This is a genomic window from Planotetraspora phitsanulokensis, from assembly GCF_016863295.1.
Classification (GTDB): Bacteria; Actinomycetota; Actinomycetes; order Streptosporangiales; family Streptosporangiaceae; genus Planotetraspora; species Planotetraspora phitsanulokensis.
The window spans coordinates 115010-229631 of sequence record NZ_BOOP01000018.1; the positions used below are offsets into that span (position 1 = coordinate 115010).

The following is a 114622-nucleotide window of genomic DNA, read 5'->3' on the forward strand; positions in this document are numbered from 1 at the left end:
CCCGCGTCTTCACTCAGGGCGTGGCCGGGAACTCCATCTGGCGCTATCTGCTCAACAGCACGATCGTGGCCCTCAGCGCGGTCGTCATCGGCGCGGTCTTCGCACTGCTCGCGGCGACCGCGGTGGCGCGGTTCCGGTTCCGGTTCCGCACCTCGTTCCTCATCCTGCTGCTGATCGTGCAGATGGTGCCCGCGGAGGCGCTGCTGATCCCGCTGTTCACCATGGTCAAGCGGCTCGGCCTGTACGACCAGTTGCTCGGGCTGATCGTCATCAACGTGGGCCTGACGCTGCCGTTCTCCGTGTGGATGTTGCGCACGTTCGTCGCGGCGGTCCCGAAGGAGCTGGAGGAGGCGTCCTGGATCGACGGCGCCGGCCGGTTCACCACCTTCTGGCGGGTCCTGTTCCCGCTGGTCGCACCTGGCCTGGTGGCGACGAGCATCTTCTCGTTCATCACCACGTGGAACGAGTTCGTCTTCGCCCTCACCCTCATCGGCGACCAGGGCAAGTACACGATGCCCGTCGCCCTGCAGTTCTTCGTCGGCCAGCGGTCGACGGACTGGGGCGGCATCATGGCCGCCTCGACCCTGATGACCATTCCGGTCCTCATCTTCTTCCTGCTCGTCCAGCGGCGCATGGTCTCCGGACTCGTCGCGGGCGCAGTCAAGGGATAACCCCGCTACGGGCACCCGTACGGCCCCGCCCCACGAAGGCGTGGCCCGTACGGGCATGCCCGCGACATCCGCACCTCCTACAGGTAAGGAGCCGAGACAGCATGTCTGCCTCATCCCGCGATCTCCCTCCGTCGGAGGGGATCGCCGGCTTCTCCGCGAACATCAGCGATCGGGGGCTGCATCGTCTCGCGGCCGGCACGCTGCTCGTCGCCTTCCACGGCACCACCGCCCCCGACTGGGTCCTCCGGGAACTGGAGAACGGCCTCGGGGGCGTCACCCTGTTCGGCTTCAACGTCGCGGACTCCGCCCAGCTCACCGCCCTGACGGGACAGCTCACGGATGCCGGGCGCCCGATCATCTCCCTCGACGAGGAGGGCGGCGACGTCACCCGGCTGGCCTACCACACCGGGAGCCCCTATCCGGGCAACGCGGCGCTCGGGGCCGTCGACGACGTCGAACTGACCGAGCGGGTCTACCACTCCATCGCGTCCGAACTGGTCCGGTGCGGAGTGAACCTCGACATGGGACCGGTCGCCGACGTCAACACGGCCGACGACAACCCGGTGATCGGAACCAGGTCCTTCGGCCCGTCTCCGGACCTCGTGGCACGGCACACCGTGGCCGCGGTCCGCGGCCTCCAGTCGCTCGGGGTGGCCGCCTGCGTCAAGCACTTCCCCGGCCACGGAGCGACCCGGCAAGACTCCCATCTGGAGATCCCGGTCGTCGACGCGTCCCCCGAGCTGCTGCGGGCGCGCGAGCTCGTCCCGTTCCGCGCGGCGATCGAGGCCGGCACCAAGTCGATCATGACGGCGCACGTCTCCGTCCCTGGACTGACCGGCGCCGTCCCCGCCACGCTGAGCTCGCAGGCGCTGACCGGCCTGCTCCGCGAGGAGATGGCGTACGACGGCGTGGTGATCACCGACGCGCTCGACATGCATGCGATCACCAAGAGCGTGGGGCTCGGCGGCGGCGCCGTCATGTCGCTGCGGGCGGGCTCGGACCTGCTCTGCCTGGGGCCGTTGCCGACGCCCGAGGAGATCCAGGCGATGCTCGCCGAGATCGTGGCCGCCGTCTCCGACGGCCGCCTGCCCGCCGCCCGGCTGGAAGAGGCGAACGAGCGCGTCGAGCGGCTGCGGCGCTGGTTCTCCGCACCGCGGCAGGGTATCGGCGAGGGCAACGTCATCGGCCTCGACGCCGCACGCCGCGCGGTCTCGCTGACGGGATCGGCGGCGCCGCTGGTCGACCCCCTCGTGATCGAGGTGGACACTCCGCCGACCATCGCGGTGGGCGACGTGCCGTGGGGGTTCGCGCCCTGGCTGCCGGAGGCGGAGGTCGTCCGGGTGAAGCCCGAGGAGGCCGACGGCGTGGCGCTGCTGGGCCGTGCGGCGGCCCGGTCGCTGGTCATCGTGGTCAAGGACGCCCACCGCCATGCGCGTACCCGGTCGTTCGTGTCCGACCTGGTCGCCGCACGCCCCGACGCGGTCGTCGTCGAGATGGGCCTGCCGGTCTGGCGCCCCGAGGCCGCCGCCTACATCGCGACGTACGGCGCCGCCCGGCCCAACGCCCAGGCGGCGGCGGAGTTGCTGACCGCCTGAGCCGCCACCCGCGGCGCCAGCGGGGGCTGCGCCGCGGGTGGTCCACCCGCCGCCTCGTCAGGAGGCGAAGATGTCCTCGCGCGCCTGATCCAGGGCGGCGAGGACGGCGCCCCGCAACACCGGCTTTCCGCCGACCTCGCTGGTGACGACCTCGGGACGGATCGGGCAGATCCTGGCCACGGCCTCCTCCACCCGGGAGGTCAGGCCGGTTCCCCCCGCCTGCCCCACTTCCCCGGCGAGCACCACGAGCCCGGGGTCGAGCACCACGCACACCGACGCGACGCCGAGCGCGAGCCGGGAGGCGATCTCGTCGAGCAGCCGGTCTCCTCGGGCGCCGGCCGCCACGGCCTGGGTCACGCAGTCGGCGGCGCTCGTTCCCGAGAAGCCGAACTCCCTGGCGAGCTCGGTCACGGCCTCCGCGCTGATCAGCGACTGGAGGCCGCCCGAGAGGGACGGCAGCCGGCCCGGAGTGGCCTTGACGTCCTCGGCCAGCGGCACGCCGGGCACGGGAAGGTACCCGATCTCCCCCGCGCTGCCCGAACGGCCGCGGTGCAGCCGCCCGCCGAGCACGACCGCGAGGCCGATGCCCCGGCCCACCCACAGGAGGACGAAGTCGTCGACCGTCTGGGCGGCCCCCCTGGCCCGCTCGGCGATCGCGGCGAGGTTCACGTCGTTCTCGATCGTGAGGTCCCGGCGCAGGTCCCTGGCCAGCGCCTCGTGGATGCCCTCGTGCCAGTGCGGCAGGTCGAAGGAGAAGCGCACGTCGCCGGTGCGCGGATCCACGACTCCCGGAGCGCCGATCACCACGCCCCGCAGCCGCGACAACGCCACCTTGGCCGAACGGCACGCCTTGACCACGGCGTTGTGCACGACGGACACCGGGTCGTCCTGCCCGTCGGGCACAGCGGTGACCTCGGCGATGACGTCGCCGTTGATGTCCGCGATCGCGGCGGTGACCGAGTCGGGGCCGACCTCGAGACCCGCGACGTAGGCGCACGACGGGATGACGCCGTAGAGGGCCGCGTTCGGCCCGCGGTTGCCCGCCTGCTCCCCGACGACCTCCACCAGACCGCGCTCCTCGAGGCGGGCAAGCGTCTGGGAGGCGGTGACCTTCGAGAGCCCGGTCAGCTCGCCGATCTGGCCGCGCGTCAGCGGCCCCGAGGCGAGCAACAACTCCAGTGCGGCCCGGTCGTTTATCTCCCGGAGCAGCCTGGGCACGCCAGGACGTCGCTCCATGCTCCTGCTTTCTATCGTCGCCCCCGTGGAACCGGCGCCATCGGCGCCCGCAAATCGTCAACAAAGTTTCCTGCAAGCTTAGCGAGCGGACAAGGCCGCGCAGCTTTCGGTGGACGCCGTTCACGTCGCCCCCGCTGTACGGCGCCGCGCGAAGGCCGGCTCACGGTGGCGCGTCCCCGCGGTCCGCCTCGATCGCGCGGACCTCGTCGAGGTCGGCCAGCCGGCGCATCCCGTGCACGCTGCGCGACGTGCGGGGGTTGGCGGCCAGGAGCTCCTCGTTGCGCGCGACGAAGGACCAGTAGCCGGTGGTGAAGGGGCAGGCGTCGGCCCCCGTCCGCCGGTCGGGCCGGTACCGGCAGTCATGGCAGAAGTCGCTCATCCGGTTGATGTACGCCCCGGCGGAGGCGTAGGGCTTGGTCGCGAGCAGGCCGCCGTCGGCGTGCTGGGACATGCCGACGACGTTGGGCGTCATCACCCAGTCGTAGCCGTCGACGAAACACCGGTGGAACCAGTCCGTGAGCCGCTCCGGCTCGAACGCGCGCTGCAGGGCGTAGTTGCCGAGCACCATCAGCCGGACGATGTGGTGGGCGAACCCGTGGTCGCGGACCTGGCGGAGCGCCCACGACAGGCAGCGCGCCTCCACCGCGTCCGCGTCGAGTTCCGCGAACCACGCGGGCAGCGCGGTGTGGGCGGACAGGCGGTTCTCCCGGCGGTAGCCGGGCCCCAGATGCCAGTAGAGATGCCAGACGTAGTCCCGCCACCCGATGAGCTGCCGGATGTAGCCCTCCGCGCTCCGCAGCGGCACATGGCCCTCCTGATAGGCCGTCTCGGCCTCCCGGACGCAGTCCATGGGGTCGAGCAGCCCCAGGTTGAGCGCGGGCGACAGCAGGCTGTGCGCCATGACCGGATCGCCTGACGACATGGCGTCCTGGTACGGCCCGAAGCACGGCAGCCGGTCGGCGACGAAGCGGGCCAGCGCCTCGGCGGCCTCGGCCCGGGTCGCGGGGAAGGCGCGCGGGCCGTCCCTGCCGACGAACGAGACCACGCCGTCGCGTTCCCAGCGGTCGAGATCCCGCCGGACCTCCTCGTCGATCTCGTCCTCCACCGGACGCCACGGCCCCGGCACGCCGAGGCCTCCGCGCGGCGGCGGTTCCCGGTTGTCCGCGTCGAAGTTCCATCGGCCGCCGGCGGGTTCGGCTCCGTCCATCAGCACGCCCAGGCGCCGCCGGGCGTCGCGGTAGAAGTCCTCCATGAGCAGCCGGCGGTCACCGCGTCCCTCGGCCCAGGCCGCGAAATCCTCCCGCGAAGTGGTGAAGCCACGGGCCGGCAACACGGTCACCCGCGCCCTGCCGGAGACGAAGGCAGCCGCCGCGTGGCTGGTCGGGTGGCACACGGTGAGCGGCTCCCCGGCCGCGTCGAGTGCCTCGCCGTACGTGCGGGTCCTGGCGAAGATGACCCGGTCTCCGAGCTCCGCCGCCCGGTGGCGCAGAGCGGACAGGACCAGGTGGGCCTTCTGCCGGTGGAAGCGCCTGCGCTCCAGCACCGAGCGGGCCTCCACCAGCAGCACCGGCTGGTCGTCGTCGTCGAGGAAGTGGTCCCCGAGTTGGTCGGCGAACAGCCAGCGCCTGTGTCCGTTCCCCATATCTCATGCTAGGCGGGGGCCGTCGGCGATCTCCGGGGCGTCAGTTGCGAGGTTGCCGTCTAACCAATGCCAACCAGGCGGGATAATCGAATACATGCGACTTTCTGCCCGTGTCGACTACGCCCTCCGTGCCGCCGCCGAGCTCGCCGCCGCAGGCGAGGGCCCCACAACGGTGGGCGAGCTGGCAAAGGGGCAGGAAATGCCCCCCAAATACTTGGAGAACATCCTCCTGCAGATGCGCCGGGCCGGGCTCGTCCGCGGTCAGCGCGGCCCCGAGGGCGGTTATGTGCTGGCCCGCCCCGCGAGCCAGATTTCGCTCGCCGACGTGATCCGGGCCGTCGACGGGCCGCTCGCCAACGTCCGGGGCGAACGGCCGGAGCATGTGGGCTACCTGGGCGCCGCCCAGGCGTTGCAGCAGGTGTGGATCGCGCTTCGGGCCAGTGAGCGGGCCATCCTCGAGGAGGTCACGCTCGAGCAGATCGCCAAGGGTGAGCTGCCCGCGCGCGTGACCGAGCTCTCCTCCGACCCGTCGGCCTGGAATTCGCACACTCCGGTCTGATCCGCCGGTCCCCCTTCTCGCAGGTGGCGCGGTGACGCGCCGGAGAGACGGTCCGCATGCCCGAAGGTGACGCGGTCTACCGGACCGCGAAGCGGCTCAGGGAGGCACTCGACGGGCGGGTGCTGACCCGGTCGGACTTCCGGGTCCCCCGGCACGCCACCGCCGACCTGCGCGGCCGCGCCGTGATCACGACCGTCTCGTACGGCAAGCACCTGCTCACCCGGGTCCAGGGCGGCGTCACGGTCCACACCCATCTGCGGATGGACGGCAGCTGGCGGGTGGTGGCGACGGGGCGGCCCGCCCCTCGGGGCGACGTCGTCCGGCTGATCCTGGCCAACGAGGAGTGGACCGCCCTGGGCCTCAAGCTGGGAATGGTCGATCTCGTTCCCACGGATCGGGAGGATCGGGTCGTCGGCCATCTGGGGCCCGACCTGCTCGGCCCGGACTGGGACGCGGCGCGGGCGGCGTCGAATCTGCGGGGGGATCCGCGGCGCACGATCGGGGAGGCGCTCCTGGATCAGCGCAATCTGGCGGGGATCGGCACGATCTGGCGGGCCGAGACGCTCTTCGCCGCGCGTCTGTCGCCATGGCGGTCGGTGGAGTCGATTCCACCCGGTGATCTGGACTCGCTGATGACGCTCGCGCACCGGCTCATGGACGCGAGCAAGGACGCACCGCTACCGGTCACGACGGGCGATCTCCGGCCTGGGCGCTCACTCTTCGTGTACGGCAGGGCCCGCCGCCCCTGCCGCGTCTGCGGGTACCCGATCAGCAGCGGAGAGATGGGGGAACAGCCATACGAACGGTTGATCTTCTGGTGCCGCGTCTGCCAGCCCGGCTAGGCGGCGACCATGTCCTTTACCTCGGGGAAACCGTCGAAACCGGAGTCGGAGATGGCACCCGGCACGGTCTCGGGGACGGGCAGCCTCTCGTGCTCCGGCACATCGGCCATCACAGGAGCGGCCTGGAGTTCGGCGAGCGCGAACTGGTCGGACACCTCACGCAACACCTGAGAAAGCGGCACACCGAGGGCGCCGCAGATCGAGGCGAGCAGCTCCGACGAGGCTTCCTTCTGGCCGCGCTCGACCTCGGACAGGTACCCGAGCGAGACGCGCGCGAGCGTGGAGACCTCGCGAAGGGTGCGATTCTGCCGCACCCTCAGCCGCCGCAGCACGTCACCGAGCAGCTGACGCAGCAGGACCATCTGTCGCTCCCTCCCCAGCGGGGGCGCCTTGACGACGCCTCGCGCGGTGGGCTCATGTCGCCCGTTCTTCGAACGCCCTTCGTACATGCTCCTCGCCGTCATCATCGATTCGTTCGGCCCCTTCGCCGGACGCGTGCCTGACTTGCTCCTCGCCGATGGCTCACGGACCTCACTCACACATCCACCGTACCTGTAGAGGGCAACACCGCGGCAGACCGTGGTGAGCATGTTCGCTGGTGACGTAACGCGGTAATCACCCAGAATGTTCCCCCGTATTTGCCTCCAGCACACCTGCGAGCAGGCCCAAAGCCTCCGCACATGTCCCTGTTCGTATGGCTTCGCGATCTCCGTCAAGGCGCAGATCCCGGTGCCAGACGCGGTCTCCGGGACCCCGCAGGGCGATGTGGACCGTGCCCACCGGCCTGCCGTCCTGAGGGTCGGGTCCGGCCACCCCGGTCACCGCGAGCCCGAAGTCGGATCCTGTGAGTTCGCGCACTCCGGCCGCCATCGCCGCCGCGACGTCGGGGTGGACCGCGCCCTCTCTCTCCAGCAGTTCCGGGGGAACCCCGAGCAACTCGGCCTTGAGCTCGGTCGCGTAGGCGATGACGCCGCCCCGGAACGCCGCCGACGCCCCCGCCGGGCCGGTCAGGGTCGCTCCGATGAGACCACCCGTCAGCGACTCGGCCACGGAGATCGTGGCGTTGCGCCGGATCAGCGACGCGAGGATCCGCGTGGCGTCGGCCGTCATTCGGACCGCGCCGCCTTGGCCACCCGCCTGAGCCGGATCGCCCGGAACACGTAGTCGGCTCCGGTTCCGACGGTCACGAGCAGAGCGAGCCCCAGAGTGATCCACCGGAGCGGGCCGGGGACACCGGGGAGGATGTACAGGCCGATGGCGACGATCTGCAGCACGGTCTTGACCTTGCCGCCGTAGCTCGCCGGGATGACGCCGTGCCGGATCACCATGAAGCGCAGGAGGGTGACGCCGGCCTCCCTGGCGATCACGACGATGGTCACCCACCAGGGGATCTCCCCCAGGATCGACAGGCTGACGAGCGCGGAGCCGATCAGCGCCTTGTCCGCGATCGGGTCGGCGATCTTGCCGAAATCGGTGATCAGGGCGTACTTCCTGGCGAGCCAGCCGTCGAGCTGGTCGGTGACCGAGGCGACGACGAAGACGCCGAGGGCGGCGTACCGCCACCCCTGCCCCTCGACGAACAGGAAGACCGTGAAGACCGGGACGATCGCCAGCCGCGCGATGGTCAGCACGTTGGCGATGTTCCACGTGCTGACGCGCCGGATCAGCGGCTCGGCCGGCGCGGGCGCCACGGAGGGGGGCTGAGCCGCCGTCGCGGCTTCCGGCGGGCTCGGGGCCGCGCCGGAGGGGGGTTCGATTCGATCCGTCATGCGCCTGCCTTGATCCGGGCGATCAGGTCAACCCCCTCCGAATCGACGACGACCGCCTGGACGATCTGACCGGGGATCAGGCCGATGCCCTGAACCGTGACCGAGCCGTCCACCTCGGGCCCCTGATGGGCCGCACGGCCTTCGTAGCCGCCGTCTCCCAGGTCCTCCTCGATCAGGACCTCGAGCTCGGTTCCTATGCGCTCCTCGGCCCGCTGAGCGGTCAGCTCCTCGGCGAGCTCGCTCAGCGCCGCGACCCGCTCGTCGACGACGTCCTGGTCGAGTTTGTCCTCGAAGGAGAACGCCTCGGTGCCCTCCTCGTCGGAGTAGCCGAAGACGCCGATCACGTCGAGCCGCGCCTCCTCGAGGAACGCCGTCAGCTCGTCGAACTGGTCCTGGGTCTCCCCCGGGAAGCCGACGATGAAGTTGGACCGCACGCCCGCCTCGGGCGCGAGTTCGCGGACGCGCTCCAGCAGGTCGAGGAAGCGCCGCGGGTCGCCGAAGCGCCGCATGCGCCGCAACACGGGACCGCTCGCGTGCTGGAAGGACAGGTCGAAGTAGGGCGCGACGCCCTCGGTCGAGGCGATGACCTCCAAGAGGCCGGGGCGCAGCTCGGCGGGCTGGAGGTAGCTGACCCTGACCCGCTCGATCCCCTTGGTCCCGGCGAGCTGGGGCAGCAGCTTCTCCAGTGCCCGCAGGTCGCCCAGGTCCTTGCCGTACGACGTCGAGTTCTCGCTGACGAGCACGAGCTCGCGGACGCCCTCGCCGGCCAGCCACTCGGCCTCGGCGAGCAGTTCCTCCGGCCGCCGCGAGACGTACGAGCCGCGGAAGGCCGGGATCGCGCAGAACGTGCACCTGCGGTCGCACCCCGACGCGAGCTTCAGCGCGGCCACAGGTCCCCCGGTCAGCCGCTTCCTGAGCGTCCTGGGCCCGCTGGCGGGCGCGAGGCCCTCGGGGAGGGTGTCCGAGGGCGCGCCGTGCCCGGGGATGTGCGCGTGCACGGCGGAGCGGTCCACGGGACTGATCGGCAGCAGCGTTCGCCGGTCCCGTGGGGAGTGCGGCGTCAGCGCCCTGCCCTCGAGCACGTCGTCGAGGCGCGCCCCGATGTCGGTGTAGTCGTCGAAGGAGATCACGGCGGCCTCGGGCAGGGCGCCGGCCAGCTGCTCGCCGTACCTTTCCGCCATGCAGCCGGCCGCCACCACCTTCGCGCCCGAGTCGGCCGCGGCGAGCAGGGTGTCGATGGAGTCCTTCTTCGCCGAGTCGATGAAGCCGCACGTGTTGACGACGATGACGTCAGGGTCGTCGTCGTGCATCTGCCAGCCGGCAGCCTCGAGCCGGGCCGCCAGCTCCTCAGAGTCGACCTCGTTGCGTGCGCAACCCAATGTGACCAGCGATACGGTTCGGCGAGAAGACATGATGAACCTACGGTATCGGGAGTAGGCCCCTAACGGGCACTCGGGATGCCGAGCCCGAATGACCGCCGCACGGTCTGGCCGTCCCTCCCGAGGGTACCCAGGTCCTTGCCGTTGACCTCCAGCCGGACCGCCCCTGCGTCACCGATGACGACCTTCACCTTGTCCTTGGCCGTCCACGTGACCGTCTTCCCCTGCTCGAGAGTGCCCTGGAAGATCCGGTGGTTCTTGGCGTCCCTGACGTTTATCCAGGCCGGCTTCACGGCGGACGCCTTGACCACGACGACGTCCCGGGCGACCTGCGGCGCCTTGGCGTGGTGGACCTTGGCGTCGGACGCCCCCACGGGAGCCTCGGCCGCCGTCGTCTTCGCGTCCGAACCCCCGAGCAGCCGCACGATCGCGAAGATGACGACGATCGCCAGGGCGACCGCCGCGGCCATCGTCCAGTTCGGCATCCGGCGCCCGTGCTTGCCGGGGAAGAGGTTGTTGACGTTGAACACGGTCGCCGCGCGGACAGGCGGGCGGGTGTCCGCGTGGACGTCGTCGTATTCCCGGATGATCGGATCCGGCTCCACCCCCAGATAGCCGGCGATCGCCCTGATGTGCCCGCGCGCGTAGAAGTCGCCTCCACACGCGGAGAAGTCGTCCCGCTCGATGCCGTGGATGATCGTTTCTCGGATATTTGTGCGATCACTGAGCTGGCTAACGGTCAGTTCGGCGTTCTGTCTCGCCTCCGACAGAGCAGCGCCAACACTCATTAGGTCACGCCCCCTCGCCCGAGCTTCTAGTTGTCCTACATTGCGTAGTTAATCACATTCAACCAGTAATCGCTACGCAGAGTACAGGCGAGAACACCCAAAGCATTCATCGGCACGCCGGGCGGTTGTTCTCACTGTCCTCGCAGGTCGGCCAGGAGACCGGGCAGATCGTCGGGTTTGACCATGACCTCGCGAGCCTTGGAGCCCTCGCTCGGCCCCACGACGTTGCGGCTCTCCAGCAGGTCCATCAGGCGGCCCGCCTTGGCGAAGCCGACGCGGAGCTTGCGCTGGAGCATCGAGGTCGAGCCGAACTGGGTGGAGACGATCAGTTCGGCGGCCTGGATCAGCAGCTCGAGATCGTCGCCGATCTCCTCGTCGACCTCGCGCTTCGCCGCGGCCGGCGCGGCCACGTCGTCGCGGTACTCGACCTGCATCTGCGTCTTGCAGTGCGCGACGACCTCCGCGATCTCCTTCTCGGAGACGAAGGCGTTCTGCAGCCGGATCGGCTTGCTCGCGCCCATCGGCAGGAAGAGCGCGTCGCCCTGCCCGACCAGCTTCTCCGCGCCGGGCTGGTCGAGGATGACCCGCGAATCGGCGAGGGACGAGGTGGCGAACGCGAGACGCGACGGCACGTTGGCCTTGATCAGGCCGGTCACCACGTCGACCGAGGGGCGCTGGGTGGCGATGACCAGATGGATCCCCGCGGCTCGGGCCAGCTGGGTGATGCGGACGATCGAGTCCTCGACGTCACGCGGGGCGACCATCATCAGGTCGGCGAGCTCGTCGACGATCACGAGGAGGTAGGGGTAGGGCTGGTAGACCCGCTCGCTCCCGGGCGGCGGCACCAGCTTGCCCGCCCGGACGGCCTTGTTGAAGTCGTCGACGTGCCGGAAGCCGCTGGCCGCGAGGTCGTCGTACCTGCGGTCCATCTCCCCCACGACCCACTCGAGGGCCTCGGCGGCCTTCTTCGGGTTCGTGATGATCGGCGTGATGAGGTGGGGGATGCCCTCGTAGGTGTTGAGCTCGACCCGCTTGGGGTCCACCAGCACCATGCGGACCTCGTCGGGCGTCGACCGCATGAGGATCGAGGAGATCAGGCCGTTGATGCAGGTCGACTTGCCCGCGCCGGTGGCGCCGGCGATGAGGATGTGCGGCATCTTCGCCAGGTTGGCGACGATCGTGCGGCCCTCGACGTCCTTGCCGAGGCCGACGATCATGGGATGGTGGTCGGCCTGCGCCACCTGCGAGCGCAGCACGTCACCCAGGGACACGAGGTCCTTGTCGGTGTTCGGGATCTCCACCCCGATCGCCGACTTGCCGGGGATCGGGGACAGGATCCGGACGTCCGCCGACTTGACGGCGTAGGCGATGTTCTTGGTGAGGGCGGTGACCTTCTCCACCTTGACCGCCGGGCCGAGCTCGATCTCGTAGCGGGTGACCGTCGGCCCCCGGGTGAACCCGATCACCTGGGCGTCGATGCCGAACTGCTCGAGCACGCTCGTCAGCGCGTTCACCACGACCGTGTTGGCCTTGGTCTGCGGCTTGGGCGCGCTGCCCGGGCGCAGCAGCTTCGGGTCAGGCAGCGTGTACGGCCCGGCCTGCGGGGAGAGCACGAGCTGCTCGACCTTGCGCGGGGCGGGTGTGGGGAGGGGCGGCTGGGCGGGCGACTTCGCCGGCTCGGCCTCGACGCCCTCCATCGCCTCCGCGTCGTCGACCAGGCCGGGCACGATCTCCGGGGAGTGGTCCTTGTCCGACAACACCGGGGTGTCGTACGGCTTGACGTTGTCGCCGACCTCGCGCTTGTCGTCCGCCTGCTTCTTACTCCGCTTCCTCGGCGGCGTCGCGGGCTTCGGCTCGCCGTCCTCGTCCGGCCGCTGGAAGAGCAGGTGCCTGATCTCGTTGAACCGTTCGGGGATCCGGTGGACGGGCGTGGCCGTGATCACCAGCACGCCGAACCCGGACAGCATGAGCAGGAGCGGGATCGTGATGAACGCGGGCAGGATGCTCGACGGCGGGGCCGACACGATGAACCCGAGCATGCCGCCCGCGGCCGACACCTTGTCCATGCCGTCGGTGGGGCCGCCGGAGGGATAGGGCGTGCCGTGCGCGACGTGCACGACGCCGAGGACGCCGACGAGCAGCGCCGTCCAGCCGATCCCCATCCGGCCGGTCTCGGCGTTCTGGTCGGGGTGGCGCAGCAGCCGCCACGCGAGCAGTGCGAGCAGGACGGGCACGCACCAGGCGAACGACCCGACGACGCCGCGCAGCGCCGCGTCGACGACCAGGGAGATCCCGCTCTTGGTGTCGCGCCAGACCATCGTCGCCAGCACGATCGCGCCCGCGAGCACCGACAGGCCGACGCCGTCGCGCCGGTGCGCCGGATCGAGGTCGCGCGCGCCCTGGCCGAGCGCCCGGGCCGCCGCGCCCATGCCGTGCGCGAGCAGCAGCCACAGGCCGATGACCAGCTTGCCGATCATCAGGAAGACCCAGCTGATGGGATCCTGCCCTGTCGCCACCGCGCGCTTGCTCGCGGGCCGGGAGGATGTCCTGCCCCGGGCCGGTGAACGCTTCGCGGAAGTCGTGCGAGACCCGGAGCGCGGTGTCGGGCGCTTCCCGGAACCCTTTCCGGACGTACGGGTGGCCATGATGCCGAAGGTACCCGGGAGGCCAGGAGATTTCGGGAAGACTCGCCGAAGGCGGAACGCTCTACACTGGCGTTGCATAGGGGCGTGGCAGCGTTTCACTACACGGGACATGGGAGAACTCATGGATGTCGTGGTGCTGGGCGAGCCCCTGGTGGAGTTCTCGACCGCGGCCTCCCTCGACCGGGCCGACCTGTTCCACCTCTCCTTCTCCGGTGACGCGCTGAACGCGTCCGTGGCCGCCGCGGCCACGGGTGCGAGCGCCGCGCTGGTGACCCGCGTGGGGGCCGACGAGTTCGGCGAGCGCCTGGTCCGGTTCGCCGCCGGCCACGGCGTGGACACCCGGTGGATGGTCACGGGTGAGGGCTCCACGGGCGCGTACGCCCTGGGCGCGGACCCGACCGGCAGCCGGGCGTTCGCCTACATGCGCGCGGGCAGCGCGGCCTCCCGCATGGGTCCCGGCGACGTCGACCGCTCCCCCGTGTCGCAGGCCGGGGTCGTCCTGCTGTCCGGCGTCACCGCCGCCCTGTCGCCCTCATGCGACCAGGCCGTACGGCATGCGGCGGCGACCGCCCGGGGCAAGGTCGTCTACGACCCCAACTTCCGGTCGAGGCTCACCGGCCCCGAGGCCGCGCGGGACGTCCTGGAGGCGGTGGCGCCGCACGCGGCCCTGGTGGTGCCGTCGTGCCCGGGCGACAGCGGGCCGCTGTTCGGCACCGACGATCCGCAGGAGGTGCTCCGCGCCTGCCTCGGTCTCGGCGCGCGGGCGGCCGCGGTGACGATGGGGGCCGAGGGGGTGCTCCTCGGGACCGAGGACGGCTCCGTGCTGCACGTCCCGGCCATCCCCGCCGAATCCGTCGTCGACCAGACGGGCGCGGGCGACGCGTTCGCCGGAACAGTGGCGGGCTGGCTGGCCAGGGGCGCCGACCTGGTGCAGGCGGTCCGGGCGGGCACGGCCGCCGCGGCGATCTCCCTGCACGGTCAGGGCGGCACGGGCCGGGTCGCCACGACGGAGGAGATCCACGCCCTCATCGGCGAAGCGGCCTGAGCGCCGTGTAGACCGCGGCGGAGATGACGAACCCGACCTCGAACGCGATGTCGCCCACCTCGGGCACCCGCGAGGGCACCAGGCCGACGTACTGCTCCTGGTTGGAGAACAGCCACACCGACAACACGACGCCCGCGACCATCGCGATGGGCCCGGCCCAGCTGACGTGCGAGGTGTTAGGTGCCCATTTCTCGGCAACACGTGTCACCTCGCCCCGCCACGGCGTCGGGTCGAACGCGGGCACGGCTGCCCGCGACACCCCGCCGCACGGTCGCGATGATGGACGGTGCGTTCAGGATTTGGTGAGCGCGCGCTTGATGAAAGCGGCGGCGCGTACGGGCTGTGCGATGAAGGCGGTGTGGGAGCCGTCGATCTCCTCGATGGTCGACCCCATCCGCTGGGCCATGAAGCGCTGAGCGTCGGGCGAGATGGCGTTGTCGTGTTGAGCGACCTGGTACCAGGAGGGGATGGACTTCCAGCCAGCGGCGGTGGCGTTCTCGGTCAGCGCGGCGACCGCGAGCGGACGCTGAGCGGCACACATGATCTGTGCCAGGTCGACGGGGACGTCGGCGCAGAACGTCTCACGGAACTTGGCCGGGTCGATGTAGAGGTCGGGGCCGCCGGCGGCGCCGGGCGCGTCGTACGGGGTGGGTTGCGCGGTGGTGGCGAGCATCGATGCCGGGAACGGTGCTTGCACGCTTGCGCAGCTCTCGCCCTCGTCGAGGCTGAAGGCCGCGAGGTAGACCAGCGCGGTGACGTTGTCGAGGCCGACCGACGCCTGAGTGATCACCGCGCCTCCGTAGGAGTGCCCGACGAGTACGACGGGGCCGTCGATCGACGTGGCCACGGCGCGGACGGTAGCCGCGTCGTTGGCCAGGCCGCGGAGCGTGTTCGGGGGCGCGACCACGCGGTAGTCGTCGGTGGTGAGTTCGCGGACTATTCCGGCGAAGCCAGAGGCGTCGGCGAACGCTCCGTGGACGAGGACGACCGTGGGTTGGGTTGGTTCGGACATCGCGTTGTCTCCTTCATGATCTGTGTGTGTCGGGGCGCGTCCCGAAGGCCGTGTCTTGCTGGTGCGGGGGTGCTGCTTCGATGTAGGGCTTGTCGCGCGCCGGTGCGACCTGGCTAATGGCGATCCCTGTTCGCGCGTGGCCGCTGCAGTGGCCCCGCTGCCAATGCGGCGACGCTGGGAACCGACAACAGTGAATGGTTCGCCCAGGGTCCTGCTACTTGTTCAAGAACTTTCCCTGTTCAACCAGGTTCAGGAACTTCTCGGCCGCGAATGCGGCGTGGGCACGCAATTCGGTGAGGTGTGTCGTCGGCGAATATCAGTCCCTCAATGAGGTCGCCTTGGAGGAATGCCACCATCACTCGTGCTCCGTGCCGATGGTCCTGCAGCTGGGCGCGTAGGCTTGCCGGCCACTCGGCGGCGCATTCGTTGAAGATTGCTTCGCGGGAACGCATCACCTTTTCGCGATACAGCCGGTAGAGATCTGGAACGCGGTGCGCGTCTTGGGCCATGACGCGGAACAGTGCTCTGCGTTCGGGGCTGTAAATGTGTTTCAGGTAGGCCGTGCCGAGTTCCGTTCCGGACCGCCCCCGCGTTGGTCCGGATCCCGGGTTCCCGGCGAGATCTCCCGCCGGGGTTCCGGGAGAAGGCTCAGTGGACGGTTGCTGTGGCGGCCTGCTCGATGAGGTGAGTCACGGGCGCCGGATTGGTGAACATGATCAGGTGGGGACCACTTTCCTCGACGGTGTGCGCGTGGGCGCGGGAGGCCATGAAGCGCTCTAGGTCCGGCGAGATGGCGCGGTCGTCCTTGGCGACCATGTACCAGGACGGGATCGACTTCCACGCCGGGGTGCCGGTCGTCTCGGTGACGGAGTCGAGGCTGAGCGGCCGCTGCTCGGCGGCGAACGCCTGGGCCTCGTACTTCGGCAGCTGGTTGTCGAGGAAGACGTTGCTGTATTGGGCGGGATCGATGGTCAGCTCGGTGCCTGCGCTGCCGTCAGGCTTCGGGTAGGTCGTCTGCAGCGCGGGAACCGGGGCGATGGGATGGGGCACCGGTCGGGCGTTGAGGCTGGCCAGCGAGTCGCCCTTGTCGGGCGCGAAGGCGGCGATGTAGACCAGCGCCTTGACGTTGGGGTTGCCGACGGCCGCGTTTGTGATGACGGCTCCCCCGTAGGAGTGGGCTACCAGGATGACCGGGCCCTTGATCTGCTGCAGGACGCTCGAAATGTACTGCGCGTCCGAGGTGAGGCTGCGCAGCGGGTTCGGCGGTGCCTTCACCGTGTAGCCGTCCTTCTCAAGGCTCTCGGCGACTGGGGTCCAGCCTGCGGCGTCAGCCCACGCCCCGTGCACCAGCACGACAGTTGGCTTCGGGGCCAGTGGGGTCGAGTGGGCGTCCGCGCCCGGGCTCAGAACTAAAGAGGACAACGCGGCGACCCCAGCCAAAGCGGCGACGAGACCAGTGATCCGCGAGCTGCGTTTCATTGAGAGTTACTCCATTTCGGTGTGACTTGCGTGCTGATACGACGGTTCCGCTCGCCGCAAGAATTCGTGACCGATTCCTAAAGGATGACGGTTCGAATTGGCATGGCATACTCCAGATCGTTCGCATGGAATACCACGATGGGCTCAGAGCATCTCCGGACCGACGCAAGCAAGCAAGCTGGCCATATTTCGGTTCCGTGCTAACGCGGGACGCTTTTCCGTCCCGTCCCGTCTCATCGCGCGGCGCGAGTGTGGCACAGCCTCAATCGTGCGAAAGTACTTGCTTTCGTGACCGGGACAACATCGACCCGAGTGGCTGCATTCAGGATCGCCGGAGGCTCCCTGCCGTCGCATCGGGAGGATGCCGTATATCTGAGCCGTCGCGGCGTCCTGATCGTGGCCGCCGGCCGCGCCGTCTCGGGCGAAATCCTTAGGCGAGGACGAATTCCCGCGCTTCGCGTGAGTTCTCACGTGTGCCGCGGTTGGCGGGGCGCAGACTCATTGGAGTGCGGGCCGGCCGGGCGGCCATGTCAAGGCCTTCCACGTCGTCCCGGCCGATCCACCCCGCCTTGCGGGTACGCGGGTGGAAGGACAGCCCTTCGCCGATCTCCAGGCGAGTATCCCGCCTGCGGACAGCCGCATACCCACGCGGCTCACCCCTGTGCCGTACGCGCGACGTAGCCCCTTGCGCGTCTTTAAGGCATGGTTCGATCAGTCATTCACGAGGCCGCGGCGGTAAGCGATCGCCGCAGCCTCTGTCCGGCTCGAGACGCCGAGCTTCGCCAAGATATTGGACACGTGCGTGCTGGTGGTCTTCTGCGTGATGTAGAGCTTCTCGGCGATCCGGCGGTTGCTGTATCCAGCGGCGATGAGCCCCAGCACCTCCGACTCCCGCTGGGTGAGCCCGAGGGACTGCGACTCGCTCGGCTGTGGTGCACTGGCCGATTTGTCGGCCAGCGCGATGTTCGCCTGCTGCGCCAGTGCCTCGACATCGCGGCTCAGCAGTCCAGCCCCGAGTCGGCCGGCGATCCGGTGGGCCACGATGAGTGCATCGCGTGCCGTGCCCCGCTGATGGGCGGCGAGGAGAGAGCGGGCGTGTCCCAGATGAGCGACGCCCAGCTCATATGGGCGCTGCAAGGCGTCGAAGGCGGCAACCGCCTCCGCCCACAGGTCGATGCCGTCGCCAGTCTCTGCCCATTGCAGCTGCGCGTCGAGCAGGCAACGGAACGCCCGGGAGGTGGGGAACACCACGTCAAGTCGAGCGGTGGCCCGGCGGATGGCGGCGAGGATCTCCGGTCGCGCCTCGGCGGCCGTGGCCGATCCACGGTTGTCAGCCTCGATCGCCGCAATGGCGCACAGCATCGGCAGGCTGTAACGCACCGGACCGGTGGTCAGACCCGTGGTGTCGGCGCGGAGGAACTCGGCTCTGGCTTCGCCGAGCTGCCCTTGCCGACCGGCCAGCTCCATCGTGGTCTGAACCAGGCCGAAGAGTAACTGAGGCTGGAAATCCTCGGTCCCGAGTAGCCGCCGGGCCACGGCGAGCTGGCTTGCCGCCGCATCGACCTCCCCACGGGCGAGCAGGATGTGAGCCCGGCGATGCGTGATGAGTCCTCGGGACTTGTATGACTGGGCGACGGCCGCCGCCTCATCGAGGGCGGCATCGGACTCGGCCCAGCGCCCGAGCGAGAAGAGGGACACCGACAGGTTGCCGTGCACCCACGCCTCGGCCTCGGCCAGGTTGAGGGAACGGCACACCTCGATGCCGTGGTGCGCCGCGGCGACCAGCTCCTCAGAGCGGCCCATCCCCTCCAGGATCGACACCAGGTTCGTGTTGACGCGACCGATCATGCCAATCGCGCCGAGGCTCTCGGCTCGTCGCCGAACCTCGTAGAGCTCGGCGAGGCTCTCGCCGTCGACGTCACGCTCGGCCTTGAGCCGGCAGCGTGTGATGCGAGCGTTGAGCTCCAGGTCTTCGGCACCGACCCGGACGGCGCAGTCCACGGCGCGCTCGACGTCGGCCATGCTCTCCGGGCCCGCCCCATGGAGCACACGCCAGTTGGCTACCTGGACGAGGACCTCCGCTTGGACCGCGGACGGCGGCGAGTCCCGCACCAGATCCAGGGCCGTGTTCAACTCCTGCCATCCGTCGCTTCGGTTCAGTTCCTGCATCACCAATGACTGCTGCGTCAGGAACCAGGTCGCACGCAGCGGTTCACGGTCCGGGGAAAGGAGTTGCAGCGCCTCACGGGCCAGATTCAGCGCCCGGTCGGGATCCCCGCTCTGCCGGGCGGCGGTCGTCGCGGCGGCGAGCAGGTCCACATAGCACACTCGCGCCTCGTCCTCCCGGTTGTCGCGGGCGGGGTACACCTCCGTAGGTCCCAGCGGCGGCAGCCGGAGGCGTGCTTGATCCGGCACCTTGTTCCACAGGTCCATCGCGCGTTCCAGCGACCGCAGCTGCTCGGCGTACGCATAGCGGCTCCGCGCTTCGACGGAGGCGGACAGACTCATCTGCAGGGCCTTCACGTCGTCGTGCGCGTGGTACCAGTGATGGGACAGACGGGTGGCGAGCTCCCCCGTCCGGGCGAGAGAAGCATCCGCCTCCAGCGCCTCGGCGTACCTCCGGTTGATCAGGGAACGCTCGCCCGGCAGGATGGTGTCGCTCACCGCCTCACGAACCAGCGAGTGGCGGAAGCGGTAGCCGGATATGTCCGGGTCCGGCACGAGGATCTGTGCGAGGACGCTGCCGCGCAGGGCCTCGACCAACTCGTCTTCGGGTAAGCCGGCCACTGCCTGCAACAGCCGATACCCGACGGCGGAACCACCTTCGGCGGCGAACCGGGCTACCCGCTGGCTGCTCTCCGTCAGCGACTCCAGCCGCACCAGCAGCAGATCGCGGAGGTCGTCCAGTCCTACCTGCCCGCGCTCGAGGTACGAACGGGCGAGCTCTTCGACGAAGAAGGCATTGCCGTCGGATCGCTCGAATATCTCACTGAGCAGGTGGGGGTCCGGTTGGACGTGAAGGACCCCGGTGAGCTGCTTGAATACCTCGACGCGGTCGAACCGGCGTACTTCGATGCGCCGCACCGATCGCAGACGGTCTACTTCGGCGAGCAGAGAGCGCAGCGGATGGCGACGGTGGATGTCGTCGGAGCGGTAGCTCGCAATGATCAACAAGCAACCGTTGCGCCGGGAACGGAACAGGTAGCCCAACAGGTGGCGGGAAGAAGCATCCGCCCACTGGAGGTCCTCGATGACCAGGACGATGAGACGGCTCTCCGCGAGTCGCTCCAAGATCCGGGCGGTGAGCTCGAAGAGACGGACGTTGTCGTCGTCGCCGTGCCCGACGAGCGCGGAGGGCCTCAGATCCGGCAGCATCCGGGCGAGCAGTTCCTCCTGACCCGCACATGCCGCACGGACCTCCTCAGGTAACTGCTGCCAAAGGGCTCGGAGAGCTGAGGAGAACGGAGCAAAAGGGATGCCATCGCCGCCGACCTCCACGCAACCACCGACCGCCACGACCGCCGCGCGGGCCTCGACGGTGCGTAGCAGCTCCTCGATCAGCCGGGTCTTTCCGACACCTGCCTCGCCGCGCACAAGCACGGTCTGGGGTGTCCCGTTGTCCGCCGCTTCGACCGCCCGGGTCAGCTCGGCGACCTCGGGCCCCCGCCCCACAAAAACAGGGCTGGCTGATCTGACCTCCATGGACCCAAGCATGCCACCACCAGCGATGACGACCGCCGTCCGCGTTCGATGATCGCGAACGCGTGAAGTCAGACATTCGTCCTCGCCTCGGGATTTCGCCCGAGACGGCGCAGCCCCGCGGTGTCCACCACCTCCACTATCCGCCTTCCGGGACGTCCGGGAGAAGATCTCCGGACGTCCTGAAAGGGCCCAATGGCCGGCCATGCGATCCGCGCAACATCCGTGACACGAATCCGGTGGCGGGTGCACGCGGCGCGACCGCCGGGGGTGCGGACGTCGGCGCTGGGGCGCGGGTTCAGTAGGCGCGGCGCTGCCGCAGGGCCGACCGTTCGATCCGCTCCCGCGCCTCCAGGAGGCACGCGACGATGTCCTTCTCCCTCTCGGCGGTCAGCCGGGGCACGGGCACCGAGCAGCTGATGGCGTCACGGGGCGGCTCGGTGATGTGCAGGGCGACGCCGAAGCAGCGCAGCCCTTCGGTGTTCTCCTCGCGGTCGACGGCGTAGCCGCGCTTGCGGACCCGGTGGAGGTCGGCGATGAGCTTGTCGTGGTCCACGATCGTGTGCCGGGTCAGCCCGGGGAGCTCGGCCGGCAGCAGGGCGCGTACCTCGGCGTCCTCCCGCGTCGCCAGGATCGCCTTGCCCAGGGAGGTGGTGCTGGCGGGCAGCCGCCTGCCGACCCGGGAGAACGGCCGCAGGTAGTGGCGGGAGGCCCGGGTGGCGAGGTAGACCATGTCGAAGTGGTCGAGCCTGGCCAGGTGGACGGTCTCCCCCGTGGTCTCGGCCAGCCAGTCGAGCGCGTCGTGGGCGATCTGCACGAGCGGGTCGCCGTCGATGTAGGTCGCGCCGACGAGCAGCGCCCGCATGCCGATGCGGTAGAGCGTCCCCGTGGCGTCCGTCTCGATCCACCCGAGGTCGACGAGGGTCCTGAGCAGGGCGTGCAGACTGCTCTTGGGGTAGCCGAGCTTGCCCTGGAGGTCGGTGAGGCTGTGCTGCCCGGGATACTGCGCGAAGAAGTCGAGCAGCTCGACCGTTCGCAGCGCCGACTTCACGTGGGGCACCGGTTCCGCCATGTGTACCTCCCTGACCCGCCTGTCCGCCTCCTATTGTGAGCGGGTTCCCCAGGAGGCGACCGCGTGGGCGGCGATGTAATCGTGGTCGAGATCGTCGCCCAGCCCGGGAGCGGTGGGCATCCGGACGTTTCCGCCGATCAGAGGGTCGACGATCGACCGCAGATGCGGCGGCGCGGTGTCGTAGTCGGTATGGGGGTGGAGCAGCCCGCGCTCGTACCAGTGCCCGCACGTGGTGGCGCCGATCACCGCCAGCGCCCCCGAGCCGTTGCCGTGGATCTCGCACTCCATCCCGAACGACTCCGCGAGATGCACGGCCTTGAGGGCGGGGATGACGCCGCCGGATCCCACCACGCCCACCCGGAGGATGTCGCACGCCCCCGCGGCGACCCACTCGGCGCGGGCCATGTGCTTGCCCCAGGAGGTCTCCGGGCCGAGGATCGGCGTCGCGAGCTGATCGGCCAGCCATCGGTACGACTGGACCGACGCCTCCTCCATCGGCTCCTCATACCAGGCGAAGCCGAGCTCGTCGAGCGCCCGCCCGAGGGTCAGCGCCTCAGACCGGGAGTACCAGTGGTTGCTGTCGAGCATGAGCGCGACGTCCGGCCCCACCGCCTCCCGCACCGCGGCGCACGCCGCGATGTCGCGGGCCACGCCGTACGGCATGGGCGGCATCCAGGTGTGGAGCTTGATGGCGCGGTAGCCGCGGGCCACCAGGTCCTTGGCGAAGGCGGCGTAGTCGTCCGGGGTCGCCAGCCCGCCGGGGATGTCGTCGCCGCACATCGTGCTCGCGTAGGCGGGGACCTCGGACCGGGCGCCGCCGAGCAGCTTCCACACGGGCAGGCCGACGGTGCGCCCGGCCAGGTCCCACAGGGCCTGGTCGGCGGTGCTGAGCGCGCGGTCGGAGAGGTTGCCCTGGGCGCCGCGCTGCCGGCGGGCGATCCGGTGCCACAGACGCTCGCGTTCGAGGCTGTCCTGCCCGAGGATCGCGGGCCCGATGTGGCCCCGCACCACGGCCTCTCTGACCGTGTCCGGCTGGGTCAGGCAGTGGCCGGTGACGCCGTCGCTGTCGGTGACGGTGAACAGCGCCTCCTGGACCTCGCGCGGCGGTCCGGGGTGCCGGTGCCCGTGCCCGTCGACCACGGATCGGGTCACCGTCGTGAACACCGTGACCGCGACGTTTTCGACGACCGCCATGTGCCTTCTTCCTCTCTCGGTGGTCTCGCCTGGTCGTCCCTGAGGGCCGGTGCGAGGTCAGGGTCGCACCGGCCCCGTCCAGGGTCAGCCGCCGTGGACCTTCTTCCATTCGGCCTGGGCGTCGGTGAGCTTCTGCGCCATGGTGTCGAGGAACTCCTGGGGCTTCATCTGCCCGAGCAGGACCTTCTGGAAGAGCGGCTCGGTGTCGGCCTTCGTGATGGAGGAGAACTGCGGCAGGTAGTAGGGCGGCGAGACGACCGAGGTGTTCGGGTCGTTGAGCGCGTCCACCGCGGTCTTGAGGTGCGGCAGGCCGGTCAGCCAGGAGTCGCCCTGCGCCTCGGTGTTGGCCGGGATCTGGCCCGTCTCCTGGTTCCAGTAGCTGTTGCTCTCCTTGGAGACCAGGAACTCGACGAACTTCCAGGCGGCGTCCTTGTGCTCGCTGCCCTTGAAGACCGCGAAGCCGTCGACGGGGTTGGCGACGATCGTGCGCTTGCCCGAGGCGCCGACCGGCAGCGCGAACGCGCCGATCTTGTCGGCTCCGTGCGCCTTCACGTGGTCGTTGTACGAGCCGAGGTTGTGGTGCATCATCGCGATCTTCCCGGTGCCGAACGCCGCCACCATCTTGGGGAAGTCGTTGGTGACGTCGGCCTCGGGAGTGTCCTTCTTGTACAGCGCCGCCAGCTTGGTCAGGTACTCGACGTTCTTGGGGTCGTTGACCGTGCTCTTGCCCGAGGCGTCGAAGAACTCGGTGACGCCCGAGTAGGCGTACATCTCGGCGAGCACCTGGAAGATCGAGCCCGCGCCGCCACGGATGGTGTACCCGTACTGGTCGGGGGCCTTGGTGAGCTCGTGGGCGTCGGTGAAGAACTCGTCCCACGTCTTCGGCGCCTCGGGGAGCTTGTCCTTGAGGTACCAGACGACGTCCAGGTTGGAGGTGCCGGGAACGAGGTACAGCTTGCCGTCGGGCACGGTGTCGCGGACCGAGTCGAGCATGGGCGCGGCCAGCTTGCCGTTCACCGCGCTCTTGCCGAACCAGTCGTCGGCGGGCTCGAGCGCCTGCTGGCCGACGAGGTTCGCCAGATAGGAGGTGGTCACGCCGCCGACGTCGGGCGTGTCCCCGCCCGCGATGGCGGTGTCGTACTTCTGCTGCACCGACGCGATCGGGATGCCGACGTACTCGACGTGGATCGTCGGGTTGGCCGCCTCGAACCGTTTGATCAGCTCCTGGTAGATCGGGGTGCGGGTGCCGCCGTTGTTGTCCCAGAACGTGATCGTCGTCTTGCCGGACTCCCCCGAGCCCGGGTCGGATCCCGAACCGCAGCCCGCGACCGCGACCGCGAGGACGGCGACCGCCGCCCAGGCCGTTGTTCTCTTCATGGTTCCTCCTGCTGATGGTGGCGGGGGGAGCTATCCCTTGACCGCCCCGGCGCTGATGCCGTGCACGAGATAGCGCTGGACCACTGCGAAGACGCAGACCACGGGAACGGCGGCGACGACGCCCCCGGCCGCGAGTGCCCCGAAGTCGGCGCTGTACTCCCCGATCGTGTAGCTGAGCCCGACGGGGATCGTGAAGCTGTCCTGCCGGCTGACGAACATCAGCGCGAACAGGAAGTTGTTCCACGTGTGGATGAACGCGAACGATCCGACGGCGATGAGACCCGGCCGCAACTGGGGCAGGACGACGGCCAGGAAGGCTCGCAGCCGGGTGCAGCCGTCGACCATGGCCGCCTCCTCGACCGTGAAGGGGACGGCCGCGATGAATCCGCTCATGAGGATGACCGAGAGCGGCAGGTTGAACACCGTGTCCGCGACGATGAGGCTGCCGAGGTTGTTGATCAGCCCGAGCGTCTTGAAGATCGTGAACAGCGGGATGAGCAACATCGCGCCGGGGATGAACTGGGTGCACAACAGCACGACCATGAACAGGGTCCGGCCCCTGAACCGGAACCTGGACAGGGCGTACCCGCCCATCACGGCGAGCACGGTGGTGGCCAGCAGCGACCAGACCCCCACGATCACGCTGTTGCGGAAGAACACCGCGTAGCCGATGTCGTTCCACACCGTCTCGAAGTGCTCGAAGGTGATCGGCCAGGGCACGGGCGTGGTCGATCCGGAGGGCCGCACCGCGAAGACGAGCATCCAGTAGAAGGGCACGAGGGTGAAGACCAGGTACAGCCCGAGCGGCACGTAGAGCCGCAGGACGCGGCCGCGGTCCCGCTTCGGCCGGGGCCGCCGGTGCGGCCGGTCTCCCGCCACGTGCGCCCGTCCCGGCCGGATCACGACGTCAGTGCTCATGCCGGTCGCCCCGTCTCCTCGGCTCCACCCGTCATCGGTCCTCCCCGAACCGGCTGAGCCGGAGATAGAGGAGGGAGAAGAACAGCAGGATCACGAACCCCGCCATCGTCAGCGCCGAGCCGTACCCGAAGTCCTTGGAGTCGATGGCCCGCTGCGCCACGTAGAGCGGCAGCGTGGTCGTGACCTGCGCCGGGCCGCCGCCGGTGAGCGTGTAGAGGAGGTCGACGTTGTTGAACTCCCACACGGAGCGGAGCAGCGTGGCCAGCACGATCGCGTCCCGCAGGTGGGGCAGCGTCACATGGCGGAAGCGGCGGACGCGGCCGGCGCCGTCGACGGCCGCCGCCTCGTAGAGCTCGCCGGGGATGCCCTGCAGACCGGCGAGCAGGAGGATCGCGAAGAACGGCACCCCGCGCCACAACTCCGTCACGACGACGGCGGGGAAGACCGTGTCGAGGTTGCCGAGGACGGCCGTCTCCGGCTGCCCGAGGAACCGCAGCACGCCGGTCCCCGGTGTGTAGAGCAGGATCCAGATGCCCGTCGTGAGCACGCCGGAGACCGCCCAGGGAGAGAAGACCAGCGACCGCGCGAGCCCCCTGCCGATGAAACTTTCATTGACGATGAGCGCCAGCGCGAGACCCAGCAACAGTTGCAGGCCGATCTCCGCGACGACCCATTTCGCGGTGAATCCCAGGCTCTGCCAGAAAAGCTCGTCTTCGACGAGCATGCGGCGGAAGTTCTCCAGCCCGGCGAACCCGTCGGCCCACGGCCGGGTCAGGTTGCGATTCTGCAGGCTGTAGTACGCGACGCTGCCGATCGGGTAGACGAGGAACGCGGCGATGAGCGCGACCGTCGGGGATATCAGCAGGTACGGCACCGCTCTGCGGCGCAGGGACGCCATCGGCACCCACCTCTCCATATGACACATTTCTGAACCGAGTTCACAAACGTGGACGGCCTCCACGGTGATGTTCGGTCAGGAGGTTGTCAAGGAGTCGTGTCCTATTCGAAATGTTTCCGATCGTGGCATTTGCGATTTCGGCCGGATGTCTTGACCGCGGGCCGTACCGGGCTTACCGTCCGGATGTTCATGTATATGAATTCTGTCCAGAAACATGTCAGGGGTGCCAGGTGTCGTTCGACGGCCTGCTGTTCTTCCCGGTCACACCGTGCGACGAGGAGGAGCGGCTCGACCTCGGAGCCTTCCGGCGGCATGTGCGCCAGGGCGTCGAGGCGGGCTGCGGAGCCGTGTTCGCCTGCTGCGGGACGGGCGAGTTCGCCGCGCTGAGCCCAGCCGATTACGCCGCCTGTGTCGCGGCCGCCGTCGAAGAGGCGGGCGGCCGGGTGCCCGTGGTCGCCGGCACCGGGTACGGCACCGCGATGGCCCTGGAGTTCGCGGCGGCCGCCGCGGACGCGGGGGCCCAGGCCCTGCTGGCGCTCCCGCCGTACCTCGTGCAGGCCGGCCAGGACGGCCTGCGCCGCCACTACGAGGCGCTCGCCGACGGCAGCCGGCTGCCGATCATCCTCTACCAGAGGGACAACGCCGTCCTCGAGCCGGAGACCGTGGCAGAGCTCGCCCGGCATCCCGGGATCATCGGCCTCAAGGACGGCCACGGCGACCTGGACCTGATGCGCCGGATCATCGAGGCCTCGCCCTCAGGCCTGCTCTACTTCAACGGCCTGCCGACCGCCGAGACGTCCCAGCGGGCCTACCGCGACCTCGGGGTGGTGCGGTACTCCTCCGCAGTCTTCTGTTTCCTGCCGCACCTGGCGCTGGCCTGTCACGACGCGTTGCGCGACGGACGGGACGACGTCGTGGACCGTCTGATGAAGGAGTTCTATCTGCCTTTCGTCGAGTTGCGGGGCCTGGGCCCCGGATACGCCGTCTCCCTGGTGAAGGCGGGGGTGCGCCTGCGTGGTCAGGACGTGGGACCCGTCCGCCGGCCGCTGGTCGATCCCGCCCCCGAGCACCTGAGCAGGCTCGCGGAGCTGATCGAGCGCGGCCTCGCCCTGATGGAGGACCTGGAGCGATCCCCGGCCCCGCCGTAAGGCCGCCGATAGGCGACGATCGCGGGAGCCGGCCCCGGGCCACCGGAAACGGAGTCAGCTCATGCGCAACACCACCCTCCTCCTGTCGGCCCTCCTGGCACTCGCGACCGCAGCGCCGGCCGGGGCGGCCGCGGCGACGACCGGCGCCGTCGACGCCTCAGGCACGGCTCGCATCGCCGGTACTGCCGGCACGGCACACGGCGGCGACACGTCGCACGGCGGCGGGCCATCTCACGGCGGCGGACCGGCGCATGGTGCCGGGCTCGGCCGCCAGACCCTGCCCGCGAACGACGGATGGGCGTCCGCGGGAACGGGGACGACCGGCGGGGCCGCGGCGCCACCGGCGAACGTCCACACCGTCACCACCCGCGCGCAACTCGCGGCGGCGCTCGCCACTCCCGGCCCCCGGATCATCTACGTCAAGGGCAGCCTCGACAGCGGCAAGACGTGCGCCGACTACGCGACCGGCGGATACACGCTCGCGGGCTACCTCGCGGCCTACGACCCGGCCGTCTGGGGGCGGGACGCCGAGCCGTCCGGGCCCCTCGAGGACGCCAGGGCCGCCTCGGCGGTGAACCAGACCGCCCACATCAAGCTGAAGGTGCCGTCGGACACCACGATCGTCGGGCTGCCCGGCGCGACCATCCGGCATCTCAACCTGCACGTCGACAAGGCCGACAACGTCATCATCCGCAACATCCGGTTCGAGGACGCCGCCGACTGCTTCCCCCAGTGGGACCCCACGGACGGTGAGACGGGCAACTGGAACTCGCTCTACGACAACATCTCCGTGACCGGCTCGACGCACGTCTGGGTGGACCACAACACCTTCACCGACGGGGCCAACCCCGACTCGGCCCAGCCGCTCTACTTCGGCCGGCCGTACCAGGTGCACGACGGGCAGACGGACATCACCAACGGCTCCGACTTCGTGACCGTGTCGTGGAACGAGTTCTCCGGGCACGACAAGACCATGCTGATCGGCTCGACGAACAACCCGGCGGCCGACACCGGGAAGCTCAGCGTGACCGTGCACCACAACCACTTCTCCGACACGCTCCAGCGGCTGCCCCGGGTGCGGTTCGGGAAGGTCCACGTGTACGACAACTACTACGAGGTGCCCGACGCCGCCACGTTCGTGTACGCGATCGGCGTCGGCGTGCAGTCCCAGATCGTCGCGGAGAACAACTACTTCCGGCTGAGCCGCGCCGTCGACCCAGCGGGCCTGCTCTACGACTGGGGCGGCACCACGCTCACCGCGCGCGGCAACCTGCTGCGCGTCGGCGGCAAGGAGCGGCCGATCGACCTCGTCGGCGTCTACAACGCGGCCCACGACCCCGATTTCGGCGCCGACGCCGGGTGGACACCGACGCTGCACACCCGGATCGACCCCGCGAACACCGTCAGGCGCGAGGTGTCCCGTCACGCGGGCGCGGGTCACCTGTCCTGACCCCAACCCGGCAGGACCCGCCCAACCCGGCGTGATCATGCACAGGTTCGGGCCGTGCATGATCACGACCGGAGATTGCTCTGGTCAAGCGGCAACTCGGCGAACCCGTGCATGATCACGCACCAGGGGGACGCCGGCAGGGCGCACGGTAGGCGAATCCGTGCATGATCACAGCCGGAGGTTACGGCCAGAGGATCGGGGGCGGAGATCTTGACAACCATGGGCCGCATCGGCAGATTGACAACGTTGTCATCCCCTGGGAGCCATGATGTCCGAGTTGTCATCCGTTTCACGCCGCACCTTCCTGTCGGCCGGGGCCACCCTTCTCGCCTCGTTCGGCGTGGCCGCGGCCGTGCCCGGCGCGGCCGAGGCCGCGGCTACCTCACCCGCCGGGCCCACGCCCGGCCTTCCGGGCGCCGACCTCGCCCTCCACCGACCGGTCACGGTGTCGTCCACGGACTACGCCCCGACGCCGGGCGCCTTCGCCGTGGACGGGCTGCCGCAGGTCGGCGTGCGCGGCAGCGGCTGGCGCGCCGCGCAGGGCGATCCGCAGTGGATCTCGATCGACCTGCAGGCGCCGTGCCGGATCGAGGCCGTCACCCTGGTCTTCGAGGCCACCCTCGCCGACGGGCCGTTCAACGGGAACTACTCCGACACCGACGGCGACGAGATCCGGTCGAGCGCAGCCGTCGCGTACCGGCTGGAGGTCTCGTCCGACAACCGCACGTGGCACACGGTCTACGAGACCACCGACGGCCGGGGCGGCGTCGAGGCGATCAAGCTGCCGGAGCCGGTCGTCGCCCGGTGGATCCGGATGACCGCGACGAAGCGGTCCAACAGCAACCCGGTGGGCCTCAACGGCTTCCAGGTGTACGGCACGGCCACCAAGCAGCAGCCGCCCGCCCGCGGCTGGACCGACTGGAGCGGCGGCGACCGGCCCGCGCCCGCGCTCACCGTCGCCGCCGACGGCACGGTGCCGCTGGAGTCCGGCTGGTCGCTCACCATGGACGATTTCGCCGGCACCGACGACGGCGCCGCCCTGTCCGCGGGCGGCGTCGACGTCCGGTCCTGGCTGCCCGCCACCGTCCCCGGCACGGTGCTCGGGTCGCTCGTCGACCAGGGTCACCTGCCCGACCCGGTGTCCGGCTACAACAACATGCGGATCCCGGAGGCCCTGTCGCGCCACTCCTGGTGGTACCGGCGGGCGTTGCGGCTGCCGAAGGGGCTCGACACCTCGGCCGGCCGGCGGATCTGGCTCGAGTTCGACGGGATCAACCACGAGGCGACGACCTGGGTGAACAGCGTAAACGTCGGCACCGTGGCCCACCCGTTCGCCCGGGCCGCGTTCGACGTCACGGACGCACTGAAGGGCCACACCGAGCACGTCGTCGCGGTGCACGTCACCCCGATGCCGCACCCCGGCACTCCGGGCGACAAGGGCGCGGACGGCAACACGTTCCTCCAGTCCGCCCACCACTACCTCGACTCGCCGACGTACCTCGCGGTGTCGGGATGGGACTGGATGCCCGCCGTACGTGACCGGGTCACGGGCATCTGGAACCACGTCCGGCTGCGCAGCACGGGCGTGGCCGTCATCGGAGACCCGCACGTCACCACGAAGCTGCCCGGCCTGCCCGACACGGGCACAGCGGAGATCACCATCGCCGTGCCGGTGCGCAATGTGGCCGGCACCGCGACCGCCGTGACGGTGCGGGCGTCCTTCGGCAAGGTCGACGTCCAGACGAAGGTGACCGTCCCGGCTGGGGAGACCACGACGGTGACGTTCACGCCGGACCGCTTCTCCGCCCTCAAGCTGAAGAACCCCGAGCTCTGGTGGCCCAACGGCTACGGCGACCCCACGCTGCACGACCTGCGCCTCACGGCCACCGCGGGCGGCGAGGTCAGCGACCGGCGCGACCTCCGCTTCGGCATCCGCGAGTTCGGCTACGACTGGGACCAGCCCATCGTCGTGTCGCCGCCCGGGAAGCCGCCGCTGGAGTTCACCGGCGACCGCGCGACGCAGACGGTCACGTTCGACCGGCAGCACGCCCAGCACGTCCGCATCCAGGCCGGCAAGCGCGCGACCGGCTGGGGCGTGTCGATGTGGTCGTTGTCGGTTGCCGACGGCGCCGGCGCGGACCTGGCCCTGCACAAGACCGCCACGGCGTCCTCGACGGACGGCAACGGGCCCGGCAACGCCGTCGACGGCGACGACGGGACCCGCTGGTCGTCGGCGTACCAGGACGATCAGTGGATCCAGGTCGACCTCGGCGCCCCGGTGGACTTCGACCGGGTCACCATCGTGTGGGAGCAGGCGTTCGCGCTGGACTACCGCGTCCAGGTCTCCGGCGACGGCGACGCCTGGACCGACGTGAAATCGGTGACCAACGACACCCCGATCGGCAACACCGCGACCCAGGTGGAGACGTTCCCGTCGCAGACCGCGCAGCATGTGCGCATCCAGGCAGGCAAGCGCGCCACCCAGTGGGGCGTCTCGATGTGGACGCTCTCGGTGCAACGCCAGGCCGACCCGTCCGTCGACCTGGCACTGAACAAGACCGCGCGCGCGTCCTCCTCGGAGAACGACACCAACGTGGCCGCCAACGCCGTGGACGGCAACCCGCGCACCCGCTGGGCGTCCGCGTACCAGGACGACCAGTGGATCCAGGTCGACCTCGGCACCCCGGTGGAGTTCGACCAGGTCACCATCGCCTGGGAGCAGGCCTACGCCCGCGACTTCGTCATCCAGGTCTCCCACGACGGGGACAAGTGGACCGACGTGAAATCGGTGAACAACGCCGTCCGTCAGCTGAAGATCAGCGTGAACGGCGTGCCGGTCTTCTGCCGGGGCGGCAACTGGGGCTGGGACGAACTGCTGCGCCGGGTGCTCCCGCACCGACTGGCGGACACCGTCGAGATGCACCGCGACATGAACTTCACGATGATCCGCAACTGGCTGGGCAGCAGCAACCGCGAGGAGCTCTACCAGGCCTGCGACGAGCAGGGCATCCTCGTGTGGAACGACTTCTGGCAGGCGGGGCAGTTCCTGCCGAACCCGCCCGGCTACGTCGACATCGCCGCCGACACGATCCGCCGGTTCCGGCACCACCCGAGCATCGTGGTGTGGTGCGGCGCCAACGAGGGCGACCCGCCTCCGATCGTCGACGCGGGGCTGAAGCAGGCGGCCGCGGACGAGAACCCCGAGATCCTCTACATCCCCAACTCCGCGGGCGGCATCGTCAGCGGGCACGGCCCGTACCGGTGGATCGACCCGCCGACCTACAACGACAAGAACACCTACGACACGGGCGCGTTCGGATTCCACACCGAGATCGGCATGCCGGTGGTGCCGGTGGTCGAAAGTATGCGCAACCTGGTCGGCGACGAGCCCGGCTGGCCGATCGGCGAGGTGTGGAACTACCACGACTGGTCGACCATCGGTAACCAGCACACCGACACCTACCTGGCCGCGATCGACGACCGGCTCGGCGCGTCCGCCTCGCTCGAGGAGTTCGCCACGCGGGCGCAGTTCGTCAACTACGAGAGCCACCGCGCCATGTTCGAGGCGTGGAACGCCAACCTGTGGCAGGACGCCACCGCCCTGCTGCTGTGGATGTCGCATCCCGCCTGGCACAGCACGGTGTGGCAGACGTACGACTACGACCTCGACGTGAACGGCGCCTACTACGGCGCGCGCAAGGGCTGCGAGCCGCTGCACGTTCAGGCCGACCCCGGCACGTGGCAGGTCCGCGTCGTGAACCACACCACCGCGGCGCTCACCGGCGCCACGGTCACCGCGAGGCTCTACGACCTGGACGGCAGGCAGCTGGGCAAGGCCCAGAGCCGGCGGGTGGACGTCGCCAGGTCGGCGACGTCGGCCGTCTTCGCCCTCACCGCGCCGGAGGGGGTCCCGCTGCACCTGGTCCGCCTCGAACTGCGCGACGGCCGCGACCGTCTGCTGTCGGAGAACACCTACTGGCGGTACGAGCAGGCGCAGGACATGCGGGCGCTCACCGGCATGCCGCGCACCAGGCTGTCGGTGTCGGCCACCGACCCGCGCTCGTCCGGCGGGCGTGACGCACTCATGGCGACGGTCGCCAACCGGGGCCGTTCGGTCGCCGCGCTGGTCCGGCTGAGCGTGCGCGACTCCCATGGCGAACGGGTGCTGCCGGCCCGGTACGACGACAACTACTTCTGGCTGCTGCCCGGCGAGACGCGCCGGGTGGAGGTCTCGTGGCCGTCGCGCGGGGACCGGCCGCACGGGGTCCACGTGTCGGCGCAGGCCTACAACTCGGCCGACTAGGAGTGGCGCCCTTCTCCCCGGTCCGGCCGAGGACCGGGGAGAAGACGCTTGGACGGCGTCAGGCGCGCAGGCGGCCGTCCACACGCTGGGGGACTCCGAGCGGGTTCCCGTCCTGCAACTCGGGCGGCAGCAGGGCGGCCGGCCAGTCCTGGTAGGCCACCGGGACCAGCCACCGCCTGATCGCGGCCGCCCCGACCGAGGTGTGGGCGGGGGCGGTGGACGCGGGCCAGGGGCCGCCGTGGTGCATGGCCCAGGTGACGGCGACCCCGGTCGGCCAGCCGTTCCAGATGAGGCGTCCCGCGAGCCGCCGGAGGACCTGCACGACGGCGCCGGCCTCCTTGGGCGCGGCTCCCGGCCCGGCGTGGACGGTGGCCGTCAGTGAGCCCGGCAACCGCCGAAGTACGGCAGGCAGATCGGATGGGTCACGATATTTCACGACTATCGCGGCGGGGCCGAAGCACTCCTCCCCCAGCTCGGGCAGCCCGTCAGCGAAGGCCTCCAGCGGAACGGAGAAGACCTGGGGGGTCACCGCGTCCGGCGCCGTTCCGGCGGCACCGGACGACAGCCTGGCCACACCCGGTCGTCCGGCCAGCCGGTCGGCCGCGCGGAGGAATCCGTCATGGATCTTGGCGGTGAGCATCCGGCCGCCGGTCGTCGCGGCGACCGCGTCCCCGATCGCCCGCTCGAACGCACCCGCGTCCCCCTCCCGGCCCTCGGGCACGAAGACCAGCCCGGGGTTGGTGCAGAACTGCCCCACGCCCAGCGTCAGCGACGCGGCGAACCCCGCCGCCACGGTGGCCGGATCCGCCGAGGGCAGCACGATCACCGGGTTGACGCTGCCGAGCTCCCCGTAGAAGGGGATCGGGTCCGGCCGCTGGTCGATCAGCCCCTTGACGGCCGTGCCGCCCGCGAGCGAGCCGGTGAAGCCGACCGCCGTCACGAGCGGATGCCGGACCAGCGGCCCGCCCGCCTCGAAACCGTGCACGAGCCCGAGGAGGTCGGGATCCGGCAGGGCCTGCCGTACGACGGAGGCGGTCAGGTCCGAGGTCCGCGGGTGGCCCTCGTGCGCCTTGACCACGACGGCGCAGCCCGCCGCGAGGGCCGAGACCGTGTCGCCGCCCGCCACCGAGAACGCGAACGGGAAGTTGCTCGCCGCGAAAACCGCCACGACCCCGATCGGCTGGTTCATCCGGCGCACGTCGGGGAGGGGAGGCGTGGCGTCCGGATCCGCGTGGTCGATGACGGCCTCGGCCGAGCCTCCGTCCCGCAGGACCTCGGCGAACAACCGGAACTGCGAGGCGGTCCGCCCGATCTCGCCGCGCAATCGCACCTCGCCGAGGTGGGTCTCGGCGTCGGCGACCGGCCACAGTTCGTCCAGATTCTTCAGCAGCGCGTCGGCGACGCCCTCGAGGATCGCCGCGCGCTCCGCGGCCGGGGTGGCCCGCCACTTCGCCCCCGCCGCGTCCGCCCGTTCCACCACCGTGTCGATGCCGGTCATGTCAGCTCTCCCGTGTGAGGTTGTCGGCGTCGAGCGCCGGTCCGCAGAAACGCCCGCCCAGCAGAGCGTGCTCGATGCTCTCCGGATCGGGCTCGCCCAGCTCGGCGATGAGGCCCGGCGCGTAGACCTCGGCGTCGTCCTTGGGCTCGTAGCCGATGGCCCGGCCCTCCTCCAGCGACCACCAGCCGCGGGTGTTGGCGGACACGCCCCAGACCACGTGGTAGCCGTCGGCGGCCAGCGACGCCTCGGCGAGCCGGGCGCAGTCGTCGGGCGACAGCCAGGTGGACAACATGCGCAGGTCCCTCGGACGTTCGAAGCACGACCCGATGCGCAGGCACGTCACCGCCATGCCGTACCTGTCGTGGTAGAGGGAGCCGAGCGCCTCCTTGGTCACCTTGCTGACGCCGTAGTAGGTGTCCGGGCGCGGGAACAGGTAGTCAGGGGCCTCCGCCTCCCGGGGGTGGAAGCCGACCGCGTGGTTGCTGCTCGCCAGCACGACGTGCCGGACGCCGGCCTTCCTGGCGGCCTCGAGCACCACGTACGTGCCGTTGATGTTGATCTCCAGGATGTCCTGCCAGGGTTGCTCCACGCTGTGCCCGCCGAGGTGCAGGACGGCGTCGACGCCGTCCATCGCCTCCTCCATGGCCCGGGGATCGGTCACGTCGGCCGTGACCGCCTCCTCGCCCTCACCGGGCTCGACCGCGACGAGGTCGAGCAGGCGCACGACCCGTCCCTCGCGGGCCAGCCGGGGGCGCAGAAGGGTGCCGACGCCGCCGGCGGCTCCCGTCATGAGAATTCGCATGGTTCTCCCGTCCGACGTCGGTTCCGCCGCGCCGGGGCCTCGTCGGCCCGTCGCGGCGGCCTCACCCGTAGTCTCCATCTGCCAGATATCAGCATTTATGTCCGCTTATTTGGGGAATCTTGACACCGTTAGTACCGATTCTTACAGTTGCCGACGGTGGTTCACAATCCTGACTCTGATTCATATATATGAACAGCGCCAGGCTTGCGCCGACGGTGACAGTTACGAAGATTGCGTGGATTGATGCGTCTCGATGGTGTCTTGTTCTTCCCGGTCACTCCTTTCACCGCCGACGGCGCACTCGACGAGGAGGCGCTGCGCCGGCATGTCGCGGACGGCGTGCGCGCGGGCGCCGGAGGGGTCTTCGCGGCCTGCGGCACCGGCGAGTTCCACGCCCTGAGCCCGGAGGAGTACGAACGCGTGGTGCGGGTCGCAGTCGAGGCGACCTCGGGGCGCGTCCCCGTGTTCTCCGGCGCCGGAGGTCCGCTACCGTTCGCGCGGGCGTGCGCCGAGGCCGCCGCCCGGGCCGGCGCGGACGGCCTGCTGGTGTTCCCGCCGTACCTGGTGTCCGCTCCCCCCGCCGGCCTGGTGGGCTACGTCCGCCGAGTCTGCGCGGTCACGGACCTTCCGGCGATCGTCTACCAGCGCGGCAACGCGGTGTTCACCCCCGACACGGCGGCCGAGCTCGCCCTAGAGCCGAACATCGTGGGGTTCAAGGACGGCCTCGGCGACCTCGACCGGCTGCAGCGGATCGTCCTGGCCGTACGGCAGGTCGCCGGCCGCGACTTCGCGTTCTTCAACGGGATGCCCACGGCGGAGATGACCGTCCCCGCCTACCGGGGACTCGGAGTGAACCTCTACTCCTCGGCCGCCTTCTGCTTCGTGCCCGAGGTCGCGCTGGCCTTCCACCGGGCTGTCACCGAAGGGGACGAGGCCCTGACGGAACGGCTGCTCGCCGAGTTCTACCGCCCACTCGTCGAGCTCCGCGATCTCGTGCCGGGGTACGCTGTCGCGCTGGTCAAGGCGGGGGTCGCGCTGCGCGGGCTCGACGTGGGCGGGGTCCGGCCGCCCCTGGTCGACGCGGCGCCCCGCCACGTCGACCGGCTCGAACGCCTCATCAAGAGGGGATTGGAGATCGTCGAATGCTGATCCGCGAGGTCACCGTCACACCGGTCGCCTTCAGGGATCCCCCGCTGCTCAACGCGGCGGGCGTGCACGAACCCTGGGCGCTGCGCACGATCGTCGAGGTGGTCACCGACGAGGGCGTCACGGGGCTGGGCGAGACCTACGGCGACCTCGACCACCTGGCCAAGACGCGGACGGCCGCGCGGTCGCTGATCGGGCTCGACCCTTACAACCGGAACGCCGTGTACACGGCCGTGGCCGCCTCCGTCGGCGCCGACGTCGTGACCGACGCGCACGGGCTGACCGGGGCCGCCACCCTGGAGAAGACCGTCGACCGGGTGTTCTCCCCGTTCGAGGTGGCGTGCCTCGACATCCAGGGCAAGGCCGCGGGACGGCCCGTCGCCGACCTGCTGGGCGGCAGGGTCAGGGACGCCGTGCCGTACAGCGCGTATCTCTTCTACAAGTGGGCCGCGCACCCGGACGGGCCCGACGACGCGTTCGGGGCGGCGCTCGACCCCGCCGGGCTCGTCGAGCAGGCCCGCCTGCTGGTCGGCCGGTACGGCTTCCGCTCGATCAAGGTGAAGGGCGGGGTGTTCCCTCCCGCCGAGGAGATCGAGGCCGTGCTGGCCCTGCGCGAGGCCTTCCCCGAGCACCCCCTGCGGCTGGACCCGAACGCGGCCTGGAGCATGGACACCTCGATCGAGGTCGGCCGGGCGCTCGACGGCGTCCTGGAGTACCTGGAGGACCCCACCGGCGGCATCGACGGCATGGCGGCCGTCGCGCCGCACGTCCCCATGCCCCTGGCGACGAACATGTGCGTCGTCACGCCGGAGCACCTCCCCCCGGCGATCCGGCAGGGGGCGATCGGCGTGCTGCTCCTGGACCACCACTACTGGGGCGGGCTCGTGAAGTCCTCCCACATCGCCACGTTGTGCACGACCTTCGGCATCGAGCTGTCGATGCACTCCAACTCCCATCTGGGGATCAGCCTGGCCGCGATGACGCACCTGGCCGCCGCCACACCGGCGGTCACCCACGCCTGCGACACCCACACCCCGTGGCAGGACGGCCAGGACGTGGTGGCGCCCGGCGCGCTGCGTTTCGTGGACGGAGCCGTCCCCGTGCCGGACGGCCCGGGACTCGGCGTCGAACTCGACCGGGACGCCCTCGCGGTCATGAACGAGCAGTATGAGAAGTGCGGGGTACGCTCCCGCGACGACACGTCGTACATGAAGCGCTTCCACCCGACCTTCTCCCCCCGGAGGCCACGCTGGTGAACGTCATCTATGCCTATCCCTGGGACCTCGTCGGCGACGACGCCGCCGCCGGACGCCTCAAGGCACTCGGCGCCGACGCCGTGGCGCTGGCCGCCTCCTACCACACGACCAGGGCGGCAACCCCGATGCATCCCGCCCATCGCCTGGTCGACGCCCTGCACTCCGCGTGTTACGTCCCGGTCCGGGAGGAGGCGTGGAAGGGCAACCGCCTGGTCCCCGGCACGCCCTCCTGGATGACGTCCGCCGACCCGTTCGGCGAGGCCCGCGACGCCCTGCGGGCCGAGGGCCTCGCGGTCCACGCCTGGACGGTGCTCACGCACAACTCGCTGCTCGGCTCGGCCAACCCCGACCTCGTCGTCAGGAACGCCTTCGGAGAGCCCTACCGGTACGCGCTCTGCCCGGCGTCGGGCGACGTGCGCGAGTACTGCCGGACGCTGGTCCACGAGATCGTCGAGCTCGGCGCGCCCGACGCGCTGATCCTCGAGGCCTGCGGCGCGCTGGGCTTCCGCCACGGCGGCCACCACGAGAAGACCGACGGGACCGACTGGTCCGCCGCCCAGCTCGCCCTGCTGTCCCTGTGCTTCTGCGCGGCGTGCGTCACCCGCTACGAGTCGGCCGGCCTCGACGTCACCGTGCTGCGCTCGAGGGTGCGGGCGGCCGTCGACCGCGACCCTCGGTCCGTGACGTCGGTCGAGGAGGCCCTCGGCGACATGGCGGACGCCGTACGGGATCTGCGGACGGGGCTGGCGGGCGAGTTGCGCGACCTGCTCCTCGCGGAGGCCCGGTCGACACGGCCGGGCATGCCCGTCACCCTGCACGCGAACGCCGACCCGTGGGCGACCGGGCCCTTCGCGACCGTGCCCGCGGGGGTCGACGCCGACGTGCTCGTGGGCAACTGCTGGAACGCCCTCGAGGTCGACGAGGCCGGCCTGCGTGCGCTCGGACGGCTCGGCCCGCGCGTCGGCGCCTATCTGCTGGCGCTTCCTCCGCGGCCCGCGGACGCGGAGGCCCTGTCGTGGCTGGCCGACGCCTACACCGCGGCCGGAGCCGAGGAGATCCACTGGTACCACGGCGGCCTCGCCTCGTCCGCCCGGCTGGAAGCGATCTCCGCGACCATCGCCCGGTGAGCGACAATCTCTGTCATGCGGTTCGGCATCCTCGGCCAGACAGAGGCCTGGCTCGACGACGAGCGCCCGGTCTCCATCGGGGGACCGGGCCTTCGTGCGCTTCTCGGACTGCTGCTCCTCGGCGCGGGCCGGGTGGTCACCGGCGAGCGCCTGATCGACGGCCTCTACGGCGCCGAACCTCCGGCGAGCGCCACCAACGCCCTCCAGGCCCAGGTCTCCCGGTTACGCCAGCAGATCGGCGACCTCGTGGTGCGTCACCCGGCCGGCTACCGCCTCGCCGTCGACCCCGACGACGTCGACGCGCTCCGGTTCGAACGGCTCGCGGCCGAGGGACGGCGTGCCCTGGGGTCCGGCGACCACCACGCGGCGGCGGCGCTCCTGCGTGAGGCACTCGGCCTGTGGCGGGGCCCGGCCCTCGCCGACGTTCCCGACGCGCCGTTCGCCGCGACGGAGGCCGCGCGGCTGGAGGAGCTGCGCCTGGACGCCGCCGAGGACCTCGCGGACGCGGTGCTCGCACTCGGTGAGCACCGCGACCTCCTGCCCGAGCTGCAGCAGCGCGTCACGGCCCATCCGCTGCGCGAACGATCACGCGGCCAGCTCATGCGCGCGCTGTACGCGAGCGGACGGCAGGCGGAGGCGCTGACGGCCTTCGAGGACGCGCGGCGCCGGCTCGCCGACGAGCTGGGCGCCGACCCCTCGCCGGAACTGGCCGCGCTCCACCTGGCCGTGCTCCGCTCCGACCCCTCCCTGTCCCCCGCCACGACGGCCCGCCGGTCGATGCCGGCCCAGCTCACGACCATGGTCGGACGGGCGGAGGAGTTGCTGCTCATCGACGCCCTGCTCGACGAGGCGCGGCTGGTCACCCTCACCGGGCCCGGCGGCACCGGCAAGACCCGGCTCGCGGCCGAGGCCGCGGCGCGCCGGCCCGGCGGCGTCTGCTTCGTCGAGCTGGCGCCGCTCGGCGACGGGACGGACGTGCCCCAGGCCGTGCTCGCCGCGCTCGGCCTCCAGGAGACCGGCCTGCTGGCCGGCTCGGCTCCGGGACGGCAGGCGGCGCCTCCCGATCCGCTCGCCCGGCTCGTCGCCGCCCTCAGCGACCGGCCCCCGCTGCTCGTGCTGGACAACTGCGAGCACGTCGTGGAGGAGACCGCCCGGCTCGCCGACCGGCTGTTGGCCGCCTGCCCCGCGCTCCGCGTCCTGGCCACCAGCCGCGAGGCGCTCGGCATCACCGGCGAGCGGCTCTACCCCGTTCCCCCGCTGGCCCTACCGCCCTCGGGAAGCGCCGACGTCGACGCGCTCTCCTACCCGGCGGTCGAGCTGTTCGTGGAGCGCGCCCGCGCCGTGCGGCCCGGGTTCGAACTCGACGCGTCGATCATCGAGGACGTCCTGCGGGTCTGCCGCGCGCTCGACGGGTTGCCGCTCGCCATCGAGCTGGCCGCCGCCCGCCTGCGCTCGATGAGCGCCACCGAGATCGCCGCCCGGCTCGGAGTGGCCGTGCGGGCCGGCGCGGAGACGACGCCGGGAACCGGGGAGGACGCTCCCGCCGACCGGTTCGCCCTGTTGTCGCGCGGAAGCCGTACGGCTCAGCCGCGGCATCGGACGTTGCGCGCGGTGGTCGAGTGGAGCTGGAACCTGCTCGACGACACCGAGCGCGCGCTCGCGCGACGCCTGACGGTCTTCGTCGGCGGAGCGACCCTGAACGGCGCCGAGCAGGTGTGCGGCCTGCCGGACACCGACGGCGTGCTCGCCTCTCTCGTGGAGAAGTCCCTGGTCGAGGTGGTGGGCGACCGCTATCGGATGCTCGACACCATCAGGGCCTTCTGCGCCGAGCGGCTCGTGGAGGCGGGCGAGGAGGAACGGCTCCACGACGCCCACTCCGCGTACCTCCTCCGGTTCGCGGAGACCGCGGACGCCCACCTGCGCCGGTCGGAGCAGCTGGAGTGGCTTCGCCGGCTGGACGACGAGCACGACAACCTGCACGCGGCAGTACGCCGGGCGACCCGCTCGGGTGACACCGCCCGCGCGCTGCGCCTGTTGTCCGCCTCGACCGGATACTGGCTCCTGCGCGGACTGCGGAGCGAGGCCACCGGCCTGGCGAGGGACCTGCTGGCTCGGATCGGGCCGGAGGTCCCGGCCGGGCTCGACGAGGAGTACGCGCTGGCCGCGCTCTTCGCCGTATGGGGCGGCGGTCACGACGCCGGGCTCGGGCCCTCCATGGAGACCGCCCTGCGGCTGGTCGACGGCCGGGAGACGATTCCCCGCCAGCCGTACGTCTTCATGGTCCGCGCGACCGTGGGCGGCCCCCCGGAACGGGGCACCGTGCTCGAGGTCCCGCCCGGCCTGCTCGACGCGGATCCGTGGGTGAGCGCGCTCATCAGCTTCGGCAGCGCGTTCCTCCAGGCCTTCAACGGGCAACTCCAGGAGGCCGAGCGCCAGGTCGTCGCGTCGGTCGCGGCGGTCAGAGGCATCGGCGACCGCTGGCTGCTGGTGACCATGTTGTCGGCCCTCGCCGACCTGGTCACCCTGCGGGGCGACTACGGCGAGGGCGAGGCGATCTGCAACGAGGCGCTGGAGCTCGCCGAACAACTGGGCGCCGTTCTGGACGTGGCCGAGATCCTGTGCCGCCGGGCCGGGGCACGGATCCGGATCGGCGACGAGGCCGGAGCCCGGGCCGACTACGAGCGCGCCGCCGTCCTGGCCCGCCGCGCGGGCGCGCCGGAACTCCTCGCCATCGCGCATCTGGGGCTCGGCGAGATGGCGCGCCTGCGCGGGAACCTCGATCAGGCCCGCTCGCTGTTCGAGACCGCGCTGTCGGAGTGCACCGCGGACTCCTACGGCGCCGAGGAGGCCCGAGCGCGCCTGTTCCTGGCCCTCGGCTGGATCGCGCAGATGGAGGGCGACGCCGCGGAAGCCCTCTCCTGGCACCGGCGCGCACTCGCAACCGTGGTCAGCGACCGGGACCTCTCCCTGGCCGCCCGGGTCGCGGAGGGGCTCGCCGGTGTCGCCCTGCTCCACCACGACGGCGAACGAGCGGCCCTGCTGCTCGGCGTCGGGACGGCCCTGCGGGGCTCGGCGCCCATCGGAGATCCCGACGCCGCCCGGGTGGTCGCCCGCTGCCGCGCGCTCCTCGGCGAGGGCGCCTACGACGACGTCTTCGAGCGTGGCACGCGGCTGACGGCCGAACGGATGACCGCCGTCGCCGGCGCCCCGGAGCCCGCGCTGACCGTCCTCGCAAGGCACCTGTCAGCGTTCGGTGGCTGACTCGTCAGCGCTCGCGGAGACGCTGACGCCATGAACGACACCCGTAAATGGGGCACGCTCGTGATCGCCTGCCTCGCCATGCTGTTGCTGTCCATCGACCTCACCGTCTTGCACCTCGCCGTCCCCAAGCTGGTCGCGAGCCTGAACCCGTCGGCGACCCAGTTGCTCTGGATCGTCGACATCTACGGCTTCGCACTGGCAGGCCTGCTGGTGACCATGGGCAACGTGGGCGACCGGATCGGCAGGAAGCGGCTGCTGCTCATCGGCACCGTCGCCTTCGGCGCCGCGTCCGCGGTGACGGCCTATGCCCCCAGCCCCGGCCTGCTCATCGCGGCCCGGGCCCTGCTGGGCGTCGCCGGGGCGACCATCATGCCGTCGACGTTGTCGCTCATCCGCAACGTCTTCACCGACCCGCGGCAGCGGACCACCGCCGTCGGCATCTGGAGCAGCGTCTCGGCCATCGGCTTCGCCCTCGGGCCGATCATCGGCGGTGCGCTGCTGGACGCGTTCTGGTGGGGATCGGTCTTCCTCATCAACCTGCCGGTCGTCGCGATCATCCTCGTCGCAGGGATGTTCGTGCTGCCGGAGTCGCGCAACCCCCGCCCCGGCCGGATCGACCCGGTCAGCGTCCCGCTCTCGGTGATCGGGGTGCTCGGGCTGGTCTACGCCCTGAAGGAGGCCGCCTACCACGGTGTCGCCGAGGGCTCCGTCGCCGTCTCCGCCGTCGTCGGCCTCGCCGCGCTGGTCGTGTTCGTCAGGCGGCAGACGAAGCTGGCCGAGCCCCTCATCGACGTGCGGCTCTTCCGCCGGCGGTCGTTCTCCGCGGCGGTGGGTGCGGAACTGGTCGCGATGTTCGCCATGCTGGCCATGTCGCTCGTCTTCGCGCAGTACTTCCAGCTGGTCGCCGGTTGGACGCCGCTCGTCGCCGGCCTCGCGGGCATGCCGGGCGGGCTGGCCGGCGGCGTCGGCGGCGCCCTCGCCGGGCCGCTCGTCCAGAAGATCGGGCGGGGGCCGGTCGTCGCCCTGGGCCTGCTCCTGGTCGCCGTCGGGTTCGCGCTGTTCAGCCGGATCGGGGTCGAGGTGAGTTACCCCTATCTCCTCGTCGCCATGATCATCCAGGGTGTGGGCATCGGCTTCACCTTCGCCGTCACCAACGACACCGTCCTCGCGACGGCGCCGAAGGAGCGGGCCGGGGCCGCGGGCGCGATCTCCGAGACCGCCCACGAGATCGGCGGCGCGCTGGGGATCGCCGTTCTCGGCAGCGTGCTCAACACCGCCTACCGCAACGGCCTCGAGCTCCCCGCGGGGGTGCCCGCGGCCGCGGACGGCCAGATCCGCGACACCCTCGGAGGGGCGATCGAGGCCGCCGCCGCGCTGCCCCGTGACCTGGCCGCGGCCGTCACGGGCGCGGCCAGGCAGGCGTTCGTCGACGGCATCCAGGTCACCGTGCTCACGGCGGCGGGGATCCTCGTCTGCCTCGCGGTCGCGACCCTGTTCGCACTGCGCGGAGTGCCCAAGGTGATCCCCGAGCACGAGGAACCCGCCGAACCCGCCGAGCCCGCCGCGGTCAGGTGATCAGTGACAACCACGGGGTGTGCGCGCCGCCGAAAGGGCCGGACGCACGCCCCACGGCGTCCATCAGCCAGGCGGCCGACCGCTCCGCCTGGCCGATGACGTCATTCGGATACGAGTACCGCACCTGGTGCTCGGCGAACTCGTCCTCGTCGTCCAGGTGGAGACGGCCGTCCCGGAACCGGATGACGTCGAGGTCGAGGTCGACCATGCTCACCTCGTCGCCGTGCCATCGCGGCACGGACGTGACGTCGCAGTAGATCTCCATCTCGTGGGGGGCCGCATAGAACACGGCGGTCCACCACGCGTCGCGCGGGAACAGGCCCACGAACGCGTGCACCCACGTCACCGGCGGACGGTATCCCCTCCGGGCCACGGTCCCCGCGGGACAGCCGACCCACACCCCGTGCTCGTCCTCACCGAGCAGCCGCCCTGCATGGTTCCAGTGCAGGCCGCCGCCGTACTTGCGGTAGACGACCCGCACCTCGCCCGTGCTCACCTCAGACATGGGCGGCACGCTATGGCAGCGTCCTGATCGGACGCAACGGCGTCCGCCGTGCGGGGGCCACACCGGAGTGCGGCCCCGGCGGAACTAGACCTCGACGATCACCGGGATGATCATCGGCCGGCGACGGTAGGTGTCGCTGACCCAGCGGCCCACCGTGCGGCGGACCGTGCGGCGGATCTGCATGATGTCCGCCACCCCGGCGGCGGCGACCTCCTGGAGGGCGATCTCGATCTGCGGGATGACCGCGTCGAACGCCTCCGGGTCGATGCCGGACCCGCGCGCGGTGATCTCCGGTCCGCCTGCCAGCTTCCCCGTGGTGGAGTCGACGACGATGACGATGGAGATGAACCCCTCGTCGCCGAGGATGCGACGGTCCTTCAGCGCCACGTCGGTGATGTCGCCGACCGACGTGCCGTCGACGAACACGTAGCCGCAGGGCACCGCCCCGACGATGGAGGCCTTGCCGTCGACCAGGTCGACGACCACTCCGTCCTCGGCGATCACGATGTTCTCCTGCGGGACCCCCGTGAGGCTCGCCAGTTGCGCGTGCGCCCGCAGGTGACGCCACTCCCCGTGAACCGGCATGAAGTTCGACGGCTGCGTGAGGTTCAGCACGTAGAGCAGCTCACCCGCCGCCGCGTGACCCGAGACGTGGACGCGCGCGTTGCCCTTGTGGATGACCTTCGCGCCCCAGCGCGTGAGCCCGTTGATGACCTTGTTGACCGCGGTCTCGTTGCCGGGGACCAGCGAGGACGCCAGCAGCACGGTGTCACCCGCCGCGATCCGGATCGGGTGGTCCCGGTTGGCCATCCGCGACAGCGCCGCCATCGGCTCGCCCTGGGAGCCGGTGCAGATCAGCACCACGTCCTCCGGCGGCCACTCCTCGATCTCCCTGGAGTCGACCAGCAGGCCGGCCGGGATCTTCAGATAGCCGAGGTCGCGGGCCACCCCCATGTTGCGGACCATGGACCTGCCGATGAGGGCCACCTTGCGCCCGTGGGCCTCCGCCGCGTCCATGACCTGCTGAACCCGGTGGATGTGGGAGGCGAAGCTCGCCACGATGATGCGCTTGTCGGCCGTGCGGAACACGTCGTCGATGACCGGCGCGATCTCCCGCTCGCTCGTGACGAACCCGGGCACCTCCGCGTTGGTCGAGTCCGACATCAGCAGGTCGACGCCCTCGGCCCCGAGCCGGGCGAAGCCGCCGAGGTCCGTCAGCCGCCCGTCCATGGGCAACTGGTCCATCTTGAAGTCGCCGGTGTGCAGCACGATTCCCGCGGGCGTGCGGACGGCAACCGCCAGCGCGTCCGGGATCGAGTGGTTCACCGCGAAGAACTCGCACTCGAACGGCCCGAACCGGCGCCGCTCCCCCTCGATGACCTCGGCCTTGACCGGCTGAATCCGGTGCTCGGCCAGCTTGCTCTCGATCAGGCCCAGGGTCAGCCGCGACCCGACCAGCGGGATGTCGACCCGCTCGCGCAGCAGGTACGGCACGGCGCCGATGTGGTCCTCGTGCGCGTGGGTCAGCACGACCGCCTCGACGTCGTCCAGGCGATCCCGGATGTAGTCGAAGTCGGGCAGGATCAGGTCGATGCCCGGCTGGTCGGGCTCGGGGAACAGCACCCCGCAGTCGACGATGAGAAGACGGCCTTCGAACTCGAAGACCGCCATGTTGCGGCCGATCTCCCCCAGACCACCGAGCGCGACGATGCGCAGGCCGTTCTCGGGCACAGGCGGGGGCGGCGCGAGTTCAGGATGCGGGTGGCTCATGAGAGCTCCCTCCCGCGCTCGTGCCGGTGGCTATCTCTGGTATTTCGCTCGCTCATTCGGCTCCATATGACTCACGGATTGTGGACAACGTGCTGAACGCCGCGACCCGGTTCCTTGGGGGGAGGGGACACGGCGCAGGGGCCGGAGCCGGGCTCCGACCGAAGACGATGGGGCGCGGCACCACGAGGGCCGCGCGGTGCGGGACGCGACGCGTCCCGCACGGCTCAGCTGTCGGCAAGTTTGAGACCCCCGGCGATGAGGTCCTCGCGCAGCAGGGCGACCTGCTCCTGGGTGGCGTCGATCAGCGGCAGCCTGACGAAGCCGGCGTCCTGGCCGACCAGCTTCAACGCGGCCTTAACCATGATCGCGCCCTGGGTCCGCTGCATGATGCCGGTGACCACCGGCAGCAACTGACGGTGGACGGCGAGAGCGCCCGCCACGTCACCGGAGCCGTACAGGTCGATCAGCGAGGCCAGCTCGGCGCCCGCGACGTGGCCGACGACGCTGACGGCACCGGCCGCGCCCACCGACAGCCAGGGCAGGTTGAGCAGGTCGTCGCCGGAGTAGAACACCAGGTCCGTCGTGGCCATGACCTGGGACCCCGCGAACAGGTCGCCCTTGGCGTCCTTGACGGCGACGATGCGGGGATGCCGCGCGAGCCGTACCAGGGTCTCGGTCTGGATCGGGACGCCGGAGCGGCCGGGGATGTCGTACAACATCACGGGAAGCCCGGTCGCGTCGGCCACCGCCGTGAAGTGGCGGAACAGACCTTCCTGCGGGGGTTTGTTGTAGTAGGGGGTCACCGCCAACAATCCGTGCGCCCCAGCGCGCTCCGCGGCGCGGGCGAGCTCCACGCTGTGGTGGGTGTCGTTCGTCCCCGCGCCGGCGACCACGCTGGCGCGGTCACCCACGGCTTCGACGACCGCTCGCAGAATGCGGTCCTTCTCCTCGTCCGTGGTGGTGGGGGATTCCCCCGTGGTGCCACTGACGATGAGACCGTCATTCCGTTGCTCGTCCACCAGGTAGGTGGCGAGCCGCTGGACACCCTCGTAGTCGACCGCGCCGTCGGAGGTGAACGGCGTGACCATCGCAGTGAGCATGCGGCCGAAGGGGGCGTCGGAGGTTCCAGTTGGCGATGCCATAGACGGAACGCTACCTGGATCCCGACATGCCCGTGGACCCCGCCACCCCGTTATGTCGAAGTCGTCGCCGCCGCCGCGACACGCGGGACGATGCAGGGCGATCCACATCACACGCGGGCAACGAAAGAGACCGCCGATATGTGCTCGGGGGTACACACATCAGCGGCCTCTACCGGAGAATCGCCGCGTCTTACGCGGGCGTTACACGCTCCTGGCGAGAATTTTTCGCAAGCTCTCGGCGGGGCGGCGGAGCCTCAGCGCGCCTGCCCAAGAATCAGCCTCATCCATAGATCTTCCATGCGGACGGTGATGAGCCGGTCGGTTTCGTGGGCGACCCGACTGTCGAGCTCGCGAATGGTCCGCCGGATGAACAGCAGCCCGCCCGCGTAGCACAACTCGTAGATCGTCGCCATGCAGTCGCAGGTGTGCTTGCGGACCCGCACGCGGTCGCTCCGCCGCGTGTCCTTCAACCACCTGATCTTCTCATGTTCCGGCTGAAGGGGGGCGACGTGGATGCCGTGGTACGGCGGCGCGTCCGTGATCGCCCGGCGGTCACGGGACTTGGCCGAGCCGCGGCCTCTCGACGATGTGCCCCGCGAGACGGAGCGGGCCGCGCCAGACTTCCCAGCCGCGCCAGACTTCCCGGCGGCGCCCGATCGCCCAGTGGAATCCGATCTGCACATGGCGCCCGGCACGGGTCTCCACAGATCGCCTCCGGCGAGATTCCGCCCTTCGACGAGGCTGCCGCGGCCCGGATCGCCCGGCGAGCGCATGCCGTCGTTGATCACTGCGAGATTGCACGAAGAATCCTGAAATTGGGGACCTGACCGTGGAGCACCACATTGGACCATTAGGAGACCTTTCGGCGGGCAAAGTTGGAGCCACAGGCGAGCTTCATTACTCAGGGTTGTCTCGCGAATACGCCAAGATTGGGGTTCCGCCCAGCCCCCGAGGGATGGATTGATGGCCAACTCTGATCCGGTTTACCTGCGCGTAGTCGAGGACCTCCGCCGTCAGATCGTCGATGGCACGCTTCCGCCAGGAGCTCCGATCCCTTCGCGGCATCAGATCACCAGGAAGTACAGCGTCGGCGAGACCGCGGCACGCCACGCACTGCGCGTGCTGGCCCAGGAGGGTCTGATCGTCGGACGGGTGGGCTCGGGCCACCGGGTCCGCGAGAAGCCCACGCTCCTGCCCTCCTACCGGAGCCGCGTTCCCGAACCCCACACCCCGTTCGCCATGGACATGCAGGCCAGCGGCCGGCAGCCGAGCTGGAACTGGCGGAGCGAGCTCGCCGAGGCGCCACCGGAGATCGCGCAACGCCTGCAGCTCAGCCAGTGGAGCCCGGTGATCAGGGTCCGCTTCGTCTTCCGCGGCGACGGGAAGCCGATGCAACTCGCGACGTCCTACGAGCTGATCGAGTTCGGCCAGAGCCAGGCCCCGGAAGAGGGCACGTCCGAGCGCAGGAGCACGGTGTCCCGCATGGCGGCGAACGGCACCAAGATCACGGAGATCAGTGAGAGCGTTCACGTGCGCGTGCCGCAACCGACCGAGAGCGACCTGCTCGAGCTCCCCACCGGAGTGCAGGTTCTGCACGTCGAGCGAACCCACTGGGCCGCGGACCGCCCGGTGGAGACCAGTGACATCGTGATCCCGGGGGACAAGTTCCGCCTGGTCTACGGGATTCCCGTCTCCCTCTGACTGTCGGTGACCGCTGGTACAACCGTTCCGGATCCCCCCTCCGGAGGTGCCGATGCGCGTCAAGGACCTGCCCCCGGCCGACCAGCCTCGTGAACGGCTCCTGAGCTCGGGCGCGACGGCCCTGGCCGATCGGGAGCTGCTCGCCCTGCTGCTCGGCTCGGGCAGCAGGGGCGTCAGCGCCGTCGAGCTCGCCTCCCAGCTCATCGCCCACTGCGGCGATCTCGGCGAACTCTCCCGCTCAGAGGCGCACCGCCTGCTCGCGGTGCCCGGCGTGGGGCCCGCCAAGGCCGCGCGCGTCGCGGCCGCCTTCCATCTCATGCGGCGGGCCCAGGCCGAGCCCGAGCGGGTCCGCGTCCGCTGCACGGCCGACGTCGCGATGGTGGCCGCTCCGCTCCTCCACGGCTGTCCCCGCGAGAAGCTCGTGATCGTGATCTGCGATCCACGCGGGGCGGTGATCAGGCGGACCGTGATCAGCGAGGGCGGCACCGACCACACCTCCGCGCCGGTCCGCGACATCGTGACCACCGTCCTCGTCTCCGGCGGGGCGGCCTTCGCCCTCGCGCACAACCACCCCAGCGGATCCCTCGAACCGAGCGCCGCCGACCTCGACGTCACCACCCGGCTGAGCGAGGCCGCCGAGACCGTCGAGCTGCGGTTCCTCGACCATGTGATCGTCACCGACACCGCCTGGCGCAGGATCACTCTTCCCTCTGACACGGATCGACGATACGTCTAGTTGTATGCTCCCGTCTAGTAGAAAAGTTCGGTCTAAATAGACATAGCCCTACGATTGGCCTCGTTCCGGGTCGCCTATCTTTCGAGCGTGCTCGACCATGACGGTGACACTCATCTGTACGTGCAGATCGCCGAGATCATCCGGCAGCAGATCCTGCGCGGCGACCTCGCGCCCGGACACGCCGTTCCGAGCGAGGCGACGATCCAGAGCGAGTTCGGCGTGGCCAGGACGACCGCACGGCGGGCGTTCCACCTTCTGCGCGAGGAAGGCCTGATCTACACGGTGCAGGGGGAGGGCACGTTCGTCGGCCCTCCGAGCGAGACCGTAAGGGAGCCGCGCCGCACCCCTCTGTACCGGCAGATCGCGAACGACCTCGTCGACCGCATCCGCGGCGGGGACCTGCGCCCCCGCCGCCCCGTCCCGAGCGAGACCACACTGGTCCAGCAGTACGACGTCGCCCGGGAGACCGTGCGCAAGGCGATCGCGGTCCTGCGCGAGGAGGGCTGGATCTACACGGTCCCCCAACGGGGCAGCTTCGTCTCTCCCGAGGACAAGCAGCCCCGCACGTAGACCGCCGGCCGGCCAGGCGCCCCGAGCGCGGGTGTCGCCTGGTCGCGACCCGGCGGCCCCGGTCAGGCGATCAGCTGGAGGGCGCGGCCGGCCAGTCCCTCCGGGGCCGTGGCCGGCGAACCGGCGTCGAACGGCGGCTCGGGGGCGTACTCGATCGCCAGCTGGACGGCCTGCGCCGTCGTCACGTCGCTCATGCGCGCCAGCAGGGTCAGCGCCATGTCGATGCCGGACGAGACGCCCGCCGCCGTGACGACCTTCCCGTCCACGACGACGCGCTCGCTGACGGGTTCGGCCCCGAACCCGGCGAGCTGCTCCAGCCACCCCCAATGGGTGGTCGCCCGCCGGCCCGTGAGCAGGCCCGCCCCGCCCAGCAGGAACGCGCCGCTGCAGACGGACGTCGTCCAGGCGGTGTGCTCGTGCGCCGCGGCGATCCAGGCGAGCAGATCCGCGTCCTGCAGCGCCTCCACCGTGCCGGGGCCGCCGGGAACGATGATCACCTCCGGCCTCGGGACGTCCTGGAAGGACGCCGTGGCGGTCAGGCTGAGGCTCCCCCGGTCGTCGACGACCGGCCCCGTCCGCGCGGCCACGAACGTGACCGTGCAGCCCGGCGCGAACGCCATCACCGTGTACGGCCCGACGGCGTCGAGGGCGGTGAAGCGGGGATAGAGGGGGATTGCGACGTGCACGATCGGTTCTCCTTCGATTGGAACCGGCGACGGTAGTCGCCGGGTGAGATGCGCCAGTGGCGGCGGAAGACGCGGTAGAGGGTCTCCGGAGCGCCGAGCCCGGACTCCCTCGCCACCCGGTCCAGCGGGTGGGCGGTGACCTCGAGAAGCCTCCGGGCGATGTCCGCCCTGCTGTGCTCGACGTACCTGCCGGGTGACATGCCGGTCTGCTCGGTGAAGACGCGGGAGAAGTGGCGCTCGCTCATCCCCGCGCGCCGCGCGAGGGCGGCCACGCTGAGATCCTCCGCCGGGTTGGCGTCGATGAAGGCCTGGAGCGCCCGAAGCGGTTCCAGGCGTGGGACGACGGCTCGCATGGCCGTGCTGAACTGGCTCTGCCCTCCGGGTCTGTGCAGGTAGACCACGAGCCCGCACGCGATGTCCCGCGCGAGCGCGTGGCCGTGGTCCTCCGCCACGAGGGCGAGGGCGAGGTCCACGCCGGCGGTGACGCCGGCGGAGGTCCACACGTCGCCGTCTTTGACGTAGATGGGATCGGCGTCCACCTCGACCTCGGGATACTCGGCGTCCAGTTCGGAGGCCGTCAGCCAGTGCGTGGTCGCGCGCCTGCCGTCGAGCAGCCCGGCCTCGGCCAGGAGGAAGGCGCCGCTGCATACCGAGGCGACCCTGCGGGACACCGTCGCCAGGCGGGCGATCCCCTCGACGAGGTCCCGATCCCGCCGCTGCTTCTCCGCGGACAGGCCGCCCACGACCAGGAGCGTGTCGATCGGCCCCTCGATCCGGCCGAGCGGGGTCTCCACGACGGTGACGATCCCGTTCTGCGCCGCCACCTGGCCGGACCGCACCGCGGTCACCTCGATGCGGTAGCCGTGCTCGGCCGCGAGCAGCCTCGCGGTGTCGAACACGTCGGCCGGCCCGGCCAGGTCGAGCAGTTGAAATCCGTCGAAGACCACGATCACGACGCGCCGTTCCATGCGTCCATCGTCGTCAGAAGGACGGCATGGCGTCCACGACGCGTGTATTGCAGATCACGCCATCGAGGCGCCCGGGTCAGAACACGGGGATGATGTGTTCTGAGATCTCACATCGCCCCAGGTCAGCGCTCAACTATCAGTGATCACCGGATGATCGTGCGTCACTGATGCGTCGCCGGCCCTCAAGACGGTTCTTCCACGCCCGCTTGATATCCGCGTTCGCCTCAGGATCATGATGCGAGTACTGCATCGTCGTAAGGATCGACTCGTGCCCCAGGATCTCCTTCACCTGGATGATCGGTACGCGATCCTGTACCAGCCGCGAGGCGGCGGTGTGCCGGTTGGTGTGCGGCGGCGCGTAGGGCACGTTCGCCGCTTCCCGTGCCCGCCGCCAGTGCCAGTAGAACGTCTTGTAGTTCAGCGGCCGCTCTGGGCCCGCCCGCGGCACGAACACCAGCGACTTCTGCGCGCGCCCCTCCAATAGCCGAGCCATCGCCCGCAGGACGTGCGTCGGCACCGGGACGATCCGGTCGGACTCGACGCTCTTCGGGTGCGGCCGAAGCCCTTGCGGAGTGAGGACCCACTGGATGCTCGCGTGACCAGTCGACGATGGCCGTCGACGGTCTTCACCCCGCGCCGACCCTCGATCATCAGGGCTCCTGGGCGGTGGACAGTGGGAGGCGGAGTACGAAGCGGGCGCCATGAGGGCTGTCTTCGATCGTCAGGCTTCCCTGGTGACCTTCAGCGATCTGCCTGGCGATGGAGAGACCCAGTCCGGAGCCGCCCGCGTTTCTGCTCCGCGCTGTGTCCAGCCGGGTGAACCGTTGAAAGACCGTCTCGCGCTGATCAGGCCTGATCCCCGGGCCGTCGTCGAGCACCTCCAGGATCGCCGCGCCGTGGAGGAACCGCAGATCGGCCGCATCACCGGCCTCGCGTCGCACGGTGATAGTGACGGTGTGGGAAGCATGCCGCTCGGCGTTGTCCACGAGGTTCGTGAGCGCCCGGGCGAGAGCCGACTCCTGGCCCATGACGAGCACGCCCGGCGACAGGTCGCACTTGATCTCCTTGCTCGGATGCTGACGCCTTTCCACTTCGGTGGTGACGAGTGCGGCAAGGTCCAGCGGTCGGCGGGCGACCGATGCTCCCCCCTCCAACCGGGCGATCATCATCAAGTCGGTGATGATCGCCTGTAAGCGGTCCAGGCTCGGCAGGAGTGCTCCGCCCAGCGTCGGCACGGTGGTCTCCTCCGGCGCCAGCAACGCGTCTTCGATCTGAGCACGCATGGCGGCCACCGGAGTGCGTAGTTCGTGGGAGGCGTCGGAGGTGAACCGGCGAAGCTGTCCCATCGCGGCCTGGAGCCGTTCAAGGGTGCGGTTCACACTCTCGGCCAGGTCGTGGATCTCGTCACGGGACGGCGACACCGTGACTCTCCGGCTCACGTCGGTCGCCTCGATCTCATCGAGTTCGGACTGCATGCTGTGCACCGGCAGGAGCGTCCGGCCCAGAATCTGGTACCCGCCGAAACTGATGGCGACGACCAGGGCACCTGCGCTGCCTGCCACCAGGGCGGCCAACCATGGGTGGACATAGAGCGGAATCACCGGTGCGGCGCTGTAGACGGTCCAGTGCACCCCATCGCGGTATACGGACACGGCCGCCACAAGATCGCATCTGGCCGGCCCGAAGATCCCGTCGCACACTTTCTCGACGACATGCCCGGCTCTCCCCGCCGAGAAGTCCCCCATGGGAGGCTTCCCCTGGAGATCCGTCGTCGCCGCGATGACCCTTCCGCGTTGATCGACCACCTGAACATCCCGGATATGGCTGTGCGGAATCGGGTTGTGCCACTCGCCCTGCTCAACCGAGGCGGCTACCCGGTCGTCCGCCCCGACGAGCTGGTCGATGAGCTGTTCCGTCGCCAGATAGCGGATGCCCACGAGGAGGATCACGGCGAGCAGCATGCATAACCCCGCAACCACCGCGCTGCCCAAGATCGTTAAACGGGTCCTTATCGACCAGCGATGAACCTCCACAACGGCTCCCCATCCCATTCCATCACTGCCCGGCTTCAGCCGAAGAGGGGTGCACCATCACCGCTACGAAGGCCACCATGCTCGCCACAGAAGCCCTACCCACCATCCTGGTCGGCCCCGACCGCCACAGTCGCCCGCTGCGTCGGGGTGCGGACGACCTCGATGGCCTCGGCGCGACATCCGGTCCGAGGTCACCACAGTGCCCGCCCCCGCGCCGGCCGAGATCCCCGCCACCGGCATGTTCGCCCCACATGGCGTGTCGCCGTCACCACCACCGACGGCCGCACCTGGGAGAGGGCACCGTCCAGCGCTTCGCCGGCCACGACGAGTGCTGCGACCAGGAGCGGGTCATCCTCAACCTGTCCTTCCGGGTCCACCTCGGCAAGGTCCCCGGCCTCGTCAAGGTCATTCCCCTTGCAGCCATCAGCAAGGTCCTCGAGTACGCCGGCACGGCCGCCCCCCGCGCCGGTGGGCATGGGGCGCTGAAGCATGATCGAGACGCACGCGCTGTCATCGCCCGTGCGTCATCCATGCGTCATGATCTTGTCGGACTGTGGAGGAACCTGGAGGATCGTGGAGGGTTGTTTCCCAGTTCGGACCACATATCGCCCTCCTGGTCAGCATCGTTAGAACACCGGGATGATGTCCTCGGGGTCGATCACGTCGACCGTGACGCCCTCGATGTCCAGCTCGGGGATGGCGGGGAACTCGATCCCCCACCGCTCGACGATCGCCCGGACGCGTGCCATGGCGACCCGCCAGTTCTCGGCCTGATCGTCGTAGGACAACACGCCGAGGCCCGCGTCCCGCGCGTGGTCCATGAGCACCCGGTGGTTGTGCAGGAAGTACGGCGGGAGCTCCCAGAAGCCCTCCGGCGGCTCCCAGAGGATCATCGACAGGAACACGAAGCCGGCCCGGAGCTGCCTGGTGATGAGGCCGCGCACGTCATCGGTCAGCCCCGGCCACTCGTTCTCGAGGATCGTCATGCAGATCTGCAGGTGGCGCGACTCGTCCCGGCCGATCTTGTGGAACATCTCGGAGAACACCGGGTGGGCGGTCGCGGAGGCCATCCCCCGGAACAACGTCGAGGCCGCCATCTCCCCCATCATGAAGCTGGTGAAGAGCACGGCCAGCGAGTACTTCCCCACGGCCGCGTTGTAGCCCGTCCAGTAGCGGCCGCCGTTGTGGTAGAGCCAGGCGATGTTGTTGTGCGCGGCGCGCTCCAGGTCGGTGGACGGCTCCCAGTCGAGCGGACCGCCGGGCCACAGGCGGGCGATCGAGCGCTGGCAGCACTCCTCGTGGTTCATCTCGTCCCGGGTGATCGAGAAGAAGCACTTGCGGACGGGGTCCTCCTCGTGCTTCTCGAACGCCTGGATCGTCGCGCGGGCGAAGACGGCGGGGCCCGACGCGTCGAAGTTGGCCAGCACGGAGAACCAGTACATGATCCCCAGCCGCTGCTCATGCGTGAACGCCGCCGGATCGAGGAGATCCCAGGGAAGGTCGGCCGGATTCCACACCATCCGCTTCGACTTCTCGTAGATCGCCGCCAGCTTCGCCGTCTCGACCCGCCACTCCATCGGGTAGATGTTCGGCTGCGGGATCTCGGGTGCGGGCCACAGACCGCCTTCGGGAATCGTGACGTCCGCCATCGCTTCACCGCCGCTCGCAAGATGTGACAGTTTCACACCTATCCTGCGCCGACCTGTTACACGATTCAAGCCCTTCCCCACCATGCTTCGCGCTCATCCGGCGGCAGAGCGGCGGACGGCGGAGCAGCGACCGCGGAGCAGCGGACGGCGGAGCAGCGGACGGCGGAGCAGCGAGTGGAGCGGCGGGGCGGCGCCGGGCTCAGGCCGACGTCCCCCGGTCCCGCCCTGGATTGGCGGCCCGCCGGCTGCCCTGGCTCACCGCGACGCAGACGAGCACGGCGGCCGCGGCCACGACCGTCGCGACGCCGAACCGCTCGTCCAGCAGCAGCCAGGCCCAGGCGAGAGTGAGCAGCGGCTGTGCCAGTTGCACCTGCCCGGCTCGGGCGATCCCTCCCATGGCGAGCCCGGCGTACCAGGGGATGAAGCCGAGGAACATCGAGATCAGGCTCACGTAGGCGAAGCCCGCGACGGACGCGGCGGTGAGCCGGGGCTCGGTGACCAGCGCCAGCACGACGGTCGCGGGCACAGTGACGGGCGCCGCCACGACCAGCGCGTACGAGATGACCTGCCAGCCCGGCTCCGTGCGGGCCAGCCGACCGCCCTCGGTGTACCCGACGGCCGCCGAGAGCAGGGCGAGGACGAGCAGCAGGTCGGCGACCGCGAACTCCCCGCTCCCTCGGGTGAGGGTGAACGCCGTGATCGACACCACTCCCCCGGCGCACGCGAGCCAGAAGAGCGGCCGCGGCCGTTCCCCCGCGCGCAGGACGGCGCAGGCGGCGGTCGCCGCGGGCAACAGCCCGATGACGACCGCGGAGTGCGCCGTGCTCGCGCCGCCGTGCAGGGCGAGCCCGCTGAACAGCGGGAAGCCCACGGCCACTCCGAGCACGATCAGCCCGTAGGACCGCAGATGCGCACGAGGCGGCAGCATCGGCGCGCCCGCCGTCTTGAGGCAGACGGCCGCCAGGATCGCCGCGAAGGCCGCCCGCCCGATCGCCACCAGGTAGGGATCGAGGCCGCGCATCGCGAAGACGGTCGCGGGAAACGAGCCGGAGAACGCGATCACTCCGAGACCGGCGAGCAGAGTGCCCTGCCAGGCACGCCGCCGTCCCTCCGCGAGGGGCAGCGCTACCGGAGGGAGAACGATAGCGCTATTGTCATTTTTCATGAATGACGATAGCAGTATCGTGCGCCTTGCCGCGATCCTCCGCAAAGAGGTGGACGCGTCGCGGCCCGGCGAGCGGCTGCCGTCGAGCCGGGAGATCATGCGCCGCCACGGGGTGAGCCCGGTGACGGTGTCCCGGGCCATCGCCCAGCTCGCCGCCGAGGGACGGGTGGTGACCCGGCCGGGCAGCGGAGCGTTCGTGGCGCCGGTCCGGGCGCCCGCGGCCGAGGCTCCGGACCTGTCGTGGCAGACCGTCTCTCTCGGGGACAGGGTCGTGGACGACTCCGGCGTCGTGAGCCTGCTCGTGCAGCCTCCGGACGGGGTCATCCCGCTGACGGGGGGCTACCTCAACGCCGAGCTCCGGCCGGTGCGGGAGTTGTCGGCCGCGGCGGCGAGAGCCGTACGGAGGCCGGACAGCTGGGCGGTGCCGCCCCTCAACGGCCTCCCGGACCTGCGGCGATGGTTCGCGAGCGAGGTAGGCGGCACGGTGACGCCGAGCGACGTCCTGGTGGTCAGCGGAGGCCAGTCGGCGCTGACGCACGCCTTCCGCGCGCTGGCCGCCCCCGGCGAGGCCGTCCTGGTCGAGACCCCCACCTACCCAGGCGCGCTCGCCGCCGCGAAGGCGGCGGGGCTGCGGGCGACCGCCGTGCCGGTCGACGTCGACGGCGTGCGGCCCGACATGCTGGCGGAGGCCTTCGCGCTCACCGGCGCGCGCGTCTTCCTCTGCCAGCCGACGCTCCACAATCCGACCGGGGCGACGCTGCCCCTCGATCGCAGGGAACAGGTGCTGGCCGTCGCCACGGCCGCCGGGGCCTTCGTGATCGAGGACGACTACGCGCGATATCTCACGCGGGGCCCGGTGCCGCCTCCCCTGGTGACCCTCGACCGGCACGGTACGGTCGTCCACATCCTGTCGCTGAGCAAGATCACTGCCCCCAGCCTGCGGGTGGCCGGGCTGATCGCTCGCGGCCCGGCGGCCCAACGGCTGCGGGCGAGCCAGGTCGTCGAGTCCTTCTTCGTCGCCGGCCCGCTTCAGGAGACCGCACTGGAGTTCGTCGGTTCGCCCGGATGGCGCCGCCACCTGGCGACAGTCGGGCGCGAGGTCGACGCCCGGCAGGAGGCACTTCTCACCGGCCTGGCCCTCCACGCCCCCGAGGCGATTGTCCATCTCGTCCCTAAGGGAGGCCTGCACGTCTGGTTGCGGCTGCCGGCGGAGACCGACGAGGCCGCGCTGGTGGAGGCGGCGCGCAGGGAGGGCGTCCTGGTGAGCCCCGGCCGGATCTACTACCCCTCAGAGCCGCCCGGGCCGCGGCTCCGGCTGACCCACATCGCGGCCGTCACCCTCGCCGAACTGGACGAGGGTGTGCGACGCTTCGCGGTCGCGTTCCGAGGCCTCCTCGAGGCTGCCGTCCGAAACGAACGGGCCGGTTGAGACGATCATGGAGCTCGTCCGTGGCGCCGTTTCAGCGGGCGGCGGGCTTCTTTCGGGCGACGGGCGCACGTCTGCGGTCGCGGCGGTTCTTCTCCTGCATGGCGAGGTAGGCCAGGTAGCTGATGCGCATCGTTCCTCCAGAGATATCGACACCAGCGAAACACTTACACTGGTGTTGAGTATTCCGTGACGGCGACTCCCTTACAGTGGTGGCAGGAGGCGATCACTCAGATGACGAGTCCGGCGGAGGTGCTCCGCGACTTCGTGAACACCTACGACGTCGAGGGGGACGCCGATGAGCTGTCCTCCCCCGCCGAACTTTCCATGTGGCTCCGCGAGCGGGGGCTGATCGACGCCGCCGACAGCGCCCTGGAAGGCGACCTCCTGGTGGCGACCCGGCTGCGCGAGGGACTTCGGCAGGTCCTGATCGCCGGCCACGACGACGTCCCGTACGACGTCTCCGAGGATCTGGCCTCCGCCCTGCGCGCGTTGCCCATGCGGGTGACGCTGATCGGCGGGTCGCCGGCGCTGGAGCCGGCGGTCACCGGAGCGCCGGCCGGGCTGGCGAAAATCGCCGCCATGATCCCCGCAGCACACGCCGACGGGACCTGGCCGCGACTGAAGGTGTGCGCCGAAGGCACCTGCCAGTGGGCGTTCATCGACTCCTCGAAGAACCGGTCCCGCTCCTGGTGCTCGATGCGCGTGTGCGGGAACCGCAGCAAAACTCGGACATATCGGGCGCGACGTCGGGCGGACGACTCATTGGAGCACGCCGACCAGTACGGTGATACGGGCAAGGAAGGGAGTTGAGCCGGATGGGTGTCAGGACTGCTCGTCTCGAGGACGTCGAAGCGGTGACGAGCACCCAGATCCGCGCATGGAAGTACGGGTACCGTGACTTCCTGCCTCTCGGTCCGCTGGAGCAGATGACGGGGGCGGCCGCCGAGAAGATGTGGCGCCGCCAGTGGGACGAGGCGATCACCTCGCCGCCCACTCCCCGGCACCGCGTGCTCGTGGCCGTGGAACGCGTCATGCCCGACGGCGACACCTCGGACGCCTCGGAGGCCGAGGAGGTGCCCGACTCCGACCGCGTCGTCGGACTCGCCTCGCACGGTCCGGCCGAGGACCCCGACGTGAGCCCCTCCACCACCGCCGAGTTGCTGACCCTGCTGATCGACCCCAATCACATCCGGCGGGGTCACGGCAGCAGGCTCCTCAACGCGACCGTCGACCACCTGCGCGACGACGGCTTCCGCACGGTGGTGACGTGGGTCTTCGCCGACGACCACGCGATGGTCGGCTTCCTCGAGTCGGCGGGCTGGGGCGAGGACGGAGCGGAGCGCGTGCTCGACATGGGCCGCCCCATCCGGATGATCCGCCTGACCACCGATATCAGCTGACTCCCCCACCCCTTCGCCGTGATCATGCACACCTTCGCGCCCACCCCCTCCGACCTGCACACCCCCCAGGCGTGATCATGCACAGATTCGTGCATACGGCCTCCGACCTGCACACACCTCGAGCGTGATCATGCACACTTTCGCGCGCGCGGCTGTGACCTGCGGACATCCAGTCCGTGATCATGCACCTGAGGCGTCCCTTCCGCGGTCCCGCGAAGGCAAGACAAGCAAGAAAAGGTAAGAAAGTGGCCACACCAGCTCAGTGGTTAGCGGGCTCGCGCCCCCGTACGCTCCCCGCGGCCGTCGTCCCCGTCGTCGTCGGCACAGGGGCGGCGATCTCCCAAGGCGGCGCGGTCTGGTGGCGGGCCGTGATCGCCCTGTTCGTGGCGCTGGCCCTGCAGGTCGGGGTGAACTACGCCAACGACTACAGCGACGGGGTCAAGGGCACCGACCGGGACAGGGTCGGCCCGATGCGGCTGGTCGGCTCGGGCGCGGCCGCGCCGAAGGAGGTGCTCGCCGCCGCTCTCGCGTGTTTCGCCGCCGCGGCGGTCGCCGGACTGGTCCTGGTGATCGCGACCGGCGCGTGGTGGCTGCTCCTGGTCGGGCTCGCCGCCATCCTGGCCGCGTGGTTCTACACCGGAGGATCCCGTCCGTACGGTTACCGCGCCATGGGCGAGATATCCGTCTTCGTGTTCTTCGGCCTGGTGGCCGTCGCGGGCACGACCTACGTCCAACTGGAGCGGGTGACCTGGCTGTCCCTCGTCGCGGCGATCCCGGTGGGGCTGCTCGCGTGCGCCCTGCTCGTCGTCAACAACCTGCGCGACATCGGCACCGACGGGGTGTCCGGCAAGCGGACTCTCGCCGTGGTCCTCGGTGACAGCCGCACCCGCACGCTCTACTCGGCTGCGTTGATCCTGCCGATCGTGATCGCGCTGCTTCTGGTGCCGGCGCGGCCTTTCACGCTGCTCACCCTGCTGGCCGTTCCCCTGGTGGCGGCTCCCGTCAAGGCGGTCCGCTCCGGCGCGACCGGCCCGGCGCTCATCGCCACGCTGCAGCAGACCGGCCGCCTCCAGCTCGTCTTCGGCGCCCTGTTCGCGCTCGGCCTCGCCCTCTGACCCATGTGCGTACGGCTGCCGCCGCCGAAAACGCCGGCAGCCGTAAAGGCCCGTTCTACAGGTCGAGAAGCCGGTCGAGGCCGACCGTGAGACCGTCCAGACCCTGAACGCGACGGACGCCGAGCAGCACTCCCGGCATGAAGGACGCCCTGTTCATCGTGTCGTGCCGGATCGTCAGGATCTCCCCGTCGCCGCCGAGGATCACCTCCTGGTGGGCGATCAGCCCGGCCAGCCGTACGGCGTGCACGTGGACGCCGTCGACCGAGGCCCCGCGCGCGCCCGCCAGCTCGGAGGTCGTGGCGTCGGGCGACGGGCCGAGCCCCGCCTTCCCGCGCGCCTCGGCGATCAGCTCGGCCGTGCGGCGGGCCGTTCCCGACGGCGCGTCGGCCTTGTTGGGGTGGTGCAGTTCGACGATCTCGGCCGACTCGAAGTACTTGGCCGCCTGCTGGGCGAAATGCATCATGAGCACGGCGGCGATGCCGAAGTTGGGCGCGATCAGCGCGTTGGTCCCCGGGTTGGCGGCGAGCCACCCGCGCACGGTCTCGAGCCGTCCCGCGTCGAAGCCCGTGGTGCCGACCACGGGGTGGATGCCGTGGCCGATGCACCATTCGAGGTTGGCCATGACGACGTCGGGGTGGGTGAAGTCGACGACCACCTGCGCCCCCGCCAGAGCGTCGAGGGGGTCGTCCTTGTCGACCGCACCCACCAGCTCCATGTCCTGCGCCGCGTGCACGGCCTTGCAGACTTCCACACCGACGCGCCCGCGAGCGCCCAGAACTCCGACCTTAATCACGCGCCCAAGGCTATATCGGCCCCGCGGCCGGACATGACGAAGCCGCGCGGGCGACAGGCGCACGCGCGGCTTCGAGACGACGACGGACCTCAGGCGATGGCGAAGCCGAAGTCCTTGTCGGAGTAGGGACCGATCACCGCGAGCGTCAGCGGCCGGTTCAGGATGTCGCCGGCCACGGCCGCGAGGTCGTCCGGCGTGACGGCCTCGATCTTGGCCAGGACGTCGTCCACCGACATGAGCTCCTCGTAGACGAGTTCGCTCTTGCCGATGCGGGACATGCGGGAGCCGGTGTCCTCCAGCCCCAGCACGAGCCCGCCGCGCATCTGGCCCTTGCCGCGGGCGATCTCCTCGGGGGTGATGCCCTCGGCCACGACCCTGGCCACCTCGTCACGGCAGATCTTCAGCACATCGTCGATCTTGGACGGCAGGCAGCCGACGTAGATGCCGAACTGGCCGGTGTCGGCGTACTGCGAGGTGTAGCTGTACGCGCTGTAGGCCAGGCCGCGCTTCTCCCTGATCTCCTGGAACAGGCGCGACGACATGCCGCCGCCGAGGGCCGCGTTCAGGACGCCGAGGGCGAAACGCCGCTCGTCGGTCCGGGACACGCCCGTCATGCCGAGGACCAGGTTGGCCTGCTCGGTGGGACGGTCGACGACCCTGATGCCGGAACGCTCCTCGACGCCGGGACCGCCGAGACGGGGCGGCGCGGGGCTGGCCACGCTGCCCAGCGCCCCCGCCCGCTCGTAGGCCGCGGCCACGAGTTCGACCACCCGCTCGTGGCTCACGTTGCCGGCCACCGACACGACGGTCTGCGGCGGCACGTAGTAGCGCTGGTAGTACTCGACGATGCGGTCACGGGTGAGCGCGTTGATCGAATCCTCGTTCCCGAGGATCGGCCGCCCGATCGGCGTGTCGCCGTACAACTCGGCGGAGAACTGCTCGTGCACCACGTCGGACGGATCGTCGTCGTGCATGGCGATCTCCTCGAGGATCACGCCGCGCTCGGACTCCACGTCCTCGGCGGTGACCAGCGAGGAGGTCACGACGTCGGCGAGCACGTCGATCGCGACCGGCAGATCCTCGTCGAGCACCCGCGCGTAGTAGCAGGTGTACTCCTTGGCGGTGAACGCGTTGATCTCACCGCCGATGCCCTCGATGGACGCCGAGATCTCCATGGCGTCCCGCGTCGGAGTGCCCTTGAAGAGCAGGTGCTCGAGGAAGTGGGTGGCCCCCATGTGCTCGGGGGCCTCGTCGCGTGATCCGATGCCGACCCACATGCCGACCGCGACGCTGCGCACGGTCGGCATCGTTTCGGTCACCACCCGGAGACCGCCGGGAAGGACGGTGCGGCGGATTACGCCCGCGCCGTCCTTACCGGGGTGCAGAGTCGTGGTGGTCACGAGTTGCGGTCATCCCGGCCGCCGCGGGTGCGACGACGGGGCCTCTCGGCACGCGGCTCCTCCTGCGGCTCGTCCGCGGCGACGGGCGCGCTCTCGCCCTCGGCGCCGCCGGCGGCCTTCTCCGCGGCCTCCTTCTCGACGACCTCGACCGGCACCAGGGACAGCTTGCCGCGGGCGTCGATCTCGGCGATCTCGACCTGGATCTTCTCGCCGACGCTCATGACGTCCTCGACGTTCTCGATGCGCTTGCCGCCGTGCAGCTTGCGGATCTGGGAGACGTGCAGCAGGCCGTCCTTGCCGGGCAGCAGCGAGACGAACGCGCCGAAGGCGGCGATCTTGACGACCGTGCCCAGGTAGCGCTCGCCGACCTCCGGCATGTGCGGGTTGGCGATGCCGTTGATCAGCGACCGGGCCGCCTCGGCTGACGGACCGTCGGTGGCGCCGATGTAGATCGTGCCGTCGTCCTCGATCGTGATCTCGGCGCCGGTGTCGTCCTGGATCTGGTTGATCATCTTGCCCTTCGGGCCGATGACCTCGCCGATCTTGTCTACCGGGACCTTGATCGTGATGATGCGCGGCGCCGTCGGGTTCATCTCCGCCGGAGAGTCGATGGCCTCCTGCATCACGTCCAGGATCGCCAGGCGGGCGCCGCGCGCCTGCCGGAGCGCCGCGGCCAGGGCGCTGGCCGGAATGCCGTCCAGCTTGGTGTCGAGCTGCAGCGCGGTGATGACGTCCTTGGTGCCGGCGACCTTGAAGTCCATGTCGCCCATGGCGTCCTCGGCGCCGAGGATGTCGGTCAGCGTGACGTACTGGTCGCCCTCGCTGATGAGGCCCATGGCGATGCCGGCCACCATCTCCTTGAGCGGGACACCCGCGTCGAGCAGCGCCATCGTCGAGGCGCAGACCGAGCCCATCGAGGTCGATCCGTTGGAGCCCAGCGCCTCCGACACCTGCCGGATCGCGTACGGGAACTCCTCGCGCGAGGGCAGCACGGGGATGAGCGCGCGCTCGGCGAGCGCCCCGTGGCCGATCTCGCGCCGCTTGGGCGAGCCCACGCGGCCGGTCTCACCGGTGGAGTACGGCGGGAAGTTGTAGTTGTGCATGTAGCGCTTGGTGCGCTCGGGGTTCAGCGTGTCGATCATCTGCTCCATGCGGAGCATGTTCAGCGTCGTGATCCCCAGGATCTGGGTCTCACCACGCTCGAACAGAGCCGAGCCGTGCACCCGCGGCACCACGTGGACCTCGGCGTTGAGCTGCCGGATGTCCTTGGGGCCGCGCCCGTCGATGCGGACGCCCTCGCTGAGGACGCGCGCCCGCATCAGCTTCTTGGTGACCGAGCGGAACGCGGCGCCGATCTCCTTCTCCCTGCCCTCGAAGTCGGGCAGGAGCTTCTCCGCGGCCAGCGCCTTGACCCGCTCGATCTCGAGCTCGCGCTCCTGCTTGCCCGCGATGGTCAGCGCCGAGGCCAGCTCGGTGTTGACGGCCGCGGTGACGGCCTCGAAGACGTCGTCCTGGTAGTCCAGGAAGATCGGGTACTCGGCGGTCTCCTTGGCGGCGACCCCGGCGAGCTTCGCCTGCGCGTCGCACAGGACCTTGATGAACGGCTTGGCCGCCTCGAGGCCCTGGGCGACGGTCTCCTCGTTCGGAGCGACCGCGCCCTCGGCGACCAGCTTGAGCGTGTCACGCGTCGACTCGGCCTCGACCATCATGATCGCGACGTCGCCGTCCGGCAGGACGCGCCCCGCGACGACCATGTCGAACGTGGCGTTCTCGAGCTCGGGATGCGTCGGGAAGGCCACCCACTGGCCCTCGATCAGCGCGACGCGGACGCCGCCGATCGGGCCGGAGAACGGCAGGCCGGCGAGCTGCGTGGACAGGCTGGCCGCGTTGATCGCGACCACGTCGTACAGGTGCTCCGGGTGCAGCGACATGACGGTCGCCACGACCTGGATCTCGTTGCGCAGGCCCTTGACGAACGACGGGCGCAGCGGCCGGTCGATCAGGCGGCAGGTGAGGATCGCGTCCTCGGACGGACGGCCCTCCCTGCGGAAGAACGAGCCGGGGATCCGGCCCGCGGCGTACATCCGCTCCTCGACGTCAACCGTGAGCGGGAAGAAGTCCAAGTTCTCCTTGGGATGCTTGGACGCTGTGGTCGCGGACAGGACCATGGTCTCGTCGTCGAGATAGACGACGGCACTTCCCGCCGCCTGGCGCGCGAGGCGACCGGTCTCGAACCGGATCGTGCGCGTGCCGAAGGAGCCGTTGTCGATGACGGCTTCCGTGCTGTGGACACCCTCCACGGGGGACCTCCTTCTCGGGTCGGTCTCCCGCGTCCTACCGTTTGCCGGGCTCCCCGTTCAGGTGCAGTGCCGGTCTTCGATCGAAGCGCCCGGTTTCGTTGTACGGCTGTCGCCGTACCTACCGGGGGCCACTACCGAGGACCGGCCCTCTCACGCCGCGGGATCGCGCGTGCTGCTTTGCTTGCGGACGCGGGGCACATGTTCTGGCGGGTCGAGGCGCCCTCCGGCGCCCTCTCCCTCTCGGCTATTCAATTGTCTCAGTCGTCCCGGTACCAGCTCTTTCGACCACCGGCTTGCCCGGGACCGTTCTCGTAGCAGGCCCAATTGTGGCCTGCTACAAGAAAGGAGCGGCGAAGACTCGCCGCTCCTCGCTCACGCTATCGGCGCAGACCCAGCCGCTCGATCAGGCTGCGGTAGCGGGTGATGTCCTTGGCCTGCAGGTACTTGAGCAGCCGACGGCGACGGCCGACCAGCAGGAGCAGACCACGACGGCTGTGGTGGTCGTGCTTGTGGGTCTTCAGGTGCTCGGTGAGGTCGCTGATGCGCTTGCTCAGCAGCGCGATCTGGACCTCCGGCGAGCCGGTGTCGCCCTCGCCCGTGCCGTACTCGGTGACGATGGCCTTGGTGGTGGCGGTGTCAAGCGACACTGCTTCTCCTTCTCATGGGAAGGCACGCGGCATACTCTCAAGCCCGCGAACGACCGTGCGTGCCTACAGTCGCCGTGACAGGCCAGCCCGGTGGCGTGGAACACCATCTGAACGTGGCTGACATGCAAGGCTACCACCGCAGTTCAGCGGGCCGCACACTTGCGATCACGGAGGGGCCCGGACGGCCTTCCCCGCCGGGCCTGCGGGGTCATCGTGCCTGATCGTCCCCGACGGTCAGGTGGCGGGCCGCGTCGACGTCCGCGTGCATCTGAGCGATCAGCGCCTCGATCGAGTCGAACTTGAGCGTGTCGCGGAGCCGCTCGGAGAAGTCGACCGCCACGTGCGCGCCGTAGAGATCGAGATCGTCGCGGTCCAGCGCGTACGCCTCGACCGTGCGCGCCACTCCGTCGAAGGTCGGATTCGTGCCGATGGAGATCGCCGCAGGCCACCGCTGCCCCGCGTACGCGGACGGCTCCTGCGTGCACTGCAGCCACCCCGCGTAGACGCCGTCGGCCGGAATCGCCGTGTGCTGAGGCGATTCGACGTTGGCGGTGGGGAAGCCGAGCGCCCGTCCACGCTGGTGACCCCGGACCACCACACCTTCGACGCGGTGGGGCCGCCCGAGCGCCGCCGCCGCGCCGACCACGTCGCCCGCGGCCAGCATTTCGCGGATCAAGGTCGACGAGATCGCGTCGCCGTTGCGGACCAGCGGCACACCTTCGATCACGTAATCGTATTTTTCGCCCAGCGTCCGCAATGTCTCGATATCGCCGGAGGCCTTGTGGCCGAAGCGGAAGTTCTCCCCCACCACGACCCCCGCCGCGTGCAGCCGGTCGACCAGGGCGGTCTGGACGAACTCGTCCGGCGACATCCGGGAGAACTCCAGCGTGAACGGCAGCACGCACACGGCGTCGACGCCCAGCTCGGCGAGCAGTTCGGTGCGCCGATGGGGAGTGGTCAGCTGCGGCGGGTGGCTGCCCGGCCGCACAACCTCGTCGGGATGGGGGTCGAAGGTCACCGCGACGGCGGGAACGCCGAGGTCGCGGGCCAGGTCGACCGCTCGGGACACCATTCGCTGGTGACCGTGGTGCACGCCGTCGAACACGCCGATCGTGACGACGGACCTGCCCCAGTCCTCCGGAACGTCGTCCAGTCCGTGCCAGCCCTGCACCTCGACCTCGATTCCTGTACGGCTTGCGCCAACCGGCCGAAGACAAGCCTGCCATGCCGTCCGGCGATTGCGGGAACCAGCCCCTGAACAGTCTCGCGCAGGACCGCGATCAAGGTTCCCGTCCGTGACGTCAGGGCACGAAGACCGCGAGCGGCCTCGCCGTGCCTCCACCCTCCTCGACCAGCGCGAGCAAAGTGCCGTCGGGACCGAAGACCCCGATGGGCCCGGATCCGAGGCCTGCCGCGGCAAGACGGCCTCCGTGCGCGACCAGCCGGGCCTCCTCCTCCGACACGTCCCTGCGGGGGAACGCGGCGGCCACGGCCTCGGCCATGGGCAGGATCACACACTCTCGTGACAGGTCCTCGATGGTCCGCGCCGAGTCGATGCCGTACGGCCCGACCCGCGTCCGGCGCAGGTAGGTGAGATGGCCGCCCACGCCGAGGGAGGCGCCGAGATCGCGCGCGAGGGCGCGGATGTAGGTGCCGCTGGAGCAGGTGACGGTGGCGTCGACGTCGACCGTCTCCTCCTCCCGGCGGATCCCGGTCACCTCGAAGGCGTGGATCGTGACCGGACGGGCCGCGAGTTCGACCTCCTCGCCGGCCCTCGCCCGCTTGTAGGCCCGCTCCCCGTTCACCTTGATGGCACTGACCTGCGGGGGAACCTGCATGATCGCGCCGGTCAGCGCGGCGATCCCCTTGCGGACGTCCTCCTCGGCGACGTGTCCCGCGGGCGTGGTGGCGGTCACCTCGCCCTCGGCGTCGTCGGTGTTCGTGGTGACGCCGAGACGCATCGTGGCCTCGTAGACCTTCTCGGTGAGCGCAAGGTGCCCGAGGAGCCGGGTGGCCTTCTCCACGCCGACCACCAGGACCCCGGTCGCCATCGGGTCCAGGGTGCCCGCGTGGCCCACCTTGCGGGTCCCGGCGATGCCGCGCATCTTGCCGACCACGTCATGGGACGTCCAGTCCGCCGGCTTGTCGACGATGATCAGCCCACTGGGGGGCGCGGGCCGGCGCGGCCTAGCCGTACTCATGAGAGGTCCAATGCATGGTCACGAATCGAGGGTACGCAGGTCGGGGTGCATGTTCGGGAATTCGCGCATGATCACGAACCGGTTCGTCGCAGGTCAGACGGGTCACGGCCGAACCTGTGCATGATCACGCGGAAGGGTGCGGAGGGCGGAGGTGAGGGCGGAGGGCGTCCATCGTCTCTTCGGGCGACACGTGGGAGGAGAAGCCGGCGGCACTCCGGTGGCCTCCCCCGCCGAGGGCGGTGCAGGCCCTGCCCACGTCGATGGCGCCCTTGGATCGGGTCGAGACGTTCCAGACGCCGTCGTCGGCCTCCTTGAGCACGACCGCGACGTCCGCCTCGTCGACCCGGCGGACGACGTCGATCACGCCCTCCACCTCGTCGTACGGCAGGGCGTGGGCCGCGCGGTCGGCCCTCGTCACATAGGTCCACACGATCCCGTGGCCTGCGGCCTCGGCGGGCTCCAGCGTGACGTGGTCGAGCGCCGCGCCCAGCACCCGCAGGTAGGCGAACGGCGACCGGTCCCACAGTTCGCGGGCGATCTCGTCCGGGCGCAGGCCCGCGGCGATCAGTCGCCCGGCCATGGCGTGGGCGGCGGGAGTGGTCGCCGAGTACCGGAAGGACCCGGTGTCGGTCACCAGCCCCGTGTAGAGGCAGGCGGCGACGTCCCGGTCGATCACGAGCCCGAGCCGGTGGATGAGCTCCTCCACGATCACCGTGGTCGAGGCCGCGGACGGATCGACGAGGTGCAACGAACCGAAGCCGGTGTTGGACACGTGGTGGTCGATCACCACCAGATCCCCGGCCTTGCCCGCGTTGGGGACGAGCAGGCCGAGCCGAGCCATGGTCGAGGCGTCGAACGTGATCATCAGAGGCGGCTCCGGCGGATAGGCCGCCGGCTCCACCAGGAGATCCTGACCGGGAAGGAACCGCAGGAGCCTGGGCACCACGAACTCCCGGTCCCCGAACGAGGCGACGACGTCCACGCCCGCCCGCCGGAGGGCCAGGCCGAAGCCCAGCATCGACCCGAGCGCGTCTCCGTCCGGGGACACGTGGCAGGCGAGCGCGACGGAGCCCGCACCGCGGACCAGTTCGACGGCCCGCTCCCAGTCCGTCTCGGCGACGGCCGTACCGTGCGTGGTCACGTTGTGCGGTGCCCCGCCCGGTCCGAGATCTCGTCCTCGTCCTCCTCATCGGCCTCGCCGTCCAGTTCTTCGTCGAACCGGTAGGGGTCGGCGTCACCGGCGAACTGCGCGCCCTCCGCCCGCTTGGCGATCTCCGCGTCCCTGGCCTTGGCCACGGCGAGCAGGTCGTCGAGATGGCGCGCGCTGTCGGGCAGCGGGTCGTGGACGAACGTCAGCGTCGGCGTGTGCCGCAGGCCGGTCTGGCGGCCGACCTCGGACCGGATGATCCCCTTCGCGCTCTCCAGCGCGGCGGCGGTGCCGCCCCGGTCCGCCTCCGAGCCGAACACGGTGTAGAACACCGTCGCGTCACTCAGATCAGCGGTGATCTTCGCATCCGTCACCGTCACGAAGCCGAGCCGCGGATCCTTGATCCGCCGCTCCAGCATCTCGGCGACGATCTGCTGGATGCGGTCGGCCAGCTTCCTGGCGCGGGCTGCGTCCATGCTCACGCTCCCTCGTTCGATGTACGGCTGACGCGCCGGCCGTCCGGTCTATTCCTCGTGGTCGTTGAACAGCCGCTGCCGGGCGGACAGCAGCTCGATCTCGGGGTGGTAGGCGACCACTCGCTCGCACGCGTCGAGCACCTCGTCGCAGTTGGCCGCCGACGCGGAGACGACGGCGACGCCGATCTCCGCACGGCGGTGCAGGTCCAGGTGGCCGGTCTCGGCCACGGCCACACCGGGGAACCGCCGCTGCACCTCAGCGATGAGCGGGCGGATCACGGAGCGCTTCTGCTTCAGCGAATGCACGTCGCCGAGCAGGATGTCCAAAGAAAGTGCACCTACATACATGGGTGATGTCCACGTCTCAGACGGTTCGGCCGCCGCCCGGTGAGGGCGGCGGCCGAAGGCGTCAGCTGCGCGGCTTCTCCCGCATCTCGAACGTCTCGATGACGTCGTCGAGCTTGATGTCGCTGTATCCGACACCGATACCGCACTCGAAGCCCTCACGGACCTCGGTCGCGTCGTCCTTGAACCGGCGCAGCGACGAGACGGTCAGGTTGTCGGCCACGACGACACCGTCGCGGATGATGCGGGCCTTGCTGTTGCGGGTGATCGTGCCCGAGCGGACCAGCGCACCGGCGACGTTGCCGATCTTCGGCACCTTGAAGACCTCGCGGACTTCGGCGGTACCGGTCTGGACCTCTTCGAACTCCGGCTTCAGCATGCCCTTGAGGGCCGCCTCGATCTCCTCGATCGCCTGGTAGATGACCGAGTAGTACCGGATGTCGACGCCCTCGCGCTCGGCCAGGTCGCGCGCCCGAACCTCGGGGCGGACGTTGAAACCGATGATGACGGCGTTGTCGTCGGCGATCGCGAGGTTGACGTCGTACTCCGTGATCGCACCGACGGCGCGGTGCAGCACGCGGAGGTTGACCTCCTCGCCCACATCGATCTTGAGCAGCGCGTCCTCGAGGGCTTCCACCGAACCGGAGACGTCACCCTTGATGATGAGCTTGAGCTCGTCGACCTGGCCCTTCTCGAGGTCCTTGAACAGCTCCTCGAGGGTGCGCCTGCGGCCGGACTTGGCCATGTCCGCGATGCGCTGCCGGGCCGCCCGCTGCTGGGCGATCTGACGGGCCATCCGGTCGTCGGTGACGACGATGAAGTTGTCACCGGCGCGGGGGACGGCGGTCAGACCGAGCACCAGGACCGGACGCGACGGGTCGGCCTCTTCGACCGGGTCCCCGTTGTCGTCCAGCATCGCCCGGACGCGGCCGAAGGCCTCGCCACAGACGATCGAGTCGCCGACCCGCAGGGTGCCGCGCTGCACGAGCACGGTCGCCACGGGACCGCGGCCCCGGTCGAGGTTCGCCTCGATGGCCAGGCCCTGGGCGTCCATGTGCGGGTTGGCCCGCAGGTCCAGCTCGGCGTCCGCGGTCAGCACGATGGCCTCGAGCAGGTTGTCGATGCCGGTGCCGTTCTTCGCGGAGATGTCCACGAACAGCGTGGAACCACCGAACTCCTCGGCCACCAGGCCGTACTCGGTCAGCTGGGCCCGGACCTTGGTCGGGTCCGCACCCTCCTTGTCGATCTTGTTGACCGCCACCACGACCGGCACGTCCGCCGCCTGGGCGTGGTTGAGCGCCTCGATGGTCTGCGGCTTCACACCGTCGTCGGCCGCGACCACCAGCACCGCGATGTCGGTGGCCTGCGCACCACGGGCACGCATGGCGGTGAACGCCTCGTGACCCGGGGTGTCGATGAAGGTGATCTTCCGCTCTTCACCCTCGTGCACGGCCGACACCTGGTAGGCACCGATGTGCTGGGTGATGCCGCCGGCCTCGCGGGCGACGATGTTGGTGTTCCGGATCGCGTCGAGCAGCTTCGTCTTACCGTGGTCGACGTGACCCATGACGGTCACGACCGGCGGACGCGGGGCGAGGTCGGTCTCGTCACCCTCGTCCTCACCGAACTCGATCTTGAAGGACTCGAGAAGCTCCCGGTCCTCCTCCTCCGGGCTGACGACCTGGACGACGTAGTCGAGCTCGGCGCCGAGAAGCTGCAGCGTCTCCTCGTTGACCGACTGGGTCGCGGTCACCATCTCGCCGAGGTGCAGCATGATCTGCACGAGCGAGGCGGGGTTCGCGCCAATCCTGTCGGCGAAGTCGGCCAGCGACGCGCCGCGCGGAAGGCGGATCGTCTGCCCGCCGCCACGCGGAGCCTGCACGCCACCGATCGCCGGGGCCTGCATGTTGTCGAACTCTTGACGCCTCTGACGCTTCGACTTGCGGCCACGGGTCGGCCGGCCGCCGGGACGCCCGAAGGCACCCGCCGTACCGCCGCCACGACCACGGCCGCCACCACCGCCGGGACGGCCGGCGAAACCGCCGCCGCCGCCACCGGGACCACCCGTGCCGCCACCGGGACGGCCGGTGCCCGCGGCACCCGTACGAGGACCGCCGAAGCCGCCGCCCGGACGACCGCCGCCGCCGCCGGGACCGGGACGGCCACCGCCGCCACCTGGGCCGGGACGACCGCCACCACCTGGGCCGGGACGGCCACCGCCGCCACCACCCGCGGGACGGCCCTGCGGCATCATCATCGGGTTGGGACGCGGACCACCGGGGCGAGGACCACCGGCGCCGGGACCCGGGCGAGGACCGCCCGCGCCGGGACCGGGACGGGGACCGCCGGGACCGGGACGAGGACCACCGGCGCCGGGAGCGCCCGTGCGGGCACCCGGCGGACGCGGCATGGCTCCGTCGCGGCCGCCGTCACGACGCGGCTCGCGGGGACCGCGGTCTCCACGGTCGCCGCGATCGGGCCGGTCGGTCCGCTCGGGGCGCTCGGCGCCGTCGCGGCTGCCGGGCCGCGCGGGACGCTGACCCATGCCGCTCGCGGTCGAGGAGAAGGGGTTGTTACCCGGACGCGGGCCACGGGGACCCGGCTTGGGACCACCGGGACGCGGGGCGCCTCCGGTGGGCGCGCCCGGACCCGCCGGAGCGGCACCCGACGTGGGCCGGGGAGCCGGCGCCGGCCGAGGGCCGGGCTTCGGCCCTCCGGGGCCGGCCGGCCTGTTGCCGGTCGCCGCCGGACGCTGAGGCTGGGCCGGAGGCCGGACGGCCTCGGGACGCGCGGCCTCGGCCTGGCGCATCTCGGGCTGAGGAGCCGGCTGGGCCGGCTGAGCCGGATGAGGCATGGGAACGGGACGCGGCGCGGGCCGCGGACCCGGCTTGGGGCCCGGCTTCGCCACCACGTCAGCCGACGGGGAAAGCGGCGCCGACGGGGCGCCACCGGCCAGGCTCTCGGCGGGCCTCGGCGTGGGCCTCGGCGCCGGACGCGGGGAAGGCTTGCCGCCACCCCGGGAGGCGTCGCCCTTGCCGAACGCCTCTGTTAGCTTGCGGACGACCGGCGCCTCTATCGTTGAAGACGCCGACCTCACGAACTCGCCCATCTCGGTGAGCTTGGCCATCACGACCTTGCTCTCTACCCCGAACTCCTTGGCGAGCTCGTACACACGGACCTTCGCCACTGCACTCCCTAACTCGGCCCGGGAGGCTCGCAGTGCCGCCGGACCGTCGCTACCTGGACATACTCATCGCCGCGTGCTCATCAGGCGCTCATAGCAATCTGACTCCGCCCATTCAACTCGGCGTCCTACATGACAGTTCTTCTTACGTCGGCCCCAGGCCGAATTCAGGGGCCAGCGGTAACCATTCACCCGGCGCTCACCCTCAGTCAAGCCCCTCAAGGTGAGCACGCAGACGCGCCACATCGAGCGCTCTCTGCGCGCGGAACGCGCGAGAGAACGCCCGGCGGCGTTCGGCGAGCTCCAGACAGCCCAAAGACGGATGCAACGAAGCACCGCGCCCCGGAAGCCGTCCTCGTAGGTCGGGGACGATGACGTCATCGACCACTACCAGGCGGAGCAACTCGGACTTTACCGTGCGAACCCGGCACCCCACACACGTTCTCAGCGGGGCAGCCTGGTCACCGCTTTCCAGCTTACCTTGCCGAGGCATCGGCGGGATCAGCCGGTACCTCCTGAGCGTCCGACCGGATGTCGATACGCCATCCGGTCAGGCGCGCGGCGAGGCGGGCGTTCTGGCCCTCTTTGCCGATGGCCAGCGACAACTGGTAGTCGGGCACGGTCACCCGCGCCACCCGGCCGTCCAGGTCGATGACCTCGACCCGGGAAACACGGGCCGGCGAGAGCGCATTCCCGACGAACTCGGCCGGATCGTCCGACCAGTCGATGATGTCGATCTTCTCGCCGTGCAGCTCGGTCATCACATTCCGGACACGGGATCCCATCGGCCCGATGCAGGCGCCCTTGGCGTTCACACCGGGCTTCCTGGACCTCACCGCGATCTTCGTGCGGTGCCCCGCCTCGCGGGCGATGGCCGCGATCTCCACCGTGCCGTCGGCGATCTCCGGCACCTCCAGGGCGAAGAGCTTCTTCACCAGGTTCGGGTGAGTGCGCGACAGGGTCACGGAGGGACCCTTCGGCCCCTTCTTCACCTGCACGACGTAGCAGCGGAGGCGCTCGCCGTGGGTGTACTCCTCACCGGGGACCTGCTCGTTGTGCGGGAGGATCGCCTCGATCTTGCCGAGGTCGACCAGCACGACGCGCGGGTCCTTGCCCTGCTGGATGATGCCGGCGACCAGCTCACCCTCACGGCTGGCGAACTCGCCGAAGTTGATCTCGTCTTCGGCGTCGCGCAACTGCTGGAGGATGACCTGCTTGGCCGTCGTGGCCGCGATCCGGCTGAAGTTGCCCGGAGTGTCGTCGTACTCCCTGGCGACCTCGCCGCCCTCGTCGAGCTCGGCCGCCCAGATCGTCACGTGTCCCGAGACCCTGTCGAGTTCGGCACGCGCCTTCTGCGCCGCGCCCTCCGTGCGGAAGTAAGCGATCAGCAACGCGTCCTCGATCGCCTTGACGACCAGGTCGAAGGAAATGTCCTTCTCCCGCTCCAGGCTGCGCAGGACGCTCATGTCAATGTCCACAAGGTTCCCCCTAGCCCTCGTCGTCGATGTCGTCGTCGCCGAGGTCGTCCAGGCCGTCGTCCGCGTCGTCGTCGAGATCGGCGCCTGGGCGGCTGAACTCGACCTGCACGCGACCCCTGACCAGTTCCTCGAACCCGAGGCGGCGCGTCCCGTCCAGCTCTACGCCGGAATCGTCCGCGCCGGTCACGCGGCCCTCGGCCGACGTGCCGTCCTTCAGGTCCGCCTTGACCAGGCGGCCGGTCGCGCGCCTCCAGTGGCGCGGCTCCGTGAGCGGACGGTCGACTCCCGGGGAGGTGACCTCCAGGACGTAGGGCCCTGAGCCCAGCGCGTCCGCCGCGTCGAGCTCCTTGGAGATCGACAGGCTGACATCGGCCACGTCGTCGAGGCTCACGCCACCGTCGCGGTCGACCACCACACGCACCAGCCTGCGCTTGCCCGCCGGAGTGACCGTCACGTCCTCGAGATCGAAACCGTCGGCGGCGACCACCGGGCCGAGCAGCTCCGCAAGGCGGTCGCGTCGAGCACCGTCGCCCATACCGACCTCCCATTTGTTCGTTTGACTCGCCCGATGTGCCAACAGCCTATCGACACTATGGGGCGGAAAGAGCGCCACACCCGGCGGCTACCCGACACGAGCACGACCATCCGCGCCAAGCGGTGACCAGTGGGCGCCGAGCCGTACGATCTATGACGTGGAGCACACGACCCGGGGACACCTCACGAGGCGCGCCCTGCTGGGCACGACCGTATCCGGGTTGATCGTCTCCGGCTGCTCGTCCCTGTCCTCGGGGCCGGCCGCACCGAAACCGGTGGATCCCCAGGTCGTGCTGCTGAGGTCGCTCATCGCGGCGAAGGAGCAGATGATCCAGCTCTACCAGCGGGGGGCGCTCTCCGAAGACGTGCCCGCAGCCGCGCTCGCGCCGTTCCAGGAGCGCCACGCCGCCCACCTGGCGGCCTTCCGCAAACTGCTCCCCCCCGACGCGACGGCGGCTCCCTCCCCGGCGGTAACCCCGTCGCCCGCGCCGACGTCCGCGGTCTCCGTCAAGAAGCTGCGCGACGCGGAACGCAAGGCGGCGGCGGGACGGCCCGCGCAGATGGCCCAGGCCTCTCCCGCGCTGTCCCAGCTGCTCGCCAGCGTCGGGGCCTGCGAGGCCGTGCACGTCATGGCCCTGGGAGGTCTGCGTGGCTGACTCCCTGGCCAAGGCGCTGGCCGCCGAGCACGCCGCGGTGTACGCCTACGGTGTGATCGGCGCGAAGACGGCGGGCAAGCTGCGTGTCAGGGCCACGACGTCGTTCGACGCGCATCGGGCCCGGCGCGACCAGCTGCGCATGCTGATCACCCAGCAGGGCGCCAAACCGGCCGAGCCCTCCCCTACCTATCAGCTGCCGTTCGAGGTGACGAGGCCTTCCGACGCCGTCCGCCTCGCCGTACTCGTCGAGCAGCGGCTCGTCACCGCCTATCTCGAGCTGGCGGCCGACGAGGACGCGTCCGTCCGCCGCGTCGCCGCGCTGGCCGCCCAGGAATGCGCCACCCGTGCGTACGGCTGGCAGCCCGCGGTGACCGCGTTCCCCGGGATGCCCGGGCAGACGGCCTCACCCGCGCAGCCGGACGGCACGGGCGAGGCGACGGAAGAGACCACGGACGGGACCGGCGAGACGAGCGCGACCACCGAGACGATCGACCCCACGCCGATCGCCTCGGAGCCGTCCGCCCCCCAGTGAGCCGGCGCGCCGGCGGTGTGATCAGGCCTGGGCGGCCGCGAGGACGCGGTCCACGGCCTCCTCGAGCGGGATCTCCTGCTTGGTCCCCGCCGCGCGGTCGCGCAGCTCCACGACGCCCTGGGCGAGCCCGCGGCCGACGATGAGGACCGTCGGCAGCCCGAGCAGCTCGGCGTCCTTGAACTTCACGCCCGGCGACACCCCGGCACGGTCGTCGACCAGCACGCGCAGCCCGCGCGCCTCCAGCGTCTCGGCGAGCTGGGTGGCCACCTCGATCTGGTTCTCCTTGCCGGTCCCGACGATGTGCACGTCGGCGGGGGCCACCTCACGGGGCCAGACCAGACCGAGCTCGTCGTGCCGCTGCTCGGCCAGTACGGCCACGGCACGGGAGACGCCCACGCCGTAGGAGCCCATGGTGATCCGGATCGGCTTGCCGTCGGGCCCGAGCGCGTCGAGCCCCGCCGCGTCGGCGTACTTGCGGCCGAGCTGGAAGATGTGGCCGATCTCGATGCCCCGGTCGATCGACAGGGGGTGGCCGCAGCGCGGGCAGGCGTCCCCGGTCCTGACCTCGGCGGCCTCGATCGTGCCGTCGGCCTCGAAGTCGCGCCCCGCCACCACGTGGGCGGCGTGCTTGCCCGGCTGGTTGGCGCCGGTGACCCACGCCGAGCCCTCGACCACGCGGGGGTCGACGAGATAGCGGATGCCGAGCGACTTGAGAACCTGCGGGCCGATGTAGCCGCGCACGAGACCGGGGTGGCGGGCGAAGTCCTCCGCCTCGAAGATCTCTGGCACACCGGGCGAGAGCGAGGCCTCCAGCCGCTTGAAGTCGATCTCACGGTCGCCGGGGACGCCGATGATCAGAGTCTCGATCTTGTCCGATCCCGGCGTGCGGACCTTGACCACGATGTTCTTCAAGGTGTCCGCCGCGGTGATCCCGAGGCCGAAATGCTCGTTGACGTGGTCGACGAGAGACTCGATGGTGGGCGTGTTCGGCGTGTCGAGCACCTCGATCGCGGGCTGCGCGGTCCTGACGGCGGGCGGCGCGGGGGTGACGACCGCCTCGGCGTTGGCCGCGTAGTCGCAGTTGCGGCAGGCGACGAACGTGTCCTCGCCCGTGGGCGCCTTGGCCAGGAACTCCTCCGACGCCGAGCCGCCCATGGCGCCCGACATGGCGAAGACGACGCGGTAGTCGATGCCGAGCCGCTCAAAGATCCGGATGTAGGCCTCGCGGTGCATCTCGTAGGAGCGCTTGAGGCCGTCGTCGTCGAGGTCGAAGGAGTAGGAGTCCTTCATGACGAACTCGCGCCCGCGCAGGATGCCGGCCCGGGGACGGGCCTCGTCGCGGTACTTCGTCTGGATCTGGTAGAGGGTCACCGGATAGTCCTTATAGGAGGAGTACTCCCCCTTGACCATGTCGGTGAACATCTCCTCGTGAGTCGGTCCGAGGAGGTAGTCGGCGCCCTTGCGGTCCTTCAGGCGGAACAGCGTGTCGCCGTACTCGGTCCACCGGCCGGTCGCCTCGTAGTAGTCGCGGGGCAGCAGCGCGGGGAAGAGCACCTCCTGGGCGCCGATCCGGTTCATCTCCTCACGGACGACCCGCGCGACGTTCTCCAGGACGATCTTGCCGAGCGGCAGCCAGGAATAGATTCCGGGGGCGACCCTGCGGACGTATCCGGCGCGGACGAGCAGCTTGTGGCTCGGCACTTCCGCGTCCGCCGGATCCTCACGCAGGGTGCGCAGGAACAGGGTCGACATACGCAGCAGCACGGCTACTCCTTGCTCGTGAGAGCTCTCATGCCGCGTCCTGCGGGTAGCTCGCGGAGACCGGCGTCTGAGAGACGACGTGAGTACGACGTGCACCAAGGGTATCCAGTCCCGGCCGCGCGGCGCCTCTCGAAAAGCGTCCCGCGGGGCGCGCCGCGCCGCAGGCCATCCGAGTCACGCTCACCGGACCCCGCGACCGCCCCCGTCCAACGGGATCCCGACCCCCGCGACCGCCCGCTGCCGCCCGGGATCCGGGCACTCCCCCCGCACCCGTCCGCCAGGACCGGCCTCCGCCGGATGACCGCTCTCCCGGCCGGGGCCTCAGCCGCCGAGAAGCTCTTCCCACTGCTGCCGCGGGGTGGCGCGCCTGCCCGCCGTCACCGCGCCGTCGAGCGTCGCCGACATCCGCCACAACCCCGGGCGAGCCCGCAGGCGGGTCATCCCGATGGGGTCGACGGCCCGCAACACGAAGCTCACGCCCATCACGTCCAGTGTCGCCATGGAGGCGGTCACGAGACCCGCCGGGCCGGCCAGCGAACCGGCGAAGCCCGGCTCCTGGACGCGCTCCACCAGCAGAGCCGCCACCTCGGAGGCGTTCGGCCCGTCCCGCCACTCGATGTGCCAGGAGTGGTCGCTCCCCCGCCACCAGGCGAGGTCGCGGCAGGCCTCGAGCATCTCCGCCTCACCCGCCAGTACGGCCATGACGCGGCCTAATGCCTCATACCGCCGTGCGTTCGGTATCCGGGCGTCGTCACGATCGAAGGCCGCCTGCGCCCCGATCTCGTCCCGCCCCCCGCGGAGTGCCGTCATGCCTGGGAGGGTTTCATCAATCGGCCGCCTCGTCCCGGAGTTGCCGTCTTTTGGGCCGCGGCAGGAATTCCCGTGGTCTGAGCCTCTCCCGGCCAGTGCGGCCCGCGCCGGGCCGTGGACGTGAACGAACCGCACGTCCGCGCCCTCCCTTCAGCCCTCCCCCCGTACGGCGGGCCGCGGCGGCCCGGGGAAACAGCCTGCCTGGACGGAAAAGTCGCGACCGAAACGGCCTTTGCGGTCGTCGCCGAGGGCGGGCAGGCATTTCCCTCAGGTAAATGACTGACGCCTTTTATTCAAAAGGAGCATTATTTGCGCGGAAATTTCCTCCCATTGCCCGACCATAGTCGGACGTGATACTCACCACGTGCGTCTCACCATTCGAAGAGCCGCACGGAGGAGGGCCGAATGGGCGAGCGGATCCGGACCCGGCGCGCGACTCGACGCGCGGTGGGCATCGACCTGGGAACCACCGACTCCGCCGTCTCCGTCCTCCGGGGCGGCGCGCCGAGTGTGATCGTCAACGCGGAGGGCTCGCGGACCACACCGTCCGTCGTCGCCTTCACCGAGACCGGTGAGGTCCTCGTCGGCGAGGCCGCCAAGCGGCAGGCCGTGCTCAACCCCGGCAGGACCGTCAGTTCGATCAAGCGCCGGATGGGCACGAGCTGGACCGCCGAGATCGACGGCAGGACGTTCACGCCGCAGGAGATCAGCGCCTTCATCCTGCGCAAGCTCAAGGAGGACGCCGAGGCCCGCCTGGGCGAGAAGGTCACCGACGCGGTGATCGCCGTCCCGGTCTGCTTCGGCGAGGCCGGGCGGCAGGCCACCAGGGAGGCCGGTGAGATCGCGGGCCTCAACGTGCTCCGCATCGTCAACGAGCCCGCCTCCGCGGCTCTGGCCCACCGGCTGAGCCGGCTCAGCGCGAGGAAGCAGCAGACGGTCCTGGTCTTCGACCTCGGCGGCGGCACCTTCGACGTGTCCCTGCTCGACGTCGGCCCCCGCGGCGTGAGCGTGCGGGCGGCCGCCGGCGACGCCCGCCTGGGCGGCGACGACTGGGACCGGCGCCTCGTCGACGAGCTTCTGACGCGCTACAGGACCATGCACGACGTCGACCTGTCCGGAGACGAGCAGGCTCTCCAGCGCCTCGGGGAGGCGGCGGAGAGAGCCAAGATCGAGCTTTCCGACAGGTCGCAGACCAGCGTGCACACGGCCTACCGGAGGTCGCGCCAGGGATTCCCGCTGTTTCTGGACCAGACCCTGACCAGGGGCGAGTTCGAGGCGATCACGGCCGACCTGCTCGATCGTTGCAGGGCCCCCTTCCACCAGGTCACCGCGCAGGCGGGGGTGAGGGCCTCCGACGTCACCCATGTGGTGCTGGTCGGCGGCGCGACGCGGATGCCCGCCTTCTCCGCACTGGTCAGGGAGCTGACCGGCAGGGAGCCCGTCGGTGCCGGCGCGAACGAGTCCGTGGTCCTCGGCGCCGCCCTCCAGGCGGGGGCACCCGTGGACGAAGGCGCGGAACGGTCCTCCACGGACCGTCTGACCAGTTCGATCGGCATCGAGACCAGGGGCGGCGTGCTGACGCCGGTCATCGGGCGCGGCGCGCCGCTCCCCGCGAGACGGGCGGAGATCTTCACCACGGCCGAGGACGGCCAGAGATCGATCAAGATCGCGGTCTTCCAGGGGAACGACGGACGTGTCGCCTCCGCCGCGGAACTGGGCAGGTACGAGGTGACCGGGATCGTCCCCGCTCCGCGAGGCCTTCCGCAGATCGAGATCACGTTCGCGGTCGACGCCGACGGGGTCTTCAGCGTGTCCGCGCGGGACCTCGGCACGGGGATGCCGCAGCCGGTGACGCGCCTCGATGGCCCCGCCGGCCGGTGACGACCGGGTCGCGGAGCAGGGCCGCGCGGCCCGGCACGGGAGCCCGGGAAACGGGCCTCGGGACACGAATCTCCGGACGCGAGGACCCGGCTGGGCACGACGCCGGGCAGATCGCACCTCCAGGTTCTGGCCCGGAGGGGTGCCGATGATTGAGAATCATGAGGAGGACGCCTGCACAGTGGAGGCCAGGATGGCGTTGCGCGTCGCGGTCGTCGGATCGGGTCCGGCCGGGATCTACACGGCGGAAGCGCTGACCAAGCAGGCCCAGGGGCCTGTGGAGATCGACGTGCTCGAGCGCCTGCCGACCCCCTACGGTCTCGTGCGGTACGGCGTGGCCCCCGACCACACCTCGATCAAGTCGATCGCGGGATATCTCCGCCGCGTGCTCGAGGCCCCGGGCGTGCGTTTCCTCGGCGGCGTCGAGTTCGGCTCCGACGTGTCGGCGGACGACCTGTTGTCCTGCTACGACGCCGTCGTCTACTGCACGGGCGCCATGGTGGACAGGCACCTCGGCGTCCCCGGGGAGGACCTTCCGGGGAGCGTCGCCGCGACCGACTTCGTCAACTGGTACTGCGGGCACCCCGACGTGCCGCCCGACGCCTTCACCCTCGACGCCGAGGACGTGGTGGTCATCGGGGTCGGCAACGTCGCGGTCGACGTCGTCCGGGTGCTCGCCAAGGGGGCCGACGAACTGCGGGGCACCGACGTCCCCGAGGAGGTCCTGCGGCGCCTGGAGGCCTCGCGGGTCCGGCGGATCCACATGGTCGGCAGGAGGGGCCCCGAGCACGCCAAGTTCACCCTCAAGGAGCTGCGTGAGCTCGGCGAGCTGATCAACGCCGACGTCCTCACCTTCCCCCACGAGGTGAAGGTCGAGGACCTCACCCCCCTGTCCCGACAGATCCGGGGGAACGTCGACGTCCTCCAGGCGTGGTCCGGGCGCGTGCCCTCGGACCGGCCGAGGCGGCTGGAGGTGCGCTTCTGGCTGCGCCCGGCCGAGATCCTGGGCGTCTCCCACGTCGAGGGCATCCGGCTGGAGCGGACGCGTCTGCAGGACGGGCGGGTCGTGGGGACGGGCGAGTTCGAGACCATCCCCGCCGACATGGTGATGCGATCGGTCGGCTACCAGAGTGTCCCGCTGGCCGGGCTGCCCTTCGACAGCTCCACGATGACCGTGCCCAACGTGGCCGGCAGGGTGTCGGACCGGCAGTACGTCGCGGGCTGGCTCAAGCGGGGGCCGACCGGGGTCATCGGGACCAACAAGTCCGACGCGGCGGAGACCGTCCGAACGCTGCTCGCCGAGACGACGCCCGGGACGGCCCGCGTGCGGCTCGACGACCTCCTGAGCGCCCGCGGCGTGACGCCCCTGACCTACCGGGACTGGCTCGCGATCGAGGCCGCGGAGGGCGAGCTGGCCACGGCGCTGAAGCGGGGCGAGCGCGTCAAGCTGGTCGGCCGCGCCGCCATGCTCGCCGCCTGCGGGCGGGTCGCCCAGCCCGCGCCGGACGCCCTGCCCTGATCGCGGCGGACTCTGCGAGGATCGGGACCATGGACACGACGCTGGCCGGGCCGGACGGGCTGCTCGAGGGATTCGACGCGGCTCATCGCGAGCAGTCGGAGCGCTATCCCGCCCGGGAGATCGCCTGGCAGCCGGTGCACACGGTCTACGTACCGGCCGACCGGGTGACGCCGGGGACCGTGACCGAATGGCGGCAGGCCGCCATGGACCTAATGCACCGGCACGTCTTCGCCCCCGCGGAGCTGGCCTCGCTGTTCGATCTCGACATCGACCTCGCGACCCCCGTCCACGACCGACTGCGCAAGAAGCTCGCCGCGGAGCCGATCGAGGACCTGCGCGTCGACTTCGAGGACGGCTACGGCTTCCGGCCGTGGGATGAGGAGGACCACCACGTCGAGACCGCCGCCGCCGCGATCGCGGCGATGTACGAGGCGGGCGTGCTGCCCCGGCGCTGGGGGCCGCGGGTCAAGTCCTTCGCGGACGGGGACCCGCGACGGTCGCTCCGCACGCTGGACGGTTTCCTGACCGAAGTGCTGAAGCGCACCGGAGAGCTGCCCGGCGGGTTCACCGTGACCTTCCCCAAGGTCCTCGTCGAGGCCTACCTCGGGCAGTTCGCCCGGTGCCTGGAGGCGCTCGAGGAGTCCCTGCGCCTCGGCCGCGGCACGCTCAGGTTCGAGATGCAGGTGGAGGCGCCGCAGACGGTGATGTTCCTCCAGCGCTCCGCCGACCTCGTCCCCTCACTGGGCGGACGGCTGGCCGCGGCGCACTTCGGCGTCTTCGACTACACGGCCTCGATCGGCCTGCCCCCGCACGAGCAGCGGCTCGACCACCCCGCCTGCGACCACGCCAGGCACGTCATGCAGACGGCTCTCGCCGGGACAGGCGTGGAGCTCTCCGACGGTTCGCTGGCGGCGGCTCCGGCCTCCGACTCCCCCGAGGACGTCGCCGACCTTCTCCGGCGCCATTCCGCCCTGGTGCGCCACTCGCTGGCGCACGGTTACTACCAGGGCTGGGACATGCATCCGTCCCATCTCGTCAGCCGGTTCGCGACCGTCTACGCCTTCCACTACAAGTGTTACGAGGCCTTCGCCGAACGGATCTCCGCCTGGGAGGACGAGCGTGCCGCGGTGGGCGGCGTGCTGGACGAGCCCGCGACGGTCAAGACCCTGATGGCGGCGCTCGCCCGCGCCGACCACGCGCTGTCCTGACCCGCGTCCGCCCCGAGCCCGCCCTGCGGCGGATCTCAGGCGAGATCCACGAGTTCCCGCCACGCGCGGACGCGGGCCGGGTCGACGGGCAGGCTCCACGAGTCCCGGACGGCGCTGCCGACGTGGAAGGCCCTGATGCCGTAGGTGAGCAGCACGGGCACGTGCTCCGTCCTGAGCCCTCCCCCGGCGAGCACGAGCGGGCCGTCTCCCGCCTCCGCCCGTGCCCGTAAGACCGCCAGGCCGTCCCCCACTCCGTCGGGCGAACCCGCCGAGAGCACGGTGGCGAGGTTGGGCAGGAGCCGTACCGCGCGCCACGCCGCGCGGACGTCGGCGGCGTTGTCCACGGCCCGGTGGAACGTCCACGGCAGCGGCGCGACGGCGTGGATCAGCGCTTCGGTGGCGACCAGGTCCACGACGCCGTCACCGGTGAGGAACCCGAAGACGAATCCGGCCGCGCCCGCCTCGGACAGCTCCTTGACGTCGTGGCGCAGCCGGTCGAGTTCCTCGGGCGTCACGCCGAAACCCGCGTTGCGGCGCAGCATGACCATCTGCGGCAGGCCGCACTCCGCGGCGATCGCCGCCACGGTGTCCGCCGAGGGGGTGAGTCCGTCGGAGCTCATGTCGGCCACGATCTCCAGGCGGTCCGCACCGCCCTCCTCGGCGGCCACCGCGTCGCGCACATCCAGCGCGATCACTTCCAGGAGAGATCCGGTCATGATGCGAACAGTATCGGGTCCCTTTGGGACGCCGTACGGCATCCGCCCCTGTTCAGACCTGGATCAACTCCTTGTGAGCCGTGATGTCAAGGGCGTGGCCGTACCCGGCCTCGCGGGCGGGGCGCTCGAAAAGCGCGCCGGAGGCCCGGTGCGGCAGGTCCACCGTGCGCACGTGACGGAACCCGAGCCCGCGGTAGTACGCCTGCAACCGGGCGTTGTCCTTGGCGCAGTCGAGGCGCAGCCAGCGCCGGCCCGTCCCGGCGGCGCGCGCGACCGCCCAGTCGAGCAGCATCTCGCCGAGGCCCTGCCCCGCGTAGGCCCTGCTGACGGCGAGTTTGTGCACGTAAAGGGCGTCGTGCGGCCGGTCGGGCGCCGTCCAGAACTCCGGGTCGGCGTGGCCGTCCACCGCCATGGTCGCGGCGGGGACGGGATCGACGCCGTCGTCCAGCAGGTACATCGTGCCCTGGTCGATCAGGGGCTCGATCCGCGCGGCCGGGAAGCCTCCGACCGGCCACTGCCGAACCCCGGAGGCGTTCAGCCACTTCGCCGCCTCGGCCAGGAGCGTGAGCACGGTGGGGAGATCGCTCGCCGTCGCGCGACGGAGCGTGAGTTCGGCGGGCAGACCGAGGGTGTACGTGGGCATGAGTGAGTCCTTCCGGTGCTGAGCGAGTTGATGTGAACACGAAGAGTGACGGCCGCACGCCGCACGGCGGCCGCGTCAGCGAAAGGCGGTGAGCAGCGTCAGGGTGCCCGAGCGTTGCGCGGTGATCGCTCGCGGCGGGCGCACAGCCAGAGACGACCCCTCCCGTGAGGGGTCATCCGTGTTTCGTCAATGACGTTCCAGCTCGTATCTGATCAGGTGCTTGTCGGCGGGGAGAACCGACACGGCGACGCGCACTGGCGTATCGCCCGAGTCATAACCAACTCGGACATAAACGACAACTGGAGTACCCGGTTCCAGCTGAAGTTGCAATGCTTCATCCGGAGTCGGCATACGTGCGGAAATGTCGTCTACAACCCGGACCTGGTGATGTCCGAGCTCCGCCAGCACGCGGTTGGCCCCGCGCTTGATGTCCCCCGGCCTCGCGATCTCCGAGTCTCCGACGAGATCGAGCGGGAAATACGAGTCATACGTGTTGTACGGCTGGCCGTCCACGAAACGCAGACGGCGGCGGACGACGGCGAGGGAGTCGTCGCCCAGGGCGAGACGGATGGAGACGTCCTCCGGGGGCTTGACGATCGAGACCTCGATGTTCTGGTCGGCCCGGCGGCCCTCCGAGGTGACCGCGTGAACGAACGAGTCGAAACGGGGCTCACTCTGGTCGAGCGGGAGGAACTCGTCCTGGGGACGCATGAGAAGAGGCCGGCGTTCGCGGACGAACGTTCCGCGCCGGCGCATCCTGAGGATGAGACCCTCGTTCTCCAGCTCGCCCAGTGCCAGCCGTACCGTGTTGCGGCTGACGCCGTGCGCTTCCATGAGGTCGGTCTCGGTCGGTATCTGGTCGCCTGGCGCGAGATCACCCGTGTAGATGGCCCGGCGCACTTCGGCGGCCACCTGTTGGTAGAGCGATGATCGTGCCATCTTTCCTCAATCTACCCTTTTGTTCCAACAAATCTAGACGATCTCGGTCTGCCGGGGAACAACCCCTTGACCTGACCCCGTTGCGCCGCGCATTATCCAAACGTTGGTACAAATCCATCAAATGGGGGTGAGCGCCGGTGCTAGCGGTCCGCGCGGGTACGCCGTACCTGCCCTGGCGCGATCCCGGCGAGGCGACACGTTTGCTTCGCTACGCCCTGCACCGGCAGGGATTCACCCACACCTACCAGAGCAACGGGAACGGCATGTCCGTGCTGTCGGTATCTACCGAACTGACCGTCTGGTGCAAGAACGGATGCTTTGTGTGGAGCGAAGGTGATCTGGTGGTCACGCATCCGTCCGACGATCCCGACGGCGCGACACGCCTGATCATGAGGCATTACCGCGTGCCGGAGCAGCAGTCGGAGGACGGCTGATCCCCCCTGAACTCCGCGCGATCAAGCGAGGCTTCGACCCCAACCCTCGCCGGGGTCGAAGCCTCCCGCCGGGGAGGTGCGCGTCCTGGCGGGTCCCCCACGCCCGCCAGGACGCGTCGCCATCTCGATGACGCCCTCTCTGAACGCCTCTGAGGTCGCCCTGACGCACGACCGACCGGTCGGTATGCTTCGGGCATGACTCTGTTCTCGGTGGAAGGCAAGACGGTCGTCGTCACCGGCGGCTCCCGCGGGATCGGCAGGATGATCGCGGCCGGTTTCGTCGACGCGGGCGCGACGGTCTACATCTCCTCGCGCAAGAAGGACGAGCTCGAGGCCACGGCGGCCGAGCTCGGATGCCAGGCCGTCCAGGCCGACCTGTCGACACCCGAGGGCGTGGAGACGCTCGTCGAGGCCGTTTCGGCCCGCGAGGACCGGCTCGACGTGCTGGTCAACAACGCCGGAGCGAGCTGGGGCGCACCGCTGGAGGAGTATCCCGAGCACGCCTTCGACAAGCTCTGGAACATCAACGTCAAGGGCGTCTTCTTCCTGACCCAGCGGTTCCTTCCCCTGCTCCGGGCGTCCGCGTCGGCCGACGACCCGGCCCGCGTGATCAACATCGGCTCGATCGACGGCATCCGCGTCTCGGCGATGGAGCACTACGCGTACTCGGCGGCCAAGGCGGGCGTGCACATGCTGACCCGGCACCTCGCCCACCGGCTCGCGCCGGAGTCGATCACGGTCAACGCCATCGCACCGGGCCCGTTCGAGTCGAAGATGATGGCGTTCGTCCTCGACGACCCGGGCACGCGGTCGCTCGTCGAGAACTCGGTGCCGCTCGGACGGATCGGCCGGCCGGACGACATGGCGGGCGCGGCGATCTTTCTGGCCTCCCGCGCCGGCTCCTACCTCACCGGCACGGTCATCCCCGTCGACGGCGGGATCTCCACTCAAGGCTGAGCCGCGGCGAGCCGCCTCCGGGGCGGGGTCCCGCCGCCTAGGATGACCGCCATGACGCAGGTCGCGGTGTGCGGACCGGCCGACTGCACTCCCGACGAGGCGGCGGCCGCTCGTGAGGTGGGCCGTCTGCTGGCCGAGCACGGCGCCGTGGTCCTGTGCGGAGGCTACGGCGGCGTCATGGCCGCGGCCGCCGCGGGTGCGCGCAGGGCCGGCGGCGTCGTCGTCGGCATCCTCTCCGGCCGGGACCGCACGGGGGCGAGCCGCGACCTGACGGTCGCGATCCCCACCGGCATGGGTGAGGCGCGCAACGCCCTCATCGTCCGCGCCGCCGACGCGGTCATCGTGGTCGGCGGCTCGTGGGGCACGCTGTCCGAGCTGGCGCTGGCCCGTCGCGGCGGCACTCCCGTGATCACCCTCGGCGGATGGCGGATCCTCGACTCCGCGGGGAACGCCGTTCCCGGGCCGGTCCCCGCCGACGATCCGGCAGGCGCCGTGCGCCTCGCCCTGGCCTAGCCGTACGCCCCGGGGACGCGATCAGAGGCTGTCGGCCAGCACCCGTGCGAACAGATCCGGCGCGTCCAGCTCGTAGCGCAGGAAGAGGTACGGCTCGGCCGCCTCGAGCTCCATGAGCACCGGTTCCCCGCCGGGCATGCGGACGAGGTCGACGCGGGCGTAGAGCAGGCGCTCCCCCACCTTGCTCAAGACGAGCTCCGCGAGGGTGAACTGGTCGTCGTCGGGATCGCGCAGGCGAGCCCGGTTGGTCTCGTCGATCGCCGTCTCGGTCAGCATCGGGTGGCGCCGCACGGCGTGGCTGAACTCGCCGCCGAAATAGAGGAGGGACAGCTCCCCCTCGTGCTCGACCGCCTCGATGTACGGCTGCACCATGGCCGTCCGGCCCGCGCCGACGAGCTTGGCGACGTGCGCCTCGGCCATCTCGCGGTCGGCGGTCCGCACCGTGTCCCGCGCTCCCGCCGAGATCGCGGGCTTGACGACGTACTCGTCCCAGTGGGGAAGCTCCGTCTCCGTCCCCGGCTCGGCCCAGTGGGTCGGCACGGTCGGCACGCCCAGGCCGCGCAGGTAGGTCTTGTCGGTGTTCCACTCGAGCACGGACGCCGGATTGAACAGCCGCGTCACCTGCTCGACCCGCCGGGCCCAGGCCGTGAAGTCGTCACGGCGCTCGACGTAGTCCCACGCCGAGCGGACGACGACCGCGTCGAACGAGGACCAGTCGGCCCGGGGGTCGTCCCAGGCGAGCGTCGTCCCCTCGATGCCGGCTCCGAGCCAGGCGCCCAGCAGGATCTCCCGCTCGTCGTCGAACCGCGCCACAGGATTGTCACAGGTGACGTATGCGACCTTCATCGAGTTCTCATCTCCCCGTCGTCGGCGACCATCGTACGGACCGGGGACGAGCGGGGAGAAACGGCGTCACACCTGACCGGTCAGCACCTCCGCGGCGGCCTGGCCGCACACCCGGGCCGAACCGTGGGTGGCGATGTGCACCGCACCGAGGTCCGTACGGCCGGGCAGGCCCATCTCCACGATCACGCCGTCCGGGCGCGCGGCGAGGACGCGTTCCACGAAGTCCAGCTGCCAGAGGTGGCGGTGCGCGTCGCGCACGACGATGACCAGGGGCCGGTCGGTAGCCTCGCGGAGCACGCGGGCGGGGGCTCCGTCCATGGTCTCCGGCTCGCTCAGCCGGGTGACCGTGGTGCCGGGCAGCAGCTTGCTCAGCGGCTCGCCCGCCCCCCACGGCATGCCCTTGTCGATGGCCAGGTTGGTCTCGGGCGCCAGCTCGACCACGTGGGAGGCCACCTGCAGGGGCAGTACGGCGGGGCCTCCGGGCCTGCGGGTGACCCTGACGGCCCGCCGCGCCGCGGCGAGGCCGATCTCGTCGGGAAGCTCCGCCTCGGCCTCGGCGGCGTGCCACGAGGCGAGCTTGCGCACCCGCGCCGCCGCGTCGGCCAGCCGCTCTTCGGGCATGGCGCCCTCCACGACGGCGTCCGCGATGGCGTCGCGGATGAGCTCGACCGTGGCCTCGTCGGAGTTCTCCCCGCCCACGCAGATGGAGTCCGCTCCCGCGGCGATGGCGAGCGCGCTCGCGCCGCCCAGCCCGTAGCGCCCGGCCACCGCGGCCATCTCGATGCCGTCGGTGACGATCAGACCTTCGAAGCCGAGCCGGTTCCTGAGGAGGCCGGTGAGGATCTTCGGGCTGAGGGTGGCGGGGAGCTCCTCGTCGTACGCGGTCACGAGCAGGTGGCCCGTCATGACCGAGCGGACGCCCTCCTCGATCGCGGCGCGAAAGGGCCACAACTCCACCTCGTCCAGTTCCTCCGCCGAGGCGGTGACGCGGGGGATGCTGTGGTGCGAGTCGACCGACGTGTCGCCGTGGCCGGGGAAGTGCTTGGCGCAGGCGGCCACTCCGGCGGACTGCAGGCCGCGGATCCAGGCCGCGGTGTGCCTGGCGACCAGTGCGGGGTCGGCGCCGAACGACCGGAGGCCGATCACCGGGTTGTCGGGGTTGGAGTTGACGTCGGCCGCCGGCGCGAAGTCGATGTTCACCCCCGCCGCGCGCAGGTCGCGCCCGACGTCGCGGGCGACCTGCTCGGTCAGGGCCACGTCGTCGACCACGCCCAGCGCGTAGTTCCCCGGGCGGGAGCTGCCGGTGCGGGCCTCCAGGCGGGTGACCTCGCCGGCCTCCTCGTCGATCCCGATGAGGATCTCGTCGTTCTCCGCGCGCAGGGCCGAGGTGAGGTCGGCGAGTTGCGCGGGGGTGTCGACGTTCCGGGAGAAGAGCACGACTCCGGCGAGTCCGTCGGCGAGCCGCCGGCGCACCCAGTCGGGGGCCGCGGTTCCCACGAAGCCGGGGAGGAGGACCGTTTCGGCCAGACGGAGAAGGTCCGGGCTTCGTCTCATACTGTGCCCACTGGGCAGCGCTCTGGCATGCGAGAAATCTAATAGGAAACTTTCCTATTCGCCAGTCTATTGACCTCGGATTTTACAGATCGACACGCGACAGCTTGCTCCGCCTTGGGAGGAAGGTCTGTGATCGTCGACACCGAGGCCGTCCCCCGGCCCGGGAGGCCCGGCCGCACGATGGCCCATTCCGGACCGGGCCCGCGCCCGCCGCGCCGGGCGCCCCCCGATCGTCCGGCGGGTGGCCCGAGGAGGCCCGGCGCCCGCCATGACCGCCGGTAGGCCGCGAGCCCGGCGCGCACCTTGACCGCCGTCCATCGGCCGTCCTGCGGGCCGCCCGGGGAGACCTCCGGGCGACGGCCCGGTGATGTCGCGTGTACGCTGTGGGCCCGCCATACCGGCCGCCTACCAGGGATGGAATGCCGAAGTCGTCCGTGATCGCACGGTTATGTCCTTAAGGAAAGGTCAGGGCGTTCAAGCAAGAGCTTGCTTGAAGGCTCATAATGGTCGGCGTGAACCAGCGTAAGAACTCCGGCGCCACCGCCGCTCCCGTACGAGCGAAGCGGGCCGGCGCGACCGGCCCGGCGTCGGAGCGGCGCGACCATCTCGTGAAGCTCGCCGCCGAACTCTTCGCCCGCAAGGGCTTCCAGGCCACCACGGTCCGCGAGATCGCCGACGAGGCGGGCATCCTCTCCGGGAGCCTCTACCACCACTTCGACTCCAAGGAGACGATCGTCGACGAGGTGCTCCGCACCTTCCTCGAGGATCTGATCGCGCGCTACCGCGCCGCGCTGGCCGACGCCGCGGACGCGCGGGCGGCCCTGTCCCAGCTGGTCTCCATCGGGTTCCACACACTCGAACCGCACCGCGCGGCCATCACCGTCATGCAGAACGACTGGAACTACCTCCGTTCGCTGCCCGGCGACCGCTTCGACTACCTGGTCCGGGCCGAGGACGAGGTCGAGCGCATGTGGATGGAGCAGATCAGGCGCGGCCAGGCGAGCGGCCAGTTCCGCGCCGACGTCGACCCCAAGCTCACCTACCGCATGATCCGCGACGGGATCTGGGTGGCGGTCCGGTGGTTCCGCCCCGGCGGACGGCTCGACACCGACGCCCTCGCCGACCACTACATCAGGGTGCTGTTCGACGGACTCGCCACCGGGGACCGGACGACGCAACCGGCATGACAGACGCAGCCGGCATGACACTCGTCGAGAAGGTGCGGGCCGCGCTCGCCGAGGTCGCCGATCCCTCGCGTGCCCCCGCCATGCAGGCGTACATGAAATCGGCGATGCCGTTCCTCGGGGTGACGGCCGTCCCCCGGCGTGCCGCCCTGCGGCGGGTCTTCGCCGAGCACCGGCTGGAGTCGGCCCCCGAGTGGCGCAGGACCGTGCTCGCACTGTGGCGGGAGGCCGAGTTCCGCGAGGAGCGGTACGCCGCGATCGAACTGTCCGGCTTTCGCTACTACAAGCCCTGGCAGACCCTCTACACGCTGCCCATGTACGAGGAGATGATCGTCACCGGAGCCTGGTGGGACTTCGTGGACGAACTCGCCGTCCACAGGATCGGGCCGCTGCTGCGGCTGTTCCCCGAGACGATGCGCCCGCTGATGCTGGAATGGGCCCACAAGCCGGACCGGTGGAAGCGACGCACGGCGATCATCTGCCAGAACTCGTTCAAGGCCGGCACCGACCTCGGACTCCTGTACGCCTGCATCGAGCCGAGCCTGCCGGACATCGACTTCTTCACCCGCAAGGCCATCGGCTGGGCCCTGCGCGAGTACGCCAAGACCGACCCGGCCGAGATCGTCCGCTACGTCGGCCACCAGGGCATCTCCGGGCTGTCGCGGCGCGAGGCCCTGCGCAACGTCCCCAGCCAGGGCTGAGCCCGCTGGGTTGCCGCGCAGGAACCCGGGGCCGGCGGCCTCGCGCCGCCGACGGCTCGCGCGCCCCGAATACGCGCGAGCCGAGCCACTCAGCGCCGGTCAGGCGGCAGGAACCGTGTCGACCCACGTGGTCGACGCCGTACGGTAGCCGTTGACCCGGTTGACCACGTCACCGGGCGCGACGACCTCGTTCTTCGCGTGGTAGAACCAGTCGACCTGCTGGACGTACGTGCGCGGGGTCGAACTGCCGATCTGGCCGCCGCTGATGAACCACAGGTTGAAGTTCACCGACTGCACGGTCTCGGGGTAGTAGACGCCGCCGTGCTCCGCGAAGAGCGCGCCGTCGATGTAGTACCTGATCGTGCCGCCGGAGACCTGCAGGACCAGGTCGTGCCAGCCGTCGTAGCTCTGCCGTACCTCGTTGTGGACGTTGACGGCCAGCCAGGGCTCGTTCTGGTAGGTCTCCCACGACGTGGCGTACATGATGCTGGAAGGCTCGCCCCAGCCTCCGTTGGGCAGGTACTCGAAGTCCTGCTCGCTGTAGTCGGGGTCGAGGTCGCGGTTGAGCGGCGTGATCGTGAAGAAGGTCTCCACGATGGCGTCGCCGTCCGGGCCGCTGACGGGCGCGTCGGAGAACTTCACCCGGGCGGCGTAGGTGCCCTCGAGGAACTTGCGCTGGTTCAGCACCTCCGACTGCTGGGTGCCCGAACCGGTGCCGTCGGTGACCGACTTGAGCTGCAGCGCCTTGTTGGAACCCGAGACGACCGGGAAGGAGATGTTCTCCTTGGGCCAGGAGGCGCCGGGGATGCCGGGACCACCCTGGTTGGTGCGGATCGTCCAGTTGTGCGCGTTGATCCGCGTGTCGTTGGCGTCGGTGTAGGAGAAGTCGTCGAACACGACTCCCGCGTTGCCGCCGGTGGGCGGCGGGCTGGGCGACGTGGGAGGCGTGGGGGTCGGCGTCGCCGTCGGATCGCCGCCCGCGGGGGCGTCGCCCCAGACGAGCGTGCCGTTCTGGTAGGCGGTCACCTTCGCCCAGTCCCCGTAGGTGGTCCTGGAGGCGCCGAAGGAGTAGTCGTCGCTCTGCGTGATCCGCTGCCAGTCTGTGCGGTAGAACCGCAGCTGCAGGTCGCTCGTCTGGGCGCCCGGAGCGAGCGTGCCCGAGGTGAAGCCCACCTCCAGGTAGCGGTCGGCGGTCGCCGTCCCGGGTGAGATCGTGCCGAACGTGCCGGTCACGGTCGAGCAGGAGACGACCGCCCACGAGCAGGCGAAGCGGTACTGCTGCGTCGGCGAATCGGCCTTGAAGTAGTACCGGATCTTCACCGAGCTCAGCGGCACGGAGGTGGTGCCGCTGTTGACGACGTTGAACCACGGTTCGACCTGGTCGGCCGTGGCCCCGGAGGCGCTCGTCTTGTACTGGACGCGGAGTGAGGTCGCGGCGTCGGCCGGGAGGGCGGACACGCCGATGAGGGCGAGGGCGGACACGAGTCCGCCGGCTAACCACTTCTTGCTGGACACTTTCGTCCTTTCCTTGGGTGCGGTCCCCCGTGGTCTGCGGTCCCCCCGCGCTCTCCCCCGTCTCTTGGTCGTCCGTGGCCGCGTGGTCTACGGGATGAGCGGCCCGACCCGGACCCCCTGGGCCTCCAGCCGGGCCAGGTGCGGGTGCAGCCGCCGGAGGAAGTCGGAGTAGTCGCCCGCGGATCCCCACGCGACCTCGGCGAACGCGCAGAGCCGGGGAAAGGCCTGGCGCTCGACGTCGGAGGGCGTGGGCATGTACTCGGTCCACAGTTGGGCCTGGACGCCGAGGATCCGCCCGCCCGCGCGCTCGGGGGCGGGCGGCGGGTCGAAGTGGTAGGCCTCGGAGAGCGAGAGCACCCGGTCGGGCGCGAACGGCCCCGGCTCGAGGACGGGCGGATAGTCGAGATAGGTGCGCAGGTGGGGGGCGAGGACGACGTCCCGGCCCTCCAGCGTCGCCTGCGGGCCGCTCTCCTCGTCGAGCCAGGTCATCGTGGTCGCCCCAGGCGGGCCGTCCGCCTTCTCGTACCAGTAGACGAGCTTCCTGCCGTGGGCGGCGAGGTGCTCGGCCATGCGCGCGGTGATCCAGGCCCGCGCCGCGTGCGCGCCCGGCAGACCGAGCTCGCGGATGCGTTCCTGGGCCCGCGGCGTGCGCTCCCACTCGCCGTTCAGGCACTCGTCCCCGCCGACGTGCACGTACTCGTCGGGGAACAGCTCGACGACCTCGTCCAGCACCTCGTGGAAGAAGGCGATCGTCGACTCCTCCAGGTTGAGGGTGTGCTCGCTGATCCCCCACCGGTCCCAGACGCCGAGCCGTCTGCCCGGGTCGTTGCCCAGATGCGGGTAGGCGGCGAGCGCGGCCTGGACGTGCCCGGGCAGCCCGATCTCCGGGACGACCCGGACGAACCTGTCGGCCGCGTACGACACGATCTCGTGGACGTCGTCGTGGGTGTAGTGGTCTCCGCTGACCTCGGTGAGCCGGGGATGACGCTTGATCTCCAGACGCCAGCCCTGGTCGTCGGTCAGATGCAGGTGCAGCACGTTCAGCTTGAGCTCGGCGATCAGATCGATCAGCCGCAGCACGAACTCCTTGGGCATAAAGTGCCGGGCGACGTCGAGCATCACGCCGCGCCACCCGAAGCGCGGGCCGTCCTCGATCGTCCCGTACGGCACGGCCGGGCCGAGTTGCCGCAGGGTCTGCCGTCCGTAGAACTCGCCGGCGGGCCCACCGGCGGTCAGCTCGATCACGCCGTCGGAGACGCTGAGGCGGTACCCCTCCGGTCCCAGGCCGCGTTCATGCGACAGCCGTACGGCGTTGCCCGTGTACGCGACGAAGCCCCCGAGGACGGCCAGTTCCCTTGGCCGCGGAATGATCACGTTGAGAATCCCTCCAGGCAGGATTGACGGCGGCCCGGCGGTGGGCCGCACGATGACACACGAGCTGTTCAGCTCAGCCCTTGACGGCGCCGGCGATGAATCCGGTGGTCACACGGCGCTGCAGGACCAGGAAGATGAGCAGGACCGGCACCATGAACAGGGAGGCGGCGGCCATCGTCGCGCCCCAGTCGGTGCCGAAGACGTTGCCGAACGAGGAGAGCCAGACGGGCAGCGTCCGGTCGTCCTGGTTCTTGATGATGAGGGCGTTGGCGAAGGCGAACTCGTTCCACGCGGTGATGAACCCGAACAACGAGGTCGACATCAGGCCGGGCGCCAGCAGCGGGAGCACGACCCGGCGGAAGGCCACCGCCCTGCTCGCGCCGTCCATCTGGGCGGCCTCCTCCAGCTCCGCGGGGATCGCCGCGAGGAAGCCCCGCAGCGTGACGATGGTGAACGGCAGCGTGACGATGAAGTAGACGAGCGTGAGCATCGACAGCTTGTCGAGCATCCCCGTGTCGCGGGCGATGATGAACATCGGGATCAGCAGCGCCTCCCACGGCGCCATCTGCGCGATGAAGACCATCAGGATGAAGGCCTTGCGCCCGCGCCAGCGCATGCGGGCCACCGCGAAGGCGGCGAGCAGGGCCACGACCAGGGCCAGCAGCACGGCGGTGACGGAGACGAGCAGGCTGTTGCGCCAGAACAGCAGGAAGCCGTCGGCGCCGACCGCGGTCCTGAAGTGGTCGAGCGTGGGGTGCAGGGGCAGGAACTGCGGGGTGTCGGCATGGATGTCCCTGGTCGGCTTGAACGCGGTGACCGCCATCCAGTAGACGGGGAAGACCGACACGACGAGCACGCCGAGGGCCGCGAGGTTGAGGGGCAGCCGGCGGAGCTTCACAGGCCTTCTCCTTCGTGCTTGTACATGCGCCTCAGGTGCGCCACGAGGACGACGAGCAGGATGAGCACGGTGAGCGTGGAGATCGCCGAGCCGAGGTCGTACTTGTGGAGCGACTGGGCGACCTGGAACGCGTACACCGGCAGGGTCGTGGTGGCGTCGTCGGGACCGCCCTGGGTGATCGCCCAGATCTGGGCGAAGCACTTGAACACCCAGATCACCTCGAGCGAGGTGATCAGCCCGAACAGCGGCCGCAACATCGGGAAGGTGACGTCGCGGAAGATCTGCCAGGCGCCCGCGCCGTCGATCCGCGCCGACTCGTACAGCTCGGCCGGGATCGTGGTCAGCCCCGCGTAGAGGGTGAGCGCCGCGAAGGGGACCGACTGCCACACGACGAGCAGCACCATGATGGCGAAGGTCGCCTGGCCGTTCGCGAACCAGCTGAACCCGTCGAAGGAGTCGAAGCCGAGGGAGACGAGCGCCCAGTTGACGACCCCGAGCCTGGACTGGAACAGCCACTGGAAGACGGTGGTCGCGGCCAGGACCGGAGTGGCCCAGGTGAGGACCAGGCCGCTCATCACCGCCAGCCGCATCCGGCGGCCGAGCCGGGCGATCATCAGCGCCGTGAACGTGGAGATCACCATGATGAGGACGACGTTGACCGCGGTCCACACGAGTGTGCGGCGGACCACCGTCCAGAACTCGGCGCTCCCGAGCACGTCCTGGTAGTTCTCCAGACCGACGAAGGCCGCCCCGCCACGGATCAGCTCGCCGGTCCGGAAGTGCTGGAAGGAGATCACCACGCTGCGCAGCAGCGGATAGAAGAGCAGATACGCCGTGCCTGCCACGGTGGGCAGGACCAGGAGGTACGGCCAGGCCGCGGCGATCGTGCGTGCGGCGCCCCGGCCCGAGTCCCTGCGCCGGGGGTGCACGCCGGAGGGCCGGGCCGCCGGAGACCGGCGGCGACCGCCGGTGCCGTCCGGCCCGGGACGTGACGGCTCTCCGGCGCCGAGCCGGCGCCGCCCCGGAGGTACGGAGATCCCGGCGGGCGCGAGATCGCCGGGGGTTTGCTGAGCCTCGGAGGCCACGACTTTCCTCTCAGACACGGGCCTGCCCGTTCCGCCCCCGGGAAGGGAGGAGAGGGGGCGGAACGGAACAGGCTGCTCTCTCAGGACACCCGGCTCTCAGGACTTGGTGTTGAGGATCTCGCCGATGGTCTGCGAGGCCTTGCCGCCCTCCGCCGCGGCGTCGCCGGTGAGCGCGGCGGTCATGTACTCCTTGATGACGTTCTTGGCCTCGACCGCCGCCCAGTTGGGCGAGGTCGGCGTGGCGTGGCCGTTCGCGGCGCCGACCGCCATGGCCGCCGCCCCCTCGCTGCCGCTCAGCACGCCGGCCAGCGACACGCGGTTGGGCACGTACGACATCTCCTTGGCCATGTCGGTCTGGAACTTCTCGCCGGCGAGGGCCTTGACGACCTCGTAGGCCGCGTCCTGGTTCTTGGACGCCTCGGGGACGATCAGGTCGGAGCCGCCGGTGAACACCGCGCCCGGCTTGTCCGCCGTCTTGCCCGGGATCGGGAAGAACCCGAGCTTGTCCTTCAGGTCGGGGTTGGCCTTCTCGATCGCGACCGCGCCGCCGGGTACGGAGATCAGCTGCGCGACGTCGCCCTTGGCGAAGACGTCGGCCTGCGGGGGGTTGGCCTCGTCGGAGTCGCGCGGGCCGTCACCCAGGGCCTGCAGCTTCTTGTAGAAGTCCATGCCTGCGAGCGCCTGCGGCGTGTCGAGGCCGCCCTTCCAGGTGGTCCCGTCGTTGACGGCCAGGTCGCCGCCCTCGTCCCAGATGAAGCCCGCCAGGGTGTACCAGTTCTGGCCGGGGAGGTAGATGCCCTGGTCGCCGCCCTTGTTCAGCTTGGTGGTGATGTCGATCCACTCGTCGCGGGTCTTCGGCGGAGCGGTGACGCCCGCCTTCTCGAAGAGGTCCTTGTTGTAGATGACGACGCGGTTGGCCGCGTACCACGGGATGCCGTACTGCTTGCCCTCGATCTTGCCGGGTTCGGAGAGGCCCGGCAGCCAGTCGGCGCCGCCGAGGTCGGCGACCTTGTCGGTGAGGTCCCTGACGCCGCCGCTCGCCGCGTACTCCGCGACCTGGGTGTTGCCGACCTCGATGACGTCGGGCGCGTCGTTGCTCGCCAGCGCGCTGGTGACCTTCTGCCCGATGCCGTCCCACTCCTGGATCTGGACGTCCAGCGTGGTGCCCGCGTGCGCTGCCTGGTAGTCCGAGGTGAAGCGCTGGACCAGCGCGTCGGAGATGCTGTCCCGCATGATCCACACGGTCAGCTTGGTGGAGGCGGTGCCGCCCGCCGAGCCGGGGCCCTGACCCTGGGTCTCGGTGGAGGAACTGCACGAGGTGAGACCGGCTGCGATCGTGAGCACCGCGGCCGCGGCGAGAAGGCGCCTCATGGCTACTCCCAGTGGTCATATATTGGTAAGGAATCTGCCTGTTGCGGATAGAGTGGTCTTAACCAGTTGCGTCGTCAAGACCCATGTTTGAAGGGAAATGTCGGCGAACTGGTAAGGCTTTGGTAAGGTCAGGGCGTGACTCTGAACACGGGAGCCGGACTGAAGCGCGACCGCGTGCGGGACTTCCTGCTGGACTTCGTCGCCGACATGAAGGCGGGCGAGGCGATCCCCTCCGAGCGAGACCTCTGCAAGGAGCTGGGAGTCTCCCGGCCGACCCTCCGTGCGGCGATCGACGACCTCGTCCGTTCAGGTGTGCTCGTCAGGGAGCACGGCCGCGGCACCTTCACCGGCCCGCACCGGGTCACCCAGGCCCTGGCCGCGACTCCGAGCGGATCGTTCTACGCGCCGCCCGCCGAGGGCCACTGGCTGAGCCGGATCCTGGAGTTCGGCGCGGCGCCGGCCGGTCCACAGCTCGCCAGGCGCCTGCAGCTCGCTCCCGCCGCGCTCGTGCTGCGCGTGGTCAGGCTGCGTGTGGTGGACGACGAGCCGATGGCGATCGAGCGGCTCCATCTCCCCCATGTGCTGGTCGACGGCCTGGTTCCCGACGACATGGAGTCGGGCTCGTTCTACCGCGTGCTGCGCGAGCGGTTCGGGGTCGACGTGCGCAGCGCCGTCCAGACCATCGAGGCCACGGTGACCGACGAGACCGAGGCCGCGCTGCTGAGCGTGCCCGAGCACTTCCCCGCGCTGATGGTCGAGCGCACGACGCGCGACGTGAACGGGGGAATCGTGGAGTTCACCCGGTCGATCTACAGGGGCGACCGGTACCGGGTGACCTCCGAGCTGCACTTCGACGCCGCCTCGGGCTGACCCCCGGCCCGGCTCGGGCAGACGCCCCAGCGCGGGCCGGCACCGCAGCGCGGGCAGGCGCCCCGGCCCGGGCGTCAGGCCGGGCGGAAGGAGTCGCGCGCCTGCGGTGCGGCGTGCTTGATCATCAGATGCCGGGTGACCGAGTACTCCTGAACCGCTTCCTGGCTCATGTCCTTGCCGAAACCGCTGCCCTTGACCCCGCCGTGCGGGGCCTCCGACGCGATGGGGAGATGGTCGTTGACCCACGTCACCCCCACGTCGAGCCGGTGGGAGACGCGCAGGGCGCGCGACACGTCCGCGGACCACACCGACGAGGCGAGGCCGTACGGAGTGTCGTTGGCGAGCCGCACGGCCTCGTCCTCGCCGTCGAACGGGACGGCCACGAGCACGGGACCGAAGATCTCCGCCTGCACGATCTCGCTCGACTGGTCGGCGTCGGCGATGAGCGTGGGGGCGTAGTAGAAGCCGGGCCCGTCGATCGGCGTGCCACCCCAGACGACCCGCCCCGAAGCGCGGCGCACGAAGCCGTCGACACGGTCGCGGTGCGCGGCGGAGATCAGGGGGCCGATGTCGGAACCCGGCTCCCAGGGATCGCCGGGCCGGACCCGGGACAGGGCGTCCCGCAGCGCCTCAACGGCCTCGCCGTACCGTGACCTGTCGATGTAGACGCGGGTGGCGGCCGTGCAGTCCTGCCCGGTGTTGTACGTCGCGCCCATCACGACGCCCGCGGCCATGTCCTCCAGCGCCGCGTCCGCGAAGACCAGGGCGGGCGCCTTGCCGCCCAGTTCGAGGTGGACCCGCTTGAGGCCGTCGACCGCGCCGCGCATCACCGCCCGGCCGGTCTCCGTCGAGCCCGTCACGCTGACCATGTCGACGCCCGGATCGGTCACCAGCGCCTGGCCGACGTCGGCGCCGCCGGTGACGACCTGGAGCAGGCCGTCCGGCGCGCCCGCCGCCGCGAACAGCTCGGCGAGCCGCAGCGTGGTGCGCGGCGTCCGCGGCGCGGGCTTGATGACGACGGCGTTGCCTGCCGCCAGGGCCGGCCCCGCCTTCCAGACCGCCATGATGAACGGGAAGTTCCACGGCGAGATCGATCCCACGACACCGATCGGCCGCCTGACCAGGACCGACGTGTACCCCTTGCTGAGCACGCCGGCGCCGGTCCCCTCCAGCGACCTGGCCGCCCCGGCGAAGAACCGCAGGTTGTCGATGGCGAACGGCAACTCCCCGTCCCTGAACACGGCCGCGGGCTTGCCGGTCTCCTCGACCTCCAGGCGGGTCAGCTCCTCGGCGTCGCCCTCGACCAGGTCGGCGAGCCGCAGCAGCACACGCGCCCGCTCCCCCGGCGTCGCGTCCCGCCACTGCTCGAAGGCCTCCCGAGCCGTCTGGACGACTGCCGCGACCTTCTCGGCACGGGTGTCGGGGATTTCGGCGACCGGGCGCCCGTCCGCGGGGTTGATCAACGTGGTCATCGACGTCACGCGATCTTCTCGATCACGTCGGCGGCGAGGCGCAGGCCGTCGCGCGCGCGGATGCGCTCGCCCTCCGCGTCCAGCCGTGAACGGAGTCCCGCGTCGCCCAGAAGGCGGTCCACGGCGCCCACCAGTTCCTCGTCGGTGAAGCCGTAGGTGTCCAGGCGGACGCCGCAGCCGGTCTCGGCGACCCGCTGGGCGTTGTCGTACTGGTCCCAGAACAGCGGCAGAACGATCATGGGCTTACCGAAGTGCAGCGCCTCGGTCGTCGTGTTGTTGCCGCCATGGGTGATCACGAGGTCGACCAGGGGAAGGATCTTCGTCTGCGGCAGGAACTCCGCGCCCCACATGTTCGGGGCCAGCTCGATCTCCTCGTGCAGCGGCCCCTTGGAGACGATGTAGCGATGGGGCGTCCCGGCCAGGACGGAGATGACCCGGCGCATCAACTCGACGTCGGCCGATCCGAGCGAGCCGAGGGAGAAGTAGATGAGCGCGCCCTCACCCGGGATCTCCGGCAGGGTGAACTCCTCGTCGGTCTCCCTGACGGAGGAGTCGAGCCGCGTCCAGGAGTCGGCCAGCGGCCGGTCGGCGACGTAGTCGACGATCTCGGGGAAGACGTAGAGGTTGGCGTCGCCCTTGTGGACGAACTCCAGGTCGGGAAGGGCCGACGCGCCCTGCTCGACGACCCACTCGTTGAAGGAGGCCCACAGGTCGCGATGGGTCCTGTCGTACTCGGCGCGGAAGTCCGCCCAGCCGGTCCCGTCGGCGGGCAGCCCCGAGAAGACCGGGGCGATCCCGGGGCCCTTCACCTCGAGCGGGTTGCACGACACGATCCGCACGAACGGCACGCCCGCCGTCACCAGGGCGGGGAACGCGATGACGTTGTCCTCGACGATCACGTCGGGCCGTACGCGCCGGATGATGTCCTTGAGCTGCGGCTCGCAGTACCTCGCGCCGTCGGCGAGCGCCTCCCAGATCGGCTTGGTCACCGTCTCCAACTGCTCCAGCGTGCTCTTGCGGTACTCGGGGGCCGTCTCACGGATGAAGTCCTTCCAGAACTGCCCCGGGTCCTGCTCCTCCTCGGCCGGCGGGGCGAGAGCGACCAGGTCCTCCTCGAAGCCCAGCGCCTCCAGCTTTCCCTTCCACGACGCCTCGGCGGCGAACACCACCCGATGACCGCGCCGACGCAGGACGTCGCCGATCCCGATGCAGTTGTTCGTCGGGCCGTAGGCGCTCTCCGGCATGAACAGGATCGTGAGTCGCTTGTCTGTCACGTGGGGGCTCCCTGAGTATTGTTGAATCGAGATTCAAATACGCGGCCGGAGAACCCGTCAAGGGCTGGGGCGGCATGCTGCGGGTGCGGATGGATCGGAGTGACATGACCCAGCGCAAGAGCAGGGCGGACCGCAGGGCCGACCTCGTCGACGCGGCCCGCAGGGCGGTGATCCGGCACGGCGCCGAGGGCGTCCATCTCAACCAGATCGCCGAGATGGCCGGTCTCACGTCGGGTGCCGTGCTCTACCACTATCCCGACCTGCGCGATCTGCTGATCGAGGCCCACCACGCCGGGATGGAGCGCTTCTACGAGCAGCGGATCAGAAAGGCCGGCGGCATCGCCGACCCGGCACAGAAGCTGGTCACCACGATCCGCTCGGGTCTCCCGGAGGGCCCCGACGACGCCGGCGTCCGCCTCCTGTGCGAGCTGGGCGGCGCCGCCGGGCGCAACCCGGTGTACGGCTCGCTGCTGACCACGTTGTTCGACCGGCAGGTGTCGATGTACCAGGCCATCTTGGAGACCGGGGCGGCCCAGGGCGTCTTCACGCTGGCCGGGGGCTCCGAGACCATCGGCCGCAACCTCGTCGCCCTCGAGGACGCGTACGGCTACCGCGTCATCGCCCGTCATCACTCGATCGACGCCGAGGCCGCCGTGGAACTCGTCCTCGGCTACGCGCGGCTCGCGACGGGCCATCCGCTCGACGGCGCCGTCCCTCAGCCCAGGTGAGATCGTGTTGCGGCGCCGCTCGCAATCGTGCTTCCATCGTGAGCTCGAGGCCAGGCTTCGCAGTTGAACCCTGATTCAGGAGATCACGTGGAACACTCGCCGTGGCCGGTCGTCGAACGGCGGCCGGACGGCACGCTCACGCTCGAGGCGGGGGCGGGAGTCACCGAGTCGGTGGTGCGCGACCTGGCGGACGGCGCGGTCCCTCCGCCGCCCTTCACCGTCTGGACGCTCGCGCCGCTGCCCGCGGTGCCGCCCGGCGAACGGGCGATCACCGTCGACCAGACCAACCACTCGGTCATCGCGGGCGAGGCCATGGTGGTCAAGTGGTTCCCCGCCCCCTCCCGGGCGCCCCATCCCGCTCCCGCCCTGCTCACCCATCTCGCTGGGTTCGCCGGCACGGCCACGCCGTACGCCGTGATCTTCTGGGAGGACGTGCTGGTCGCCCTGGTCACGGCTTATCTGCCGGGCTCACGCGACGGATGGGAGTGGTGCGTGGACGAGGCGGCCGCCGGCCGCACCGGCTTCGCGACCGGCATCGGACGGCTGGCGGCCGAGTTGCACGCGGCGATGGCGTCTCCGTCGGCGACCTTCCCCGATCCCGTACGGCTCCCGCCCCCGCCCGCCTTCGCGGCGCGGGCCGAGGGGGCGCTGCGGGAGGCCCTGTCGCTCACCGACGGGGAAGACGGCGAGTGGCTGGCGCGTCACGCCGGCGAACTGCTCGCCGAGCTGGTCCCGCTCGCGTCCGCCGGCCGTACCCCGCTGATCCACATCCACGGCGACCTGCACGTCGGCCAGATCCTGCAGTGGCGGGACGGCTACGCGGTGGTCGACTTCGACGGCAACCCGACTGTCGCGGAGGCCGAGGTGTTCCAGCCGGCGGCGCGTGACCTGGCGCAGTTGCTGACCAGTCTCGACCACGTCGGCCAGGTGGCGGTGCGGCGCAGGTCGGCGGACCCGGCGGCCACGGCGGCCTGGGTGCGGGCCGCCAGGACGGAGACGGAGACGGCCTACGTGAACGGCCTCGCGCACGCCGGACGGGCGGACCTGCTCGACCGGTCGCTGCTCAGGCCGTTCGAGGTCGAGCAGGAATGCCGCGAGCTGATCTACGCGGCCCGGCATCTGCCGCGCTGGCGGTACGCCCCCATGGGCGTGCTGCGAGGGTGGTTCACGTGATCACGGCGAGGAGCGGGTGTGGACGCTGAGCGGTTCGTGGCCGACCTGGAGGCCAAGCCGGAGGCACTGGGCAGGCTGGCCGACCTCCTCGACGCCGGCGACCCGTTCGGCGGGCTGCCGGACAGCTTCGACCGGATCGTCTTCCTGGGCATGGGCAGCTCGCGGTACGCGGCGGGAGTGGCCGCCCAGAGGCTGCGTGCCGCCGGGGTCGACGCCGTGGCGGAGTACGCGTCCGCGTCGGCGGGCACCCTCCCGGGGCCGCGGACCGTGGCGGTCGCGATCTCGGCGTCGGGCGGCAGCAGGGAGACCCTCGACGCGCTGTCCCGCCACGCCGGGAGGTCGTTCGTCGTCGCGATGACCAACCGGCCGGGGTCCGCCGTCACGGAGGGCGCCGACCTCGTCGTGCCCATGACCGCCGGAGAGGAGGCCGGGGGCGTCGCCTGCCGGACGTTCCAGCACACCCTGGCCCTCCTGCTCGCGATGACGGGCCGGGCCGGGGTCCCGGCTCTGGTGCGCAGGGCGGCCGACGCCACGGCCGACCTGCTCGACCGGCGGGGCGACTGGCTGGACGAGGCCGTCCGCCTGCTGGACGGCCCGAACGGGGTCTACACCGTCGCCCCCGCCGAACGGCTGTCGTCCGCCGAGCAGTCGGCGCTGATGTTCCGCGAGGGGCCGCGCCGTCAGGCCGACGCCTGCGAGACGGGCGACTGGGCCCACGTGGACGTGTATCTGACCAAGACCTACGACTACCGGGCGATCGTGTTCCCCGGGTCGCGCTACGACGAGCAGGCGATGGAGTGGGTCCGCGAGCGGGGGTCGGCCGTCCTCACGGTGGGCGGCGATCTCGCTGGACAGGCCGGCTCCGTCCGCTATCTGCACGACGACGATCCCGACGTGGCCCTGCTCACGGAACCTCTGGTGGCCGAACTGGTGGCGGCCTCCTACTGGCGTGCTGCCGAGCCCTCCTAGCTAGCGCCCGATTGCGCCGGGGCCGGTCGGAGTCGCGTCCCTGGCCGCGGCACGGGCGTCGAAGTCGGCGCGCGCCTTGTCCATCTGGTCGAGGTTTTGGTTGGTCCACCTGATCAGCGGCGCAGCGGCTGCGAGCAGGGTGACACCCAGCGGGGTCAGCGCGTAGGTGACGTGCGGAGGCATGACCTCGTGCACGGTGCGGATGAGGATGCCGTCTCGTTCCAGCGCGCGCAGGGTCACGGTGAGCATCCGCTGGCTGATGCCATCGATGCCGCGCTTGAGCTCGGTGAAGCGCTTGGTCTCGCTGCCCAGGTGGGACACCACGTAGAGCGACCACTTGTCGCCCACCAGGTCGAGGACTTCCCGCGCCCGGCACGCGTCCCCCTCTACGAGCGCCTCGACCGTGTAGCACGCGCCCGCTTCGACGTCAGTCGTCTTCTCCATGGTCACCTCCACAGAACCGAGGCATTAAAAAGTGCCTTATTGCCGTTGGGTCGCCCAGACGGACACGATGTTCTCGGTTCCCAAAGAGTACCGAGTAATCATGTGGAACCGCGATACCCAACTACAAGGAGTCAACCGTGACCGTCATCGATCTTCAGATTCCGGGATACGTGGCCGGCACCTGGGTCATCGACCCAGTCCACTCCCACGTCGGCTTCGTCATCAAGCACATGATGGTGAGCAAGGTGCGGGGCCACTTCGGCACGTTCACCGGAGAGATCACCACCGCCCCGAACCCACTAGGCTCGCGGGTCACCGCCTCGATCGACGCGACCTCGATCGACACGAACAACTCGATGCGTGACGACCACATCCGCTCCGCGGACTTCTTCGACGTGCCGAACCACCCCACGTTCGAATTCGTCTCGACGGGCGTCCGGTTCGAGGGCGGCGAGTTCTTCATCGACGGCGATCTGACCATCCGCGGCGTCACCCGGCCGGTGTCCCTGGCCGCCGAGACACCGGAGTTCGGCCCGACACCCGAGGGCGGCACCAAGGCCGGCTTCTCCGCGACCACCGAGATCAAGCGCGCCGACTTCGGCATCGACTACAACGGCCCGATCCCCGGCGGTGGCACCATCATCGCGGACAAGGTGCAGATCGTCCTCGAGATCGAGGCGGACCTGCAGCCTGCCTGAGCCGCCCAGGGAACGTCCATTGGGTACACCCACGGCTCAACCCAGTGAGGCCTTCACCGCAGCCGGTCTCCCAGCGGGTCCGCACGCCGCACTGGGTGATCGCACGGATGCAGCCGCCCGCCGAGGCGGCGCCGTACAGCACGATCAGCGCCAGCCCAAGAGGGAGGCCGCGCCGTCGGGGACGTAGCCGTCGGATCCGGCCTCGCCGATCCACAGGATCTCGTCGTACTCGGCGAGCGGGCCGACCGTGTACCCCATGGGCATGCGCGGCTGGATGGCGAATCTCACCTCGAGATCCGAGTCGTACCGTTCCAGCGCCTCGATGAGATCCCCCACGGTGTGGATGCCCTGCGTCTTTCCACGCCTGTGCCTGCCCATGGGTTCTCCGCGCGTTTCTCCGGTGTCCTCGATCGGCCGGTGCCCGGATCGACCGGTGCTCAGATCAAAGGAGTAGACGGAGCGTAGCCCATCGGCCGCGAGAGTGACCATGGTTACCGAAGGCGCATCGGCCACCCCCACACCAAGGCTGGATAGTTGAACTATCCACTAGGATCTCCCCATGCGGATCTCCCAGCTGAGCACCGAATCCGGGGTTCCCATCCCGACGATCAAGTATTACCTGCGGGAGGGACTCCTCCCCCAGGGCGAGCAGACGTCGGCCACCCGCGCGGAGTACGGCCCCGCCCACCTGCGCAGGCTGCGTCTCATCCGCGCGCTCCTCGAGGTGGGACGGGTTCCGGTCGCGGCGATACGCACAGTGATCGAGGCGGTCGAGGACGAGCGGACCGATGTCCACACCATGCTGGGGACCGCCCACTACGCGCTCGCCTCCCGGCCAGAGCCGCACGCCGACGATGAGGAGTGGACGCGGGCGCGCGAGGCCGTCGACCGGTTGATCGCGGATCTCGGATGGCGGGTCAGCCCGCTCGCGCCGGGCCGCGACGAGCTCACGCAGACCCTTGTCACCCTCGCGCGCCTGGGCATGCCCGCCACGGACGCCGACCTGCTCGTCTACGCCAGGACGGCCATGAGCCTGGCCCACGACCACGAGATGGCCAAGATCCCCTTCGACGGGCCGCGCGACGTCGCGGTGGAGACACTGGTGATCTGCACCGTCATGTACGGCAAGGCCTTCGACGTCTTCCGCCGCCTCGCACAGGAGTCGGAGTCCGCCAGGATCCTGGAGGCGTGAAGCCCGGCTGTTGCCGGCCGTGACGTTGTCGACAGTGGGAAGTCGGTGGCGAGCAGGTTCAGCAAGTGATGCCGGAAACGCGCCTGGGTTGTGAGTGTTACCGGCGGTGCGAGGTGATGTCTCCGTCGCGGCGACGTGGGGTCGCCACCCAGGATGGGAGCCATGTCGTCTCGGGGAGGGGGGCCAGGCTTCCGAAGTGGTTGATGATCGCCCGTAGTCCTGGGTGCGGATTCGCCCTGGGGAGGATGAGCGAGATCGGGTAGGCGATCGTCGGGTTCACGATCGGGATGCGGCGCAGGTCGTAGCTCGTCGGCCAGACGTACCGGTCCCGCGAGCCGACGAGCGTGGCCACGTCTGCGGAGTCCGCGAGGGTGTCGAGGAGTACCTCGTTGCCGAAGTTCGGGCCGGCGGCGTCGACGCGGAGATCGAATTCGGTGGTGAGCTGATCGTAGAACTCGGCCCATTCGCTTCGCGGCGCGATGCCCGGCACCCAGATCCGGTGCCGGCGCAGTTGGGCCGGCGTCAGTGCTCGTGCGGAGGCGAGTGGATGGCGGGGGCCGACGACGAGTTCCAGCGGAGAGTCGAACGCGCGGATCATCTGTAGGTCGCGCGGCAGCGCGGCGGGGTCGGTGATCGTGCGGAACGTGGCGTCGACGTCGCCTGCTTGGACGGCGGCGACCGCCGCGCGCGGGTCGTCGACCCTGAGGGTCACCACGTCGAGCTCGATTCCGGGATGCGACCGCCAATAGTCGTGCAGGATCACGGCCTGCGCGGATCGGAGGCCGAGAACGTCGATCCGAAGGGCCCGCGAGCCCGGTCTGATCGCGGTGATGGCGCGATCGACACCCGCGACGATGTCCCGGGCGTGCGGGAGGAACGCCTGTCCGTCGAGCGTGAGCTCGACCCCTCGGGCGGTGCGGGTGAACAGGCGCACGCCGACTTCGCGCTCGAGGGCGGCGATCCGCTTGGAGACGGCCTGCTGCGTCACGCCGAGCTCGTCCGCCGCCTGTTGCAGTTGTCCGAGCTCGGCGGCGCGGACGAACGATCGCACCGCCTCGGTATCCACTGATCCAGCCTATGGGTGCCCAACTGTTGGTTGTGGCGCACCGGGCAGCCGGTTGTTTGATCGCGCTCCGAGCTGGCTGGTGTGATTCACCGACCTGAACATCGGTTGTCGCAAGGAGTCGCATGCGCGCGCAGTTGGGACGCGGTTTCGGTTGGCTGTGGTCGGCCTACGCGGTGAGCACTTACGGCACGTGGATCGCTTTCGGAGCGTTCCCGCTGATCGCGGTGCGCGTGCTGCACTCGCCGGCATTCGCCGTCTCGCTCCTGGAGGCCGCCGGCCTCGCCGTCGCGGCGGTCGTCGCGGTCCCGCTCGGTCCGTGGATAGAACACCGGGCCAAACGCCCGGTGATGATCGGGATGGACCTGATCCGCTTCCTCGCCATGGCGAGCGTTCCGATCGCGTACCTCCTCGGGCTGCTGTCCTACGGCCAACTCCTCGTCGTCTCGGTCATCTCGGGAACCGCGAGCATCGTGTTCACCGCCGCCTCCGGCGCGTATCTGAAGCACCTCGTCCGCGGCGATCGTCTCCTTACCGCGAGCGGGAGATTCGAAGGCACGACCTGGGTGGCCACCGCGGCAGGACCGCCGCTCGGCGGCGCGCTCATCGGGCTGCTCGGCCCGGTCGTCACCGTTGCGGCGGATGCCCTCAGCTACCTGCTCTCCGCGCTCGCGGTCCGCCACATCCGCGGAGCCGATGTCGCGGTATTTCGCGACCCTGCGACCAGGTTGCGCGCCGCCGACTTTCTGGCCGGTTGGCGGTGCATCTTCCACGACCGGGTGATGCGGCGCCTGTTCCTCAACCAGATGACCGTCAACGGCCTGATCATGGCCACCGGCCCGCTCCTGGCCGTCCTCCTTCTCGGCCAGTACCACTTCCCGGCCTGGCAATACGGTCTCGCCTTCGGCATCCCGGCACTCGGAGGCTTCGTCGGCGCCCGCCTGTCCGCGCGCTTCGCCTCCCGCTACGGGCGGCACCGCGTCATGATCGTCACCGGCTGGCTGCGCTCGATCTTCCCGCTCGGCCTCGCCTTCACCCGTCCCGGCACCCCCGGCCTTATCACCGTGATCATCGTGGAGGGCCTGCTGATCGTCTGCATGGGCGTTTTCAACCCCGTCAGCGCGACAGAACGCCTGCAACGCGCTCCCGCCGATCACACCGCCCAAGTCCTCAGCGCATGGAGCATCAGCAGCAAACTCGCCCAGGCCACCCTCATGGTGATCTGGGGCGTGATCGCGACACTCACCGGCCCCCTTGCCGCGATCACCATCTCCGGCATCCTCCTGCTCGGCACACCCCTCCTGCTGCCCAGGCAGGCGCACGTGCCCGACCCGGTGGCAGCACCACCGTTCGAAGACGTCCGATCCGCATGACTCACCGCAATGCCCCGCTCACACCTGAAGGCAGGCGCCGACTCGTCGAGCGCCGCCAAACAGGTGGAACCTGCACTACGACTACCACCGGCCCCACGGCGCACACGGTGGCCAGCCGCCCGCCTCACAACTCGACTCAGGCGTCAATAACGTTCTGACTCCGACACCTAGCGCGGGCAGAGCCCGGCCATGAGCGTCGCGACGAAGCCGGGCGCCGCGTCGCCGGGCCCCAGATCGACGAGGCTGGTGAGAACGGCCCGGTGGAAGCACGCGCCCATGAGCATCGCCGCCGCCGCGTCCGGGTCCGCGCCCGTGCCGACCCTGCCGATCTTCTGCTCCTCCCGCAGATACGTCCCCAGCAGCATGATGGGCAGGTGGGGGCCTCCGCCCGTCTCCGCGAGCATCGCGCGGAAGCTCTCCAGCAGGGACTTCTCCGCGAGCAGGCCCGCGCTCAACGGCAGCGACCTGCGGTAGAACGCGATCGCCGCCCGGGCGAACTCCTCCAGGTTCTCCACCACGGTCGCGACGCCGACCTGCCCGCTCAGCCTGACCACGGCGGGCGTCAGCGCCGGCATGCGCTCGAGCAGCACCGCGAGGAAGAGGTCCTCCTTGCGGCTGAAGTGCTTGTAGAGGAGGGCCTCCGAGCAGCCCGCGGCCCGGGCGATCTCCCGGGTGGTCGCCCGGGCGAGGCCGAGCTCGTTGATGACCTGATCGGCCGCGGCGACGATGCGGTCGCGAGTGCCCACGTATCGGCTCTTCCGGTGTTGACGGGTGAGTGAACACTCACCACTATAGAGGTGAGTGAGTGCTTACTTACGACCACTGGAGGAACAGTGCGCATCATCGTCTTCGGTGCCACCCGCGGCACTGGACGCCACTTCGTACGGCTCGCGCTCGCGAAGGGGCACGAGGTGGTCGCGGTCGCCAGGAGGCCGGAAGCGGTCACCGAGCGGCACCCGAACCTCTCCGTCCGGCAGGGCGACGTGCTCGCGCCGGAGACGCTCCACGTCAAGGGAGCGGACGCCGTCGTCTTCCTCGCGGGGCCGAGCGAGTCCGGGCCCACGCGGCTCTACTCACAGGGAGGCCGCAACGTCATGGACGCCATGGCCGGCCAGCCGGACGGAGAAGGCGTCCGGCGGCTGGTGGTGGTGACCAACGCGCTCGGCGACAACCCGTCGGCCGCGCCCCTGCAGCGCCTGCTGACCCGGATGGTGCGGGCGACCGTGCTGCGTCACGTCCATCGTGACGCCCGCCTGCTCGAACGGGAGATCCGCGGCCGCGACCTGGACTGGACGGTGGTCCAGCCCCCGCGCCTGACCGACAGGGCGGCCACGGGCGTCTACCGCACGGCCGTGGGCGACTGCGTCCGGGGCGGGCTGACCATCTCCAGGGAGGACCTCGCCGACTACGTGCTCGCGGCCGTCACCGCGCCCGAGACGATCAGGGCGACGGTCGGGATCGCGTACTGAACGCCGCTGCTCCGGCGGCCGCGTTCCCGCGGAAGGGCGTCAGGACTACATCCATGCGGTGACATTATGCTCCGGTGACAATCCGCCTTTCGGGTGAGACCTTGGTTCAGGGCTATCCGAAGGGGCCGCATGAACGCCTGGTCGGTTCCCGGATACCGGGAAGTGCGAGAGCTCGGCGCCGGTGGTGCCGGCAGGGTCGTGCTGGCGACCTACTCGACCACCGGGGCCTACGTCGCGATCAAGTATCTGCATGACCGGCTGCGCGGCGACCCGCGTTTCCTGATGGGGTTCCGCCAGGAAGCCCGCATCATGGTCGAGCTGAACGACCCCGCCATCGTGCGGCTCTACGAGTACGTCGAGACGCGCGACGGCGCCGCGATCGTCATGGAGCTGGTCGACGGGGTCCCGCTGCGGCGGATCCTGAGCGAGCACGGCGCGACCAGCCCGGAGGCGGCGCTGGTGGTGCTCAAGGGCTCGCTGACCGGCCTGTCCCTCGCCCACGCGTCCGGCATCGTGCACCGCGACTACAAGCCGGAGAACGTGCTCGTCCAGGCTGACGGGGCGAGCAAGCTGTCCGACTTCGGCATCGCCACGCCCAGCACGGAGCCCGGCATGCCCGCGGGCACGCCTCCCTACATGGCGCCCGAGCAGTGGGACGACGGCGCGGTCAGCCCGGCCACCGACGTCTACGCCGCGACCTGCGTGTTCTTCGAGTGCCTCACCGGGCGCAAGCCGTACCGGGCCGATCACATCGCGCGGCTGCGCCACCTGCACAAGACGGCTCCGATCCCGGCCGAGGAGGTGCCGAGCGCGGTCCGTGGGCTGGTGTCGCGGGGTCTCGCCAAGAACCCGGCGGACCGGCCGCCGACCGCGGGAACGTTCCTCGGCGAGCTGGAGGACGCCGCGGTCGCGAGCTACGGACCCGACTGGGAGCAGCGTGGCCGCAGGCGGCTCGCGGAGCTGGCCACCCTCCTCGCTCTGGCGTTCCCCCTGGCCAAGCCGGCCGAGCCGGTCGAAGTGGCCACCTCGGTCGCCCGGACGGTGCTGACCGGCAGGCTCCGCTCGTTCGTGCCCCGGTTCGCCCTCGGCGGCGCTGTGCTGTCCGCGGTGGTCGTGGCCGCCCTCATCGCGGCGAACCGGCAGACCCCGGTGGCCGACGACTCGCCGATCGTGCCTCCCGTGCACGCGGAGGACGCCGGGCCGTCCGCCGAACCATCGGCGACCACGTCATCTTCGCCGTCTCCGTCGCCGTCCCGCTCTCCGTCCCGCTCTCCCTCGCCCACCGGAACCGGCGCCTCGCCGGGCGATCCGCCGGCCGGCGCCCCCTCCGGCTCCACGTCCGCCTCTCCCACCGGGCAGCCGTCCTCACCGGGCGCCACGCCCCCGGGCACGCCGAAACCGGTGCGGCCAGAGGTGACGCGCCTCGGCATCACCGGATTCGACGGGCAGTCGGCGACGGTCCACGTGCGGGCGGCCAACGACAAGAAGGTCACGCTGACGGTCCGCTTCCTCGAGGGCACGGGGCCGGACGACCTCAAGCCCCTGCCCCCGCAGGTCATCCCCCTGGCGGGCGCGACCTCATATGACACGGGAGTGCAGCAGGCCTTCCCGACCCCCGAGTGCGACACGACCGTCTACCGCCGGGTGGAGGCCGGGACCTCTCCCGCGGCGCCGGGCGGCACGCAGACGGATTCGGTGCGCGTCACAGGGGCGCCCTGTCCTCCTCCCCCGGTGGACAGCGTCAAGATCTCCGACTGGGACGGCACGGAGGTCGACGCCGACATCAGCACCGGCGGCCCCGGCCCCGTCCGCGTGACCGTCCAGTTCGGCCGGAACGGCGAAGTCGTCGACACGGTGACGCGGACGCTGCACGGGCGGACGGCCTACTCCTTCAGCGCGAGCGCCGACCTCGGCCCGGCCGACTGCCGGCGGAAGGTGACGGAGTACACCGCGGTGATCACGACCGAGCCGGGCGCCGCGAACGGCGCGCAACGCGCGTCGATCCGGAAGGTGTGCGTTCAGGAGTCCGGCCCGCCGACCAGGGGCGAGCCCGGCCTCCCGGCGTGATCACACCAACGCGCCCGCGCCCGCGCCCGCCTAGGCGGGCGGCGCCGTCCTCGTCGGCGGCGGCCCGGTCACCGGCGCCGGCTCCTCACCGGGCTCGGCCGGTCGAATCCACATCTGCGGGGTGACGAACAGTCCCGTCGCCTCGACCAGCGGCGTGCCGTCGGGAAGGGCGATCGAACCGTCCGCCCACGTCTTGCGTCCTTCGCTGCGGGTGACCGCGGCCGTGGCCACGACCCGCTCGCCGTACGGCACCCGCCTCTTGTAGCGAATGGTCAGCGTGCCCGTCACGCCCCCTCGGCCGGAGGCGGCCACGGCGTCCCCCAGCAGGTGATCGAGGATCATCGCGCTGACGCCGCCGTGCACCCCGCTGGGCGGACCCTCGTGGGCGGGTCTGAAGTTCACATCCGCGCGGGAGCCGCCCTCCAGCGAGCGCTCGACCTCCAGGGGCAGGGCATGGGGGTTGCACGCGCCGGTGACGGCGTTGCCGAGATGCCGGAACGTTCCGTCAGGGGCGAACTCGTGCGGCAACGGGGTGTCGCGCCGGACAGCCCGGAGACGCTCGGTGATGGCCACGAGCTCGGCGGTCACGGCCGCGATCTCGGTCTCGTCCACGTCGGTCAGCACGACCGCGTCCATCAGTTCCCTGGTCTGCTGGGACAACACCGCCAGGGCCGCCAGTTGCGCTTCCCCATTGGCGAGTTCGATCGTCATGGCGCCGATTCTAGAACATGTTCTAGCTCTACCTGGCCGGTTTGTTCATGTTTAGGTAGATAAATTTGACTTTGTCTAGATATAGCCCGTTTTGCGAAGGTAGCCTCCCACGTCACCGGAATTCCCTCGCAGAACGGCAGGCCCATCCTTCGCATGAACAGCCCCGAGATGAAGAAACTCCTCCACCTCCTGCAGTCCCAGGTCGGATACAGCGAGCACGCGGGCGGGTCCACCAAGTTCGGGCACTGGTACAACACCGTCGAGAACGACGCCGAATACACCAGCCAGCCGTGGTGCGACATGTTCCTGTCATGGGGTGCGCACAAGCTCGGCTACGCCCACTGGTTCGGGCAGTTCGCCTACACGGTCAGCCACGCGCGGTGGTTCAAGCAGCACCATGCCTGGGGATCCGTCCCGGTACCCGGTGCCGTCGTCTTCTTCGACTGGTCCGGGACGGGCACGATCGACGGCATCGACCACGTGGGCATCGTCGCCTCCGTCGACGGAAAGAAGATCCACACCATCGAGGGCAACACCGGCGGCGGGCAGGTGCGCGCGCAGGTGCGCGACCAGAGCTCGGTCGTGGGCTACGGGTACCCGGAGAAGATCAGGGCACTCCAGGAGCGGAAGGTCGAGGCGGAGGGGCGGGCCACCGCCGCCGCGACCGCCCACCAGACGATGTCACTGCCTCCGGCCACACCCCGGCCCGCCGAGGCGCCCGCCCCCGCGGCCGCGCCGCACCACCTGTCGCGCGCGAGCCAGGCGACGTTCATCGGGACCGCGTCCTCCGCGCCCGCATCTCCCACTCTGACCGTGGAGACCCTGGCGGGCAGCGCGTCGGCGACCGTACGGGCCGCGGTCGCAGGCACCTCGCCCGGCATGTGGACGGCCGCCCACAGCGATCCGGACGCCAAGACGGTGTCCCGCACGAATTCACACCCGGTGTCGCACACGGTGCCCGCCATCACCACGTACGAGCCGGCGACGACCAGAACCGTCGCCGATTTTCAGCCGCTCCCGAGCATCCCGCCGCAGCTCGGCGACACGGCGGTCATCACGCCGCTGCTCGTCGCCGTGCTGGCCGCCGCCTACTTCAAGGTCCGGCGAGGTTCCGTACGGCATGCCGTGGCCGACGGGGACGCGCAGGCGATCCTCGAGTCACCGGCCCCGAGCCGTGCACCGGGGCACGGGACGTCAGGAGAGCCGGGCGGATGGTTCACCCCCGTCCGGATGAACACCGTCGCCGACCGCGCGGACAGGCCCGG

At 70.4% G+C, this 114622-nt stretch carries 101 protein-coding genes and 1 pseudogene (2 of these 102 cut by a window edge); 40 read left to right on the forward strand and 62 right to left on the reverse strand.

From position 1 onward, the window contains the following. Nucleotides 1-671 carry the 3' portion of a carbohydrate ABC transporter permease gene (locus Pph01_RS19235; RefSeq protein ID WP_203882723.1) on the forward strand. The gene continues 181 nt to the left of window position 1, outside the view, so the window shows 671 of its 852 coding nt (coding positions 182-852); its start codon lies beyond the left edge, outside the window; its stop codon occupies nt 669-671. A gap of 101 nt (nt 672-772) precedes the next feature. Then, complete coding sequence (locus Pph01_RS19240; RefSeq protein ID WP_204074498.1) at nt 773-2266, forward strand: glycoside hydrolase family 3 protein; 1494 nt, start codon at nt 773-775, stop codon at nt 2264-2266. Nucleotides 2267-2323: 57 nt separating this feature from the next. On the opposite strand, the gene Pph01_RS19245 is transcribed toward Pph01_RS19240, so the two are convergent. Further along, a complete protein-coding gene (locus Pph01_RS19245; protein WP_204074499.1) occupies nt 2324-3502 on the reverse strand; it encodes an ROK family transcriptional regulator in 1179 nt (392 codons plus the stop codon). A gap of 160 nt (nt 3503-3662) precedes the next feature. Further along, nucleotides 3663-5144, reverse strand: coding sequence for a cryptochrome/photolyase family protein (locus Pph01_RS19250; protein WP_204074500.1), 1482 nt, complete (start codon nt 5142-5144; stop codon nt 3663-3665). A 94-nt stretch (nt 5145-5238) separates the two neighbouring features. Here Pph01_RS19250 and Pph01_RS19255 point away from each other — a divergent pair, with 94 nt between their 5' ends. Further along, complete coding sequence (locus Pph01_RS19255; RefSeq protein ID WP_203882727.1) at nt 5239-5703, forward strand: RrF2 family transcriptional regulator; 465 nt, start codon at nt 5239-5241, stop codon at nt 5701-5703. Nucleotides 5704-5759: 56 nt separating this feature from the next. Then, nucleotides 5760-6545, forward strand: a complete 786-nt coding sequence (locus tag Pph01_RS19260) for a DNA-formamidopyrimidine glycosylase family protein (protein ID WP_204074501.1) — start codon at nt 5760-5762, stop codon at nt 6543-6545. On the opposite strand, the gene Pph01_RS19265 is transcribed toward Pph01_RS19260, so the two are convergent. The 6 genes from Pph01_RS19265 to Pph01_RS19290 all read right to left on the reverse strand — a co-directional run bounded on the left by Pph01_RS19265 (nt 6542) and on the right by Pph01_RS19290 (nt 13126). Continuing rightward, nucleotides 6542-6907: a helix-turn-helix domain-containing protein gene (locus Pph01_RS19265; protein WP_204074502.1), complete on the reverse strand. Its 366-nt coding sequence runs from the start codon at nt 6905-6907 to the stop codon at nt 6542-6544. The genes Pph01_RS19260 and Pph01_RS19265 overlap by 4 nt on opposite strands. Before the next feature lie 253 nt (nt 6908-7160). Then, nucleotides 7161-7655 carry a CinA family protein gene (locus tag Pph01_RS19270; protein WP_204074503.1) on the reverse strand — a complete coding sequence of 165 codons (495 nt, stop codon included), beginning with the start codon at nt 7653-7655 and terminating at the stop codon, nt 7161-7163. After that, entirely contained in the window at nt 7652-8314 is a 663-nt protein-coding gene (gene pgsA / locus Pph01_RS19275; protein WP_204074504.1) for a CDP-diacylglycerol--glycerol-3-phosphate 3-phosphatidyltransferase, read from the reverse strand. Before pgsA ends, Pph01_RS19270 begins: the two co-directional genes overlap by 4 nt. Next, nucleotides 8311-9726: a 30S ribosomal protein S12 methylthiotransferase RimO gene (gene rimO / locus Pph01_RS19280; protein ID WP_204074505.1), complete on the reverse strand. Its 1416-nt coding sequence runs from the start codon at nt 9724-9726 to the stop codon at nt 8311-8313. Before rimO ends, pgsA begins: the two co-directional genes overlap by 4 nt. Before the next feature lie 29 nt (nt 9727-9755). Then, nucleotides 9756-10481: a helix-turn-helix domain-containing protein gene (locus Pph01_RS19285; protein ID WP_204074506.1), complete on the reverse strand. Its 726-nt coding sequence runs from the start codon at nt 10479-10481 to the stop codon at nt 9756-9758. 131 nt (nt 10482-10612) lie between these two features. Beyond that, a complete protein-coding gene (locus Pph01_RS19290; RefSeq protein WP_204074507.1) occupies nt 10613-13126 on the reverse strand; it encodes a DNA translocase FtsK in 2514 nt (837 codons plus the stop codon). Between the two features lie 121 nt (nt 13127-13247). Between Pph01_RS19290 and Pph01_RS19295 the strand changes: the two genes are divergently transcribed. After that, entirely contained in the window at nt 13248-14171 is a 924-nt protein-coding gene (locus Pph01_RS19295; RefSeq protein WP_204074508.1) for a sugar kinase, read from the forward strand. Here Pph01_RS19295 and Pph01_RS19300 read toward each other — a convergent pair. The 10 genes and pseudogenes from Pph01_RS19300 to Pph01_RS19345 all read right to left on the reverse strand — a co-directional run bounded on the left by Pph01_RS19300 (nt 14152) and on the right by Pph01_RS19345 (nt 25820). After that, nucleotides 14152-14430 (reverse strand): hypothetical protein, encoded by a 279-nt coding sequence (locus Pph01_RS19300; RefSeq protein ID WP_204074509.1) that lies wholly within the window; start codon nt 14428-14430, stop codon nt 14152-14154. The two genes, Pph01_RS19295 and Pph01_RS19300, sit on opposite strands and share 20 nt — an antisense overlap. A 33-nt stretch (nt 14431-14463) precedes the next feature. After that, nucleotides 14464-15183, reverse strand: coding sequence for an alpha/beta fold hydrolase (locus tag Pph01_RS19305; RefSeq protein ID WP_204074510.1), 720 nt, complete (start codon nt 15181-15183; stop codon nt 14464-14466). Between the two features lie 239 nt (nt 15184-15422). Beyond that, a pseudogene (locus Pph01_RS43710) lies at nt 15423-15746 on the reverse strand (TetR/AcrR family transcriptional regulator C-terminal domain-containing protein); the annotation flags it as partial. 85 nt (nt 15747-15831) lie between these two features. Next, nucleotides 15832-16662, reverse strand: a complete 831-nt coding sequence (locus Pph01_RS19315) for an alpha/beta fold hydrolase (RefSeq protein ID WP_204074511.1) — start codon at nt 16660-16662, stop codon at nt 15832-15834. A gap of 711 nt (nt 16663-17373) precedes the next feature. After that, nucleotides 17374-20568, reverse strand: coding sequence for a helix-turn-helix transcriptional regulator (locus Pph01_RS43370; protein ID WP_204074512.1), 3195 nt, complete (start codon nt 20566-20568; stop codon nt 17374-17376). 91 nt (nt 20569-20659) lie between these two features. Next, nucleotides 20660-21433, reverse strand: coding sequence for an IclR family transcriptional regulator (locus Pph01_RS19325; RefSeq protein ID WP_204074513.1), 774 nt, complete (start codon nt 21431-21433; stop codon nt 20660-20662). 30 nt (nt 21434-21463) lie between these two features. Then, a complete protein-coding gene (locus tag Pph01_RS19330) occupies nt 21464-22627 on the reverse strand; it encodes an enolase C-terminal domain-like protein (protein ID WP_204074514.1) in 1164 nt (387 codons plus the stop codon). Nucleotides 22628-22711: 84 nt separating this feature from the next. After that, entirely contained in the window at nt 22712-24004 is a 1293-nt protein-coding gene (locus Pph01_RS19335) for an ABC transporter substrate-binding protein (RefSeq protein ID WP_204074515.1), read from the reverse strand. A 30-nt stretch (nt 24005-24034) separates the two neighbouring features. Beyond that, a complete protein-coding gene (locus Pph01_RS19340) occupies nt 24035-24922 on the reverse strand; it encodes a carbohydrate ABC transporter permease (protein WP_204074516.1) in 888 nt (295 codons plus the stop codon). Nucleotides 24923-24953: 31 nt separating this feature from the next. Next, nucleotides 24954-25820 (reverse strand): carbohydrate ABC transporter permease, encoded by an 867-nt coding sequence (locus Pph01_RS19345; protein WP_239116857.1) that lies wholly within the window; start codon nt 25818-25820, stop codon nt 24954-24956. Between the two features lie 230 nt (nt 25821-26050). On the opposite strand from Pph01_RS19345, the gene Pph01_RS19350 reads away from it, so the two are divergent. The 3 genes from Pph01_RS19350 to Pph01_RS19360 all read left to right on the forward strand — a co-directional run bounded on the left by Pph01_RS19350 (nt 26051) and on the right by Pph01_RS19360 (nt 32721). Then, nucleotides 26051-26968: a 5-dehydro-4-deoxyglucarate dehydratase gene (locus tag Pph01_RS19350; RefSeq protein WP_204074518.1), complete on the forward strand. Its 918-nt coding sequence runs from the start codon at nt 26051-26053 to the stop codon at nt 26966-26968. Between the two features lie 61 nt (nt 26969-27029). After that, nucleotides 27030-28418: a pectate lyase family protein gene (locus tag Pph01_RS19355; RefSeq protein ID WP_204074519.1), complete on the forward strand. Its 1389-nt coding sequence runs from the start codon at nt 27030-27032 to the stop codon at nt 28416-28418. 268 nt (nt 28419-28686) lie between these two features. Then, nucleotides 28687-32721: a discoidin domain-containing protein gene (locus Pph01_RS19360; RefSeq protein ID WP_204074520.1), complete on the forward strand. Its 4035-nt coding sequence runs from the start codon at nt 28687-28689 to the stop codon at nt 32719-32721. 58 nt (nt 32722-32779) lie between these two features. On the opposite strand, the gene Pph01_RS19365 is transcribed toward Pph01_RS19360, so the two are convergent. Together Pph01_RS19365 and Pph01_RS19370 are read right to left on the reverse strand one after the other, a co-directional pair. Next, nucleotides 32780-34219, reverse strand: a complete 1440-nt coding sequence (locus Pph01_RS19365; protein ID WP_204074521.1) for an aldehyde dehydrogenase (NADP(+)) — start codon at nt 34217-34219, stop codon at nt 32780-32782. Between the two features lies 1 nt (nt 34220). Then, nucleotides 34221-35021, reverse strand: a complete 801-nt coding sequence (locus Pph01_RS19370; protein WP_239116841.1) for an NAD-dependent epimerase/dehydratase family protein — start codon at nt 35019-35021, stop codon at nt 34221-34223. A 243-nt stretch (nt 35022-35264) separates the two neighbouring features. Between Pph01_RS19370 and Pph01_RS19375 the strand changes: the two genes are divergently transcribed. Genes Pph01_RS19375 through Pph01_RS19395 form a run of 5 tightly spaced genes read left to right on the forward strand, consistent with a single transcriptional unit; the run spans nt 35265 to nt 43386 of the window. Then, nucleotides 35265-36170, forward strand: a complete 906-nt coding sequence (locus Pph01_RS19375; protein ID WP_204074522.1) for a 5-dehydro-4-deoxyglucarate dehydratase — start codon at nt 35265-35267, stop codon at nt 36168-36170. Next, entirely contained in the window at nt 36164-37423 is a 1260-nt protein-coding gene (locus Pph01_RS19380) for a glucarate dehydratase family protein (protein ID WP_204074523.1), read from the forward strand. The genes Pph01_RS19375 and Pph01_RS19380 overlap by 7 nt, the downstream gene beginning before the upstream one ends. Next, on the forward strand, nt 37420-38550 hold the full coding sequence (locus tag Pph01_RS19385; protein WP_204074524.1) for a hypothetical protein: 1131 nt from the start codon (nt 37420-37422) through the stop codon (nt 38548-38550). Before Pph01_RS19380 ends, Pph01_RS19385 begins: the two co-directional genes overlap by 4 nt. Nucleotides 38551-38565: 15 nt before the next feature. Continuing rightward, entirely contained in the window at nt 38566-41811 is a 3246-nt protein-coding gene (locus Pph01_RS19390) for an AfsR/SARP family transcriptional regulator (RefSeq protein WP_204074525.1), read from the forward strand. A 30-nt stretch (nt 41812-41841) separates the two neighbouring features. Then, nucleotides 41842-43386 (forward strand): DHA2 family efflux MFS transporter permease subunit, encoded by a 1545-nt coding sequence (locus Pph01_RS19395; RefSeq protein ID WP_204074526.1) that lies wholly within the window; start codon nt 41842-41844, stop codon nt 43384-43386. Here the strand turns inward: Pph01_RS19395 and Pph01_RS19400 are convergent. From Pph01_RS19400 to Pph01_RS19415, 4 genes are all read right to left on the reverse strand, one after another. Beyond that, complete coding sequence (locus tag Pph01_RS19400) at nt 43379-43891, reverse strand: DUF402 domain-containing protein (protein ID WP_239116842.1); 513 nt, start codon at nt 43889-43891, stop codon at nt 43379-43381. The genes Pph01_RS19395 and Pph01_RS19400 overlap by 8 nt on opposite strands. Nucleotides 43892-43975: 84 nt before the next feature. After that, entirely contained in the window at nt 43976-45661 is a 1686-nt protein-coding gene (locus tag Pph01_RS19405) for a ribonuclease J (protein WP_204074527.1), read from the reverse strand. A gap of 224 nt (nt 45662-45885) precedes the next feature. After that, nucleotides 45886-46803, reverse strand: a complete 918-nt coding sequence (dapA, locus tag Pph01_RS19410; RefSeq protein ID WP_204074528.1) for a 4-hydroxy-tetrahydrodipicolinate synthase — start codon at nt 46801-46803, stop codon at nt 45886-45888. 254 nt (nt 46804-47057) lie between these two features. After that, nucleotides 47058-47273 (reverse strand): hypothetical protein, encoded by a 216-nt coding sequence (locus Pph01_RS19415; protein WP_204074529.1) that lies wholly within the window; start codon nt 47271-47273, stop codon nt 47058-47060. 493 nt (nt 47274-47766) lie between these two features. Between Pph01_RS19415 and Pph01_RS19420 the strand changes: the two genes are divergently transcribed. The 3 genes from Pph01_RS19420 (at nt 47767) to Pph01_RS19430 (ending at nt 49810) form a co-directional block, all read left to right on the forward strand. Further along, the gene (locus Pph01_RS19420) at nt 47767-48504 is read left to right on the forward strand and encodes a GntR family transcriptional regulator (RefSeq protein WP_204074530.1); all 738 of its coding nucleotides are present in this window, start codon (nt 47767-47769) and stop codon (nt 48502-48504) included. Between the two features lie 52 nt (nt 48505-48556). After that, nucleotides 48557-49240: a JAB domain-containing protein gene (locus Pph01_RS19425; protein ID WP_204074531.1), complete on the forward strand. Its 684-nt coding sequence runs from the start codon at nt 48557-48559 to the stop codon at nt 49238-49240. Nucleotides 49241-49327: 87 nt separating this feature from the next. Further along, nucleotides 49328-49810, forward strand: coding sequence for a GntR family transcriptional regulator (locus Pph01_RS19430; RefSeq protein WP_204074532.1), 483 nt, complete (start codon nt 49328-49330; stop codon nt 49808-49810). A gap of 62 nt (nt 49811-49872) precedes the next feature. Here Pph01_RS19430 and Pph01_RS19435 read toward each other — a convergent pair whose 3' ends face one another. The 6 genes from Pph01_RS19435 to Pph01_RS19460 all read right to left on the reverse strand — a co-directional run bounded on the left by Pph01_RS19435 (nt 49873) and on the right by Pph01_RS19460 (nt 56311). Continuing rightward, a complete protein-coding gene (locus Pph01_RS19435) occupies nt 49873-50496 on the reverse strand; it encodes a DJ-1/PfpI family protein (protein WP_204074533.1) in 624 nt (207 codons plus the stop codon). Next, a complete protein-coding gene (locus tag Pph01_RS19440; RefSeq protein WP_204074534.1) occupies nt 50430-51464 on the reverse strand; it encodes a GlxA family transcriptional regulator in 1035 nt (344 codons plus the stop codon). The genes Pph01_RS19435 and Pph01_RS19440 overlap by 67 nt, the downstream gene beginning before the upstream one ends. A 136-nt stretch (nt 51465-51600) precedes the next feature. Then, entirely contained in the window at nt 51601-52167 is a 567-nt protein-coding gene (locus tag Pph01_RS19445; protein ID WP_275412848.1) for a tyrosine-type recombinase/integrase, read from the reverse strand. Continuing rightward, nucleotides 52115-53497, reverse strand: a complete 1383-nt coding sequence (locus Pph01_RS19450) for a sensor histidine kinase (RefSeq protein ID WP_204074536.1) — start codon at nt 53495-53497, stop codon at nt 52115-52117. The genes Pph01_RS19445 and Pph01_RS19450 overlap by 53 nt, the downstream gene beginning before the upstream one ends. Nucleotides 53498-54123: 626 nt before the next feature. Next, entirely contained in the window at nt 54124-55146 is a 1023-nt protein-coding gene (locus Pph01_RS19455; RefSeq protein WP_204074537.1) for a hypothetical protein, read from the reverse strand. A gap of 199 nt (nt 55147-55345) precedes the next feature. Next, complete coding sequence (locus Pph01_RS19460; protein ID WP_204074538.1) at nt 55346-56311, reverse strand: DMT family transporter; 966 nt, start codon at nt 56309-56311, stop codon at nt 55346-55348. On the opposite strand from Pph01_RS19460, the gene Pph01_RS19465 reads away from it, so the two are divergent. From Pph01_RS19465 to Pph01_RS19480, 4 genes are all read left to right on the forward strand, one after another. Next, entirely contained in the window at nt 56310-57740 is a 1431-nt protein-coding gene (locus Pph01_RS19465; RefSeq protein WP_204074539.1) for an aminotransferase-like domain-containing protein, read from the forward strand. The genes Pph01_RS19460 and Pph01_RS19465 overlap by 2 nt on opposite strands. 231 nt (nt 57741-57971) lie before the next feature. Then, nucleotides 57972-58550, forward strand: a complete 579-nt coding sequence (locus tag Pph01_RS19470) for a CGNR zinc finger domain-containing protein (protein ID WP_204074540.1) — start codon at nt 57972-57974, stop codon at nt 58548-58550. 5 nt (nt 58551-58555) lie between these two features. Further along, on the forward strand, nt 58556-59140 hold the full coding sequence (locus tag Pph01_RS19475) for a GNAT family N-acetyltransferase (protein WP_204074541.1): 585 nt from the start codon (nt 58556-58558) through the stop codon (nt 59138-59140). Nucleotides 59141-59385: 245 nt separating this feature from the next. Next, a complete protein-coding gene (locus Pph01_RS19480; protein WP_204074542.1) occupies nt 59386-60255 on the forward strand; it encodes a 1,4-dihydroxy-2-naphthoate polyprenyltransferase in 870 nt (289 codons plus the stop codon). Nucleotides 60256-60310: 55 nt separating this feature from the next. On the opposite strand, the gene dapB is transcribed toward Pph01_RS19480, so the two are convergent. From dapB to rimP, 13 genes are all read right to left on the reverse strand, one after another. Beyond that, nucleotides 60311-61048: a 4-hydroxy-tetrahydrodipicolinate reductase gene (gene dapB, locus Pph01_RS19485; RefSeq protein WP_204074543.1), complete on the reverse strand. Its 738-nt coding sequence runs from the start codon at nt 61046-61048 to the stop codon at nt 60311-60313. 89 nt (nt 61049-61137) lie between these two features. After that, nucleotides 61138-62448, reverse strand: a complete 1311-nt coding sequence (locus Pph01_RS19490) for a M16 family metallopeptidase (protein ID WP_204074544.1) — start codon at nt 62446-62448, stop codon at nt 61138-61140. Then, nucleotides 62445-64748, reverse strand: coding sequence for a polyribonucleotide nucleotidyltransferase (locus tag Pph01_RS19495; protein ID WP_204074545.1), 2304 nt, complete (start codon nt 64746-64748; stop codon nt 62445-62447). The genes Pph01_RS19490 and Pph01_RS19495 overlap by 4 nt, the downstream gene beginning before the upstream one ends. A gap of 377 nt (nt 64749-65125) precedes the next feature. Continuing rightward, nucleotides 65126-65395: a 30S ribosomal protein S15 gene (rpsO, locus tag Pph01_RS19500; protein ID WP_203882770.1), complete on the reverse strand. Its 270-nt coding sequence runs from the start codon at nt 65393-65395 to the stop codon at nt 65126-65128. 208 nt (nt 65396-65603) lie between these two features. After that, a complete protein-coding gene (locus Pph01_RS19505; RefSeq protein ID WP_204074546.1) occupies nt 65604-66566 on the reverse strand; it encodes a bifunctional riboflavin kinase/FAD synthetase in 963 nt (320 codons plus the stop codon). Between the two features lie 130 nt (nt 66567-66696). Next, nucleotides 66697-67596 (reverse strand): tRNA pseudouridine(55) synthase TruB, encoded by a 900-nt coding sequence (gene truB / locus Pph01_RS19510; RefSeq protein ID WP_204074547.1) that lies wholly within the window; start codon nt 67594-67596, stop codon nt 66697-66699. A 124-nt stretch (nt 67597-67720) separates the two neighbouring features. Next, nucleotides 67721-68737, reverse strand: a complete 1017-nt coding sequence (locus tag Pph01_RS19515) for a DHH family phosphoesterase (RefSeq protein WP_204074548.1) — start codon at nt 68735-68737, stop codon at nt 67721-67723. Next, the gene (gene rbfA / locus Pph01_RS19520) at nt 68734-69219 is read right to left on the reverse strand and encodes a 30S ribosome-binding factor RbfA (protein WP_204074549.1); all 486 of its coding nucleotides are present in this window, start codon (nt 69217-69219) and stop codon (nt 68734-68736) included. The genes Pph01_RS19515 and rbfA overlap by 4 nt, the downstream gene beginning before the upstream one ends. A 48-nt stretch (nt 69220-69267) precedes the next feature. Beyond that, the gene (locus Pph01_RS19525; protein WP_203882775.1) at nt 69268-69567 is read right to left on the reverse strand and encodes a DUF503 domain-containing protein; all 300 of its coding nucleotides are present in this window, start codon (nt 69565-69567) and stop codon (nt 69268-69270) included. 61 nt (nt 69568-69628) lie between these two features. Continuing rightward, on the reverse strand, nt 69629-72751 hold the full coding sequence (infB, locus tag Pph01_RS19530) for a translation initiation factor IF-2 (protein ID WP_204074550.1): 3123 nt from the start codon (nt 72749-72751) through the stop codon (nt 69629-69631). Nucleotides 72752-72953: 202 nt separating this feature from the next. Further along, nucleotides 72954-73241, reverse strand: coding sequence for a YlxR family protein (locus tag Pph01_RS19535; RefSeq protein WP_203882777.1), 288 nt, complete (start codon nt 73239-73241; stop codon nt 72954-72956). Then, nucleotides 73225-74214, reverse strand: a complete 990-nt coding sequence (nusA, locus tag Pph01_RS19540) for a transcription termination factor NusA (RefSeq protein ID WP_204074551.1) — start codon at nt 74212-74214, stop codon at nt 73225-73227. Before nusA ends, Pph01_RS19535 begins: the two co-directional genes overlap by 17 nt. A 22-nt stretch (nt 74215-74236) precedes the next feature. Then, nucleotides 74237-74761 (reverse strand): ribosome maturation factor RimP, encoded by a 525-nt coding sequence (gene rimP, locus Pph01_RS19545; RefSeq protein ID WP_204074552.1) that lies wholly within the window; start codon nt 74759-74761, stop codon nt 74237-74239. Nucleotides 74762-74918: 157 nt separating this feature from the next. Here rimP and Pph01_RS19550 point away from each other — a divergent pair, with 157 nt between their 5' ends. Beyond that, nucleotides 74919-75416 carry a hypothetical protein gene (locus Pph01_RS19550; RefSeq protein ID WP_204074553.1) on the forward strand — a complete coding sequence of 166 codons (498 nt, stop codon included), beginning with the start codon at nt 74919-74921 and terminating at the stop codon, nt 75414-75416. Continuing rightward, nucleotides 75409-75948, forward strand: a complete 540-nt coding sequence (locus tag Pph01_RS19555; RefSeq protein WP_204074554.1) for a ferritin-like domain-containing protein — start codon at nt 75409-75411, stop codon at nt 75946-75948. The genes Pph01_RS19550 and Pph01_RS19555 overlap by 8 nt, the downstream gene beginning before the upstream one ends. 21 nt (nt 75949-75969) lie before the next feature. On the opposite strand, the gene Pph01_RS19560 is transcribed toward Pph01_RS19555, so the two are convergent. Together Pph01_RS19560 and Pph01_RS19565 are read right to left on the reverse strand one after the other, a co-directional pair. Beyond that, nucleotides 75970-77712, reverse strand: coding sequence for a proline--tRNA ligase (locus tag Pph01_RS19560; protein ID WP_204074555.1), 1743 nt, complete (start codon nt 77710-77712; stop codon nt 75970-75972). Nucleotides 77713-78030: 318 nt separating this feature from the next. After that, on the reverse strand, nt 78031-78519 hold the full coding sequence (locus Pph01_RS19565) for a hypothetical protein (protein WP_239116843.1): 489 nt from the start codon (nt 78517-78519) through the stop codon (nt 78031-78033). A 405-nt stretch (nt 78520-78924) separates the two neighbouring features. Between Pph01_RS19565 and Pph01_RS19570 the strand changes: the two genes are divergently transcribed. The 3 genes from Pph01_RS19570 (at nt 78925) to Pph01_RS19580 (ending at nt 83124) form a co-directional block, all read left to right on the forward strand. Further along, nucleotides 78925-80400, forward strand: coding sequence for an Hsp70 family protein (locus Pph01_RS19570; protein WP_204074556.1), 1476 nt, complete (start codon nt 78925-78927; stop codon nt 80398-80400). 145 nt (nt 80401-80545) lie between these two features. Further along, nucleotides 80546-81916 (forward strand): FAD-dependent oxidoreductase, encoded by a 1371-nt coding sequence (locus tag Pph01_RS19575; protein WP_239116844.1) that lies wholly within the window; start codon nt 80546-80548, stop codon nt 81914-81916. A gap of 29 nt (nt 81917-81945) precedes the next feature. Further along, a complete protein-coding gene (locus tag Pph01_RS19580; RefSeq protein ID WP_204074557.1) occupies nt 81946-83124 on the forward strand; it encodes a DUF6986 family protein in 1179 nt (392 codons plus the stop codon). Nucleotides 83125-83159: 35 nt separating this feature from the next. Here Pph01_RS19580 and Pph01_RS19585 read toward each other — a convergent pair whose 3' ends face one another. From Pph01_RS19585 to Pph01_RS19595, 3 genes are all read right to left on the reverse strand, one after another. Next, entirely contained in the window at nt 83160-83840 is a 681-nt protein-coding gene (locus Pph01_RS19585; RefSeq protein WP_204074558.1) for a copper homeostasis protein CutC, read from the reverse strand. Nucleotides 83841-83892: 52 nt separating this feature from the next. Further along, nucleotides 83893-84483, reverse strand: a complete 591-nt coding sequence (locus tag Pph01_RS19590) for a GNAT family N-acetyltransferase (RefSeq protein WP_204074559.1) — start codon at nt 84481-84483, stop codon at nt 83893-83895. A gap of 186 nt (nt 84484-84669) precedes the next feature. After that, a complete protein-coding gene (locus Pph01_RS19595) occupies nt 84670-85422 on the reverse strand; it encodes a GntR family transcriptional regulator (RefSeq protein ID WP_204074560.1) in 753 nt (250 codons plus the stop codon). A 137-nt stretch (nt 85423-85559) separates the two neighbouring features. On the opposite strand from Pph01_RS19595, the gene Pph01_RS19600 reads away from it, so the two are divergent. From Pph01_RS19600 to Pph01_RS19610, 3 genes are all read left to right on the forward strand, one after another. After that, nucleotides 85560-85856, forward strand: coding sequence for a hypothetical protein (locus tag Pph01_RS19600; RefSeq protein WP_203882788.1), 297 nt, complete (start codon nt 85560-85562; stop codon nt 85854-85856). Nucleotides 85857-86051: 195 nt separating this feature from the next. After that, nucleotides 86052-86813 (forward strand): glucose 1-dehydrogenase, encoded by a 762-nt coding sequence (locus Pph01_RS19605; protein WP_204074561.1) that lies wholly within the window; start codon nt 86052-86054, stop codon nt 86811-86813. 51 nt (nt 86814-86864) lie between these two features. Next, the gene (locus tag Pph01_RS19610) at nt 86865-87326 is read left to right on the forward strand and encodes a TIGR00725 family protein (RefSeq protein ID WP_204074562.1); all 462 of its coding nucleotides are present in this window, start codon (nt 86865-86867) and stop codon (nt 87324-87326) included. A gap of 21 nt (nt 87327-87347) precedes the next feature. On the opposite strand, the gene Pph01_RS19615 is transcribed toward Pph01_RS19610, so the two are convergent. After that, complete coding sequence (locus tag Pph01_RS19615; protein ID WP_204074563.1) at nt 87348-88172, reverse strand: ATP-grasp domain-containing protein; 825 nt, start codon at nt 88170-88172, stop codon at nt 87348-87350. A 66-nt stretch (nt 88173-88238) separates the two neighbouring features. Beyond that, a complete protein-coding gene (locus Pph01_RS19620; protein WP_204074564.1) occupies nt 88239-89726 on the reverse strand; it encodes a glycoside hydrolase family 3 protein in 1488 nt (495 codons plus the stop codon). Between the two features lie 503 nt (nt 89727-90229). Between Pph01_RS19620 and Pph01_RS19625 the strand changes: the two genes are divergently transcribed. Both Pph01_RS19625 and Pph01_RS19630 read left to right on the forward strand, forming a co-directional pair. Next, a complete protein-coding gene (locus Pph01_RS19625) occupies nt 90230-90913 on the forward strand; it encodes a TetR/AcrR family transcriptional regulator (protein WP_204074565.1) in 684 nt (227 codons plus the stop codon). Then, nucleotides 90910-91611, forward strand: a complete 702-nt coding sequence (locus Pph01_RS19630) for a DNA alkylation repair protein (protein WP_239116846.1) — start codon at nt 90910-90912, stop codon at nt 91609-91611. The genes Pph01_RS19625 and Pph01_RS19630 overlap by 4 nt, the downstream gene beginning before the upstream one ends. A 99-nt stretch (nt 91612-91710) precedes the next feature. Here Pph01_RS19630 and Pph01_RS19635 read toward each other — a convergent pair whose 3' ends face one another. From Pph01_RS19635 to Pph01_RS19655, 5 genes are all read right to left on the reverse strand, one after another. Next, nucleotides 91711-93126, reverse strand: coding sequence for a cellulose binding domain-containing protein (locus Pph01_RS19635; protein ID WP_204074566.1), 1416 nt, complete (start codon nt 93124-93126; stop codon nt 91711-91713). An 87-nt stretch (nt 93127-93213) separates the two neighbouring features. Next, nucleotides 93214-94500, reverse strand: a complete 1287-nt coding sequence (locus tag Pph01_RS19640) for a beta-N-acetylhexosaminidase (RefSeq protein ID WP_204074567.1) — start codon at nt 94498-94500, stop codon at nt 93214-93216. Nucleotides 94501-94573: 73 nt separating this feature from the next. Then, nucleotides 94574-95398 (reverse strand): carbohydrate ABC transporter permease, encoded by an 825-nt coding sequence (locus Pph01_RS19645; RefSeq protein ID WP_204074568.1) that lies wholly within the window; start codon nt 95396-95398, stop codon nt 94574-94576. Beyond that, nucleotides 95395-96501 (reverse strand): carbohydrate ABC transporter permease, encoded by a 1107-nt coding sequence (locus Pph01_RS19650; RefSeq protein WP_239116847.1) that lies wholly within the window; start codon nt 96499-96501, stop codon nt 95395-95397. The genes Pph01_RS19645 and Pph01_RS19650 overlap by 4 nt, the downstream gene beginning before the upstream one ends. A 78-nt stretch (nt 96502-96579) precedes the next feature. Beyond that, on the reverse strand, nt 96580-97854 hold the full coding sequence (locus Pph01_RS19655; RefSeq protein ID WP_204074569.1) for an extracellular solute-binding protein: 1275 nt from the start codon (nt 97852-97854) through the stop codon (nt 96580-96582). Nucleotides 97855-97989: 135 nt separating this feature from the next. Between Pph01_RS19655 and Pph01_RS19660 the strand changes: the two genes are divergently transcribed. Beyond that, nucleotides 97990-98724: a GntR family transcriptional regulator gene (locus Pph01_RS19660; RefSeq protein WP_239116848.1), complete on the forward strand. Its 735-nt coding sequence runs from the start codon at nt 97990-97992 to the stop codon at nt 98722-98724. Nucleotides 98725-98798: 74 nt separating this feature from the next. On the opposite strand, the gene Pph01_RS19665 is transcribed toward Pph01_RS19660, so the two are convergent. Together Pph01_RS19665 and Pph01_RS19670 are read right to left on the reverse strand one after the other, a co-directional pair. Beyond that, nucleotides 98799-100196 carry an aldehyde dehydrogenase family protein gene (locus Pph01_RS19665; protein WP_204074570.1) on the reverse strand — a complete coding sequence of 466 codons (1398 nt, stop codon included), beginning with the start codon at nt 100194-100196 and terminating at the stop codon, nt 98799-98801. Nucleotides 100197-100201: 5 nt separating this feature from the next. Next, nucleotides 100202-101470: a glycosyltransferase gene (locus Pph01_RS19670; RefSeq protein WP_239116849.1), complete on the reverse strand. Its 1269-nt coding sequence runs from the start codon at nt 101468-101470 to the stop codon at nt 100202-100204. A 104-nt stretch (nt 101471-101574) separates the two neighbouring features. Here Pph01_RS19670 and Pph01_RS19675 point away from each other — a divergent pair, with 104 nt between their 5' ends. From Pph01_RS19675 to Pph01_RS19685, 3 genes are all read left to right on the forward strand, one after another. Continuing rightward, nucleotides 101575-102198, forward strand: a complete 624-nt coding sequence (locus Pph01_RS19675) for a TetR/AcrR family transcriptional regulator (protein ID WP_204074571.1) — start codon at nt 101575-101577, stop codon at nt 102196-102198. A gap of 87 nt (nt 102199-102285) precedes the next feature. Beyond that, nucleotides 102286-103371, forward strand: a complete 1086-nt coding sequence (locus tag Pph01_RS19680) for a hypothetical protein (RefSeq protein WP_204074572.1) — start codon at nt 102286-102288, stop codon at nt 103369-103371. 18 nt (nt 103372-103389) lie between these two features. After that, nucleotides 103390-104340, forward strand: coding sequence for an SIS domain-containing protein (locus tag Pph01_RS19685; RefSeq protein ID WP_204074573.1), 951 nt, complete (start codon nt 103390-103392; stop codon nt 104338-104340). Here Pph01_RS19685 and Pph01_RS19690 read toward each other — a convergent pair whose 3' ends face one another. Next, nucleotides 104341-104784 carry a winged helix-turn-helix transcriptional regulator gene (locus tag Pph01_RS19690; RefSeq protein ID WP_204074574.1) on the reverse strand — a complete coding sequence of 148 codons (444 nt, stop codon included), beginning with the start codon at nt 104782-104784 and terminating at the stop codon, nt 104341-104343. It lies immediately after the preceding gene. 137 nt (nt 104785-104921) lie between these two features. On the opposite strand from Pph01_RS19690, the gene Pph01_RS19695 reads away from it, so the two are divergent. Further along, the gene (locus Pph01_RS19695; protein ID WP_204074575.1) at nt 104922-105482 is read left to right on the forward strand and encodes a YceI family protein; all 561 of its coding nucleotides are present in this window, start codon (nt 104922-104924) and stop codon (nt 105480-105482) included. Between the two features lie 144 nt (nt 105483-105626). On the opposite strand, the gene Pph01_RS19700 is transcribed toward Pph01_RS19695, so the two are convergent. Continuing rightward, nucleotides 105627-105860 carry a hypothetical protein gene (locus tag Pph01_RS19700; RefSeq protein WP_204074576.1) on the reverse strand — a complete coding sequence of 78 codons (234 nt, stop codon included), beginning with the start codon at nt 105858-105860 and terminating at the stop codon, nt 105627-105629. 181 nt (nt 105861-106041) lie between these two features. Between Pph01_RS19700 and Pph01_RS19705 the strand changes: the two genes are divergently transcribed. Then, entirely contained in the window at nt 106042-106674 is a 633-nt protein-coding gene (locus Pph01_RS19705; RefSeq protein WP_204074577.1) for a MerR family transcriptional regulator, read from the forward strand. A gap of 97 nt (nt 106675-106771) precedes the next feature. On the opposite strand, the gene Pph01_RS19710 is transcribed toward Pph01_RS19705, so the two are convergent. Further along, entirely contained in the window at nt 106772-107740 is a 969-nt protein-coding gene (locus Pph01_RS19710) for a LysR family transcriptional regulator (RefSeq protein ID WP_204074578.1), read from the reverse strand. 122 nt (nt 107741-107862) lie between these two features. Here Pph01_RS19710 and Pph01_RS19715 point away from each other — a divergent pair, with 122 nt between their 5' ends. Continuing rightward, nucleotides 107863-109110 carry an MFS transporter gene (locus Pph01_RS19715; protein WP_239116850.1) on the forward strand — a complete coding sequence of 416 codons (1248 nt, stop codon included), beginning with the start codon at nt 107863-107865 and terminating at the stop codon, nt 109108-109110. Between the two features lie 167 nt (nt 109111-109277). Here Pph01_RS19715 and Pph01_RS19720 read toward each other — a convergent pair whose 3' ends face one another. Next, the gene (locus Pph01_RS19720) at nt 109278-109856 is read right to left on the reverse strand and encodes a TetR/AcrR family transcriptional regulator (RefSeq protein WP_204074579.1); all 579 of its coding nucleotides are present in this window, start codon (nt 109854-109856) and stop codon (nt 109278-109280) included. 87 nt (nt 109857-109943) lie between these two features. On the opposite strand from Pph01_RS19720, the gene Pph01_RS19725 reads away from it, so the two are divergent. Both Pph01_RS19725 and Pph01_RS19730 read left to right on the forward strand, forming a co-directional pair. Beyond that, entirely contained in the window at nt 109944-110579 is a 636-nt protein-coding gene (locus Pph01_RS19725; protein WP_204074580.1) for an NAD(P)-dependent oxidoreductase, read from the forward strand. 129 nt (nt 110580-110708) lie between these two features. Continuing rightward, nucleotides 110709-112646, forward strand: coding sequence for a serine/threonine-protein kinase (locus tag Pph01_RS19730; protein ID WP_204074581.1), 1938 nt, complete (start codon nt 110709-110711; stop codon nt 112644-112646). Nucleotides 112647-112676: 30 nt separating this feature from the next. On the opposite strand, the gene Pph01_RS19735 is transcribed toward Pph01_RS19730, so the two are convergent. Then, nucleotides 112677-113357, reverse strand: coding sequence for a PaaI family thioesterase (locus Pph01_RS19735; RefSeq protein ID WP_204074582.1), 681 nt, complete (start codon nt 113355-113357; stop codon nt 112677-112679). A gap of 153 nt (nt 113358-113510) precedes the next feature. Here Pph01_RS19735 and Pph01_RS19740 point away from each other — a divergent pair, with 153 nt between their 5' ends. Next, on the forward strand, nt 113511-114622 hold the 5' portion of the coding sequence (locus Pph01_RS19740) for a CHAP domain-containing protein (RefSeq protein ID WP_204074583.1). The gene runs 643 nt beyond the window's last position; 1112 of the gene's 1755 nt are visible here — the first part of the coding sequence; the start codon lies at nt 113511-113513; its stop codon lies beyond the right edge, outside the window.

What these genes read in the sequence shown, in the direction of transcription:
- Pph01_RS19265 (WP_204074502.1), bottom strand. Translation starts at nt 6,907, where the DNA reads ATGGTCCTGCTGCGTCAGCTGCTCGGTGACGTGCTGCGGCGGCTGAGG.
- Pph01_RS19615 (WP_204074563.1), bottom strand. Translation starts at nt 88,172, where the DNA reads ATGAAGGTCGCATACGTCACCTGTGACAATCCTGTGGCGCGGTTCGAC.
- Pph01_RS19405 (WP_204074527.1), bottom strand. Translation starts at nt 45,661, where the DNA reads ATGAGCCACCCGCATCCTGAACTCGCGCCGCCCCCGCCTGTGCCCGAG.
- Pph01_RS19335 (WP_204074515.1), bottom strand. Translation starts at nt 24,004, where the DNA reads ATGAAGAGAACAACGGCCTGGGCGGCGGTCGCCGTCCTCGCGGTCGCG.
- Pph01_RS19735 (WP_204074582.1), bottom strand. Translation starts at nt 113,357, where the DNA reads ATGACGATCGAACTCGCCAATGGGGAAGCGCAACTGGCGGCCCTGGCG.
- Pph01_RS19345 (WP_239116857.1), bottom strand. Translation starts at nt 25,820, where the DNA reads ATGGCGTCCCTGCGCCGCAGAGCGGTGCCGTACCTGCTGATATCCCCG.
- Pph01_RS19470 (WP_204074540.1), top strand. Translation starts at nt 57,972, where the DNA reads ATGACGAGTCCGGCGGAGGTGCTCCGCGACTTCGTGAACACCTACGAC.
- rimO (WP_204074505.1), bottom strand. Translation starts at nt 9,726, where the DNA reads ATGTCTTCTCGCCGAACCGTATCGCTGGTCACATTGGGTTGCGCACGC.
- Pph01_RS19585 (WP_204074558.1), bottom strand. Translation starts at nt 83,840, where the DNA reads ATGACCGGATCTCTCCTGGAAGTGATCGCGCTGGATGTGCGCGACGCG.
- rbfA (WP_204074549.1), bottom strand. Translation starts at nt 69,219, where the DNA reads ATGGACGCAGCCCGCGCCAGGAAGCTGGCCGACCGCATCCAGCAGATC.
- Pph01_RS19330 (WP_204074514.1), bottom strand. Translation starts at nt 22,627, where the DNA reads ATGGCGGTCGTCGAAAACGTCGCGGTCACGGTGTTCACGACGGTGACC.
- Pph01_RS19270 (WP_204074503.1), bottom strand. Translation starts at nt 7,655, where the DNA reads ATGACGGCCGACGCCACGCGGATCCTCGCGTCGCTGATCCGGCGCAAC.
- Pph01_RS19605 (WP_204074561.1), top strand. Translation starts at nt 86,052, where the DNA reads ATGACTCTGTTCTCGGTGGAAGGCAAGACGGTCGTCGTCACCGGCGGC.
- Pph01_RS19565 (WP_239116843.1), bottom strand. Translation starts at nt 78,519, where the DNA reads ATGACGGCACTCCGCGGGGGGCGGGACGAGATCGGGGCGCAGGCGGCC.
- Pph01_RS19570 (WP_204074556.1), top strand. Translation starts at nt 78,925, where the DNA reads ATGGGCGAGCGGATCCGGACCCGGCGCGCGACTCGACGCGCGGTGGGC.
- Pph01_RS19440 (WP_204074534.1), bottom strand. Translation starts at nt 51,464, where the DNA reads ATGGAACGGCGCGTCGTGATCGTGGTCTTCGACGGATTTCAACTGCTC.
- Pph01_RS19315 (WP_204074511.1), bottom strand. Translation starts at nt 16,662, where the DNA reads ATGAAACGCAGCTCGCGGATCACTGGTCTCGTCGCCGCTTTGGCTGGG.
- Pph01_RS19535 (WP_203882777.1), bottom strand. Translation starts at nt 73,241, where the DNA reads ATGCCTCGGCAAGGTAAGCTGGAAAGCGGTGACCAGGCTGCCCCGCTG.
- Pph01_RS19425 (WP_204074531.1), top strand. Translation starts at nt 48,557, where the DNA reads ATGCGCGTCAAGGACCTGCCCCCGGCCGACCAGCCTCGTGAACGGCTC.
- Pph01_RS19380 (WP_204074523.1), top strand. Translation starts at nt 36,164, where the DNA reads ATGCTGATCCGCGAGGTCACCGTCACACCGGTCGCCTTCAGGGATCCC.
- Pph01_RS19590 (WP_204074559.1), bottom strand. Translation starts at nt 84,483, where the DNA reads ATGCCCACGTACACCCTCGGTCTGCCCGCCGAACTCACGCTCCGTCGC.
- Pph01_RS19325 (WP_204074513.1), bottom strand. Translation starts at nt 21,433, where the DNA reads ATGGCGGAACCGGTGCCCCACGTGAAGTCGGCGCTGCGAACGGTCGAG.
- Pph01_RS19730 (WP_204074581.1), top strand. Translation starts at nt 110,709, where the DNA reads ATGAACGCCTGGTCGGTTCCCGGATACCGGGAAGTGCGAGAGCTCGGC.
- Pph01_RS19245 (WP_204074499.1), bottom strand. Translation starts at nt 3,502, where the DNA reads ATGGAGCGACGTCCTGGCGTGCCCAGGCTGCTCCGGGAGATAAACGAC.
- Pph01_RS19355 (WP_204074519.1), top strand. Translation starts at nt 27,030, where the DNA reads ATGCGCAACACCACCCTCCTCCTGTCGGCCCTCCTGGCACTCGCGACC.
- rimP (WP_204074552.1), bottom strand. Translation starts at nt 74,761, where the DNA reads ATGGGCGACGGTGCTCGACGCGACCGCCTTGCGGAGCTGCTCGGCCCG.
- Pph01_RS19360 (WP_204074520.1), top strand. Translation starts at nt 28,687, where the DNA reads ATGTCCGAGTTGTCATCCGTTTCACGCCGCACCTTCCTGTCGGCCGGG.
- Pph01_RS19700 (WP_204074576.1), bottom strand. Translation starts at nt 105,860, where the DNA reads ATGGGCAGGCACAGGCGTGGAAAGACGCAGGGCATCCACACCGTGGGG.
- Pph01_RS19625 (WP_204074565.1), top strand. Translation starts at nt 90,230, where the DNA reads ATGGTCGGCGTGAACCAGCGTAAGAACTCCGGCGCCACCGCCGCTCCC.
- Pph01_RS19705 (WP_204074577.1), top strand. Translation starts at nt 106,042, where the DNA reads ATGCGGATCTCCCAGCTGAGCACCGAATCCGGGGTTCCCATCCCGACG.
- Pph01_RS19465 (WP_204074539.1), top strand. Translation starts at nt 56,310, where the DNA reads ATGAATGACGATAGCAGTATCGTGCGCCTTGCCGCGATCCTCCGCAAA.
- Pph01_RS19630 (WP_239116846.1), top strand. Translation starts at nt 90,910, where the DNA reads ATGACAGACGCAGCCGGCATGACACTCGTCGAGAAGGTGCGGGCCGCG.
- Pph01_RS19595 (WP_204074560.1), bottom strand. Translation starts at nt 85,422, where the DNA reads ATGGCACGATCATCGCTCTACCAACAGGTGGCCGCCGAAGTGCGCCGG.
- pgsA (WP_204074504.1), bottom strand. Translation starts at nt 8,314, where the DNA reads ATGACGGATCGAATCGAACCCCCCTCCGGCGCGGCCCCGAGCCCGCCG.
- Pph01_RS19675 (WP_204074571.1), top strand. Translation starts at nt 101,575, where the DNA reads ATGACCCAGCGCAAGAGCAGGGCGGACCGCAGGGCCGACCTCGTCGAC.
- dapA (WP_204074528.1), bottom strand. Translation starts at nt 46,803, where the DNA reads ATGGCATCGCCAACTGGAACCTCCGACGCCCCCTTCGGCCGCATGCTC.
- Pph01_RS19610 (WP_204074562.1), top strand. Translation starts at nt 86,865, where the DNA reads ATGACGCAGGTCGCGGTGTGCGGACCGGCCGACTGCACTCCCGACGAG.
- Pph01_RS19305 (WP_204074510.1), bottom strand. Translation starts at nt 15,183, where the DNA reads ATGTCCGAACCAACCCAACCCACGGTCGTCCTCGTCCACGGAGCGTTC.
- Pph01_RS19255 (WP_203882727.1), top strand. Translation starts at nt 5,239, where the DNA reads ATGCGACTTTCTGCCCGTGTCGACTACGCCCTCCGTGCCGCCGCCGAG.
- Pph01_RS19665 (WP_204074570.1), bottom strand. Translation starts at nt 100,196, where the DNA reads ATGACCACGTTGATCAACCCCGCGGACGGGCGCCCGGTCGCCGAAATC.
- Pph01_RS19525 (WP_203882775.1), bottom strand. Translation starts at nt 69,567, where the DNA reads ATGTATGTAGGTGCACTTTCTTTGGACATCCTGCTCGGCGACGTGCAT.
- Pph01_RS19580 (WP_204074557.1), top strand. Translation starts at nt 81,946, where the DNA reads ATGGACACGACGCTGGCCGGGCCGGACGGGCTGCTCGAGGGATTCGAC.
- Pph01_RS19400 (WP_239116842.1), bottom strand. Translation starts at nt 43,891, where the DNA reads ATGTCTGAGGTGAGCACGGGCGAGGTGCGGGTCGTCTACCGCAAGTAC.
- Pph01_RS19445 (WP_275412848.1), bottom strand. Translation starts at nt 52,167, where the DNA reads ATGGCGCCCGCTTCGTACTCCGCCTCCCACTGTCCACCGCCCAGGAGC.
- Pph01_RS43370 (WP_204074512.1), bottom strand. Translation starts at nt 20,568, where the DNA reads ATGGCCGGCCATTGGGCCCTTTCAGGACGTCCGGAGATCTTCTCCCGG.
- Pph01_RS19620 (WP_204074564.1), bottom strand. Translation starts at nt 89,726, where the DNA reads ATGAGACGAAGCCCGGACCTTCTCCGTCTGGCCGAAACGGTCCTCCTC.
- Pph01_RS19240 (WP_204074498.1), top strand. Translation starts at nt 773, where the DNA reads ATGTCTGCCTCATCCCGCGATCTCCCTCCGTCGGAGGGGATCGCCGGC.
- Pph01_RS19285 (WP_204074506.1), bottom strand. Translation starts at nt 10,481, where the DNA reads ATGAGTGTTGGCGCTGCTCTGTCGGAGGCGAGACAGAACGCCGAACTG.
- Pph01_RS19340 (WP_204074516.1), bottom strand. Translation starts at nt 24,922, where the DNA reads ATGAGCACTGACGTCGTGATCCGGCCGGGACGGGCGCACGTGGCGGGA.
- nusA (WP_204074551.1), bottom strand. Translation starts at nt 74,214, where the DNA reads ATGAGCGTCCTGCGCAGCCTGGAGCGGGAGAAGGACATTTCCTTCGAC.
- Pph01_RS19475 (WP_204074541.1), top strand. Translation starts at nt 58,556, where the DNA reads ATGGGTGTCAGGACTGCTCGTCTCGAGGACGTCGAAGCGGTGACGAGC.
- Pph01_RS19365 (WP_204074521.1), bottom strand. Translation starts at nt 34,219, where the DNA reads ATGACCGGCATCGACACGGTGGTGGAACGGGCGGACGCGGCGGGGGCG.
- Pph01_RS19460 (WP_204074538.1), bottom strand. Translation starts at nt 56,311, where the DNA reads ATGAAAAATGACAATAGCGCTATCGTTCTCCCTCCGGTAGCGCTGCCC.
- Pph01_RS19420 (WP_204074530.1), top strand. Translation starts at nt 47,767, where the DNA reads ATGGCCAACTCTGATCCGGTTTACCTGCGCGTAGTCGAGGACCTCCGC.
- Pph01_RS19575 (WP_239116844.1), top strand. Translation starts at nt 80,546, where the DNA reads ATGATTGAGAATCATGAGGAGGACGCCTGCACAGTGGAGGCCAGGATG.
- Pph01_RS19375 (WP_204074522.1), top strand. Translation starts at nt 35,265, where the DNA reads ATGCGTCTCGATGGTGTCTTGTTCTTCCCGGTCACTCCTTTCACCGCC.
- Pph01_RS19690 (WP_204074574.1), bottom strand. Translation starts at nt 104,784, where the DNA reads ATGGAGAAGACGACTGACGTCGAAGCGGGCGCGTGCTACACGGTCGAG.
- Pph01_RS19455 (WP_204074537.1), bottom strand. Translation starts at nt 55,146, where the DNA reads ATGGCGGACGTCACGATTCCCGAAGGCGGTCTGTGGCCCGCACCCGAG.
- Pph01_RS19395 (WP_204074526.1), top strand. Translation starts at nt 41,842, where the DNA reads ATGAACGACACCCGTAAATGGGGCACGCTCGTGATCGCCTGCCTCGCC.
- Pph01_RS19370 (WP_239116841.1), bottom strand. Translation starts at nt 35,021, where the DNA reads ATGCGAATTCTCATGACGGGAGCCGCCGGCGGCGTCGGCACCCTTCTG.
- truB (WP_204074547.1), bottom strand. Translation starts at nt 67,596, where the DNA reads ATGAGTACGGCTAGGCCGCGCCGGCCCGCGCCCCCCAGTGGGCTGATC.
- Pph01_RS19295 (WP_204074508.1), top strand. Translation starts at nt 13,248, where the DNA reads ATGGATGTCGTGGTGCTGGGCGAGCCCCTGGTGGAGTTCTCGACCGCG.
- Pph01_RS19390 (WP_204074525.1), top strand. Translation starts at nt 38,566, where the DNA reads ATGCGGTTCGGCATCCTCGGCCAGACAGAGGCCTGGCTCGACGACGAG.
- Pph01_RS19260 (WP_204074501.1), top strand. Translation starts at nt 5,760, where the DNA reads ATGCCCGAAGGTGACGCGGTCTACCGGACCGCGAAGCGGCTCAGGGAG.
- Pph01_RS19715 (WP_239116850.1), top strand. Translation starts at nt 107,863, where the DNA reads ATGCGCGCGCAGTTGGGACGCGGTTTCGGTTGGCTGTGGTCGGCCTAC.
- Pph01_RS19250 (WP_204074500.1), bottom strand. Translation starts at nt 5,144, where the DNA reads ATGGGGAACGGACACAGGCGCTGGCTGTTCGCCGACCAACTCGGGGAC.
- Pph01_RS19290 (WP_204074507.1), bottom strand. Translation starts at nt 13,126, where the DNA reads ATGGCCACCCGTACGTCCGGAAAGGGTTCCGGGAAGCGCCCGACACCG.
- Pph01_RS19655 (WP_204074569.1), bottom strand. Translation starts at nt 97,854, where the DNA reads ATGAGGCGCCTTCTCGCCGCGGCCGCGGTGCTCACGATCGCAGCCGGT.